This window comes from Streptomyces sp. NPDC006384 (genome assembly GCF_042870695.1).
Classification (GTDB): Bacteria; Actinomycetota; Actinomycetes; order Streptomycetales; family Streptomycetaceae; genus Streptomyces.
The window spans coordinates 113,894-227,650 of record NZ_JBIAHR010000004.1; the positions used below are offsets into that span (position 1 = coordinate 113,894).

The 113,757-nt window shown below is 72.5% G+C and carries 103 protein-coding genes, 1 pseudogene and 2 riboswitches (1 of these 106 running past the window's edge); of the genes and pseudogenes, 37 read left to right on the forward strand and 67 right to left on the reverse strand.

Translation table 11 applies throughout. The features are described from left to right. The first annotated feature begins 129 nt into the window (after positions 1–129). Genes ACFYOJ_RS06520 through ybaK form a run of 3 tightly spaced genes read left to right on the forward strand, consistent with a single transcriptional unit; the run spans position 130 to position 2,462 of the window. The gene (locus tag ACFYOJ_RS06520; protein WP_356552069.1) at positions 130–1,167 is read left to right on the forward strand and encodes a hypothetical protein; all 1,038 of its coding nucleotides are present in this window, start codon (positions 130–132) and stop codon (positions 1,165–1,167) included. Between the two features lie 11 nt (positions 1,168–1,178). Further along, on the forward strand, positions 1,179–1,919 hold the full coding sequence (locus tag ACFYOJ_RS06525) for an LON peptidase substrate-binding domain-containing protein (RefSeq protein WP_356552071.1): 741 nt from the start codon (positions 1,179–1,181) through the stop codon (positions 1,917–1,919). A 27-nt stretch (positions 1,920–1,946) separates the two neighbouring features. Next, positions 1,947–2,462, forward strand: a complete 516-nt coding sequence (gene ybaK, locus ACFYOJ_RS06530) for a Cys-tRNA(Pro) deacylase (protein ID WP_356552072.1) — start codon at positions 1,947–1,949, stop codon at positions 2,460–2,462. A gap of 87 nt (positions 2,463–2,549) precedes the next feature. Here the strand turns inward: ybaK and ACFYOJ_RS06535 are convergent, their stop codons facing one another. The 4 genes from ACFYOJ_RS06535 to ACFYOJ_RS06550 all read right to left on the reverse strand — a co-directional run bounded on the left by ACFYOJ_RS06535 (position 2,550) and on the right by ACFYOJ_RS06550 (position 6,563). Beyond that, a complete protein-coding gene (locus ACFYOJ_RS06535) occupies positions 2,550–3,251 on the reverse strand; it encodes an AAA family ATPase (RefSeq protein ID WP_356552074.1) in 702 nt (233 codons plus the stop codon). A gap of 34 nt (positions 3,252–3,285) precedes the next feature. Continuing rightward, a complete protein-coding gene (locus ACFYOJ_RS06540) occupies positions 3,286–4,131 on the reverse strand; it encodes an ABC transporter permease (RefSeq protein ID WP_356552076.1) in 846 nt (281 codons plus the stop codon). Between the two features lie 119 nt (positions 4,132–4,250). Continuing rightward, a complete protein-coding gene (locus ACFYOJ_RS06545; RefSeq protein ID WP_356552077.1) occupies positions 4,251–5,225 on the reverse strand; it encodes an ABC transporter ATP-binding protein in 975 nt (324 codons plus the stop codon). Between the two features lie 120 nt (positions 5,226–5,345). Further along, the gene (locus ACFYOJ_RS06550) at positions 5,346–6,563 is read right to left on the reverse strand and encodes an NYN domain-containing protein (RefSeq protein WP_356552079.1); all 1,218 of its coding nucleotides are present in this window, start codon (positions 6,561–6,563) and stop codon (positions 5,346–5,348) included. A gap of 225 nt (positions 6,564–6,788) precedes the next feature. Here ACFYOJ_RS06550 and ACFYOJ_RS06555 point away from each other — a divergent pair, with 225 nt between their 5' ends. Then, a complete protein-coding gene (locus ACFYOJ_RS06555) occupies positions 6,789–6,953 on the forward strand; it encodes a hypothetical protein (protein WP_356552081.1) in 165 nt (54 codons plus the stop codon). Positions 6,954–7,046: 93 nt separating this feature from the next. Here the strand turns inward: ACFYOJ_RS06555 and dnaE are convergent, their stop codons facing one another. Continuing rightward, complete coding sequence (gene dnaE, locus ACFYOJ_RS06560; protein WP_356552082.1) at positions 7,047–10,586, reverse strand: DNA polymerase III subunit alpha; 3,540 nt, start codon at positions 10,584–10,586, stop codon at positions 7,047–7,049. A gap of 279 nt (positions 10,587–10,865) precedes the next feature. Here dnaE and ACFYOJ_RS06565 point away from each other — a divergent pair, with 279 nt between their 5' ends. The 4 genes from ACFYOJ_RS06565 (at position 10,866) to ACFYOJ_RS06580 (ending at position 15,641) form a co-directional block, all read left to right on the forward strand. Next, complete coding sequence (locus ACFYOJ_RS06565; RefSeq protein ID WP_356552084.1) at positions 10,866–12,215, forward strand: DUF2252 domain-containing protein; 1,350 nt, start codon at positions 10,866–10,868, stop codon at positions 12,213–12,215. Between the two features lie 69 nt (positions 12,216–12,284). Then, the gene (locus ACFYOJ_RS06570; RefSeq protein ID WP_356552086.1) at positions 12,285–12,992 is read left to right on the forward strand and encodes a hypothetical protein; all 708 of its coding nucleotides are present in this window, start codon (positions 12,285–12,287) and stop codon (positions 12,990–12,992) included. Positions 12,993–13,078: 86 nt separating this feature from the next. Next, positions 13,079–13,879 (forward strand): DsbA family protein, encoded by an 801-nt coding sequence (locus ACFYOJ_RS06575; protein ID WP_356552087.1) that lies wholly within the window; start codon positions 13,079–13,081, stop codon positions 13,877–13,879. Between the two features lie 76 nt (positions 13,880–13,955). Next, complete coding sequence (locus tag ACFYOJ_RS06580) at positions 13,956–15,641, forward strand: alkaline phosphatase D family protein (RefSeq protein ID WP_356552089.1); 1,686 nt, start codon at positions 13,956–13,958, stop codon at positions 15,639–15,641. On the opposite strand, the gene ACFYOJ_RS06585 is transcribed toward ACFYOJ_RS06580, so the two are convergent. Continuing rightward, positions 15,626–16,222, reverse strand: a complete 597-nt coding sequence (locus ACFYOJ_RS06585; RefSeq protein WP_356552090.1) for a dienelactone hydrolase family protein — start codon at positions 16,220–16,222, stop codon at positions 15,626–15,628. The genes ACFYOJ_RS06580 and ACFYOJ_RS06585 overlap by 16 nt on opposite strands. A gap of 116 nt (positions 16,223–16,338) precedes the next feature. Here ACFYOJ_RS06585 and ACFYOJ_RS06590 point away from each other — a divergent pair, with 116 nt between their 5' ends. Further along, positions 16,339–17,472: a mechanosensitive ion channel domain-containing protein gene (locus ACFYOJ_RS06590; RefSeq protein ID WP_356552091.1), complete on the forward strand. Its 1,134-nt coding sequence runs from the start codon at positions 16,339–16,341 to the stop codon at positions 17,470–17,472. A gap of 27 nt (positions 17,473–17,499) precedes the next feature. Here the strand turns inward: ACFYOJ_RS06590 and ACFYOJ_RS06595 are convergent, their stop codons facing one another. From ACFYOJ_RS06595 to ACFYOJ_RS06615, 5 genes are all read right to left on the reverse strand, one after another. Further along, positions 17,500–19,086: a Na+/H+ antiporter gene (locus ACFYOJ_RS06595; RefSeq protein WP_356552092.1), complete on the reverse strand. Its 1,587-nt coding sequence runs from the start codon at positions 19,084–19,086 to the stop codon at positions 17,500–17,502. Positions 19,087–19,169: 83 nt separating this feature from the next. Continuing rightward, on the reverse strand, positions 19,170–19,646 hold the full coding sequence (locus ACFYOJ_RS06600; RefSeq protein ID WP_356552093.1) for a GNAT family N-acetyltransferase: 477 nt from the start codon (positions 19,644–19,646) through the stop codon (positions 19,170–19,172). Continuing rightward, the gene (locus ACFYOJ_RS06605; RefSeq protein ID WP_356552095.1) at positions 19,643–20,587 is read right to left on the reverse strand and encodes an RluA family pseudouridine synthase; all 945 of its coding nucleotides are present in this window, start codon (positions 20,585–20,587) and stop codon (positions 19,643–19,645) included. The genes ACFYOJ_RS06600 and ACFYOJ_RS06605 overlap by 4 nt, the downstream gene beginning before the upstream one ends. Before the next feature lie 43 nt (positions 20,588–20,630). Further along, entirely contained in the window at positions 20,631–21,227 is a 597-nt protein-coding gene (lspA, locus tag ACFYOJ_RS06610; RefSeq protein WP_356552096.1) for a signal peptidase II, read from the reverse strand. A gap of 89 nt (positions 21,228–21,316) precedes the next feature. Then, entirely contained in the window at positions 21,317–22,015 is a 699-nt protein-coding gene (locus tag ACFYOJ_RS06615) for a TraR/DksA C4-type zinc finger protein (protein WP_356552097.1), read from the reverse strand. A gap of 609 nt (positions 22,016–22,624) precedes the next feature. Here ACFYOJ_RS06615 and ileS point away from each other — a divergent pair. Beyond that, positions 22,625–25,762, forward strand: coding sequence for an isoleucine--tRNA ligase (gene ileS, locus ACFYOJ_RS06620; RefSeq protein WP_356552099.1), 3,138 nt, complete (start codon positions 22,625–22,627; stop codon positions 25,760–25,762). A gap of 218 nt (positions 25,763–25,980) precedes the next feature. On the opposite strand, the gene divIVA is transcribed toward ileS, so the two are convergent. The 16 genes from divIVA to rsmH all read right to left on the reverse strand — a co-directional run bounded on the left by divIVA (position 25,981) and on the right by rsmH (position 43,945). After that, the gene (gene divIVA, locus ACFYOJ_RS06625; RefSeq protein WP_356552101.1) at positions 25,981–27,162 is read right to left on the reverse strand and encodes an apical growth/hyphal branching protein DivIVA; all 1,182 of its coding nucleotides are present in this window, start codon (positions 27,160–27,162) and stop codon (positions 25,981–25,983) included. Positions 27,163–27,217: 55 nt separating this feature from the next. Then, positions 27,218–27,502: a YggT family protein gene (locus ACFYOJ_RS06630; protein WP_007448661.1), complete on the reverse strand. Its 285-nt coding sequence runs from the start codon at positions 27,500–27,502 to the stop codon at positions 27,218–27,220. Positions 27,503–27,582: 80 nt separating this feature from the next. After that, on the reverse strand, positions 27,583–28,224 hold the full coding sequence (locus tag ACFYOJ_RS06635; protein ID WP_356552103.1) for a cell division protein SepF: 642 nt from the start codon (positions 28,222–28,224) through the stop codon (positions 27,583–27,585). A 129-nt stretch (positions 28,225–28,353) separates the two neighbouring features. Beyond that, positions 28,354–29,073, reverse strand: a complete 720-nt coding sequence (locus ACFYOJ_RS06640; protein ID WP_356552105.1) for a YggS family pyridoxal phosphate-dependent enzyme — start codon at positions 29,071–29,073, stop codon at positions 28,354–28,356. Positions 29,074–29,079: 6 nt separating this feature from the next. Continuing rightward, positions 29,080–29,808, reverse strand: a complete 729-nt coding sequence (gene pgeF, locus ACFYOJ_RS06645; RefSeq protein WP_356552107.1) for a peptidoglycan editing factor PgeF — start codon at positions 29,806–29,808, stop codon at positions 29,080–29,082. Further along, a complete protein-coding gene (gene ftsZ / locus ACFYOJ_RS06650; RefSeq protein WP_356552109.1) occupies positions 29,805–31,007 on the reverse strand; it encodes a cell division protein FtsZ in 1,203 nt (400 codons plus the stop codon). The genes pgeF and ftsZ overlap by 4 nt, the downstream gene beginning before the upstream one ends. 286 nt (positions 31,008–31,293) lie before the next feature. Continuing rightward, positions 31,294–32,088, reverse strand: coding sequence for a cell division protein FtsQ (gene ftsQ, locus ACFYOJ_RS06655; protein WP_356552111.1), 795 nt, complete (start codon positions 32,086–32,088; stop codon positions 31,294–31,296). Between the two features lie 139 nt (positions 32,089–32,227). Further along, positions 32,228–33,322, reverse strand: coding sequence for an undecaprenyldiphospho-muramoylpentapeptide beta-N-acetylglucosaminyltransferase (gene murG, locus ACFYOJ_RS06660; RefSeq protein WP_356552112.1), 1,095 nt, complete (start codon positions 33,320–33,322; stop codon positions 32,228–32,230). A 6-nt stretch (positions 33,323–33,328) separates the two neighbouring features. Then, positions 33,329–34,699 (reverse strand): putative lipid II flippase FtsW, encoded by a 1,371-nt coding sequence (ftsW, locus tag ACFYOJ_RS06665; protein WP_356552114.1) that lies wholly within the window; start codon positions 34,697–34,699, stop codon positions 33,329–33,331. 76 nt (positions 34,700–34,775) lie between these two features. After that, entirely contained in the window at positions 34,776–36,182 is a 1,407-nt protein-coding gene (gene murD, locus ACFYOJ_RS06670) for a UDP-N-acetylmuramoyl-L-alanine--D-glutamate ligase (protein WP_356552116.1), read from the reverse strand. Positions 36,183–36,190: 8 nt separating this feature from the next. After that, positions 36,191–37,282: a phospho-N-acetylmuramoyl-pentapeptide-transferase gene (mraY, locus tag ACFYOJ_RS06675; protein WP_356552227.1), complete on the reverse strand. Its 1,092-nt coding sequence runs from the start codon at positions 37,280–37,282 to the stop codon at positions 36,191–36,193. After that, on the reverse strand, positions 37,282–38,697 hold the full coding sequence (gene murF / locus ACFYOJ_RS06680; protein WP_356552118.1) for a UDP-N-acetylmuramoyl-tripeptide--D-alanyl-D-alanine ligase: 1,416 nt from the start codon (positions 38,695–38,697) through the stop codon (positions 37,282–37,284). The genes mraY and murF overlap by 1 nt, the downstream gene beginning before the upstream one ends. A gap of 28 nt (positions 38,698–38,725) precedes the next feature. Then, the gene (locus ACFYOJ_RS06685) at positions 38,726–40,246 is read right to left on the reverse strand and encodes a UDP-N-acetylmuramoyl-L-alanyl-D-glutamate--2,6-diaminopimelate ligase (protein WP_356552228.1); all 1,521 of its coding nucleotides are present in this window, start codon (positions 40,244–40,246) and stop codon (positions 38,726–38,728) included. A 240-nt stretch (positions 40,247–40,486) separates the two neighbouring features. Beyond that, complete coding sequence (locus ACFYOJ_RS06690) at positions 40,487–42,454, reverse strand: penicillin-binding protein 2 (RefSeq protein WP_356552120.1); 1,968 nt, start codon at positions 42,452–42,454, stop codon at positions 40,487–40,489. After that, a complete protein-coding gene (locus tag ACFYOJ_RS06695; RefSeq protein WP_356552122.1) occupies positions 42,451–42,939 on the reverse strand; it encodes a septum formation initiator family protein in 489 nt (162 codons plus the stop codon). Before ACFYOJ_RS06695 ends, ACFYOJ_RS06690 begins: the two co-directional genes overlap by 4 nt. 49 nt (positions 42,940–42,988) lie before the next feature. Beyond that, positions 42,989–43,945 carry a 16S rRNA (cytosine(1402)-N(4))-methyltransferase RsmH gene (gene rsmH / locus ACFYOJ_RS06700; protein WP_356552124.1) on the reverse strand — a complete coding sequence of 319 codons (957 nt, stop codon included), beginning with the start codon at positions 43,943–43,945 and terminating at the stop codon, positions 42,989–42,991. Between the two features lie 428 nt (positions 43,946–44,373). On the opposite strand from rsmH, the gene ACFYOJ_RS06705 reads away from it, so the two are divergent. The 4 genes from ACFYOJ_RS06705 (at position 44,374) to ACFYOJ_RS06720 (ending at position 50,218) form a co-directional block, all read left to right on the forward strand. Then, positions 44,374–44,922 (forward strand): carbonic anhydrase, encoded by a 549-nt coding sequence (locus ACFYOJ_RS06705; RefSeq protein ID WP_356552126.1) that lies wholly within the window; start codon positions 44,374–44,376, stop codon positions 44,920–44,922. 334 nt (positions 44,923–45,256) lie between these two features. Then, positions 45,257–46,330, forward strand: a complete 1,074-nt coding sequence (locus tag ACFYOJ_RS06710; RefSeq protein ID WP_388596256.1) for an AAA family ATPase — start codon at positions 45,257–45,259, stop codon at positions 46,328–46,330. Continuing rightward, on the forward strand, positions 46,330–47,712 hold the full coding sequence (locus ACFYOJ_RS06715; protein WP_356552127.1) for a DUF58 domain-containing protein: 1,383 nt from the start codon (positions 46,330–46,332) through the stop codon (positions 47,710–47,712). Before ACFYOJ_RS06710 ends, ACFYOJ_RS06715 begins: the two co-directional genes overlap by 1 nt. Before the next feature lie 115 nt (positions 47,713–47,827). After that, positions 47,828–50,218, forward strand: a complete 2,391-nt coding sequence (locus ACFYOJ_RS06720) for a DUF3488 and transglutaminase-like domain-containing protein (RefSeq protein ID WP_356552128.1) — start codon at positions 47,828–47,830, stop codon at positions 50,216–50,218. Between the two features lie 339 nt (positions 50,219–50,557). Here the strand turns inward: ACFYOJ_RS06720 and ACFYOJ_RS06725 are convergent, their stop codons facing one another. From ACFYOJ_RS06725 to ACFYOJ_RS06735, 3 genes are all read right to left on the reverse strand, one after another. After that, on the reverse strand, positions 50,558–50,959 hold the full coding sequence (locus ACFYOJ_RS06725) for a DUF3040 domain-containing protein (RefSeq protein WP_356552130.1): 402 nt from the start codon (positions 50,957–50,959) through the stop codon (positions 50,558–50,560). 278 nt (positions 50,960–51,237) lie between these two features. Beyond that, on the reverse strand, positions 51,238–52,065 hold the full coding sequence (locus ACFYOJ_RS06730; protein ID WP_356552132.1) for a methyltransferase: 828 nt from the start codon (positions 52,063–52,065) through the stop codon (positions 51,238–51,240). A gap of 183 nt (positions 52,066–52,248) precedes the next feature. Further along, positions 52,249–52,923, reverse strand: a complete 675-nt coding sequence (locus ACFYOJ_RS06735) for an SAV_6107 family HEPN domain-containing protein (protein ID WP_356552133.1) — start codon at positions 52,921–52,923, stop codon at positions 52,249–52,251. Between the two features lie 182 nt (positions 52,924–53,105). On the opposite strand from ACFYOJ_RS06735, the gene ACFYOJ_RS06740 reads away from it, so the two are divergent. After that, the gene (locus ACFYOJ_RS06740; protein ID WP_356552135.1) at positions 53,106–53,735 is read left to right on the forward strand and encodes a TetR/AcrR family transcriptional regulator; all 630 of its coding nucleotides are present in this window, start codon (positions 53,106–53,108) and stop codon (positions 53,733–53,735) included. 444 nt (positions 53,736–54,179) lie between these two features. Then, positions 54,180–55,670, forward strand: a complete 1,491-nt coding sequence (locus tag ACFYOJ_RS06745; RefSeq protein WP_356552137.1) for an NAD(P)/FAD-dependent oxidoreductase — start codon at positions 54,180–54,182, stop codon at positions 55,668–55,670. 53 nt (positions 55,671–55,723) lie between these two features. Here the strand turns inward: ACFYOJ_RS06745 and ACFYOJ_RS06750 are convergent, their stop codons facing one another. The 6 genes from ACFYOJ_RS06750 to ACFYOJ_RS06775 form a co-directional block, all read right to left on the reverse strand. Continuing rightward, positions 55,724–56,686 carry a hypothetical protein gene (locus ACFYOJ_RS06750; protein WP_356552138.1) on the reverse strand — a complete coding sequence of 321 codons (963 nt, stop codon included), beginning with the start codon at positions 56,684–56,686 and terminating at the stop codon, positions 55,724–55,726. 56 nt (positions 56,687–56,742) lie between these two features. Next, entirely contained in the window at positions 56,743–57,666 is a 924-nt protein-coding gene (metF, locus tag ACFYOJ_RS06755) for a methylenetetrahydrofolate reductase [NAD(P)H] (RefSeq protein WP_356552140.1), read from the reverse strand. A 152-nt stretch (positions 57,667–57,818) separates the two neighbouring features. Continuing rightward, the gene (thiE, locus tag ACFYOJ_RS06760) at positions 57,819–58,475 is read right to left on the reverse strand and encodes a thiamine phosphate synthase (protein WP_356552142.1); all 657 of its coding nucleotides are present in this window, start codon (positions 58,473–58,475) and stop codon (positions 57,819–57,821) included. Between the two features lie 164 nt (positions 58,476–58,639). Then, positions 58,640–59,005, reverse strand: a complete 366-nt coding sequence (locus ACFYOJ_RS06765; protein WP_356552143.1) for an Rv2175c family DNA-binding protein — start codon at positions 59,003–59,005, stop codon at positions 58,640–58,642. A 66-nt stretch (positions 59,006–59,071) separates the two neighbouring features. Next, positions 59,072–60,334, reverse strand: coding sequence for an FAD-dependent oxidoreductase (locus tag ACFYOJ_RS06770; protein WP_356552145.1), 1,263 nt, complete (start codon positions 60,332–60,334; stop codon positions 59,072–59,074). Positions 60,335–60,366: 32 nt separating this feature from the next. Continuing rightward, the gene (locus ACFYOJ_RS06775; protein ID WP_356552147.1) at positions 60,367–60,717 is read right to left on the reverse strand and encodes a hypothetical protein; all 351 of its coding nucleotides are present in this window, start codon (positions 60,715–60,717) and stop codon (positions 60,367–60,369) included. A 51-nt stretch (positions 60,718–60,768) separates the two neighbouring features. After that, positions 60,769–60,881, forward strand: a riboswitch (TPP riboswitch). On the opposite strand from ACFYOJ_RS06775, the gene thiO reads away from it, so the two are divergent. The 5 genes from thiO (at position 60,879) to ACFYOJ_RS06800 (ending at position 66,085) form a co-directional block, all read left to right on the forward strand. After that, complete coding sequence (thiO, locus tag ACFYOJ_RS06780) at positions 60,879–62,093, forward strand: glycine oxidase ThiO (protein WP_356552148.1); 1,215 nt, start codon at positions 60,879–60,881, stop codon at positions 62,091–62,093. Its footprint overlaps the riboswitch before it by 3 nt. Then, positions 62,090–62,290 (forward strand): sulfur carrier protein ThiS, encoded by a 201-nt coding sequence (gene thiS / locus ACFYOJ_RS06785; protein WP_356552150.1) that lies wholly within the window; start codon positions 62,090–62,092, stop codon positions 62,288–62,290. Before thiO ends, thiS begins: the two co-directional genes overlap by 4 nt. A 3-nt stretch (positions 62,291–62,293) precedes the next feature. Beyond that, positions 62,294–63,088: a thiazole synthase gene (locus ACFYOJ_RS06790; RefSeq protein ID WP_356552152.1), complete on the forward strand. Its 795-nt coding sequence runs from the start codon at positions 62,294–62,296 to the stop codon at positions 63,086–63,088. A gap of 108 nt (positions 63,089–63,196) precedes the next feature. After that, positions 63,197–65,152, forward strand: a complete 1,956-nt coding sequence (gene pknB, locus ACFYOJ_RS06795) for a Stk1 family PASTA domain-containing Ser/Thr kinase (RefSeq protein WP_356552153.1) — start codon at positions 63,197–63,199, stop codon at positions 65,150–65,152. A 54-nt stretch (positions 65,153–65,206) separates the two neighbouring features. Continuing rightward, positions 65,207–66,085: a deoxyribonuclease IV gene (locus ACFYOJ_RS06800; protein WP_356552155.1), complete on the forward strand. Its 879-nt coding sequence runs from the start codon at positions 65,207–65,209 to the stop codon at positions 66,083–66,085. Positions 66,086–66,109: 24 nt separating this feature from the next. Here ACFYOJ_RS06800 and ACFYOJ_RS06805 read toward each other — a convergent pair whose 3' ends face one another. Then, entirely contained in the window at positions 66,110–66,757 is a 648-nt protein-coding gene (locus ACFYOJ_RS06805; RefSeq protein ID WP_356552157.1) for a sulfite oxidase-like oxidoreductase, read from the reverse strand. A gap of 192 nt (positions 66,758–66,949) precedes the next feature. On the opposite strand from ACFYOJ_RS06805, the gene bfr reads away from it, so the two are divergent. Further along, entirely contained in the window at positions 66,950–67,453 is a 504-nt protein-coding gene (bfr, locus tag ACFYOJ_RS06810) for a bacterioferritin (protein ID WP_356552159.1), read from the forward strand. Here bfr and ACFYOJ_RS06815 read toward each other — a convergent pair. Next, positions 67,450–67,683: a (2Fe-2S)-binding protein gene (locus ACFYOJ_RS06815; RefSeq protein WP_356552160.1), complete on the reverse strand. Its 234-nt coding sequence runs from the start codon at positions 67,681–67,683 to the stop codon at positions 67,450–67,452. The two genes, bfr and ACFYOJ_RS06815, sit on opposite strands and share 4 nt — an antisense overlap. Positions 67,684–67,893: 210 nt before the next feature. Beyond that, positions 67,894–69,249 (reverse strand): class II 3-deoxy-7-phosphoheptulonate synthase, encoded by a 1,356-nt coding sequence (locus ACFYOJ_RS06820; RefSeq protein WP_388596263.1) that lies wholly within the window; start codon positions 69,247–69,249, stop codon positions 67,894–67,896. Between the two features lie 101 nt (positions 69,250–69,350). Between ACFYOJ_RS06820 and ACFYOJ_RS06825 the strand changes: the two genes are divergently transcribed. Both ACFYOJ_RS06825 and ACFYOJ_RS06830 read left to right on the forward strand, forming a co-directional pair. Then, positions 69,351–69,407, forward strand: a complete 57-nt coding sequence (locus ACFYOJ_RS06825; protein WP_356552233.1) for a trp operon leader peptide — start codon at positions 69,351–69,353, stop codon at positions 69,405–69,407. A gap of 108 nt (positions 69,408–69,515) precedes the next feature. Beyond that, positions 69,516–71,405, forward strand: a complete 1,890-nt coding sequence (locus ACFYOJ_RS06830; protein ID WP_356552161.1) for an anthranilate synthase family protein — start codon at positions 69,516–69,518, stop codon at positions 71,403–71,405. On the opposite strand, the gene ACFYOJ_RS06835 is transcribed toward ACFYOJ_RS06830, so the two are convergent. The 4 genes from ACFYOJ_RS06835 to ACFYOJ_RS06850 all read right to left on the reverse strand — a co-directional run bounded on the left by ACFYOJ_RS06835 (position 71,357) and on the right by ACFYOJ_RS06850 (position 75,260). Further along, positions 71,357–72,352 carry a 2-hydroxyacid dehydrogenase gene (locus ACFYOJ_RS06835; protein WP_356552234.1) on the reverse strand — a complete coding sequence of 332 codons (996 nt, stop codon included), beginning with the start codon at positions 72,350–72,352 and terminating at the stop codon, positions 71,357–71,359. The two genes, ACFYOJ_RS06830 and ACFYOJ_RS06835, sit on opposite strands and share 49 nt — an antisense overlap. A gap of 133 nt (positions 72,353–72,485) precedes the next feature. Beyond that, entirely contained in the window at positions 72,486–73,163 is a 678-nt protein-coding gene (locus ACFYOJ_RS06840) for a response regulator transcription factor (RefSeq protein ID WP_356552162.1), read from the reverse strand. 2 nt (positions 73,164–73,165) lie between these two features. Then, positions 73,166–74,410, reverse strand: coding sequence for a MacS family sensor histidine kinase (gene macS, locus ACFYOJ_RS06845; protein ID WP_356552164.1), 1,245 nt, complete (start codon positions 74,408–74,410; stop codon positions 73,166–73,168). 37 nt (positions 74,411–74,447) lie between these two features. Further along, the gene (locus tag ACFYOJ_RS06850) at positions 74,448–75,260 is read right to left on the reverse strand and encodes a lysophospholipid acyltransferase family protein (protein WP_356552235.1); all 813 of its coding nucleotides are present in this window, start codon (positions 75,258–75,260) and stop codon (positions 74,448–74,450) included. A gap of 178 nt (positions 75,261–75,438) precedes the next feature. Here ACFYOJ_RS06850 and ACFYOJ_RS06855 point away from each other — a divergent pair, with 178 nt between their 5' ends. Both ACFYOJ_RS06855 and ACFYOJ_RS06860 read left to right on the forward strand, forming a co-directional pair. Further along, complete coding sequence (locus tag ACFYOJ_RS06855) at positions 75,439–76,236, forward strand: alpha/beta fold hydrolase (protein WP_356552166.1); 798 nt, start codon at positions 75,439–75,441, stop codon at positions 76,234–76,236. Further along, positions 76,229–76,972 (forward strand): hypothetical protein, encoded by a 744-nt coding sequence (locus ACFYOJ_RS06860; RefSeq protein WP_388596265.1) that lies wholly within the window; start codon positions 76,229–76,231, stop codon positions 76,970–76,972. The genes ACFYOJ_RS06855 and ACFYOJ_RS06860 overlap by 8 nt, the downstream gene beginning before the upstream one ends. A 127-nt stretch (positions 76,973–77,099) precedes the next feature. Here the strand turns inward: ACFYOJ_RS06860 and ACFYOJ_RS06865 are convergent, their stop codons facing one another. From ACFYOJ_RS06865 to ACFYOJ_RS06890, 6 genes and pseudogenes are all read right to left on the reverse strand, one after another. After that, a complete protein-coding gene (locus ACFYOJ_RS06865) occupies positions 77,100–77,858 on the reverse strand; it encodes an endonuclease/exonuclease/phosphatase family protein (RefSeq protein ID WP_356552167.1) in 759 nt (252 codons plus the stop codon). A gap of 133 nt (positions 77,859–77,991) precedes the next feature. Next, positions 77,992–78,945, reverse strand: a complete 954-nt coding sequence (locus tag ACFYOJ_RS06870; RefSeq protein WP_356552169.1) for an ROK family glucokinase — start codon at positions 78,943–78,945, stop codon at positions 77,992–77,994. 55 nt (positions 78,946–79,000) lie between these two features. Then, positions 79,001–79,510, reverse strand: a complete 510-nt coding sequence (locus ACFYOJ_RS06875; RefSeq protein ID WP_356552171.1) for a DUF5304 domain-containing protein — start codon at positions 79,508–79,510, stop codon at positions 79,001–79,003. Between the two features lie 64 nt (positions 79,511–79,574). Then, positions 79,575–80,760 (reverse strand): annotated as a pseudogene (locus ACFYOJ_RS06880) (ArsA-related P-loop ATPase). A 64-nt stretch (positions 80,761–80,824) separates the two neighbouring features. Then, complete coding sequence (locus ACFYOJ_RS06885; protein ID WP_356552172.1) at positions 80,825–81,265, reverse strand: SRPBCC family protein; 441 nt, start codon at positions 81,263–81,265, stop codon at positions 80,825–80,827. 138 nt (positions 81,266–81,403) lie between these two features. After that, entirely contained in the window at positions 81,404–82,159 is a 756-nt protein-coding gene (locus ACFYOJ_RS06890; protein WP_356552239.1) for a metallophosphoesterase, read from the reverse strand. 365 nt (positions 82,160–82,524) lie between these two features. On the opposite strand from ACFYOJ_RS06890, the gene ACFYOJ_RS06895 reads away from it, so the two are divergent. Further along, positions 82,525–84,321, forward strand: coding sequence for an AMP-dependent synthetase/ligase (locus ACFYOJ_RS06895; protein WP_356552174.1), 1,797 nt, complete (start codon positions 82,525–82,527; stop codon positions 84,319–84,321). A gap of 27 nt (positions 84,322–84,348) precedes the next feature. Here ACFYOJ_RS06895 and ACFYOJ_RS06900 read toward each other — a convergent pair whose 3' ends face one another. After that, positions 84,349–84,615, reverse strand: a complete 267-nt coding sequence (locus ACFYOJ_RS06900) for a hypothetical protein (protein ID WP_356552175.1) — start codon at positions 84,613–84,615, stop codon at positions 84,349–84,351. Next, complete coding sequence (locus tag ACFYOJ_RS06905) at positions 84,615–85,757, reverse strand: glycosyltransferase family 4 protein (RefSeq protein WP_356552176.1); 1,143 nt, start codon at positions 85,755–85,757, stop codon at positions 84,615–84,617. The genes ACFYOJ_RS06900 and ACFYOJ_RS06905 overlap by 1 nt, the downstream gene beginning before the upstream one ends. Before the next feature lie 124 nt (positions 85,758–85,881). Here ACFYOJ_RS06905 and ACFYOJ_RS06910 point away from each other — a divergent pair, with 124 nt between their 5' ends. Next, complete coding sequence (locus tag ACFYOJ_RS06910) at positions 85,882–87,144, forward strand: glycosyltransferase 87 family protein (protein ID WP_356552241.1); 1,263 nt, start codon at positions 85,882–85,884, stop codon at positions 87,142–87,144. On the opposite strand, the gene ACFYOJ_RS06915 is transcribed toward ACFYOJ_RS06910, so the two are convergent. From ACFYOJ_RS06915 to ACFYOJ_RS06935, 5 genes are all read right to left on the reverse strand, one after another. Continuing rightward, entirely contained in the window at positions 87,101–88,291 is a 1,191-nt protein-coding gene (locus tag ACFYOJ_RS06915; RefSeq protein WP_356552177.1) for a hypothetical protein, read from the reverse strand. The genes ACFYOJ_RS06910 and ACFYOJ_RS06915 overlap by 44 nt on opposite strands. 125 nt (positions 88,292–88,416) lie before the next feature. After that, positions 88,417–89,430: an NlpC/P60 family protein gene (locus tag ACFYOJ_RS06920; RefSeq protein ID WP_356552179.1), complete on the reverse strand. Its 1,014-nt coding sequence runs from the start codon at positions 89,428–89,430 to the stop codon at positions 88,417–88,419. 210 nt (positions 89,431–89,640) lie between these two features. Next, positions 89,641–90,681: an NlpC/P60 family protein gene (locus ACFYOJ_RS06925; protein ID WP_356552180.1), complete on the reverse strand. Its 1,041-nt coding sequence runs from the start codon at positions 90,679–90,681 to the stop codon at positions 89,641–89,643. Positions 90,682–90,944: 263 nt separating this feature from the next. Next, a complete protein-coding gene (locus ACFYOJ_RS06930; protein WP_356552182.1) occupies positions 90,945–92,294 on the reverse strand; it encodes an NYN domain-containing protein in 1,350 nt (449 codons plus the stop codon). Between the two features lie 87 nt (positions 92,295–92,381). Then, on the reverse strand, positions 92,382–92,621 hold the full coding sequence (locus ACFYOJ_RS06935; RefSeq protein ID WP_356552183.1) for a hypothetical protein: 240 nt from the start codon (positions 92,619–92,621) through the stop codon (positions 92,382–92,384). A 157-nt stretch (positions 92,622–92,778) separates the two neighbouring features. Here ACFYOJ_RS06935 and ACFYOJ_RS06940 point away from each other — a divergent pair, with 157 nt between their 5' ends. From ACFYOJ_RS06940 to ACFYOJ_RS06970, 7 genes are all read left to right on the forward strand, one after another. Beyond that, complete coding sequence (locus ACFYOJ_RS06940) at positions 92,779–93,540, forward strand: rhomboid family intramembrane serine protease (protein ID WP_356552185.1); 762 nt, start codon at positions 92,779–92,781, stop codon at positions 93,538–93,540. Then, entirely contained in the window at positions 93,537–93,818 is a 282-nt protein-coding gene (locus ACFYOJ_RS06945; protein ID WP_356552187.1) for an Lrp/AsnC ligand binding domain-containing protein, read from the forward strand. Before ACFYOJ_RS06940 ends, ACFYOJ_RS06945 begins: the two co-directional genes overlap by 4 nt. Before the next feature lie 97 nt (positions 93,819–93,915). Continuing rightward, on the forward strand, positions 93,916–94,221 hold the full coding sequence (locus ACFYOJ_RS06950; protein WP_356552189.1) for a small secreted hydrophilic protein: 306 nt from the start codon (positions 93,916–93,918) through the stop codon (positions 94,219–94,221). Then, entirely contained in the window at positions 94,151–95,638 is a 1,488-nt protein-coding gene (locus ACFYOJ_RS06955; protein WP_356552190.1) for an ATP-binding protein, read from the forward strand. Before ACFYOJ_RS06950 ends, ACFYOJ_RS06955 begins: the two co-directional genes overlap by 71 nt. 19 nt (positions 95,639–95,657) lie before the next feature. Continuing rightward, on the forward strand, positions 95,658–96,320 hold the full coding sequence (locus ACFYOJ_RS06960; protein WP_164247835.1) for a response regulator transcription factor: 663 nt from the start codon (positions 95,658–95,660) through the stop codon (positions 96,318–96,320). Between the two features lie 72 nt (positions 96,321–96,392). Next, entirely contained in the window at positions 96,393–97,808 is a 1,416-nt protein-coding gene (locus ACFYOJ_RS06965) for an SLC13 family permease (RefSeq protein ID WP_356552192.1), read from the forward strand. Positions 97,809–97,855: 47 nt separating this feature from the next. Further along, complete coding sequence (locus ACFYOJ_RS06970) at positions 97,856–99,082, forward strand: glycerate kinase (protein ID WP_356552243.1); 1,227 nt, start codon at positions 97,856–97,858, stop codon at positions 99,080–99,082. On the opposite strand, the gene ACFYOJ_RS06975 is transcribed toward ACFYOJ_RS06970, so the two are convergent. The 6 genes from ACFYOJ_RS06975 to ACFYOJ_RS07000 form a co-directional block, all read right to left on the reverse strand. After that, complete coding sequence (locus tag ACFYOJ_RS06975) at positions 99,013–100,404, reverse strand: aminotransferase class V-fold PLP-dependent enzyme (protein ID WP_356552194.1); 1,392 nt, start codon at positions 100,402–100,404, stop codon at positions 99,013–99,015. The genes ACFYOJ_RS06970 and ACFYOJ_RS06975 overlap by 70 nt on opposite strands. Before the next feature lie 184 nt (positions 100,405–100,588). Continuing rightward, a riboswitch (SAM riboswitch) is annotated at positions 100,589–100,705 on the reverse strand. Between the two features lie 106 nt (positions 100,706–100,811). Next, on the reverse strand, positions 100,812–101,876 hold the full coding sequence (gene trpD / locus ACFYOJ_RS06980; protein WP_356552195.1) for an anthranilate phosphoribosyltransferase: 1,065 nt from the start codon (positions 101,874–101,876) through the stop codon (positions 100,812–100,814). A gap of 131 nt (positions 101,877–102,007) precedes the next feature. Continuing rightward, positions 102,008–103,645 (reverse strand): cytochrome bc complex cytochrome b subunit, encoded by a 1,638-nt coding sequence (locus tag ACFYOJ_RS06985; protein WP_356552196.1) that lies wholly within the window; start codon positions 103,643–103,645, stop codon positions 102,008–102,010. Further along, positions 103,642–104,700, reverse strand: a complete 1,059-nt coding sequence (locus tag ACFYOJ_RS06990) for a Rieske 2Fe-2S domain-containing protein (protein WP_356552198.1) — start codon at positions 104,698–104,700, stop codon at positions 103,642–103,644. The genes ACFYOJ_RS06985 and ACFYOJ_RS06990 overlap by 4 nt, the downstream gene beginning before the upstream one ends. Further along, on the reverse strand, positions 104,697–105,506 hold the full coding sequence (locus ACFYOJ_RS06995; RefSeq protein ID WP_356552200.1) for a c-type cytochrome: 810 nt from the start codon (positions 105,504–105,506) through the stop codon (positions 104,697–104,699). The genes ACFYOJ_RS06990 and ACFYOJ_RS06995 overlap by 4 nt, the downstream gene beginning before the upstream one ends. Positions 105,507–105,571: 65 nt before the next feature. Next, positions 105,572–106,192, reverse strand: coding sequence for a heme-copper oxidase subunit III (locus ACFYOJ_RS07000; protein WP_356552201.1), 621 nt, complete (start codon positions 106,190–106,192; stop codon positions 105,572–105,574). A gap of 188 nt (positions 106,193–106,380) precedes the next feature. Between ACFYOJ_RS07000 and ACFYOJ_RS07005 the strand changes: the two genes are divergently transcribed. Continuing rightward, entirely contained in the window at positions 106,381–106,782 is a 402-nt protein-coding gene (locus ACFYOJ_RS07005; protein WP_356552203.1) for a hypothetical protein, read from the forward strand. A gap of 51 nt (positions 106,783–106,833) precedes the next feature. Here ACFYOJ_RS07005 and ACFYOJ_RS07010 read toward each other — a convergent pair whose 3' ends face one another. From ACFYOJ_RS07010 to coxB, 4 genes are all read right to left on the reverse strand, one after another. Beyond that, the gene (locus ACFYOJ_RS07010; protein WP_356552204.1) at positions 106,834–108,111 is read right to left on the reverse strand and encodes an Ig-like domain-containing protein; all 1,278 of its coding nucleotides are present in this window, start codon (positions 108,109–108,111) and stop codon (positions 106,834–106,836) included. Positions 108,112–108,242: 131 nt separating this feature from the next. Further along, the gene (locus tag ACFYOJ_RS07015; RefSeq protein WP_356552206.1) at positions 108,243–108,641 is read right to left on the reverse strand and encodes a cytochrome c oxidase subunit 4; all 399 of its coding nucleotides are present in this window, start codon (positions 108,639–108,641) and stop codon (positions 108,243–108,245) included. Further along, on the reverse strand, positions 108,638–110,371 hold the full coding sequence (ctaD, locus tag ACFYOJ_RS07020; protein ID WP_356552208.1) for a cytochrome c oxidase subunit I: 1,734 nt from the start codon (positions 110,369–110,371) through the stop codon (positions 108,638–108,640). The genes ACFYOJ_RS07015 and ctaD overlap by 4 nt, the downstream gene beginning before the upstream one ends. Further along, positions 110,368–111,327 (reverse strand): cytochrome c oxidase subunit II, encoded by a 960-nt coding sequence (gene coxB, locus ACFYOJ_RS07025; protein ID WP_356552210.1) that lies wholly within the window; start codon positions 111,325–111,327, stop codon positions 110,368–110,370. The genes ctaD and coxB overlap by 4 nt, the downstream gene beginning before the upstream one ends. 300 nt (positions 111,328–111,627) lie before the next feature. Here coxB and ACFYOJ_RS07030 point away from each other — a divergent pair, with 300 nt between their 5' ends. Further along, the gene (locus ACFYOJ_RS07030) at positions 111,628–113,010 is read left to right on the forward strand and encodes an aminotransferase class V-fold PLP-dependent enzyme (protein ID WP_356552212.1); all 1,383 of its coding nucleotides are present in this window, start codon (positions 111,628–111,630) and stop codon (positions 113,008–113,010) included. Positions 113,011–113,028: 18 nt separating this feature from the next. Here ACFYOJ_RS07030 and ACFYOJ_RS07035 read toward each other — a convergent pair whose 3' ends face one another. Next, on the reverse strand, positions 113,029–113,757 hold the 3' portion of the coding sequence (locus tag ACFYOJ_RS07035; RefSeq protein ID WP_356552214.1) for a carbohydrate kinase family protein. Its footprint extends 246 nt past the window's final position; 729 of the gene's 975 nt are visible here — the last part of the coding sequence; the start codon falls outside the window, past its right edge; it ends in the stop codon at positions 113,029–113,031.

Genomic DNA, 113,757 nt, shown 5'->3' on the forward strand with positions numbered 1-113,757 from the left:
CTCGGGGCGCCCCGCCCGCGCCGAGGACGGAAATCGAACGGGTGGTGCGGGCGGGAACACACAGGTCGCAGGCGAAACGGTGGCCGTCCGCCGCACAACCATCCCGCGCCCTGGGCCGTCGTACTGGCCATGCTGCGCGCGTTCCTCCGTACGTCGCGGCCCGCCGCCGCGCCGCCCCCCGCCGGTGACGACGCCGACGTGCTCCTCGACGCCCCCGACGACCGGCTCGCGCCCGCGCTGGTCGCCGCGGCCCGCGGCGAGTACGGCCCCGCGTCCGTCCTCCTCGCGAGCACCCGGGAGAACGCGCAGTGGGAGCGCCGCGACCGCTACGCGGCCCGGCTGGCCGCCTTCGCCCGCTCCCGCTCCGCGTGGCTCGAACACTGGCGCGCCGCCGCCCCGGCCGACCCCGACGCCCTGCTGGTCGCGGCCCGGCTGACCGTGGACCGCTGCTGGGAGTCCCCGGCCCGCGCCGAGCTCCTGCGCCAGGCGGGCCCGGTGGTCGTGGCCGCCACCGACGCCGGTGGTCCCGACCCGGTGCCGTGGCGCGTCGCCCTGGACACCGCGCGGGGCGCCCACGCGGGACACGCCGAGTTCGAACGGCTGTGGGAACAGGCGGTCCGCCGCTCACCGCACCACTACGGCTGCCACGTCGCCGCCCTGGAGTACCTGGCCGCCGCCTCGCCCCGCGCCCACCGCGAGTGCCTCGCCTTCGCCGAGACCGCCGCGCAGGACGCTCCCGACGACACGCTCGTCGGCGCGCTGCCGGTGCACGCGGCCTTCATCTGCCTGACCGCCGGCGGGGCCTCCGTACCGGGCGGGGACCCTGTGCCCGGTGTGGACCGGGCGCTGCTGGACGCGGCCGCCGACCGCGCGATCGCCGTGTCGGCGGCGTACCCGGCGGCGGACCCCTGGCCGGCGGAGCTGCGCAACCTGCTGGCGTACGTCCTGGTACGCCTGGACCGTCCGCGGGACGCGGCGGAACAACTGCGGCTGACCGGGCCGTTCGTCACGTCCTTCCCCTGGGACCGGGACGCGGAGGACCCCCTCGGCCGCTTCCTCGAGGTGCGCCGGGCCGTCCGGTCGGCGGCGGCGGACACGCGGGGGCCGACGGGTCCGCGCCGTCCACGGAGCGGGCGGGGCGGTCACGCACGCCCCGGCGACCATTAGGCTTCAGGTTCGTGACCACCGTCCGGCTCCCCCTCTTCCCCCTGAACTCGGTGCTGTTCCCGGGGCTGGTGCTCCCGCTCAGCATCTTCGAGGAGCGCTACCGCGCCATGATGCGCGAGCTGCTCAAGACTCCCGAGGAAGAACCGCGGCGGTTCGCCGTCGTGGCGATCCGGGACGGCCACGAGGTCGCCCCGAGCGCTCCCGGTCTGCCCGACCCGACGGCGGTGCCCGAGCGCGGGCCCCTGGCCGGGTTCGGGCCCGATCCGGCCAAGGCCTTCCACAAGGTGGCCTGCATCGCGGACGCGGCGACGATCCGGGAGCGGGACGACGGCACCTTCGAGGTGCTGGCGACCGGGACGACCCGGGTGCGCGTGCTGTCGGTGGAGGCGTCGGGGCCGTTCCTGACGGCCGAACTGGAGCCGCTGCCCGAGGAGCCCGGGGACGAGGCGGGCGCGCTGGCCGAGGGGGTGCTGCGGTCCTTCCGGCAGTACCAGAAGCGGCTGGCGGGTGCCCGCGAGCGTTCGCTGGCGACCGGCGTCGAGCTGCCGGACGAGCCGGGTGTGGTCTCCTACCTGGTCGCCGCCGCGATGGTGCTGGACACGCCGACCAAGCAGCGCCTGCTGCAGGCGCCGGACACCGCGTCCCGGCTGCGGGACGAGCTGAAACTCCTTCGCGCCGAGACCGCGATCATCCGTACGCTGCCCTCCTTGCCCGCGTCCGACCTGACGCGCGGCCCGACGAGTTCCAACTGACGAGTTCCGACCGAGGTACTGGCCCGGATGGCGAAGAAGTCGAAGAAGCAGCAGCAGGACGGCGGGCGGCGGGCGGGCACCCCGGCCACGGTGGCCCTCACCGCGGCCGGGGTGCCGTACACGGTCCACGCGTACGACCACGACCCCGCCCACCCGTCCTACGGCGAGGAGGCGGCCGAGGCGATGGGGGTGTCTCCGGAGCGGGTCTTCAAGACGCTCGTGGCGGACGTGGACGGCGCCCTGACTGTCGCGGTGGTCCCCGTGGCGGGCCAGCTCGATCTGAAGGCGCTGGCGGCCGCGGTGGGCGGCAAACGGGCGGCGATGGCCGATCCGGCCCTGGCCGAGCGCACCACGGGCTATGTGCGGGGCGGCATCTCCCCCCTCGGCCAGCGCAAGCGGCTCCCGACGGTCCTGGACGCGTCGGCGTCCGGTCACGCCACGATCTGTGTCTCGGCGGGCCGCCGCGGCCTGGAGGTCGAGCTCTCCCCCGACGACCTGGCGAAGCTGACGGACGCCGTCCTCGCCCCGATCGGCCGCGCCTGATCCGGCGCCGGACGGCCCGGGTCCGACGGCGGTGCGCCGACGGGTGCCGTACGCACCGCGCCCGGCCCCGCCGCGGTGGTCCGGGGTCTACCCGGGCCGCCCGCCGGACGGTCCCTGCTGCGGGTGGTACGGCTGTTCCGGGGCGTACGGGTGCGGGTCCGGGTCCCGGGGGGCGAACAGGCCGGTGAGACCGAGATGCACCACGAGCGCGGCGAACGGCCAGGCCAGCCACGCGCCCTTCGCCCCCAGCTTCAGCGGCGCGGAGAACGTCACGCCCTTGCCGGCCTCCTTGGCGTGGGCGATGACGTCCTGCTCTGGTCCCAGCCACACCCCGGCCCGCCACGCGAGGAGGGAGGCGAGGAATCCGCCGACGCCCAGCGCCACCACCAGCGGTACGCCCCCGCTCCGGCGCAGCAGGAAGACGAGCACCCCGCTGACCACCCCGAACCCGAGCGCGAGCAGCGTGAACGTGCCGTCGACACCGATCGCCTGCTCGCCCTCGGAGTCCTTGCGGTAGACGACCCAGCTGTCACCGGCCGTGTCCCCGACGAGCGGCACGTGCGGCGCCAGCCACCACCACAGCAGGCCCAGCAGGATCCCGGAGAGGGTCACGGCCGCCAGAACCGCGGCGGCCTGCCGCACTTCGGCGGCTGTCCCGAGGCCGTCCCGTCCGCCGTGACGGTCGTGGACGGCGCCCTTGGTGTGCGCCCCGGCGGGGGGCGGCACCGGTCCGCCGTGGGACGACGAGTGCTCGTTCGGCGGTGGAGGCGGTGTCAGTGGTGCGGTCACCTTGTCATCGTGCCAAACCCGCCGGTGCGGCGCGTCACCGGACGGCGGCCCGGCGGTACGCCCAGGTGGCGACGGCGAGGGAGAGCACGCCGACCACGGCGCACACGGCGAGATCGGCGAGGACGAAGGCCCAGTCGGGCCGCGCGCCGAAGGTGCGCGCGAAGGCCTCCACGCCGTAGGTCGAGGGCAGCAGGTCCCGGGCCAGACGGACCGCATCCGGCATCCGCTCGGCCGGCAGCACGCCCAGCAGCAGCGCGGCCGACATGCCCAGCTGGCCCAGCAGGGTGGCGAACTCGGGCCGGGGCGCGAGCAGTCCCAGGGCGGCGCCCAGTCCGGCGAGCGCGGCGCCCGCCAGCGGGATCACCGCCGCCAGCACCCACAGGTGCGTCATCGGCAGCCCGAACAGGAGGCAGCCGAACACCGCCGTCACCACGGTTCCCGGCACGGTGAAGGACGCGTAGGCGCCGGCGGCGCCCAGGACCACCGCGGCCGGCGGCACCGGCAGCGTCGCGTAGTGGTCGAGGCCGCCGCTGGCGCGCAGCTGGCCGAAGTACTGGGCGAGGAGGTTCAGCGCGACGAAGGCCACCACGAGCACCGCGGACCCGGCGACCACGGCCTGCGCCTCGCCGCCGCCGTCCACGACGCCGCGCATCAGGATCATGATGCCGATCGACTGGAAGGTGGCCACGAACAGCAGCGGGATCCTCGCGACCCGCGCCCGGGACAGCTGGGCCCGGTACACGGCGGCCAGGGCCGGCCACAGCCGTGCCCTGGGGCCGAGCTCGGCCGCGCCCCGCTCCCCGGCGGGCAGCGAGCCGTCGGGGAGGGAGCCGTCGGCCAGGGTGCCGTCGGGCAGGACTGCGGCGGGTACGACACTCACGTCGCGCTGTTCCCCTTCACCACTCGTCACCGGGCCGGTCCGCGTCGCACCGGCCCCCTCGGAAGCGCTCGCGCCGTCCGGTGCGGACGCGGCTTCCTGGATTCTCACCGCTCGTGTGCTCACGCCCTCACCAGTCCCTGCCGCGCGGCGCCGCCCAGCGCCAGATAGACGTCCTCCAGGCTGGGCGTGGCCAGGGTGAAGTCGTCCAGCGCGGCGAACGCGGCCCCGCCGGTGACGGTGGCGACCACCGCGCGGGCCTCCTCCGGGGCGAGCCGCAGCGTCCAGCGGCGGCCGGACTCGGCGGCGCGGTCGCGCAGCGCGGCGACCTCGGGGACGTTCAGCGGCGCGCTCTCGCGCCAGACCAGGTCGACGCGGACCTCGCCGGCGACCTTCTCCTTGAGCCCGGCGGGTGTGTCACAGGCGATCACGCGCCCCCGGTCGAGGACGGCGACCCGGTCGAGGACGGTCTCGGCCTCGATGACGTTGTGGGTGACGAGCAGCACCGTGGTGCCGCGTTCGGCGCGCCGGCGGTCGACGGCGGCCCAGACGGCGCGCCGGGCGACCGGGTCCATGCCGGTGGTCGGTTCGTCGAGGACGAGCAGGGGGCGCTCCCCCACCAGCGCGGCGGCGAAGCAGGCCAGGCGCCGCTGTCCGCCGGAGAGCTTCTTCAGGGGGCGCGAGGCGATCGGGGTCAGGCCCAGTTCGTCCAGGACGGCGTCCCGCTCGGCGCGGGCGGCACGGACGTCCAGGCCGCGCAGCCGCCCGGTGGTCTCGGCGGCGAGGGAGACGGTGAGCTCGTCGAGGGCGCTGGACTCCTGGCCGAGGTAGGCGAGGATCCGCGCGGCGCGCTCCGGGTGGCGCACGATGTCGTGGCCGAGGATCTCGACGCTGCCGCGGTCGGGCCGCATCAGCCCGGTGAGCTGGCGGACGAGGGTGGACTTGCCGGCGCCGTTCGGTCCGAGCAGTCCGAAGATCTCGCCCCGGCGGATCTCCAGCGTCACGTCGTCGGTGGCCCGGACCTCGGGGGCGGCGGGGACGCCGCGCCGGCCGCGTACCGCCGCGTAGGTCTTGGTCAGTCCGCGTACCGCGCACACGGCATCGCCACCGGGTGGAAGTGCCTGTGCCGCGCGCGTACTCACAAGGGACGAGAGTACGGGGTCGCCGGGCGCGTCCCGCCCTCGGGTCCGCCCATAAGCATCAATTCGGCCGGGGTGTCACTCCCCGGCGGGGGCCCGCTCGGTGGCGGTCCGCAGGTCGATCTCCCGCCAGAAACCGGCCCTGATCGCGTACCGGTCGTGCTCGTCGATCTGGTCGTCCTTGTGGGCCAGCAGCCCGAAGCGGGCGGCGTAGCGCAGCAGCTCGCCGTCGACCCGGTGCGGGATGCGCGGGTACATGCCGGAGAGTCTCTGCAGGTGCTCGGGGGAACCGAGGCGCTCCACCCAGCGCCGGGCGAAGACCTGCCCGACCTCGTAGGGGTCGCCGCCGACCGTGGTGATGTCCTCCTCACGGTCGGCCCAGCGCTGCTCGGCCGTGGTGAGCTGGGCCAGCGTGGGCAGGGAGACGGCCTCGGCGGGCTCGGCGGCCGTCCGGTCGACCCAGCCCTTGTCGGAGGACCAGCGCAGGGTGGCGGTCGGCGGGTGGGGGGCGGTCTGGGTGCCGGCGGCGCGCAGGGCGGCCAGGTCCTTGGGGGTGGGGACGCCCTTGGCGGGCGGTACGCGCCCGTCGGAACCGTTGCGTGCGGCGGTGTCCGCCGCGGGGTGCTCGCGCTCCTGGACGGACGGGCGTTCCGTCGCGGCGGACAGGGCGGACTCGGGCAGCGGCGCGGAGAGGATCGCGGCGATCTCCGGCCGGGGCGCGGGGGGCTGCGCGCAGACGCCGCCGGTCTCCTTGGCGCGTACGGCCTTGGTGATCCACGCGCGGTCCAGGACGCGGCGCTCGTCGGCCTCCGCGACCAGGTCCTCGGACTGGTTGTAGTCACCGTCGGCGGCCTGTACGGCCCACAGGTGGACGGCGACGCCGTGTTCCTTGGCCGCCATCATGCCGGGCAGCAGGTCGCCGTCACCGGTGACCAGGACGATGTCGGAGCAGGCGCGGTTGCGTGCCAGTTCGGTCAGCTCCGCGTGCATGGCGGCGTCCACGCCCTTCTGCGCCCAGCGGCCGTCGCTGCGGGTGAGGGCGCCGAGCCGCACGGTGACCCGGGGCATCACGCGCAGCCGGCGGTGTTCGGGCTGCGGGACGCGGTCGGGGGCGCCGTCGAACCAGTAGATGCGCAGCAGTGGCTGCTGCGTGTCGGTCTCGGCGCGCTCGCGCAGCCCCTGGACGAGGGCGGCGTGATCGACGGTGATGCGCGAGCGCGAGGGCTCCCCGGCGAGGAGACTGGCGGCGGCCCCCAGCAGATACCCGGCGTCCACCAGGACGATGCAGCGGTCCACGCGATCCACCCTCTTTCCGGGAGGTTTGCTTCGGGCTTCCTTCGAGTCTGCCCGACGGCACGGAGGTTAACGGCCCGAACTCGATCTTCGGCGTGGCGTTTCGGCGGCGCGCGCCCCGACGAGCCGTGTCACAGACGGTAATTGCCCGATATGCGTTCTTTTTAGGTCTATGTGAATCTGAGGCGGTACCTGGCCCGACAGATCCCCCTCAGGAGGTAGATCACCATGGCCAAGAACAAGAACAACCGTGACCGCAAGCAGCCCCAGTCCGCCCGTGCCCCGCAGGCCGCCGAGCAGGCCGTGCTGGACCGCGACGAGCAGCACGCGCCGCAACTGTCGTCCGGCGACATGCCCTCCCGCAAGCGGCAGAAGCGTTTCGGCCACAACTGACGTCCGGCACACGGGCCGTCGCGGCCGCCGTGACACACAGGGGCGCACCCGGTGCCGGGTGCGCCCCTGTGTCGTCCGTGCCGTCGTGGTCCCTCAGCCCGCCAGGCAGGACGGGCCGAGCAGTCCCTTCAGGTCGCCGAACAGCGCCGGGTCGGGCTTGACCCGGTGCCGGTCCAGGCGCAGCACCGTCGTCTTCGTCGGGCCCTGGAGCCTGATCCGCACCTCGCTGTCACCGCGGTGGTGGGTGAGGATCTCGCCGAGGCGGCTGACCATCGGCGGGGTGACGCGGGTCGCCGGGATGGTGAGGACGACGGGCGCGTTGGTGCCCGCGTTGGACAGGTCGGGGACCATCAGCTCCATCGCGACCAGGCGGGGCACGTCCTCGCGCTTGTCCAGGCGCCCCTTGACGAACACCACGGCGTCCTCGACGAGTTGGGTGGACACCAGCTGGTAGGTCGCCGGGAAGAACATGCACTCGATGGAGCCGGCGAGGTCCTCGACGGTGGCGATGGCCCAGGCATTGCCCTGCTTGGTCATCTTGCGCTGCAGGCCGGAGATGATGCCGCCGATGGTGACCACCGCGCCGTCGCCGAAGTCACCACCGGTGAGCTGGGAGATGCCCGCGTCGGCCTTGTCGGCCAGCACGTGCTCCAGGCCGAAGAGGGGGTGGTCGGAGACGTAGAGACCGAGCATCTCCCGTTCCTGCGCGAGGAGGTAGGTCTTGTCCCACTCCTCCTCGCCGAAGACCACGTCGAGTCCGAAGCCGGGCTCGTCGTTCTGCTCCTCGCCCATGCCGCCGAAGAGGTCGAACTGGCCCTCGGCCTCCTTGCGCTTGACCGCGACCACGTTGTCGATCATCGGCTCGTACTGCGCGGTGAGGCCCTTGCGGGTGTGCCCCATCTCGTCGAAGGCGCCGGCCTTGATCAGGGATTCCGTCGTCCGCTTGTTGCAGACGACCGCCTCCACCTTGTCGAGGTAGTCGGGGAAGGAGGTGAACTTCCCCTTGGCCTTGCGGCACCGGATGATCGACTCGACCACGTTGGTGCCGACGTTGCGGACGGCGGAGAGGCCGAAGAGGATCACGTCGTCGCCCTGGGCGGCGAAGTTCGCCATGGACTCGTTGACGTTGGGCGGCAGCACCTTGATGCCCATGCGCCGGCACTCGTTGAGGTAGACCGCCGACTTGTCCTTGTCGTCCTTGACCGAGGTGAGCAGCGCGGCCATGTACTCGGCGGGGTGGTTGGCCTTGAGGTAGGCCGTCCAGTACGACACCAGTCCGTACGCGGCGGAGTGCGCCTTGTTGAACGCGTAGCCGGCGAAGGGGACCAGCACGTCCCACAGTGCCTGGATGGCCTCGTCGCTGTAGCCGTTCTTCTTGGCGCCGGCCTGGAAGATGGTGAAGTTCTTCGCCAGCTCGTCGGGCTTCTTCTTGCCCATCACGCGGCGGAGGATGTCGGCCTCGCCGAGCGAGTACCCGGCGATGATCTGGGCGGCCTTCTGCACCTGCTCCTGGTAGACGATCAGGCCGTAGGTGACGTCCAGGACCTCCTTGAGCGGCTCCTCCAGCTCCTTGTGGATCGGCGTGATCTCCTGGAGGCCGTTCTTGCGCAGCGCGTAGTTGGTGTGCGAGTCCATGCCCATCGGGCCGGGACGGTAGAGCGCGGAGACGGCGGAGATGTCCTCGAAGTTGTCGGGCTTCATCAGGCGCAGCAGGGAGCGCATGGGGCCGCCGTCGAACTGGAAGACGCCGAGGGTGTCACCGCGCTGGAGGAGTTCGAAGGTCTTGGGGTCGTCCAGCGGCAGCGACAGCAGGTCGATGTCGATGCCCTTGTTGGACTTCACCATCTTGACGGCGTCGTCCATGATCGTCAGGTTGCGCAGGCCGAGGAAGTCCATCTTCAGCAGGCCGAGCGACTCGCAGCTCGGGTAGTCCCACTGCGTGATGGTCACGCCGTCGGAGTGCCGGACCCAGACGGGCACGTGCTCGGTGATGGTCTCGCTGGACATGATCACGCCGGCTGCGTGCACGCCCATCTGCCGCACCAGGCCCTCGACGCCCTTGGCGGTGTCGATGACCTTCTTCACGTCCGGCTCGTTCTCGTACATCGCGCGGATCTCGCCGGCCTCGCTGTAGCGCGGGTGGGAGGGGTCCGTGATGCCGTTGAGGTCGATGCCCTTGCCGAGGACGTCGGCGGGCATGGCCTTGGTCAGCCGGTCGCCCATCGCGTACGGGTAGCCCAGCACGCGCGCGGAGTCCTTGATGGCGTTCTTCGCCTTGATCTTGCCGTACGTGCCGATCATGGCGACCTTGTCGGCGCCGTACTTCTCCGTCACGTACCTGATCACCTCGACGCGCCTGCGCTCGTCGAAGTCGATGTCGACGTCGGGCATGGAGACGCGCTCGGGGTTGAGGAACCGCTCGAAGATGAGGCCGTGCGGGATCGGGTCGAGGTCGGTGATGCCCATCGCGTAGGCCACGATCGAACCGGCCGCGGAGCCCCGGCCGGGGCCGACGGCGATGCCCTGCTTCTTGGCCCACATGATGAAGTCTGCGACCACGAGGAAGTAGCCCGGGAACCCCATCTGGATGATGACGTCCATCTCGTACTCGGCCTGCTTCTGCCGGTCCTCGGGGATGCCGCCGGGGAAGCGGCGCGCCATGCCGCGGCGGACCTCCTCCTGGAACCAGGTGACCTCGGTGTAGCCCTCGGGGATGTCGAACTTCGGCATGAGGTCCCGCTTCTGGAACATGCCCTCGGTGTCGATCATCTCGGCGATCAGGCGCGTGTTGGCGCAGCCCTCCTGCCAGGCGTCGGAGGAGTCGATGGCGTACATCTCCTCCGTCGACTTCAGGTAGTAGCCGGTGCCGTCGAACTTGAAACGGTCCGGGTCCGAGAGGTTCTTGCCGGTCTGGATGCACAGCAGGGCGTCGTGGGCGGTCGCCTCGTGCGCGTAGGTGTAGTGCGAGTCGTTCGTCACCAGGGGCGGGATGCCGAGCTTCCTGCCGATCTCCAGCAGCCCGTCGCGGACCCGGTGCTCGATGTCGATGCCGTGGTCCATCAGCTCCAGGAAGTACCGGTCCTTGCCGAAGATGTCCTGGTAGTCGGCGGCGGCCTTGAGGGCCTCGTCGAAGTGGCCGAGGCGCAGCCGGGTCTGCACCTCGCCGGAGGGGCAGCCGGTGGAGGCGACGATGCCCTCGGACCACCGGGCGATGGTCTCCTTGTCCATCCGGGGCCACTTCTGCAGCCAGCCCTCGGCGTACGCGTCGGAGGAGAGGCGGAAGAGGTTGTGCAGGCCGGTCTTGTTCACCGCCCACATCGTCTTGTGGGTGTAACCGCCGGAGCCGGAGACGTCGTCGCGCTTCTGGTGCGGCTGGCCCCAGAGGATCTTGCGCTTGTTGCGGCGCGACTCGGGGGCGACATAGGCCTCGATGCCGATGATCGGGGTGATTCCGGCCTTCTTCGCGGAGTGGAAGAAGTCGTACGCGCCATGCAGGTTGCCGTGGTCGGACATGGCGATGTGCGTCATGCCCATCTCGTTGCACGCCTCGAACATGTCCTTCAGCCGCGCGGCACCGTCCAGCAGCGAGTACTGGGTGTGGACGTGCAGGTGCGTGAACGGCGGCTTGGACACGTGCGGCCTCCAAATCAGGGCTTTGGCGCGAAGCGCCTCGTCGAGGGGCGGTGGTCGGGCGACGGGCTGCGGTCAGTCCGGGGGTCAGCGTCGAAGTCTATGCCCCGGGACCGACACTCCGGGGCTCCGGCCGCGTACCGTCGTGCGGGGCCCCGCGTGTCGGGCGGGCCCCGGGCCGCGGGCACTCCCGCGCACCCTCGAACGTTGGTCCGGGTGGAATTTCCGAGGGGAGATTCCGCCCACCCGCCACGCACCACCCGTACCAGGAGGCACCCAGCGATGTCGGTCCCGCAGCTCAGCGACGAGCACCGCGGCGAGGAGATCCTCGCCGTCTTCGACACCGCCTTCGGCGAGCTCCTGGCCGCCGACCCGGCCGCGTTCCGGGTGAAGTTCCGGAAGATGGCTGCCTCGGCCTTCGCCTTCTACCGGGGGACGGCCTGCCTCTTCTACCACGACCTGGACGCGGAGAGCGCCGGGCGGGACGGCGACGGGCCGTACAGCGGCCCGTACCTGGACGAGCGGACCTCCCGGGTGTGGATCCACGGCGATCTGCACGCGGAGAACTTCGGCACGTACATGGACTCCACCGGCCGTCTGATCTTCAACGTCAACGACTTCGACGAGGCCTACGTCGGCCCCTTCACCTGGGACCTGAAGCGCTTCGCCGCCTCCATCGCGCTGATCGGGTACGCGAAGGCGCTCAGCGACGAGCAGATCACCGAGCTGGTGCGGGTGTACGCGGACGCGTACCGCGAGCGGATCCGCTCGCTGGCCACCGGCGCCAAGAGCGACGAGGTGCCGCCGTTCACGCTGGACACCGCGCAGGGCCCGCTGCTGGGCGCGCTGCGCGTGGCCCGCTCGCTGACCCGGTTCGGGCTGCTGGACTCGATGACGGAGATCCGCGACTTCGAGCGCCGCTTCGCCCCGGGCGGCGGCTCGATCGAGCTGGACGCCGCCACGCGCTACAAGGTGCTGGCCGCCTTCGACGGGTACCTGGAGACGCTCCCGGAGTCGTCGCTGACCCGCCCCGACTCCTACCGCGTCAAGGACGTCGTCGGCCGCCGGGGCATCGGCATCGGCTCCGCGGGCCTGCCCTCGTACAACATCCTCCTGGAGGGCAACAGCGACGCCCTGGAGAACGACGTCGTGATCTACATCAAGCAGGCCCAGACCCCGGCGGTCTCCCGGCACGTCACCGACCGGGCGATCCGGGACTACTTCCTGCACGAGGGCCACCGCACGGTGATCTCCCAGCGCGCCCTGCAGGCGCACGCCGACCCGTGGCTGGGCTGGACCGAGCTGGACGGGGCGGGCCAGCTGGTCGCCGAGGTCTCGCCGTACGCGGTCGACCTGGACTGGGGCGACATCGACGACCCGGAGGAGATCGCCGAGGTCGTCGCCGACCTGGGCCGGGCGACGGCCGCGATGCACGCGGCGGCGGACGACCAGTCCGGGGAGTCCCTGGTGCCGTTCTCCACCGAGCGGGCCATCGACGCGGCGATCGCGGCCGACGAGGAGGGCTTCGCCCCGCTGCTGGTCGACTTCGCCCACGGCTACGGGGCCCGCGCGCGGGCCGACCACCAGATCTTCGTCGATCTCTTCCGCAACGGCCGGATCCCGGGCCTGTGACCGCCGGCGGCCTCACAGGGACCCTTTAGGGGACTCTTACCGGCCGCCATGACACACTCTTGCTTCGCCATGGACATATCCGGAACCCCACTCAGAGCCGTACGCGCGGCGCTGTTCACGGCCCTCGTCGTGACGCTCAGCACCGCGTCGCACGTGCTGCTGTCCGGGGTCCCGCTGCCGCTGCCCACGGTGGCCGCCGTCGCGGCCGCCGTCTTCCTGATCGCGTACGCCCTGGCCGGGCGGCGCGAGCGCGGCTTCGGGCGGATCGCCGCCCTGCTGATCCCGCTGGAGCTGGCCGCCGACACGGTCTTCACCACCGGCCAGCACGTCTGCTACGGCAGGGCGGGCGGGCCGGTCGCGGGCCCGCTGCGCTCCGTCGGCCTCCATGTGCTGTGCGGTGACGGCACGGGCGTCCAGGCCGGTGTCACCGCCCCTCTCACCCGGGTCACCGGCGCCGACGGCGACCAGCTGGCGGCCTCCCTGGCCCACGCCGGCCCCGCGACCGCCTGGCTGCTGCTCGGCGCGCACGTCGGTGTCGGCCTGGTCGCCGCGGCCTGGCTGCGGCGCGGCGAGCGCGCGCTGGCCCAGCTGCTGGGCGCGGTGGCGGCGGCGACCTTCCGGCCGCTGCTGATCGCCGTCGCGGCCGTGACCGTCCACCGGACCCCGGTGGTGCGCCGCCCGGCCCCGGTGGTCCGCCGCACCGCGGGCGCCCGCGAGCGGATCCTCACGCACTCCCTGGGACGACGCGGGCCGCCGGCCGCTCCCGCCCTCGTGTGACCCCCCGGTCACCGAGCGCCTACGGCCGGTCCCCCCGTACCCATTCCGCACACACCCGTGTGCGCGTCCCCGGAGAGAACACCACCATGAGCAAGCGGAACACCCAGGCGGCGAAGACGGCGGCCCGTGAGCGTCTGCGCCAGGAGCGCGAGCGCCAGGCCAAGCGCGACAAGGTCAGGCGTCAGGTCATCGTGGCCTGCTCCATCGTCGGCGTGCTGGCGATAGCCGGCGGCATCGGCTACGCCGTCGTGCAGATGAACAAGCCCAGCGGCTGGGACAAGGCCGCCGAGGCGAAGGTGGTGGCCCCGGCCAACACCTCGGGCAAGGACGGCACCACCGTCACCCTCGGCGAGTCCAAGAGCGACCACGTCGTCCACCTCTACGAGGACCCGCGCTGCCCGGGCTGCGCCAACTTCGAGCAGACCGTCGGCGAGGCCGTCAACAAGGGCATGGAGGACGGCACCTACAAGCTCTCCTTCACCATCGGCACCTTCCTCGACGGCAACCTCGGCGGCGAGGGCTCCAAGAACGCCCTCAGCGCCCTCGGCGCCGCGCTGAACGTCAGCCCCGAGGCGTTCATCGACTACAAGACGGCGCTGTACTCCGCGGAGCACCACCCGTCGGAGTCGACCGACGAGTTCGCCAAGGACGACTACCTGATCAAGGTCGCCGACACCGTCGACGCCCTGAAGAACAACAAGAAGTTCCAGGACGCCGTGAAGGAAGGCACCTACGACGCCTGGGCGATGAAGATGAGCGAATCCTTCCAGAAGGCCGAGGACGTCCAGTCGACCCCGACCGTCAAGATCAACGACAAGGTGATCGAGACCCCGGGCTCTGAGGCCGAGTGGCAGAAGGCGCTCAAGGACGCCGGCGTCACCAAGTAGTACACAGGCGAACGGGCGGGCGAATTTTCGTGAGTTCGCCCGCCCGCGCGCATACCGATCAGTAGCCTGATCGGCCGTGACCAGTCGACACAGATCATCCGAAGAATCCCTCCCGTCGTCCCCCGCGCACGCCGGCACCCGCGCGCCCAGCCGCCGCGCCGTCGTCAAGGCCGCGGCGGCCGGCACCGTCCTGGCGGCCCCGCTCGCCGCGGCGCTGCCCGCCGGTGCCGCCGAAGCCGCCCCCGCCTTCCTGCACGGTGTGGCCTCCGGCGACCCGCTGCCCGACGGTGTCCTGCTGTGGACCAGGGTGACCCCGGTGCCCGAGGCGATACCCGGATCGGGCATCGGCCCGGACACCGCGGTGGACTGGACCGTCGCCAGGGACAGGGCGTTCACAGACATCGTCGCCAAGGGAACCGTCACCGCGACGGCCGCCTCCGACCACACGGTCAAGGCGGACGTCCGGGGCCTGGCCCCCGCCACGGACTACTGGTACCGCTTCTCCGCCGGCCCCACCGTCTCCCCCGCCGCCCGCACCCGCACCGCCCCCGCCGCCGACGCGGCCGTCCGGGGACTGCGCTTCGGCGTGGTCTCCTGCGCCAACTGGGAGGCCGGCCACTTCTCCGCCTACCGTCACCTCGCCGCCCGCGGCGACCTGGACGCCTGGCTGCACCTCGGCGACTACATCTACGAGTACGGCACCGGCGAGTACGGCACCCGCGGCACGGTCGTCCGGCCGCACGCGCCCGCCCACGAGATCCTCACCCTCGCCGACTACCGCGTCCGGCACGGCCGGTACAAGACCGACCCCGACCTGCAGGCGCTGCACGCCGCCGCGCCGGTCGTGGCGATCTGGGACGACCACGAGATCGCCAACGACACCTGGTCCGGCGGCGCCGAGAACCACACCGAGGGCGCGGAGGGCGCCTGGGCGGCGCGTCAGGCCGCCGCCAAGCAGGCGTACTTCGAGTGGATGCCGGTCCGCCCCGCGATCGCCGGCACCACCTACCGCCGGCTCCGCTTCGGCAAGCTGGCCGACCTGTCGCTGCTGGACCTGCGTACCTTCCGCTCCCAGCAGGTGGCGCTGGGCGACGGCGAGGTCGACGACCCGGAGCGCACCCTCACCGGCCGGGCCCAGCTGGACTGGCTCAAGTCCCAGCTGGCCTCCTCCGACACCACCTGGCGGCTGGTCGGCAACCCGGTGATGATCTCGCCGTTCGCGATCGGCTCGATCCCCGCCGAGCTGCTGAAGCCGCTCGCCGAACTGCTCGGACTGCCCAAGGGGGGACTCGCCCTCAACACCGACCAGTGGGACGGCTACACCGACGACCGCCGCGAGCTGCTGGCCCACCTGCGCGCGAACGGCGTCCGCAACACGGTCTTCCTGACCGGCGACATCCACATGGCGTGGGCCAACGACGTGCCGCACAACGCCGCCACGTACCCGCTGTCCGCCCCGGCCGCCACGGAGTTCGTGGTCACCTCGGTGACCTCCGACAACCTCGACGACATCGTGAAGGTGCCCGAGGGCACGGTCTCGGCGGTCGCCGCGCCGGTGATCCGGGCCGCCAACCGGCACGTCCACTGGGTCGACACCGACCGGCACGGCTACGGCGTGCTGGACGTCACCGCCGAGCGGGCGCAGATGGACTACTACGTCCTGTCGGACCGCACGGACCCGGACGCCACGTCCGCCTGGGCCCGTTCCTACCGCACGCGCAGCGGCACCCAGCGCGTCGAGCGGGTCTACGCGCCCGTCTGAGGGGCGTCCGCCTCCAGCGAGCCGAGGAAGCCGAGCGCCACCCGCCAGGTGGCCTCGGCCGCCTCCTCGTCGTAGTCCGGCAGACCGGGGTCGGTGTAGAGGTGGCCGGCCCCGGCGTACCGGTACACCTCGACGTCGGCGCCGGCGCGGCCCATCTGGAGGTACCAGGCGCTGAGCCAGTCGTCCGTCTCGAACGGGTCGGGCTCGGCGACGTGCAGCTGCACCGGCAGGTCGTCCACCGACGCGTTGGCGGCGATGTCCGAGGTGCCGTGCAGGAGCAGCAGCCCGCGCGCCCGGTGGTCGCCGAGGGCGAGGGTCTGGGCGATGGAGGCGCCGAGCGAGAACCCGGCGTACACCAGTCCGCGCTCGGAGTAGGGGGCGGCGGCCAGCACGGCCCGCTTCAGCAGCTCCTCCCTGCCGGTCTCCTCCTGGTACTCCATGCCCTCCTCGACCGTGTCGAAGGTCCGTCCCTCGAAGAGGTCCGGGGTCCACACCTGGTGCCCGGCGTCGCGCAGCCGGTCGGCGGCCTGCCGCACCGCGGGCCTCAGGCCATGGGTCGAGTGAAAGAGCACGATGTTCATGGGGCCATGGTGCCAGCCGGCTGTGACAACGCGGCGGGCGGCGGCCCCGGCACGGGGCCGGCCGGGGGGACGCACGTCACAGGTTCACGCCGGGCCTGGCCGGTTACGTTCGAGTGATGGAGAACCCGGAGAACATACTCCGCCCGCTGCTCGTGGTCGGCGGCTCCGTCCTGCTGACCCTGGTCATCGGGTGGGCCACCGACCTGCTGCTGCGCAAGGCCGACGGGCGCCACCCCGAGACGCCCCTGTGGGGGCTGCTGCGCCGCGCCCGCATCCCCTACCAGCTCGTCCTGTGCGCGGCGCTGCTGAGAGGGACGTACGTCGAGGCACGGGTGTTCCCGGAACACCAGGTGGGCGTCGGCCGGACGCTGTCCCTGGTGCTGATCGGCTCGGCGGCCTGGCTGGTGATCCGGATCGCCGGTGCCGTCGTCGAGACCTCGTACTCGCGTTACGCCCATGCCCACGCCCAGCGCGACCCGGCCCGGGTGCGGCGGGTGCGCACCCAGGTGTCGCTGATCATGCGGGTGGTCGCCGCGGTCGTCGGCGTCGTCGCCGTGTCGGCGATGCTGCTGACCTTCCCGGCGATGCGCACGGCGGGCACCTCGCTGCTGGCCTCGGCCGGTGTCCTCGGCATCGTGGCCGGCATCGCGGCGCAGTCCACACTGGGCAACCTGTTCGCGGGGCTGCAGATCGCCTTCGGCGACATGGTGCGCATCGGCGACACGGTCGTGGTGAACGAGGAGTGGGGCACCGTGGAGGAGATCACGCTGACCTTCCTGACCGTGCGCACCTGGGACGAGCGCCGGATCACGATGCCGGTGTCGTACTTCACCTCCAAGCCGTTCGAGAACTGGTCACGGGGCACCCCGCAGATGACCGGCGTCGTCTACTGGCACCTCGACCACACGGCCCCGCTGGACGCGATGCGCGAGCGGCTGCGGGACATCCTGCGCGGCTGCCCGGCCTGGGACGGGCGGGCGTACAACCTGACCGTCACGGACACCACCCCGACCACCATGCAGGTGCGGGCCCTGGTGACGGCGAAGGACGCGGACGACATCTGGACGGTGCGGGTGGAGGTGCGCGAGCAGATGATCCGCTGGCTGGCCGACGAGCACCCCTACGCCCTGCCCCGCGTCCACACGGCGGAAGCGGACCGGCGCCCCGACCGCGACGGCCTCCCCCGCGCCCGGCGCTCGCCGGACGGGGAGGCGCGCCGCTTCCCGCACCAGTCGCGCAAGGCCCTGTGACCGGGGACCGGCGGCCGGGCGGCGCGGTCAGCGCAGACTGCGCACGTCCAGGTGGCGCAGCACCCGGTCGACGATCTCCGGGTCGGCGCCGGGTTCGCTGCGCGCCGCCAGCACCTCGTGGCGGGCGGCGCTGAGCATCTCGCCCTGGATCCGGCGGATCCGCTTCAGCCGCCGGGCCCGCTGCAGCTGCGCCTCGCGCCGCTCCTCGTCCCCGATGTCCGGGCTGATGCGCACGCCGATGTCGAAGGCCCGCCGCAGCATCTGCTCGGACAGCTCCTCCGGCAGTTCCTCCACCGCCTCGATCTCCTTGAGGCGCTGCTTCGCCGCCTTCGCCGCGCGTACGGCCAGCTCCTTCTCGTAGGCCTTCTCCCGCTCGGTGTCCGCCCGCACCCCCAGCCGGTTCACCAGCCACGGCAGGGTCAGGCCCTGCAGCAGCAGCGTCACCATGATCACTCCGAAGGCGATGAAGACGAGCTCCTCCCGGTTCGGGAAGGGCGCCCCGTCCTCGGTCCGCAGCGGGATCGCGAGCGCCAGCGCCACCGAGGCGACGCCGCGCATGCCCGACCACCACATGACGACGGTCTCCCGCCAGCTGGTCGGGATGTCCTCGTCGTGGTCGCGACGGGAGTGCAGCCGCTGGGTCAGCCAGGTGGCCGGCAGCAGCCACAGCAGCCGGACGAGGATCACCGTGCCGGCGACCGCCCCGGCCCAGCCCAGCAGTTCGGGCCACCGGCCGGAGGCGGTGCGGACGGCGTTGTGCAGCTCCAGCCCGATCAGTCCGAAGGCGACGCCCGTGACGAGGGTGTCGACGACGTCCCAGACTGTGTGCCCGGCGAGCCGGGTCATCACGTCGTCGGCGCCGACCGCGTACTCGGCGAGGAACATGGCGGTGGTCAGCACGGCGAGCACCCCGGAGCCGTGGAGCTCCTCGGCCAGCACGTACGAGGCGTAGGGCACCAGCAGCGTCAGCCCGATCTGCAGGGTGGCGTCACCGAGCAGGTCCAGCAGCCTGTTGGCGGCCCAGCCCAGCGCCAGTCCCACCGCGACGGCGACGACGGCGGACAGCACCAGGTCGAGCCCGGCCCGCCACGGCGAGAAGGAACCGCTGACGGCCGCGGCGACGGCCACGTGGTAGAGGACGATGGCCGTCACGTCGTTGAAGAGGCCCTCGCCCTCCAGGATGGACACCAGGCGGCGCGGCAGCCCGAGCTGGCCCGCGACGGCGGTCGCCGCGACCGGGTCGGGCGGCGCCACCAGCGCGCCGAGGGCGAAGGCGGCGGCGATCGGCAGGCCGGGCACGATCGCGTGGGCCACGGCGGCCACGCACGCCGTGGTGACGAACACCAGCGCGACCGCCAGCAGGAAGATCGGCCGCCGGTTGGCCGCGAACTGCCGCCAGGAGGTGCGCCGCACGGCCGCGTACAGCAGCGGCGGCAGCAGCGCGGGCAGGATGAGCTCGGGCGGGATGTCGACGTTGGGGACGAATTCGAGCAGGGCCAGGACGATGCCGAGCACCGTCATCAGCACGGGCGCCGGCAGTCCGAGCCGGTCCCCGACCGGCACGCTCAGCAGGGCCCCGAGCAGCAGCACGAACAGCAGGGCCAGCTGGTCCACGGTCACCGCTCCGGTGGGGTCTCGGCGTCACACGGCATTCAAGAGTGCCACGTCACCGGCCCCACCGGCCCGTCCGACGGGGCCTACAGGGCGCGCCGCATCGCGCGGTGGGGTATCCCGGCGTCGGGGAACTCCGGTCCGTAGACCCGGTACCCCAGACGCTCGTAGAAACCCAGGGCGTGCGTCTGCGCGTGCAGGTCCACCGCCGTCAGCCCGCGCGCACGGGCCGCGTCCTCGACCGCGCGCACCAGCGCGGCCCCGACGCCGAGCCCGCGGGCCCCGCGGGTGACGGCGAGCCGGCCGAGGGAGCCGACGGCCGGGTCGCCGTCGCCGTTCCTCGCGGCGGCGGCCGCGCCGTGCAGCAGCCGCCCGGTGCCGAGCGGCACACCGTCCTCGCGGACGGCGAGGAGGTGCACGGCGCCGGCGTCGTACGCGTCGTACTCGATGTCCTCCGGGACGTTCTGCTCGACGACGAAGACCTCCTTGCGCACCGCGAAGCACGCCTCGCGGTCGGCGGGGTCCTCCGCGACGCGCACCTCGTAGACGGGGGCGTCGCTCACGCGTAGGTCTCCTCGCGGACCCGGTCCAGGGCCTGCTGGAGGTCGTCGGGGTAGTCGCTGGTGAACTCGGCCCACTGCCCGTCGCCGGGGTGTTCGAAGCCGAGCCGGACGGCGTGCAGCCACTGGCGGGTCAGCTTCAGCCGCTTGGCGAGCGTGGGGTCGGCGCCGTAGGTGAGGTCGCCGACGCAGGGGTGGCGGTGGGCGGCCATGTGGACGCGGATCTGGTGGGTGCGGCCGGTCTCCAGCTTCACGTCGAGCAGGGAGGCGGCGCGGAAGGCCTCGATGAGGTCGTAGTGGGTGACGGAGGGCTTGCCCTCGGCGGTGACGGCCCACTTGTAGTCGTGCTGCGGGTGGCGGCCGATGGGGGCGTCGATGGTGCCGCTGGTCGGGTCGGGGTGGCCCTGCACGAGCGTGTGGTAGCGCTTGTCGACCGTGCGCTCCTTGAACTGGCGCTTGAGCGAGGTGTACGCCCGCTCCGACTTGGCGACCACCATCAGGCCGGAGGTGCCCACGTCGAGGCGGTGCACGATGCCCTGGCGCTCGGCGGCGCCGGAGGTGGAGACGCGGTACCCGGCGGCGGCCAGTCCGCCGATGACCGTCGGGCCGGTCCAGCCGGGCGAGGGATGGGCGGCGACGCCGACGGGCTTGACGATCACGACGACGTCCTCGTCGTCGTGGACGATCTCCATGCCCTCGACGGGCTCGGCGACCACCCGCACCGGCGCGGGCGCCTGGGGCATCTGGACCTCGAGCCAGGCGCCGCCGCGGACGCGCTCGGACTTGCCGACCACCGATCCGTCGACCTGCACCTTGCCCTCCGCGGCGAGCTCCGCGGCCTTGGTACGGGAGAAGCCGAACATGCGGGAGATGGCGGCGTCGACGCGCTCGCCCTCCAGGCCGTCGGGCACGGGCAGGGTACGGATCTCGGGAAGCGTGCTCACCCGTCGAGTATGCCGGACGGGCCCGGCATACCCGAAAGCGCGCTCAGTCCTTGTGGACGGTCCCGTCCGGGTCCAGGCCGCGGAAGGAGAGGATCACGATCAGGATGCCGCCGCACACGATCGCGGAGTCGGCGAGGTTGAAGACGGCGAAGTGCTTGGGCGCGATGAAGTCGACGACCGCGCCCTCGAAGACGCCGGGCGAGCGGAAGATCCGGTCGGTGAGGTTGCCGAGCGCACCGCCGAGCAGCAGGCCGAGCGCGATCGCCCAGGGCAGGCTGTAGAGCTTGCGCGCGAGGCGGGCGATCACCACGATCACGGCCGCCGCGATCACCGTGAAGATCACGGTGAAGGCCTCGCCGAAGCCGAAGGCCGCGCCCGCGTTGCGGATCGCCACGAACCGCAGCCAGTCACCGGCGATCTCGATGGGCTCGTGGTGCTCCAGCTCGGCGACCACGATCATCTTGCTGACCAGGTCGAGGAGGTACGCGACCGCGGCGACCGCGAACAGCACGGCGACGCGCCGCCGGCCCCGGGGACGCTCCGGGGTCTTCTGCTCCCCCTCGGCGACCGGCCGCTCCTGCCCGTCCCCCGCCTCGTCCGGGGTGTCCGGCGTACCGATGATGCGCTCCGCCTCTGCCACGTGAGTCCCTCAGCCTAGGTACCTGACTGAGGACGAGGGTACGGCACGCCTCCCGCCCCGGACGTGCTCAGGACGCGCACGGCCGCGGTTCAGTACCGGCGCTCCTGCTTCTGCTTGCACTCGACGCACAGGGTGGCCCGCGGGAAGGCCTGCATGCGCGCCTTTCCGATGGGGTTGCCGCAGTTCTCGCAGAGGCCGTAGGTGCCCGCGTCCAGGCGTTCCAGGGCGCGCTCGGTCTGGGTGAGCATCTCGCGCGCGTTGGCGGCCAGCGCCAGTTCGTGCTCGCGCGTGATGTTCTTGGTGCCGGTGTCCGCCTCGTCGTCGCCGGCGCCGTCACCGGAGTCCCGCATCAGGCCCTGCAGCGACCGTTCGGACTGGTCGATCTCGGCGCGCAGCCGGTCCGCCTCGGACTGCAGCTCCCCGCGGGCCTCCTCGGCCTCCTCCGGGGTCCAGGGGTCCTCGCCGGGGCGTACCGCGAGGTCGCCGGGTTCCGCGGCGGCGCCGCGTGCCTTCGGTACCGCGGACTTGGCCGCCGTGGCCGTGCCAGGAGTCTTCTTCGCAACCACCGTCGTGGCTCCCGTCTGCTCCGCGGCCTCGGCCGCGCCCGCCTTCTTCGCCGTGCTCTTCGCGCCCGCGCTCTTCCTCGCCGGGCTCCGCCGCTTCGCCGCGGCCTGTTTCCCCGGGGCGGTCTCCTCCGCCGCGGTCCTCTTCGCGGCCGTCGTCCCCTTGGCGGCGGACTTCTCCGCGGTCGTCTCCGACTGCTCTGCGGCGGTCTTCTTCGCCACCATGGCCGCGGCCCCTTCACATTTTGTGATCTTGCTCGCGAATCGTGCTGGGACGATAAATCGACTCGTCCTCCGCGGCAACGGGGCACGCCGCCCGGTTCGCCCGCCCACCACGCGCCGCGCGACGAGCATGCATGCGTTGTGCCCAGCTCCCCGCCGGGTAATCCGCCGGTCCCGCTCCCGGCCGGGCCCGGCGGACACCGGGCCTCCGGGCGCGGCATCCGGGTCACCGGCCGTACGGCGTCCCCTCCCGTCCGGCGCCGGAAACCGGTCGGCCGCCGCTCCCGCGGCGCCGTACACTGGGCGGAGCGAAAAGCGTGGATGGGGACGAGTAGCGGCGTACGCAGCCCAGAGCGACCCGGGGACGGTGGGAGCCCGGGGGCGAGCGCGGCGTGAAGATCACCCCGGAGCCGCCGGAGGAAAACCCGACCGGAAGGACGGGTGAGTAGAACCGGCCTCGCGACCCCAATGAGGGGGCTCGCCGGTGTGCACGACGCGCCGGGGGGCCAAGGAGGGTGGTACCGCGGGAGCGCGCCGCACATGGCGGCGTACGTAGCCTCTACGGCTCTCGTCCCTCCGACGGAAGGCAGCACGTCCGCCGGAGGAAGATCGATGACGCAGTACCGCCAGGTGCCCGCCCAGGTCGACCTGCCCGCGCTCGAGCACGCGGTGCTCGACTTCTGGCGCGAGCAGAAGATCTTTGCCAAGAGCCTGGAGCAGTCCCAGGGCCGCCCCGAATGGGTCTTCTACGAGGGTCCGCCCACCGCCAACGGCATGCCGGGCGCCCACCACATCGAGGCGCGTGTCTTCAAGGACGTCTTCCCCCGCTTCCGCACCATGCGCGGCTACCACGTGGGCCGCAAGGCCGGCTGGGACTGCCACGGCCTGCCCGTGGAGCTGGCGGTGGAGAAGGAGCTCGGCTTCTCCGGCAAGCAGGACATCGAGGCGTACGGCATCGCCGAGTTCAACGCCAGGTGCCGCGAGTCGGTGACCCGGCACACCGACGCCTTCGCCGAGCTGACGACCCGCATGGGCTACTGGGTCGACCTCGACGACGCCTACCGGACCATGGACCCGGAGTACGTCGAGTCCGTCTGGTGGTCGCTGAAGGAGATCTTCAACAAGGGGCTCCTCGTCCAGGACCACCGCGTCGCCCCCTGGTGCCCGCGCTGCGGCACCGGCCTGTCCGACCACGAGCTGGCCCAGGGCTACGAGACGGTCGTCGACCCGTCCGTCTACGTCCGCTTCCCGCTGACCTCCGGCCCGCTGGCCGGCGAGGCGGCGCTGCTGGTCTGGACGACCACCCCGTGGACCCTGGTGTCCAACACGGCCGTGGCCGCCCACCCCGAGGTCACCTACGTCGTCGTGACGAACGGCGAGGAGAGGCTGGTCGTCGCCGAGCCCCTGGTCGCCAAGGCCCTCGGCGAGGGCTGGGAGACCACCGGGCAGTCCTTCACCGGTGCCGAGATGGAGCGCTGGAGCTACCGGCGCCCGTTCGAGCTGGTGGAGTTCCCGGCCGAGGCCCACTTCGTGGTCAACGCCGACTACGTCACCACCGAGGACGGCACCGGTCTGGTCCACCAGTCCCCCGCCTTCGGTGAGGACGACCTCAAGGTCTGCCGTTCCTACGGCCTGCCGTTGGTCAACCCGGTCCGCCAGGACGGCACCTTCGAGGAGGAGCTCCCCCTGGTCGGCGGCGTCTTCTTCAAGAAGGCCGACGAGAAGCTCACCGAGGACCTGGACGCCCGGGGCCTGCTGTTCAGGCACATCCCGTACGAGCACAGCTACCCGCACTGCTGGCGCTGCCACACCGCGCTGCTGTACTACGCGCAGCCGTCCTGGTACATCCGCACCACGGCGGTCAAGGACCGCCTGCTCCAGGAGAACGAGAAGACCAACTGGTTCCCGGACTCCGTCAAGCACGGCCGCTTCGGCGACTGGCTGAACAACAACATCGACTGGGCGCTCTCCCGCAACCGCTACTGGGGCACCCCGCTGCCGATCTGGCGCTGCGAGGACGACCACCTCACCGTCGTCGGCTCCCGCGCCGAGCTGTCCGAGCTGTCCGGCAGCGACCAGTCCGCGCTCGACCCGCACCGCCCGTACATCGACGAGGTCACCTTCGCCTGCCCGCAGGACGGCTGCGGGAAGACCGCCACGCGCGTGCCGGAGGTCATCGACGCCTGGTACGACTCGGGCTCGATGCCGTTCGCGCAGTGGGGCTACCCGTACAAGAACAAGGAACTCTTCGAGTCCCGCTACCCGGCGCAGTTCATCTCCGAGGCCATCGACCAGACCCGCGGCTGGTTCTACACGCTGATGGCCGTCGGCACCCTGGTCTTCGACAGGTCGTCGTACGAGAACGTGGTCTGCCTCGGTCACATCCTCGCCGAGGACGGCCGCAAGATGTCCAAGCACCTGGGCAACATCCTGCAGCCGATCCCGCTGATGGACCAGCACGGCGCCGACGCGGTCCGCTGGTTCATGGCGGCCGGCGGCTCCCCCTGGGCGGCCCGCCGCGTCGGCCACGGCACCATCCAGGAGGTCGTCCGCAAGACCCTCCTCACCTACTGGAACACGGTCGCCTTCCAGGCCCTGTACGCCCGCACCACCGGCTGGGCGCCGAGCGAGGCCGACCCGGCCCCCGCCGAGCGTCCGGTGCTGGACCGCTGGCTGCTGTCCGAACTGCACGCCCTCACCGACCAGGTGACCCAGGCGCTGGAGAGCTACGACACCCAGCGCGCCGGCAAGCTGCTGTCCGCGTTCGTCGACGACCTGTCCAACTGGTACGTCCGCCGTTCGCGCCGCCGCTTCTGGCAGGGCGACAAGGCCGCGCTGCGCACCCTGCACGAGGTCGTCGAGACGGTCACCAAGCTCATGGCCCCGCTGACCCCGTTCATCACCGAGCGGGTCTGGCAGGACCTGGTCGTGCCGGTCACCCCGGGCGCCCCGGAGTCGGTCCACCTGTCCTCCTGGCCGGAGGCGGACCTCACCGCGATCGACCCGGAGCTGTCGAAGCAGATGGTGCTGGTGCGCCGCCTGGTCGAACTGGGCCGTGCCACCCGCGCGGAGTCGGGCGTGAAGACCCGTCAGCCGCTGCGCCGCGCGCTGATCGCCGCCACGGGCTTCGACGCGCTCTCCCCCGAACTGCGCACGCAGATCACGGAGGAGCTGAACGTCGAGTCCCTCGCGTCGCTGAGCGAGGTCGGCGGCTCCCTGGTCGACACGACGGCGAAGGCCAACTTCCGTGCGCTGGGCAAGCGGTTCGGCAAGCGCGTCCAGGACGTCGCCAAGGCCGTCGCGGCCGCGGACGCCGCCGCCCTCTCCCTCGCCCTGCGCGAGGGCACGGCGTCGGTCGAGCTCGACGGGGAGACGATCAGCCTCGCTCCGGACGAGGTGATCATCACCGAGACGCCGCGCGAGGGCTGGTCGGTCGCCTCGGACGCGGGCGCGACGGTCGCCCTCGACCTGGAGATCACGGAGGAGCTGCGCCGTGCGGGCCTCGCCCGTGACGCGATCCGCCTGATCCAGGAGGCCCGCAAGAACAGCGGCCTCGACGTCGCCGACCGCATCGCCCTGCGCTGGACGGCCGCGGACCCGGCGGTCGCCTCCGCCCTGACCGAGCACTCCGCGCTGATCGCCGACGAGGTCCTCGCGACGGACTTCGCCCAGGGCGAGGCGGACGACACGTACGGGACCCCGTTCACGGACGAGGGCCTGTCCCTGACGTTCCGGCTGCGCAAGCAGTAATCCGTAACCGCACAGCACCGGGCCCGGCCTCCCTCGCGCGAGGGACGCCGGGCCCGGTGCTGTCTGCCGGTGCCTTCCGCCGGTACGGGCCGAGGGGCGGGCGCCTCTGGCCGACGGGGTGCCGTACCGGCAACCCGCACAGCACGAGGGCGGGCCCCGGGTCAGAAACCCGGGGCCCGCCCTCGTCACTGCCGGCGACTACGCCGTACCGCAGCCTGTCAGTTGTCGTCCTCATCGATCAGGAAGCCCCGCATCGGCGACGGCGCCTGTCCCATCGGGGACGGCCCTTGCGGCCGCACCGGAGCCATCGGCTGGGTCATCGCCGGCGACATCTGCTGCTGGCCGCCGTAGGACGGACCGGACTGACCCGGGCCGCTTCCCATCGACTGGTTGCCACCGTACGACGGGGCGCTCGCGCCGGCCGGAGCCATGGAAGGCGCCGGGGACGGCGGCAGCGAGGCCGTCGCGGGAGTACGCGGCGGGGCGAGCGAGTCGTCCGCCTGCGTCTCCAACTGCCGCAGCTGCGACTCCAGGTAGGACTTCAGCCGCGTCCGGTACTCGCGCTCGAAGCCGCGCAGGTCCTCGACCTTGCGCTCCAGCGTGGCGCGGGCGGACTCCAGGGAGCCCATCGCGACGCGGTGCTTCTCCTGCGCGTCCCGCTCCAGCGCGTCGGCCTTGGCACGGGCGTCCCGCTCCAGGCCCTCGGCACGCGAACGCGCCTCGCCGACGATCTTGTTGGCCTCGGAACGGGCCTCGGCGATCGCCTGGTCGGCGGTCTGCTGGGCCAGCGAGAGGACACGCGCGGCGCTGTCGCCGCCCGGGCCGCCCTGACCGGGCATGCCGTGACCACCGGGGCCGCCGGGACCCTGCGGACCGCCCATGGGGCCGCCCATCGGGCCGGGACCCATCTGCCCCTGCATCGGACCGGGGCCGCCCTGGCCCATCGGCCCCGGACCCTGGCCCATCGGGCCGGGACCCTGCGGACCGCCCTGACCGCCGGGGCCGGCGGGCAGCTGCGGTGCACCGCTCGGCAGCTGGGGCGGACCACCCATGGGGCCACCCATCTGCTGCTGCGGCGGGCCCGATATGCCGGCGGGCACCGGAGCGCCGGGACCTCGCATGCCCTGCTGCGGCATACCGCCCTGCTGGGGCGGATGCTGTCCGTGCTGCTGCTGGTCCTGCGGCTGTTCCGGGGGCTTGCGCATGTTCTGCTGGTTCTGCGCGGCCGCACGCGTCGCCGCGGCCAGCTTGGCGCGCAGGTCCTCGTTCTCGCGGAGCAGTCGGGTCAGTTCGGCTTCGACCTCGTCGAGGAAGGCATCGACCTCGTCCTCGTCATAGCCTTCACGGAGGCGGACGGTCGTGAACTGCTTGTTCCGCACGTCCTCAGGGGTCAACGGCATCTCTTCACCTCAACGTAGTCGTCGGCATTCGGCAAGCCCGTATCTCTCTCATCGCTCACAGCCGGCTCACGATCGAGATCAGGATGTAGACGATGATCATCAGTACGAAGAAGGACAGGTCGAGCGCCACGCCCCCGAGACGCAGCGGCGGAATGAACCGCCGCAGAAGCTTCAACGGTGGATCGGTGACAGTGTAGGTGGCCTCCAGAACGACCACCATCGCCTTGCCGGGTTGCCACGAGCGGGCGAACTGGAAGACGTAGTCCATGACCAACCGGAAGATGAGCACGATGAGGAAGCACATCAGCGCGATGTAGACGACATCCAGGACCACGCTCATGACCTGTGCTTCCCTCTCCCCTGAACCATCTCTCGGATCCGTCCTCGGATCCGCGCTCTTGCTCTAACCGGTCGTGCGTCTCAGCTCTGGTTGAAGAACCCGCCCTCTGCGATGCGGGCCTTGTCCTCCGCCGTGACATCGACGTTAGCAGGAGACAACAGGAACACCTTCTGCGTCACCCGCTCGATACTGCCGTGAAGACCAAACACCAAACCGGCCGCAAAGTCGACAAGTCGCTTCGCATCTGTGTCATCCATCTCAGTGAGATTCATGATCACCGGTGTGCCCTCACGGAAGTGTTCCCCGATGGTACGGGCCTCGTTGTAGGTCCGGGGGTGAAGTGTGGTGATCCGGTAGGGCTCTCGTTCGGAGACGACCTTGGGCATGATGACCGGTGCGCTCTTTTCCAGGCTTGCGCGTTCTTGTGTGATGGATGCCACGGGCGCGATGCGCGCCGGGCGGCCCGATTCCGCCGCGAGCGAAGTGGCGCGGGGCACCGGCTCGCGCTGCGCGGGCGGTTGGACGACTCGTACCTCTTCGTCCCTTTGGGGCTGATGTGAACCGTGCGACTGGTGTGCCGGTTCGTGCCGCCGGTGGTCCCGCTCGGGCTCCGGGTCCAGTTCGGGCTCGAAGTCGTCGTCGGGGTCGAACCCCCGGCCGTCGTACCCATCGTCCTCCACGAGGCCGAGGTAGACCGCCATCTTGCGCATCGCGCCGGCCATGCTCTGAGTCCTCCGCTCTGTGGTGGATCGGCTGACGACTGCCAAGTGCCCGCGATCCACTAGGTCGTTGCCTCCGCCTTTCGGCGGTAATGACCATATTTTCTGCTGTGGTCCGACTTCTTGGCGACGTTACCCGAGCCTGGGGCGGACTCCGAGTACCGCGCTGCCGACGCGCACATGTGTCGCCCCGGCCGCCACGGCCTGCTCGAGGTCCGCGCTCATCCCTGCGGACACCATGTTCGCAGCAGGATGCGCTCGGCGCAGGTGGGTCGACAAATCCATGAGACGCTCGAACGCCGCCTGTTGGCGTCCCGCGTATGCGCCGGTCAGCGGCGCCACGGTCATCAGACCGTCGAGCCGCAGTCCGTCCGATCCGGCGACGAGGTCGGCCAACTCTTCGATTCCCGCGGGTGCCACGCCGCCGCGCTCCCCGCGCGCGCTCTCCCCCGCGTCGAGCGCGACCTGGAGCAGGACGCCCACCTCGCGGCCGGCCCGCACCGCCTCCTTCGACAGCGCCGTGACGAGCCTGGCGCGGTCGACGGACTGCACGACGTCGGCGTAACCGACCACGGAGCGCACCTTGTTGGTCTGCAACTGCCCGACGAAATGCCAGGAAAGGGACAGATCCGAGCACGCGGCCGCCTTGGGCGCCGCGTCCTGGTCCCGGTTCTCGGCGACGTGCCGTACGCCGAGTTCCGAGAGAATGCGCACATCGTCGGCCGGGTAGGTCTTGGTGACCACGATCAGGGTCACCTCCTCCCGGCGGCGGCCCGCGGCCTCGCACGCGGCGGTGATGCGCTCTTCCACTTTCGCCAGATTCCCGGCGAGTTCTTCCTTACGGTCCGTCATGTCCCATCAGCCCAGCCAGACATAGCCCGCGAGCCGCCCGGTGGTGCGGTCGCGTCGGTACGAGAAGTGGTCCTTCGACTCCCGGGTGCACACCGGCGACTGCGCCCGGTCGCGCACCCCGAGCCGTTCGAGCTGCGCGTGCACGCCGGCGCCCACGTCGAGAGCCGGTGTGCCCCAGCTCGTGACGGCGTACGCCGCCGGCTCGGCGGCGGCCACCTCGGCACGCATGTCCTCGGGCACCTCGTAGCACCGGCCGCACACGGCGGGTCCGGTGCGGGCGGTGATCCGGGCGGGGTCGGCGCCGAGTTCCGTCATGGCCCGTACGGCGGCGGGGACGACCCCGGCGACCAGGCCGGGCCGGCCCGCGTGGGCCGCGGCGGCGACGCCTGCGACGGAATCGGCGAGCAGGACGGGTACGCAGTCGGCGGTGAGGACGGCGAGGGCGAGACCGCGTTCGGCGGTGACGATCGCGTCGACCCGCGGGACCGGCGCGTCCTCCCAGGGGCCGTCGACCACGGCGACGTCGGCGCCGTGGACCTGGTTCATCCAGACCACCCGGGCCGGGTCGACGCCCAGCGACCTCGCGGCCAGACCCCGGTTGGCCGTGACGGCGGCGGGGTCGTCGCCGACCGCGCCGCCGAGGTTGAGCTCCTCGTACGGAACGGCGCTCACTCCGCCCCACCGGTCGGTGAAGCCGAAGTGCGCGCCGTTCACGGTGTCGCGCTGTCCTATCACTTCAGGAAGTCCGGCACGTCCAGTTCCTCGGCCGCGCTGTCCGAGTAGGTCCGCGACGGCGGAACCGGCGGCGCGGGGACCGGCGGCAGGTCGCTGACCGGTTCCGGGGCCGGTGCCGGGGCCGGCTCCTCCTTCGGCTTGACGCTGCCGAGCGAGCCGAAGGTCGGGCGGCTCTCGGGCTGCCGGGCCGGGGCGGGCTCCTCGCGCTTGGCCGAGGCCGAGCCGATGACGTTGTCCCGCTTGGCCGGGGGCTGGCCCCCGTCGAAGCCGGCCGCGATGACGGTGACCCGCACCTCGTCGCCCAGCGCGTCGTCGATGACCGCGCCGAAGATGATGTTGGCCTCGGGGTGGGCGGCCTCGCTGACCAGCTGGGCGGCCTCGTTGATCTCGAACAGACCGAGGTCGGAGCCGCCGGAGATGGAGAGCAGGACGCCCCGGGCGCCGTCGATGGACGCCTCCAGCAGCGGCGAGGAGATCGCCATCTCGGCGGCGGCCACCGCGCGGTCGTCGCCGCGGGCCGAGCCGATGCCCATGAGGGCCGAACCAGCCTCGGACATGACCGACTTGACGTCGGCGAAGTCGAGGTTGATCAGTCCCGGGGTGGTGATGAGGTCGGTGATGCCCTGCACACCGGACAGCAGCACCTGGTCGGCGGACTTGAACGCGTCCAGCACGCTGACCTGGCGGTCCGAGATGGACAGCAGCCGGTCGTTGGGGATGACGATGAGGGTGTCGACCTCTTCGCGCAGCTCGGCGATGCCGTCCTCGGCCTGGTTGGCCCGGCGCCGTCCCTCGAAGGTGAACGGGCGGGTGACCACGCCGATGGTGAGGGCGCCGAGCGAGCGGGCGATGTTGGCCACGACGGGCGCGCCGCCGGTGCCGGTGCCGCCGCCCTCGCCGGCCGTCACGAAGACCATGTCGGCCCCCTTGAGGACCTCCTCGATCTCCTCGCGGTGGTCCTCGGCGGCCTTGCGGCCGACGGCCGGGTTGGCTCCGGCGCCGAGTCCGCGGGTGAGTTCGCGGCCGACGTCGAGCTTGACGTCGGCGTCGCTCATCAACAGCGCCTGCGCGTCGGTGTTGATGGCGATGAACTCGACGCCCTTGAGACCGACCTCGATCATCCGGTTGATGGCATTGACACCACCGCCGCCGACACCGATGACTTTGATGACTGCGAGGTAGTTCTGCGGTGCTGCCACGTCGAAGGCCTCTCGCCTCGAGTTACGTGTCGCCGGTCACGGAGCACTGCTGCCCCCGCGACCCGACGACTGATGCCGAATGGGACGGTCCGTAGCGCCGACCCGAACCCTAACGCTGAAGTTTAGGGTTACCAGTGTGTCCGTTCCTTGGAGTCTTCCGAACAGGACACTAAGTCGACACGTGGCGCGCGTTCAACGAACACGCCGAACCTCCCGTTTTTCTTTTCACCCTATGTGATCAGCCGTAGCGCTGCCCAACCAGGGTGCTGGCCTGCACGTATACCCGTCAACTCCCCGATGACGCCGGAGCGGTGGGAACACTTACGTCGAAGTTCCTCGCCCCGGGCGTCGCTTTCATCAGCGCGGTGAGCGAACGGGCCTTCGCCTCGCCCTGTTCGCCGCTCCCCCAGACGACGGTCCGGCCGCCGTCCAGCTCCAGCGAGATGTCGTCGTAGGAACGGACCTTGACCACGCGGGTACGGTGAGCGACCGCCTCCGGGACGTCGCCGGTGACGCGCACCGCCTCGCGCACCAGGCGGTCCTCGCCGAAGCGGCGCAGGCTCGCCGCGGCCGAACCGGAACGGGCGGGCTCCAGTTCCAGTACGGGGACGCCCTTCGGGGCCTTGGGAATCGTGGCGAACCGGACGCCCTCGTCGTCCACTTCCACGAACTTCCCGTCCTTGCGGGCCACCAGGACCGCGGTGCGCTCCGTCACCTTCAGTCCGATCCCGTCCGGCCAGGAACGCACGACGTCGACCTCGTCGACACGGGGCAGTTCCCGGCCGAGCCGCGCCGCGACCGCCTCCGTGTCGACGGAGACCAGCGGGTCCCCGACCGGCACGTCCGCCGCCTCCCGGACCTGGGCCGGGGTCAGGACACGCGTGCCGGAGACCGAAACGCGTTCGACACGGAGCCAGTTCGATCCGTACAGCACCCACAGGGTGCCGCCGCAGAGGAGGACGAGGGCAATGACCAGGATGATGATCGTACGGAGCCGGGGCGGTCTGAACCGTCCCGCGCGGGGCGGGCCGGACGACTTCTGCCGGCGTTCACCGCGTTCGGCGGTGGTCGCTCCGGCCACGCGCACTCCTTTCCCCGGGCCCGGTTCACCTGCGGGGCGCCCCCGGCCGGTACCGGGAGGCGGCAGCGCTCAGCCCTTCGGCCTTCGCGAACCCGGTCTCCCGGTACCGGCGCGTCCCTTCGGCTCACGCGCCGATGTCTCAGTGTTGCCGACGGGCGGCGATCGCCTCGTACACCATGCCGACGAGGAGGTCGTCGGCGTCCCGACGGCCGAACTCGGCGGCGGCGCGGGACATCTCGTACAGCCGGTGCGGGTCGGCGAGCACGGGCAGGACGTTGTTCTGCACCCACTCGGGCGTCAGTTCCGCGTCGTCGACCAGCAGGCCGCCGCCGGCCTTCACCACCGGCTGGGCGTTGAGCCGCTGTTCGCCGTTGCCGATGGGCAGCGGGACGTAGGCGGCCGGGAGTCCGACGGCGGAGAGCTCGGCGACGGTCATCGCGCCGGCGCGGCAGAGCATCATGTCGGCCGCGGCGTACGCGAGGTCCATCCGGTCCAGATAACTCACCGGGATGTACGGGGGCATTCCCGGCATCTGGTGGACCTGCGGCAGCTCGTTCTTCGGACCGACCGCGTGCAGGATCTGGATACCCGCCTGCTGCAGCCACGGAGCGACCTGCTGGACCACCTCGTTGAGGCGCCGGGCGCCCTGCGAGCCGCCGGTGACCAGCAGCGTCGGCAGGTTGGGGTCGAGACCGAACGCCGCACGGGCCTCGGGGCGCACGGCGGCGCGGTCGAGGGTGGCGATGGAGCGGCGCAGCGGGATGCCGATGTAACGGGCGTTGCGCAGCTTGCTGTCGGGGGTGGAGACGGCGACCTGGGCGGCGTAGCGCGAGCCGATCTTGTTGGCCAGGCCGGGACGGGCGTTGGCCTCGTGGATGACGATCGGCACGCCGAGCCGCTTGGCCGCGAGGTAGCCGGGCAGCGCGACGTAACCGCCGAAGCCCACCACGCAGTCCGCCTTGGTGCGTTCCAGGATCTGCTCGGCCGCCTTGATGGTGCCGCGCAGCCGGCCCGGGACGGTGATCAGCTCGGGCGTGGGCTTGCGCGGCAGCGGTACGGCCGGGATCAGCGCCAGTTCGTACCCGCGCTCGGGTACGAGGCGGGTCTCGAGGCCGCGTTCCGTGCCGAGGGCCGTGATGCCCACGGTCGGATCCTGCCTGCGCAGGGCGTCCGCGAGGGCGAGCGCGGGCTCGATGTGGCCCGCGGTTCCTCCGCCGGCGAGTACGACATGCACCGAAATTCACCGCTCTCCGGACGAACGCGCCGCCGAGGCGCGCCGTCGCATCGTGTTCCGACTCCGGGGGGTCCGTCTGGCCCCGGAGCCCCCGGTTCCCCCCGTTCCCCGCTTTCTACCAAAGCGAGGTTGCCGCAGCGCAAGCGCCGCCCGCGCACCGGGCTCGTCGCGCGCGAAGGCGATGAGCAGGCCGATGGCGAACATGGTCGGCAGCAGGGCGGATCCCCCGTAGGAGAACAGCGGGAGGGGGACACCGGCGATCGGCAGCAGTCCGAGGACCGCACCGATGTTGATCACGGCCTGGGCCGTGATCCAGGTGGTCACGCCTCCCGCGGCATACCTGACGAAGGGGTCCTCCGTGCGTCCGGCCACGCGGATACCCGCATAGCCTAGAGCCGCGAACAGGGCGAGTACCGACAGCGTGCCCGCCAGGCCCAGTTCCTCACCGGTGACGGCGAAGATGAAGTCCGTGTGCGCTTCGGGGAGTTCGCCCCATTTCTCCACACTGGCGCCGACGCCGGATCCGAACAGTCCGCCCGAGGCCAGGGCGTAGATGCCGTGCACGGCCTGCCAGCAGGAGTCGCCGGGGCCGGGGTCGGTGGCGCCGAGGCAGTTCAGCCGGGCCATGCGGTTGGGACTGGTCTTGATGAGGATCACACCGAGGAGGGCGGCGATCGAGAGCACCCCGGCGAACAGCCGGGTGGGGGCGCCGGCCAGCCACAGCAGGCCGAACAGGATCGCCGTGAGGATGATCGCCGTGCCCATGTCGCCGCCGATCATGATCAGCCCGAGCAGCATGAAGGCGGCCGGCACCAGGGGAACGAGCATGTGCTTCCACTGGGCCAGCAGCTTCTTGTCCTGCTTGCGCGCGAGCAGGTCGGCGCCCCACAGCACGAGGGCGAGCTTGCCGAACTCGCTGGGCTGGATCTGGAAGGAGCCGCCGAGGGAGATCCAGTTCTGGTTGCCGTTGACCGACATCCCCACCCCCGGCACCTGCACGAGGATCATCAGGCAGACGGCGCCGGCGAGGATCGGGTAGGCCAGCGCCCGGTGCAGTTTCACCGGCATCCGCATGGCGGCCGCCAGCAGTCCGGCGCCGATCAGGGCGGCCAGGAACTGCTTGCGGAAGAAGTAGGAGCCGGGCAGGGAGAGTTGGAGCGCGGTGATCTGGGAGGCCGAGTAGACCATCAGCAGGCCGAGCACGATGATCAGCGCGCTGCCGCCGGAGATCAGGTAGTAGGCGGTCAGCGGCCGGTCCCAGGCGCGGCGCAGGCGCCGGTAGAGGCGCAGGGCCGGGTTCTCGTGCGGCGGCCCCGGCGGGGCCGTCCGCTTGACGGGCCGCTGCACGGGCGGACGTCCGGTGCGGCTACCGGGCATCGCGGCCTCCGCTGTTCGTCGGCCTGGACCGTCCCACGCGTCCCTCCCGAGATCACCCGGCGCAGGAGCGGCCGGGTCAGGCGCCGAGTTCGCGAACGGCTTCCGCGAACGCGTCACCGCGCTTGTTGTAGTTGGTGAACATGTCCATGGAGGCGCAGGCCGGGGCGAGCAGCACCGTGTCGCCGGGCCGGGCGAGCCGCCGGGCCTCCTGGACCGCCTGGAGCATCGCCCCAGTGTCGGTCCGCTCGAGGTCGACCACGGGTACTTCCGGGGCGTGTCGCGCCAGGGCTTCGCGGATCAGGGCGCGGTCGGCGCCGATGAGGACGACGCCGCGCAGCCGCTTCGCCGCCCCGGCGACCAGTTCGTCGAAGGTCGCGCCCTTGGCCAGTCCGCCCGCGATCCACACGATCGACTCGTACGCCGCCAACGAGGCCTCGGCGGCATGGGTGTTGGTGGCCTTGGAGTCGTCGACGTAGGAGACCCCGTCCACGTCGGCGACGTGCGCGATGCGGTGGGCGTCGGGCGTGAAGGCCCGCAGCCCGTCGCGGACGGCGGAGGCGGGGACGCCGAAGGCGCGGGCGAGGGCCGCCGCGGCAAGGGCGTTGGCGATGTTGTGCGGGGCCGGCGGGTTCACGTCGGAGACCTCGGCGAGCTCCTGGGCGTTCTTCTGCCGGTTCTCCACGAAGGCGCGGTCGACCAGGATGCCTTCCACGACGCCGAGTTGGGAGGGACCGGGGGTGCCCAGGGTGAAGCCGATCGCCCGGCAGCCCTCCTCGACGTCGGCCGCGCGGACGAGGTCCTCGGTGGCCTTGTCGGCGACGTTGTAGACGCAGGCGACGCGATTGCCCTCGTAGATACGGCCCTTGTCGGCGGCGTACGCCTCCATGGAGCCGTGCCAGTCGAGGTGGTCGGGGGCGAGGTTGAGGACGGCCGCCGAGTGGGCGCGCAGGGAGGGCGCCCAGTGGAGCTGGTAGCTGGACAGCTCCACGGCGAGGACGTCGTACTCCTCCTCGCCGGTGACCGCGTCCAGCAGCGAGACGCCGATGTTGCCGACGGCGGCCGTGCGCAGGCCGGCGGCCTTCAGGATGGACGCCAGCATCTGGACGGTGGTCGTCTTGCCGTTGGTGCCGGTGACGGCCAGCCAGGGCGCGGCGTCCGGGCCGCGCAGGCGCCAGGCCAGCTCGACGTCGCCCCAGACGGGGACGCCCGCCCGCGCCGCCGCCGTGAACAGCGGCTTGTCCGGCTTCCAGCCGGGTGCGGTGACGATCAGCTCGGTGCCTTCGGGGAGGGAGTCCCCGTCGCCGAGGCGCACGGTGACGCCGAGCGCCTCCAGCTCGGCCGCCTGCGTCCGCGCGCGTTCGTCGTCGCCGTCGTTGACGACGGTGACGTGCGCGCCGAGGCCGTTGAGGACCTTGGCCGCCGGGACGCCGGAGACGCCCAGTCCGGCGACGGTGACGTGCTTGCCCGTGAATTCCGAAGACACCGAGGAGGTCACTTGTCCGCTGCCCATCCCGCGTAGAAGAGGCCGAGTCCGACGATCACGCAGATGCCCTGGATGATCCAGAAGCGGACCACGACAAGGACCTCGGACCAGCCTTTGAGTTCGAAGTGGTGCTGGAGCGGCGCCATCCGGAAGACGCGCTTGCCGGTCATGCGGAAGGAGCCGACCTGGATGACCACCGACATGGTGATCAGGACGAACAGGCCGCCGAGGATGGCCAGCAGCAGCTCGGTGCGCGAGCAGATCGCCAGACCCGCGAGCACACCGCCGAGCGCGAGCGAACCGGTGTCGCCCATGAAGATCTTGGCCGGCGAGGTGTTCCACCACAGGAAGCCGAGGCAGGACCCCATCAGCGCGGAGGCGACCACCGCCAGGTCGAGCGGGTCGCGCACCTCGTAGCAGGCGCCCGGGTTGGTCAGGGTCAGCGCGTTGGCGCAGGACTCCTGGAACTGCCAGACGCCGATGAAGGTGTAGGCGCCGAAGACCAGGACGGAGGCGCCGGTGGCCAGGCCGTCGAGGCCGTCGGTGAGGTTCACGCCGTTCGACATGGCGAGGATCATGAACAGCGCCCAGACCACGAACAGCACCGGGCCGATGGTCCAGCCGAAGTCGGTGATGAACGACAGCTTGGTGGAGGCCGGGGTGTTGCCGCGGTTGTCCGCGAACTGCAGCGCGAGCACCGCGAAGGCGATGCCGACGATGAGCTGACCGGCCATCTTCGCCTTGGCCCGCAGACCCAGCGAACGCCGCTTGACGATCTTGATGTAGTCGTCGAGGAAGCCGACCAGGCCCATGCCGACCATGAGGCCCAGCACCAGCAGGCCCGAGAAGGTCGGCCCCGCGTCGGCCTCCTCGTCCAGGTAGCCGGTGATCATCTTGGCCAGGAAGTAGGCGATGACCGTCGCCAGGATGAAGGCGATGCCGCCCATGGTCGGCGTACCGCGCTTGCTGGCGTGCTCGCGCGGGCCGTCGTCGCGGATGTACTGGCCGTACCCCTTGCGGGCCAGCAGCTTGATCAGCAGCGGGGTGCCGACCAAGGTCAGGAAGAGGCCGATGACTCCCGCGAACAGGATCTGCTTCATCATCGGGCGGCGACCTCACCCTCGGCGCCGGTCTCGAGCAGCGCCGCGGCGACCGCCTCCAGACCCACCGAACGGGACGCCTTCACGAGTACGACGTCCCCCGGGCGCAACTCGCTGCGCAACAGGTCGATAGCCGCCTGTGCGTCGGACACGTGCACCGACTCCTCACCCCACGAACCCTCGTTGTATGCGCCCAGTTGCAGCCATCGGGCTTCCCTGCCCCCGACCGCGACGAGCTTGCCGACATTGAGCCGGACGGCGAGCCGTCCGACCGCGTCGTGCTCGGCGAGCGCCTCGTCCCCGAGCTCGGCCATCTTGCCGAGCACCGCCCACGTGCGGCGCCCCTTGCCCATGGCGGCCAGTGCGCGCAGCGCGGCCTTCATGGACTCGGGGTTCGCGTTGTAGGCGTCGTTGACGACCGTCACGCCGTCCGGGCGCTCGGTGACCTCCATCCGCCAGCGGGAGAGGGAGCCCGCCTCGGAGAGCGCGGTGGCGATCTCGTCTGCGGACATGCCCAACTCGTGGGCGACGGCGGCCGCGGCGAGCGCGTTCGACACGTGATGCTCACCGTACAGGCGCATGGTCACATCACTTGCACCGGAGGGTGTGTGAAGCCTGAAGGAGGGCTGTCCGCTGTCCGTGAGTCGCACGTTCTCGGCGGACACGTCCGCTTCGTCGGACTCCCCGAAAAAGATCACCTTCGCCTTCGTACGGGAGGACATGGCGCGGACGTAGGGGTCGTCCGCGTTGAGGATCGCGACGCCGCCCTCCTCGGCCGGCGGGAGCGCCTCGACGAGTTCGCCCTTGGCCTGGGCGATCTGCTCCCGGCCGCCGAACTCGCCGATGTGGGCGGAGCCGACGTTGAGGACGAGGCCGATCCTCGGCGGGGTGAGTTCGGTGAGGTACCGGATGTGGCCGATGCCGCGGGCGCCCATCTCCAGCACGAGGTACCTGGTGTCCTCGGTGGCGGTCAGGGCGGTGAGCGGCAGCCCGATCTCGTTGTTGTGCGAGCCCGGGGTGAACACCGTCGGCGCCTTGCGCCGCAGGACCTGGGCGATGAGGTCCTTGGTGCTGGTCTTGCCGGCGGAGCCGGTGAGGCCGACGAGGGTGGCGCCGAGGCGGCGTACGACGTGGCGGGCGAGGGCGCCGAGGGCGGCCTGGACGTCGTCCACGACGATCGCGGGCACGCCGACGGGGCGGGAGCCGAGCACGGCCACCGCTCCCGTCCCGACGACCGCCTGTGCGAAGTCGTGGCCGTCGACGCGCTCGCCGACGAAGGCGACGAAGAGGCTGCCGGGCCCGGCCTCCCGGGAGTCCCGGACCACCGGTCCGGTGACCTGGACGGACGCGTCCGGTATGTCGTGCATCTGCCCGCCGACGACTTCTGCGATCTCGGCGAGGGAGAGGGCGATCACAAGTTCATCCCCTGGTTCTTCAGGATCTTCATCCCTGGGTCTTCCGGATGGCTTCGCGAAGCACCTGGCGGTCGTCGAAGGGGCGGACCACTCCGGCGATGTCCTGGCCCTGCTCGTGGCCCTTGCCCGCCACCAGCACGGTGTCGCCGGGCTCGGCCCGGGCGACGGCGGCGGCGATCGCGGCGGCCCGGTCCTCGAAGACCTGGACCTCGCCGCGCTCGTGCGCGGGCACGGACGCCGCGCCCCGGAGCATGGTGGCGAGGATGGCCAGGGGGTCCTCGGAGCGGGGGTTGTCGGAGGTCAGCACCGCCGTGTCGGCGAAGCGGGCCACGGCGGCGCCCATCGGCTCGCGCTTGGTGGTGTCCCGGTCGCCGCCGCAGCCGAGCACGGCGTGCAGCCTGCCCTCGGTCACCTTGCGCAGGGCCCGCAGGACGGACTCGACCGCGTCGGTCTTGTGGGCGTAGTCGACCACCGCGAGGTAGGGCTGGCCCTCGTCCACGCGCTCCAGCCGGCCCGGCACGCCCGGCACGGCGGCGACGCCGTCGGCGGCGGTCTGCGGGTCGAGGCCCGCGGCGGCCAGGGCGACGATCGCGGCGAGGGTGTTGGCCACGTTGAAGGGTCCGGCCAGCGGCGACCTGGCGGCGATCCGCTCGCCCTTGGGGCCGACCGCGGTGAACGTGGAGTCCATCGGGCCGACCCGGACGTCCTCGGCGCGCCAGTCGGCGTCGGGGTGGCCCTCGGCGGAGTAGGTGACGACGGGGACCGTGGCCTCGTTCGCGAGCCGGCGGCCGTACTCGTCGTCGGTGTTGACCACCCCCAGCTTGCTGCGCAGCGGCGTGAACAGCTGCGCCTTGGCCTGGAAGTAGTCCTCCATGCCGGAGTGGAACTCCATGTGCTCCGGGCTGAGGTTGGTGAACACCGCGACGTCGAAGACGCAGGCGTCCACCCGGCCGAGCACCAGGGCGTGGCTGGAGACCTCCATGGCGACGGCCTCGGTGCCGCGCTCGCGCATGACCGCGAACAGGGCCTGGAGGTCGGTGGCCTCGGGCGTGGTGCGCTCGGACTTGATGCGCTCGTCGCCGATGCGCATCTCGACCGTGCCGATGAGACCGGTGGTCCGCGCGGTGCGCAGGCCGCCCTCGACGAGGTAGGCGGTGGTGGTCTTGCCGGAGGTGCCGGTGATGCCGATCTGGAGGAGATCGCGGCCGGGGTGGCCGTAGATCGTGGCCGCCAGTTCGCCCATCCGCGCGCGCGGGTCGTCGACGACGAGCGCCGGCAGCCCGGCGGCGGCGACGCGCTCCGCGCCGGCCGGGTCGGTCAGCACGGCGACGGCGCCGAGGCCGGCGGCCTGGGTGACGAAGTCGGCGCCGTGGGCGCGGGCTCCGGGGAGGGCGGCGTACAGGTCACCGGGGCGGACGGCGCGGGAGTCGTGGGTGATGCCCGTGACCCCGGCGGTGCTGTCCGGCGCGGTGACACCCAGCTGATCGGCGAGTTCCGCGAGAGGTGTGGCGGAGACCTGCACCGGCCGGGGCGGTCCCGGATATGTCACGGGGTGGCCCTTCTGGGTGGATTGGGACTGATCGGCGTGTGGCACGGCGGTGAGCGTACCGGGCGTACCCGCGTCCGGGCCAAAGGAGGTCCCGTGCGCAGCACCGTCCGCCGGGTTCGGCGTCGGACGGCGGGCCGGCGAGGGGCGGGGGCTGTTCTGGTTCCCGGGGTCCGGGGTGATCGTTGTCACGGGTGGTTCCTGGTGGCTCGGTGCCGGCTCGGTGCGGGGACGCCCGTCCGGTCAGGGCTTGAAGGTGACGGGGAGGTTGGCGGGTGCGGCCCCGGTCGGCGGGATCTGGAGGGTCTTCAGCGCGAACTCCATGACCTGTTTGTGGACGGGTCCGCAGATCTGGCCGCCGAAGTAACTGCCCTGGGTGGCGTTCTGGATGGCGCAGTACACGGTGACACGGGGCTTGTCGGCGGGGGCGAAACCGGCGAACGACGAGGTGTAGCCGTGGTACTTGCCGGTGACCGGATCCACCCGGTTGGCCGTGCCCGTCTTGCCCGCCACGCGGTAGCCGAGGATGCGGGCCTTGGTGCCGGTGCCCTCCTCGTCGTCCACCACGGACTCCAGCATCTGCGCGAGTGTCCTGGCGGTCTTCTCGCTGACCACGCGGGTCTTCTCGGGCTCCGGGGCCGGTGTGAAGCGTCCGTCGGCGTCCTTCGTGCCGCGGACGAGGGTGGGTTCGATGCGCACGCCGCCGTTGGCGATCGTCGAGTAGACGGAGGCGGCCTGGAGCGCGTTCAGGGAGACGCCCTGGCCGAAAGGGATCGTGTACTGCTGCGAGGTCGACCACTGGCCGGGGGGCGCGAGGATGCCTTTGGTCTCGCCGGGGAAGCCGAGCCCGCTGTACTCGCCGAGGCCGAACTTGCGCAGGTAGGAGTAGAGGACCTTGTTGGCCTCGGCCTGTGTCCTGCCGAGTTCGCCGGTGGCCAGGATGGTGCCGATGTTGCTGGACTTGGCGAGCACGCCGTTGAGCGTGAGGTACCAGGTGGGGTGGTCGACGTCGTCCTTGAAGAGCCGGTCGCCGCGGTGCAGCCGGTTGGGGACGGTGACGTGCGTGTGCGGGGTGGCGACGTTCTCCTCGAGCACGGCGGCCATGGACATCACCTTGGCCGTGGAGCCGGGCTCGAAGGCGTCCTGGAGGGCCGCGTTGCCGAGCGCCGCGGGGTTCGCGTGCGCCAGGTCGCCCGGGTCGAAGCCGGGCGCGTTGGCCATGGCGAGGATCTCGCCGGTGCGGGTGTCCTGGACGATGACGTAGCCGCCGTCCGCCTTGGACTTCTTCACCTGCTCGGTGATGGCGTGCTGCGCGGCCCACTGGATGTCGCGGTCGATGGTGAGCTCGACGTCGCTGCCGGGCACGGCGGGTGTCTTGGTCGCGTCGGCGGTGGGTACCTGGTGGCCGCCGGACTGCACGTAGCGGACCTCGCCGTCCTTGCCGGACAGCGTCTCGTTCAGCTGGCGTTCGAGTCCGCCGCCGCCCTTGCCGTCGGCGCTCACCCAGCCCAGGACGCCGGCGGCGAGGTCGCCGCCCGGGTACACGCGCTTGCTGCTGGGGTCGGCCAGGACGCCCGCGAGGACGTTGACCGTGGACCTGTCCGTCTCGGCCTTCTTGGCGAGCGTGCTCTTCAGGTCCTTGATCTGGTTCCAGACCTGCGGGGTCTGCCGGTGGGCGAGGCGGACGTAGCGCAGCTTCTTGTTCTTCGGGCGCAGCAGCCCGGCCAGTTCGGACTGGTCCCGGCCGAGGATCGGCGCGAGCAGCGCCGCCGCCTGCTCGGGACCGTCGTCGATCTTGAGCTGTTCGCGGGTGAAGAGCGTGGGGTCGGCCGTGATGTCGTAGGCGTCGACGGTGGTCGCGAGGGCCACGCCGTTGCGGTCGGTGATCCCGCCGCGCTCGGCGGACAGGGTGTGGACGACGTAGCGGTGCCGGTCGATCTTGGCGGTGTACGTGCCGGCGTCGACGGCCTGCACCTGGAGCAGCCGTACGACGAAGGCGGCCAGGACCAGGGTCAGCGCGAGGCCGATCATGCGCAGCCGGGGCCGGGGGCTGCCCAGCCGGATGGAGCGGGGCGCGCCCGGCCGGGGCGGGCCGGGGCGGCGGGCCGGGCGGGCGCCGGGTCCGGGCTGCCGCCGGCCGCCGGGACGGACGGGCCTCGCGGGTCCGGGCACGCGGCGGCGCGTCGGTTCCCTGTCGGACACTTCCGTCACCTGCCGGGGGTCGGGGTGGGGGCGGCCGCCGCGGTGGGGGTGGCGGTGGCACCGGCGGACGCGGGGGCGGGCGGGGCGATCAGCGCCTCGGGGGCGAGGACGAGGGGGGTGGCCGGGGAGGGCGCCGGGGCGGGCGAACCCTTGACGGTGCCGTCGGGGGCGAGGAAGGCGGGGTCCGTGCCGGGCACCATGCCCAGTTCGCGGGCGCGGTGCTGGAGGGCCTGGGGCGCGGAGTAGGCGTCGATGTCGCGCTGGAGGGCCTGTTCCTCGTCGGTGAGGCTCTTCGTCTCCTCCTTGAGGTCGTCCAGCTGGAACGAGCCCGCGCTCAGGGCGGAGTTCAGCACCAGCAGTCCGACGAGGCCGCCGCCCAGCAGGAGGACGACGAGGAGGGCGAACGGCGCCCGGGCGGCCTGGCCGCGTCCGCCGGGCGGGAGCAGCCGGGCGAGCCGCGCGGCCCGCCCCCTCAGCCGGGGTTTCCCGCTCACGAGCCCTCCCTTCGGCCCGGGCGGCACATCCGCACGCGCCTGGCCTGCTTCACTCGACGTCCTCCCTGACGCGCTCCGCACCGCGCAGCCGTGCCGGCGCCGCCCGCCGGTTCTCGGCGATCTCCTCCTCGGTGGGGAGTTCGGCACCGCGCGTGAGCAGCTTGAGCCGTGGTGCGTAGCGTTCGGGCACGACCGGCAGTCCCGGGGGCGCGGTGTTGGCGGCACCCGCCGCGAAGACCTGCTTGACCAGCCGGTCCTCCAGGGAGTGGTAGGACAGCACCGCGATCCGCCCGCCCACGGCCAGCGCCTTGACGGCGGCCGGGATCGCCCGCTCCAGGACGGACAGTTCGCCGTTGACCTCGATGCGCAGGGCCTGGAAGGTGCGCTTGGCCGGATTGCCGCCGGTGCGCTTGGCCGCCTGCGGCAGCGCGGCGCGGATCAGCTCCACCAGCCGGGCGCTGTTGGTGAAGGGTTCCTTCTCGCGCTCGCGCACGATCGCGGAGACGATCCGCTTGGCCTGCTTCTCCTCGCCGTAGGCCCGCAGGATGCGGACGAGTTCACCGGGCGGGTAGGTGTTGAGGACCTCGGCGGCGCTCATGCCGGCCGTCTGGTCCATGCGCATGTCGAGGGGGGCGTCCTGGGCGTAGGCGAAGCCGCGGCCGGCCTCGTCGAGCTGCATGGAGGAGACGCCCAGGTCGAACAGCACGCCCTGGACGCGGGGGATTCCGAGCCGGTCGAGGACGTCGGGCAGTTCGTCGTAGACGGCGTGGACGAGGGTGGCGCGCTCGCCGTAGGGCGCGAGCCGCTCGCCGGACAGGCGCAGGGCCTCCTTGTCCCGGTCGAGGGCGACGAGACGGGCCTCGGGAAAGCGGTCGAGCAGCGCCTGGCTGTGCCCGCCGAGCCCGAGCGTGCAGTCCACCACCACGGCCCCCGGCTCCTGGAGGGCGGGTGCCAGCAGGTCCAGGCACCGCTGGAGCATCACCGGGACGTGTCGACTCTGACTCAAGTGGGGCGGCCTCTCGGGTCCGGCACGACGACACGCACTGCCGGGTCCCCTCCCGCTCGCTCGTGAAGGGGAGGCCTGCCGGCGCCGGAAGCGTCAGCCGGCCGGGAGCGGGAGGAGGCCGAGCCGTACGTACGCGCCGCGCACGTGGGGAGATCTGGCGGGACGTCGTCCAGGTCTCCGGGGGTGTTCAGTCCAGCGGGGAGACCCTCGCCTCCCGCTTCGCGTCACTTTAGTCCACCCTGTCGCCCGGTCAATCAACCGGCCCGCGCGTGGCGGACGCCGGCGTCCGCAAACCGGTGCGACGAGGCATTTCACCCGTACGGGCGCGTTCTCACGCCCTGTGGATCGGCTCACAACAAGCCGTGATGGTGCTCTTTGTCCCTCTTCGCGACGGGCCCGGGGCGCGGGCGGCCAGTAACGTCATGTCTATGACGACTTCCGCATCGGTACCCGCAGGCCCGGACTCCCCCACGGCCGGCGGCGGCACCGTCACCGACCGGCTCGTCGAGGCGAACGAACGCTACGCCGCCGCGTTCAGCGATCCGGGGATGGGCGCCCGTCCCGTGCAGCGCGTCGCCGTCGTGGCGTGCATGGACGCGCGCCTCGATCTGCACGCGGCGCTCGGCCTCCGGCTCGGCGACTGCCACACCATCCGCAACGCGGGCGGTGTCGTCACCGACGACGTGATCCGCTCCCTCACCATCAGTCAGCGGGCGCTGGGCACCCGCAGCGTGGTCCTGATCCACCACACCGGCTGCGGCATGGAGACCCTCACGGAGGGCTTCCGGCACGACCTGGAGCTGGAGGTCGGCCAGCGTCCCGCGTGGGCGGTGGAGTCCTTCCAGGACGTGGAGCAGGACGTCCGGCAGTCGATCCAGCGGGTGCGCACGTCACCGTTCCTGCCGCACACCGAGGACGTGCGCGGTTTCGTGTTCGACGTGAGGACGGGCCGGCTGAGCGAGGTCCTGCCCGGCTGATCCGTCCGCCCGCCTCGGCCGTCACCGTCCGCGCCTCCCCGTCCCGGCCGCGGCCGCCTCGGCCGTCGCTGCCTCCGTGTTTCCGCGTTTCCGCGTTTCCGCCGGACGGGATCGCAAAGGTCATAAGACCCGACATATCGAGGTCAGTTGTCCACAGGCGAGTGACACGAATCGGTAACGGCGGCAAGAATGCGGGAAAGCGGTGTCCGCGCGGAACTGTTTCCGCGCGGCGTCCGTATTCGGGGTGGGCCGGTCCGCGGTACGGACCGGACCGGAAAGTCCGGGGTATCTCTCGTTCCCCGGTGAACGCGGGGCAAGGCCGAGGAGGGCCGGGGTGACGACCTATGAGGATCAGGCGAGCCATGGGGGCGCCACCGACCGGGCGTACGCGGGGGTGGGGGACGACCTGACCTCCGTGGCCGAGCGGGTCCGCGTCTCGGTGGAGAACGTGATCGAGGGCAAGCCCGAGGTCGTACGGCTCGCGCTGACCGTGCTGCTCGCCGAGGGACACCTGCTGATCGAGGACGTCCCGGGCGTCGGCAAGACCATGCTGGCCAAGACACTGGCGCGGTCGATCGACTGCTCGGTGCGCCGCATCCAGTTCACGCCGGACCTGTTGCCCTCGGACATCACCGGGGTGTCCATCTGGGACCAGCAGCGCCGGGACTTCGAGTTCAAGCCGGGCGCGATCTTCGCGCAGGTGGTGATCGGCGACGAGATCAACCGTGCCTCGCCGAAGACGCAGTCCGCGCTGCTGGAGTCGATGGAGGAGCGCCAGGTCACCATCGACGGGCAGACCTACGAGCTGCCCAGCCCCTTCATGGTGGTGGCGACGCAGAACCCGGTCGAGATGGAGGGCACCTATCCGCTTCCGGAGGCCCAGCGCGACCGTTTCATGGCACGCGTCTCCATCGGTTATCCGAGCCCCGAGGCCGAGCTGCAGATGCTCGACGTGCACGGTGGGGTGAACCCGCTGGACAGTCTGCAGCCGGTGGCGCACGCGCACGAGATCGTGAAGCTGATCGAGGCGGTCCGGGGTGTCCACGTCGCGGACCCGGTCCGGCGGTACGCCGTCGACCTGGTCGCCGCCACCCGCACCCACCCGGATCTCAGACTCGGCGCCTCGCCGCGCGCGACGCTGCATCTGCTGCGCGCGGCGAAGGCGTCCGCAGCCCTGAGCGGCCGGGAGTACGCGCTGCCGGACGACGTGCAGGCCCTCGCCGTCGCCGTCCTGGCCCACCGCCTGCTGCCCACCGCCCAGGCCCAGCTGGGCCGCCGCACGGCCGAGCAGGTCGTCCAGGACATCCTGCAGCGCACCCCGGTGCCCGCCGCGTCCCAGCAGCAGACGGGCTTCGGCGTGGCGCACGGCGCTCCGGCGTACGGCCGGCAGCAGCCGCGGAGGCTGTGATGGACGCCGGGGGGCCGGGCCGGGCGCGGGAGGGCCGCGGGACCAGAGGCGGTGTCCGCACCGCCCTGGCGGGCCTGACCACCCGCGGGCGTTCCTTCCTGGCCGCCGGTGTCGCCGCCGCGATCTGCGCCTATGTGCTCGGTCAGAGCGACCTGCTGCGCGTCGGGCTGCTGCTGAGCGTGCTGCCGCTGGTGTGCGCGACGGTGCTGTACCGCACGCGGCACCAGGTGAAGGGCAGCAGGCTGCTCTCCCCGGCCCGGGTCCCCGCGGGCAGCGAGGCCCGGGTCCACCTGCGCGTCGACAACATCTCACGGTTGCCCACCGGCCTGCTGATGCTCCAGGACCGGGTGCCCTACGTGCTGGGGCCGCGTCCCCGCTTCGTGCTCGACCGGGTGGAGCCGGGGGGCCGGCGCGAGGTCTCCTACCGGGTCCGCTCCGACCTGCGGGGCCGCTATCCGCTGGGCCCGCTCCAGCTGCGGCTGACCGACCCGTTCGGCATGTGCGAGCTGACCCGGTCCTTCTCCGCGCACGACGACCTGACGGTGATTCCGCGTGTGGAGCCGCTGCCGCCGGTGCGGCTGAGCGGCGAGGCGAAGGGATACGGCGAGGGCCGGCAGCGCTCGCTCGCGCTGGCGGGCGACGACGACGTGATCCCGCGCGGATACCGCTACGGGGACGATCTGCGACGTGTGCACTGGCGCTCCACCGCCCGGTACGGCGAGCTGATGGTGCGCCGCGAGGAACAGCCGCAGCGTGCCCGCTGCACAGTTCTCCTGGACACGCGGGGCACGGCCTTCGAGGGGGCGGGGCCCGACTCGGCCTTCGAGTGGGCGGTGTCGGGTGCGGCGTCGGTGCTGGTGCACATGCTGGAGCGGGGCTTCTCCGTCCGGCTGCTCACCGACACCGGCGACTGTGTGCCCGGCGAGGGTGCCGAGGGGTTCGCGGGCGCGAGCCAGGGCGCGGCCGAGACGGCCGGGCTGATGATGGACACCCTCGCCGTGATCGGCCATTCCGACGGCACGGGCCTGTCCCGGGCCTACGACGTGCTGCGCGGCGGGAACGAGGGGCTGCTGGTGGCGTTCTTCGGCGATCTGGACGAGGAGCAGGCCATGGTGGCCGCCAGGATGCGGCATCGCAGCGGTGGCGCGATCGCGTTCGTGCTCGACAGCGAGACCTGGCGGGGAGACTCGTCCGACGTGCCCGGCCCGGCCGTCGTCCCCGGCCCGTCCGGCGTGCGCGGGGAGGGGCCGCGGATGCTGCGCGAGGCGGGCTGGAGCGCCGTGGGGGTGCCCCGGGGCGCCGGTCTGGAGGAGCTGTGGCGGCTCGCGGGCCGGGAGCGCGCGGATCTCGCGGCGACGAGCGGTGGGGAGGGGGCGCGATGAACCGGCCGGCACCGTCGGCGCCGTGCGCCCGGGCTGCCGTACGCGGGAGGTGGCCGGGGCCGGCGTGCCACGCGCTCGCCGGCCCCGTGAGCGCGGATCGTGGGGAGGGGAGCCGGTGAGCGGGCAGGCACGGCTGGCACTGTGGGCGTGGGCGGCCACGCTGTCGGCGGCGTGCGCGCTGCTTCCGCTGGTCGACCCCGCCGTCTGGATCTTCCAGGCGGCGGTCATGCTGGCGGTCCAGACGGGTGTCGGCGCGGGGGCCCGGCGGGTGCCTCTGGCCCGGCCGCTGACGGTCGCCGCGCAGGCCGTGACCGGGCTGTTGCTGCTGACCTGGGTCTTCGCCCGGCAGCAGGCTCTGGCCGGGCTGATCCCGGGCCCGGAGGCCTTCCGGCACTTCGCCGAGCTGCTGCGGCAGGGCGGTGACGACATCGCCCGGTACGCGATACCGGCTCCGCTGGAGTCCGACGGCATCCGTCTGATGCTGGTCGGCGGCGTGCTGGTGATCGGCCTGCTGGTGGACGCCCTCGCGGTGACCTTCCGCAGTGCCGCGCCGGCCGGGCTGCCGCTGCTGGCCCTGTACTCGGTGGCCGCGGGGCTGTCCGACGGCGGTGCCGACTGGCTGTGGTTCCTGCTCGCGGCGGCCGGTTATCTGATGCTGCTGCTGGCCGAGGGCCGTGACAGGCTCTCGCAGTGGGGCCGGGTCTTCGGCGGGGCACCCCGGTCCCGGGGCGCCGGTGCCGACCGCGCGGTGGCCCCGGTACGCACCGGGCGCCGCATCGGCGCGCTCGCGCTGGGCGTCGCGCTGGTGGTGCCCCTGGCGCTGCCCGCGATGGACGGCGGGCTGCTGGACGGCGCCCGCGGGGGCACCGGCTCCGGGACGGGTGGCAACGGCACGATCTCCGCGGTGAACCCGCTGGTCTCCCTGCGCGACAGTCTCAACGTCGACGAGGACCGCCAGGTCCTGTCCGTGAAGACGGACGCGGAGGACCTCTCCGACCTGTACCTGCGGATCGTTTCCCTGGACGAATTCGACGGCAGCACCTGGAAGCCCTCGAAGCGGCGGATCACCGCAGTTCCGGCGGGCCCCTTCCCCTCTCCGGCCGGGCTCGGCCCCGACGTGGAGCGCACCGAGACCGAGACCACGGTCTCGGCCGCGGACTGGTACGCCCAGGACTGGCTGCCGATGCCGTACCCGCCGAGCGGCGTCCGGATCGGCGGCAACTGGCGGTACGAGCCCGTCGGCATGACGCTGGTCGGTGACCACGGCCAGAACACGCGCGGGCTGACGTACGAGGTGCGGAGTCTGGACGTACGGCCGACCGCGGAGCAGCTCGCCTCGGCACCGCAGCCGCCGGCGGCTCTGCAGCGGGAGTACACCGAGCTGCCGGACTCGCTGCCGGCGGTGGTGTCGCAGACGGCCCGGGACGTCACCGAGGGCGCGGCGAACCCGTACGAGCAGGCGGTCAGGCTCCAGGAGTACTTCGCGGTCAACGGCGGCTTCGAATACGACACCCAGGTCGAGGTCGGCGGCGGCTCGCAGGCGATCGCCCGTTTCCTGGAGGACAAGCAGGGTTTCTGCGTGCACTTCTCCTTCGCCATGGCGGCGATGGCCCGCTCGCTGGGCATTCCGGCGCGGGTCGCGGTCGGGTTCGCACCGGGTACGCCTCAGGCGGACGGTTCGGTGGCGGTGGGGCTGCGCGACGCGCACGCCTGGCCGGAGCTGTACTTCGAGGGCGTGGGCTGGACCCGTTTCGAGCCGACGCCCACCCGGGGGTCGATCCCCGCGTACACGGTGGAGAACACGCCGGGCAACGCGGTCCCCGATCCGGTGCTGCCGTCCCGGGAGGCGACGACGGAGCCGTCGGCGGCGCCCTCGGCCGGCGAGAGCTGCCCGCCGCAGGAGAGGAGGCTGGGGGCCTGCCCGAGCGAGTCGACGGCGGCGGTGGCGGTCACGGACGACCGGGGGCCGAAGTGGTACACGGTTCTGGCCTGGGTGCTGGGCGGGCTCGCGGTGCTGTTGCTTCCGCTGGCCCCGATGCTGTGGCGCCTGCGGGCCCGGTCGGTCCGCTTGGGGGCGCACGGCCGTGGCGAGGAGGACACGGCACCGCACGTCCTGGCGGTCTGGGAGGAACTGACCGACACGGCGTGGGACTTCGGGATCCCGCCGCAGGAGTCGCAGACCCCGCGTCGGGCGGCGGCGCGCATCGCCCGGCTCGGGCAGCTCGAGCCGGACGCCGAGGCGGCGGTCCACCGGGTGGCGGACGCGGTGGAGCAGGTTCTCTACGCGCCCCGGCCACGTCTCGCGGCGGGTCTTGCGGAGGACGTGCGACGTGTGAGCGCCGGGTTGCGGGGCACGGTCAGCCGCACGACGAGGCTGCGCGCACGGTTCGCCCCGCGTTCGTCCGCACGGGTGGTCTGGGCGGTCTCGGACCGGTGGGCCGCCCTCAGGCAGCGCCTCTCGACGGCCCGCCCGACGCTGCGGAAGACGTCGGGGCAGCAGGGCTGAGCGCCCGGGGCGAGGCGGCCGGGACGGGGCTGAGCGGGCGGCCGCGCCACAGTCGGCGGGGTCGGTGCCGGGCGGCCCGGTGCCAGGCCGGGTTCGGCACCGGCCTGGCACCGGCCGCCGGGCGGTGGGACGTCCCCGGCCCCGGCCTGGCACTGGCAGACCGCTCGCGGGTGCGCATGACGTGGTCCCTGCAGTCCGCCCGGTCCCTGTGGTCCCTGTGCGGTCTCTGTGGCCTCCGTCGCCTCCGTGGCCCGGACAGGATGTCCCGGCATGCGTGAGGGGTGACCACCGGGTCGGTGGTCACCCCTCATACGTCTGTCGTGGTGAGCGACTGCCGGGCTACTGGCCGCCCTGCTGCTCGTCCCTGCGTCGCTGCCAGCGCTCCTCGATGCGATCCATCACGGAGCGTTTCTGCCGCACCTGACGGCCCGCCTGCGGACCGGCGCCCGCGACGGGCTGCTCGCCCGGCTTGGGGGCCTTGCGCCAGCCGGTCACGGCGAGCACCGCGCACCCCAGCATGACCAGGAAGCCCACCACGCTGAGCCAGACCTGCTTGGCGACCATTCCTGCCATGAGGAGCGCAATTCCCACGAGGAAGCCCGCGACCGCCTGGTAGACCCGCCGCCGGGTGTACGTACGCAGCCCGCTTCCCTCGAGCGCCGACGCGAACTTGGGATCTTCGGCGTACAGCGCTCGCTCCATCTGCTCGAGCATGCGCTGCTCGTGCTCCGAGAGCGGCACGGAGTCCTCCTCATCGTGCAGTCGCCGGGGCGACGCGGGGGGTCTCTTCAGGATAGGCAGGGAATCGCCCCCGTGAAACCCGCCCCTCTACGCCAATTGGCCAACCGGTGACCGTCATGGCCGCGTCGGCTCGCTGAAGTTTCCTTTCCCCAGCGGCCGACCCGTCATGCCGGGCGGTCTCCCTCGATCATACGGCGCCGGGCCCCCGTTCGGGGGGCCTGTGGCGTACTCCATCTGCAGCCGCGCCGCTGATCAGCGCCCTGTCTCCCGAGCGGCTCTCAGGCCTCCTCGGTCCCCCGTGTCTCACCGAGCACGTGCAGCTGCGTGGCCACGGAGTGGAACGCGGCGAGCTCGGCCGCCGCGGCCTCGAGCCTGAGCAGCGCGTCCAGGGCCCCGGGCTCGGTGTCGACCAGCGCGCCGGGGACCATGTCGGCGAAGATCCGCACTCCGTGCACGGCGCCGACCCGCAGCCCCGCGTCCTCGACCAGTCCGGTGAGCTGCTGTGCGGTGAAGCGCCGGGGCATCGGGTCTCCCGTGCCCCAGCGGCCGTCCGGGTCGTCGAGCGCCTGCCGGGCCTCCGTGAAGTGGCCGGCGAGGGCCCGCGCGAGCACGGCACCGCCCAGACCGGCGGCGAGCAGGCTGAGGAGGCCCTCGGTACGCAGCGCGGCCACCGCGTTGCGCACGCCCTCCGCGGGGTCGTCCACGTACTCCAGGACGCCGTGGCACAGCACCGCGTCGTAGCCGCCGCGCTCGACGACGTCGAAGAGGCCGTGGACGTCGCCCTGCACGCCCCGGACCCGGTCGGCGACCTCTGCCTCGGCGGCCCGGCGCTCCAGCGCGAAGAGTGCGTTGGGGCTGGGGTCGACGACGGTGACGTGGTGGCCGAGAAGCGCCAGGGGCACCGCGAAGTTGCCGCTGCCGCCGCCGGTGTCCAGGACGTCCAGCGCCTGACGGCCGGTGGCCTTGACCCGGCGGTCGAGGGCTTCCTGCAGGACCTCCCAGACCACGGCGGTCCGCAGGGCGGCGCGGGACCGCGCGGGCTCGGAGCGCGGCGACGCCGTGTGCGGGCGGTGGGGGGACACGGGCGGGCGCATCGGGTCCGACACGGCATTGACTCCTCGGCGCGGCACCGCCTCTGGCACGGGCGGAGCGAACGGGCTGCCGCCCCGGCCCGGGTGCGGGACGGGGCAGGCTTCAGGCGTCTCCCACCCTATTGCCTCCGCTGTCGCGGCCGGTCACTCCGGGTGCCGTCGCCCGCGGCCACGGCGGCCCCGGTCCGGCCGGCGTGCTCATCCCGCGTCCGGCAGGTCACGGCCCGCGCCGCCGCGGTGCGGGCGGGGACGCGGCGAGGCGGCCCGGCTGCCGGCCGGCGATGCCGTGCCCGTCCGGTCCCGCTCCTTGCGGCCGGGCTGCGGGCCGCCCCCGTCCGCACCGTCCGGCCGCGGGTCATCCGTGTCGGGGCGGGACCGGGGCAGGACCGGCTGGAGGGCGAGCATCCTCTCCACGATGCGCAGGAACATCGCCACGTCGCGTATCAGGTCGTCGGCGTCCCGCTTGCCGGCGGCGCCCTGGATACCCGCTTCGGCCCGGGCACGGCGCCGGGCTCCGGAGGCGAACAGCGCGCTCCAGTCGGCGAGCTCGGGAGCGATCTCCGGGAGTACCTCCCAGGCGCTGCGGATGCGGGCCCGGGCCCGCGGGGTGGCCTCAGGGCGGCCCCGGGCGGCGAGGACCGCGGCGGCGGTGCGCAGCGCCGCGAGGTGGGCGGTCGCGTACCGCTCGTTCGGTGTCTCGAGGACGGTGGCCTCTTCCAGCCCGGCGCGCGCCTGGGCGAGCAGGCCGAGGGCGGCGGGCGGGGCGGTGGTCCGGCGCAGCACGGGGTGCACGTCGTCGGCCGGGCCGTTCAGCGAGGGGGCAGGGCCGGCTGCGCGGTGCCGCCGGGCGGCGGCTGCGGACGAGTGGGCCATGACGATCCTCCTGTCGTCTCCGTGACGGCACTGTGGCCGTATGTGCACATCGTGCGGTATGCCACTGACAATCCGTTCCGACCTGGTCTTTTCCTTCGGTCGTGGGTTCGGTTCGGGTGGGCCGCCCGGCCCTGCGACGACCCGCTCGGACAGCCGGAGAGAGGGCTGTGAGAATCGGGGACATGGAACGCAGCAGCACCGCCCCGCGCGGCAGCAGCCGTCGTGAGGCCACCCGGCAGAAGCTCTACGAGGCGGCCGTCACCCTCATCGCCGAGCAGGGCTTCTCCGCCACCACCGTGGACGAGATCGCCGAGCGCGCCGGGGTCGCGAAGGGCACGGTCTACTACAACTTCGCCAGCAAGTCCGTGCTCTTCGAGGAGCTGCTGCGGCACGGTGTCGGGCTCCTGGCGGCTTCGCTGCGGCAGGCCGCCGAACGGACGGCGCGGGAGGGCCGGGGGCAGGTCGACGCCCTGGACGCGATGGTCCGCGCGGGGCTCGTCTTCATCGACCGCTACCCCGCCTTCACCCAGCTGTACGTGGCCGAGCTGTGGCGCACCAACCGTGCCTGGCAGTCCACCCTGCTGGTGGTCCGGCAGGAGGCCGTCGCGGTGGTGGAGGGCGTGCTGCGCAAAGGCGTGGAGAGCGGTGAGTTCAGCGGGGAGATCGACGTGCCGCTGACCGCCGCCGCGCTGGTCGGCATGGTCCTGGTGGCCGCGCTGGACTGGAAGTCGTTCCAGCCGGAGCGTTCCCTCGACGACGTCCACGCGGCCCTGTCGCGGCTGCTGCAGGGGCGGGTGAGCGGCCGGCCCTGAGACGCCGCGCACGAGGGGCGCCGGTCCGGCGGTGGCCTCGTCCCCCGTGGCCGTCGCCGGACCGGCGCCCTGTTCCCCCGTACGTCCCCCCGTGGGCCCCCGTTCTCGGTCGTCCCCCGGGCTTCCCCCGTACCTCGCTCCCGACGGCCTCGGCCGGCGGAAGGAGCGGATCGCGGGCCCGGCTCCGTTCCGGCACCCCGTGTCGCCGGTGCCGGAGCCGTGCCCCTCTCCGTGGCTCCACTCTCTCGTTCCCACAGGTCGGGACCCATCCGCGCGCGTACTCATCTCCTCTTCTAGGTACGAGTACTCAGCCCGGGGCATCCGGGCCCGGCTCGGCACGGCGCCGCCCGGACATCGGCACGCCCGCGGTGTGCTCGACGGGCCCGGCCGGCGGTGCACGGCCCGCGGGCCGTGCTGTCGGTGGCGGCGGATAAAGTCCCTGGCATGGCACGGATTGCGGTGATCGGCGCCGGGATGGGCGCGATGGCGGCCGCTGCCCGGCTGGCCGTCGCGGGCCACCGGGTGGTGGTGTACGAGCGGACCGGGACGTACGGCGGCGCGGTGCGCCGCTTCGAGCGGGACGGTTTCTCCTTCGACACCGGCCCGGGTCTGCTGCCGCTGCCCGCGGTCTGGCGCGACCTGTTCGTCAAGACCGGCAAGGAGCCGCTGGAGTCCTGCGTCGAACTGGTCCAGGTCGACCCGTCGTCCCGGCATGTGTTCGCGGACGGCACGGAGGTCTCGCTGCCGAACGCCTCGCGCGCGGGCGTGGTCGCCGCGCTGGACGAGGCGCTCGGCGCGCCCGCCGGTCAGCGCTGGGGCGACTTCCTGGTGCGGGCCCGGGAGGCGTGGGACCGCACCCGCCGGCCGCTGCTCGAGGAACCGCTGTGGCCCGACTGGCGGGTGCTGGGCGAGCGTGAGCCCTATCCGTCGGTCCCCCACAAGCGGCTGCTGCGCACCCGCCGGGCCGGCACGCTCGCCGAGGTGGGCGCCTGGGAGCTGCGGGACGCCCGGCTCGCCGCCCTGCTGGAGAGCCACGCGCTCGCGTACGGCCTCGATCCGCGGACGGCTCCGGCGAACACGGCGGTGCTGCCGTACATGGAGCACGCCTTCGGCATGTGGTACGTGCGCGGCGGGCTGCGGGAGCTGGCGCGGGCGGTGTACGAGCGGTGCCTGGCCCGCCGGGTCGGGTTCCGCTTCGGCACCGAGGTCACGGGGGTCGTCGAGAAGGACGGCCGGGTGGCGGGCGTGGAGCTGGCCGGCGGGGAGGTGGCGGAGGCCGAGTTCGTGGTCGCCGGTGTGGCGCCCGGCGTCCTGGACCGGCTCACCGGCGGCGTCGCGGTGCGCGGCGAGGGCGAGGTCCTGCCGCAGCGCGGGGCGCCGAGCCGGATCACGGTGCTGGCGGCGCTGCGGGGCGGCCGCCCGGCGGGTACGGCGCACCGCACGGTGGTGCACACGGCGGACCGTGAGGGCGAGCTGGAGTCCCTGTTCGGTGCCGTGCCCGGCGTGCCCGCCCGGCCCACCGTCACGGTCCTGCGCCCAAACGACCCGGCGTCCGTCCCCGGCCCGGACCACGAGGCGGTCGTGCTCACCTCCGTGGTGCCCGAGGGGGCGGACGCCGGGGACCACGCCGAGCGCCTCCTCGACGTGGCCGGACGCGCCGTGCCGGACCTGCGCGACCGCCTTCTGTGGCACGAGGTGCGTGCCCCCGCCGACATCGCGGCGGAGACCGGGGCGGCGGGCGGCGCGGTCCCGCCGCCCGCGCTGGCGGCGGCCGACGGGCGTCTGCTGCATCCCGGCAACAGCACCCGTGTGACGGGGCTGTTCACGGCGGGCGGCTGGTCGCACCCCGGCGGCGGGCTGCCGCATGCGGGCATGTCGGGCGCGCTGGTCGCCGGACTCGTCGTGGAGGGGCCGGAGTTCCGGGGCTCCCAGTGAGAGACGCGGGGCCCGGCGCCGGGCCCCGCGTCCGTCGCAAGCGGTACTGCTCGTCAGAAGCGGTACTGCTCGTCGTAGCCCTGACTCGGGTTCGGCGCCGGGTCGTTGCCCGGGTGCGGGTAGGTCTGCTCGGGCGGGAGCTCGCCGCCGTAGGGGTCGTCGGCGCTGCGCTGCTGCGGCACCCACACCCCGCCGGCGGGGGTCTGTGAGCCGTAACCGCCGGTCGAGCCGGGGGTGTACGGGTCCTGGCCGTAGCCCTGCGCGGGGTACTGCTGCCGACCTGCGGTGTCGTAGCCGCCGGTCTCGTACGCTCCGCCGCCGTAGGTGGGGGTGCCGACGTACGGGTCGGAGTAGGCGGCGTACTGCTGGCCGGTGTCGTAGCCGTAGCCCTGCTGAGCGTAGGCGGAGTGGTCGTAGCCGTAGGACGGGTCGGTGGTGCCCGCCGCGGCCGGCGCCTGCGGAGCGTGTCCGGTGCCGGAACCGGCGTACACGCCGTACGAACCGGTGTCGTCGGGCAGGGGCTGCGGTTCGTAGAGGGCGGTGGTCTCCGCGGCCGTGGCGTCGGTGTGGCGCACCGGCGTGAAGACGTCGTCCCGGTCGTGGTCGGCACGGCCGTAGTCGTCACGGTCGTGGTCGTCGCCGTTCTGCACGGGGCCGTGCGCGCCGGGGAGGGGCGCCTCCGCTTCCAGGCCGGAGACCTCCAACGTCGGCTGCCCGCGGCCGCGTTCGGGGCGGCGGCGCTTGGCTCCGACGAGACCCGCCGGGGCGTTGACCGCCCACCCGGCCTCGAAGCCCTGGCGGAACGACAGGGTGACGTAGGTCTGGCCGACCGCGAAGGCGGCAGCACCCACGCCGATGACCAGCACGTTCGACATCAGTACGCCGGCCACGACGGCGGCGAACCCGCCGAAGGCGAGCAGTCGCCAGCGCAGCCGCGCCTTGTACTGCAGCAGCACCTCACCGAGCAGCCACAACGCGACGATGCCGAACGCGATGTAGAGGACCGTCCAGCCCATGTACGCCCCTCTCCCAGTGGCCGTTACGCAGTGTGTCGCACCTATGTGCGACAGGTCTAGGCCCGCGGGGGGTGGTGCAGGCCCAGATTCTCGTAGATCTCCAGCGTCGCCGTGGAGTTGTTCAGCGTGATGAAGTGCAGTCCGGGAACACCCTCGGCCAGCAGCCGCGCGCAGAACTCCGTGGCGAACTCGATGCCAATGGAGCGTACAGCCGCCGGATCGTCCTGTGCCGAGAGGATCCGCTCTTTCAGCCCGGCAGGGAACGAGGCGTTACTGAGTTTCGGCAACCTCTCCAGCATCTTCACACTGGTCACCGGCATGACCTCGGGGATGATCGGGGTCTCGCAGCCGGCCGCGGTGACCCTGTCGCGCAGGCGCAGGTACGACTCGGGGTGGAAGAACATCTGCGTGATCGCGTAGTCCGCGCCGGCCCGGCACTTGTCGACGAAGTGCGCGACGTCCGTGTCCCAGTCCGCGGAGCGCGGATGCATCTCCGGGAAGGCCGCCACGCCGACGCAGAAGTCGCCGGACTCCTTGATCAGCCGGACGAGTTCGGCGGCGTAGGTCAGGCCCTGCGGATGCGGGACCCAGTCGGCCGTCGGGTCGCCGGGCGGGTCGCCGCGCACGGCCAGCATGTTGCGGATCCCGGCGTCGGCGTACTGGCCGATGATGTTGCGCAGTTCGGCGACGGAGTGGTCGACCGCGGTGAGGTGGGCGACCGGGGTCAGGGTCGTGTCGGCGACGATCTGCTCGGTCTCCCTGACCGTGCCGGCGCGGGTGGATCCGCCCGCGCCGTAGGTCACGGAGACGAAGTCCGGGGCGACCGCCTCCACCCTGCGGAGCGCACTCCAGAGGTTCTTCTCGCCCTTGGCGGTCTTCGGCGCGGAGAACTCGAACGAGTACGTCGTCTTGCCGGCGGCGAGAATGTCACGCACGGTGCGTGCGCGATCAGTCCTGGTGGATGCGGTTCCGAGGGCCATACGGGCAGGTTAGCCAGGGGGCGGCGGTCCCCCAACCGGACGAGGGGGATTCATCCGCTTTGTCGACTTGTTGTCCATCCCTTGGACACATGCCCCCGGCAACGGCACCGGACGCGCCCTCGTTCGCCGTCCGCCGTCCTGCACCTGCCGTCCTACGCCTGCCGCAGGCGCTTCGCGAACTCGGCCGCCGCCGCGCCGGGATCGTCGGCCGCGGTGATGGCGCGGACGACGACGACCCGGCGGGCGCCCGCGTCCAGCACCTGGTCGAGGTTGCCGAGGTCGATGCCGCCGATGGCGAACCAGGGGCGGTCGGTGCCGAGGGAGGCCGTGTACCGGACGAGGCCGAGGCCGGGTGCGTGGCGGCCGGGCTTGGTGGGGGTCGGCCAGCACGGGCCGGTGCAGAAGTAGTCCACGCCCTCCTGGACGGCGGCCGCGGCGGCCTCGGACTCGGCGTGCGTGGAGCGGCCGACGAGGACGCCGTCGCCGAGGATCGCCCGGGCGGCGGGCACCGGGAGGTCGCCCTGTCCTAGGTGCAGCACGTCGGCGCGGGCGGCGTGGGCGACGTCCGCGCGGTCGTTGACGGCGAGGAGCTTGCCGTGGCGGGCGCAGGCGTCGGCGAAGACCTCCAGGTGTTCCAGTTCCTCGGCGGCCTCCATGCCCTTGTCGCGCAGCTGCACGATGTCGACGCCGCCGGCCAGCACCGCGTCCAGGAATTCGGGCAGGTCGCCCTGGCTCCGGCGGGCGTCCGTGCACAGGTAGAGCCGGGCGTCGGCGAGCCGGGCGCGGGCGGTGGCGGCGGTGTCGGACATACGTGTCCCCCAGGTCGATGGCGTACGGGCCTCGATGGCGTACGGGCCGCGGCGGGCGACGCCGTGGCATACGGGCCGTGCGGCGGCCGGTGGCGGCCGTGGCTCGCGTCCGGTGTACGGGCCGGGACCGGTGGCCCGGCCCGTACACCGGACGGTGTGTCAGGTCAGACGGCGAGCGCCTGGGCGCGGCGCTTCACCTCCGTGCCACGATTCTCGCTCAGTGCCTGCGCGGGGGTGCCGGGCAGGGACGGGTCGGGCGTGAAGAGCCACTCGAGCATCTCCTCGACCGTGAAGCCGTCGTCCCGCAACAGCGTCAGGGTCCCCACCAGGCCCTTGACGATCTTGTCCCCGTCGATGAAGGCCGCCGGGACGTGCAGCGCGCGGTTCTCCCCGCGTCGCACGGCGATGAGCTGGCCTTCCTTGATCAGCTGCCGCACACGGGTCACCTCGACGCCGAGCATCTCGGCGATGTCGGGAACAGTGAGCCAGGCGGGTACGAGAGCATCGATCTTTGCGTCAATCTCGGTCACGTCCCAAGCCTGCCATCTGCCACCGACAGTCGGAAACCGGACCCGGCCGTCACGGGCGGCCCGAGGTCACGCCGTCGCCGTCTTCAGCGGCCTGGCCGGGTCGGCGAGCAGCCGCGGGTCCATCCGCGCGCCCGCCTCGATCAGGCGTCTGCCCTGTGCCAGGTCCCGCGGGCGGCCCACCGCCAGCAGGGCGGTCAGGCGGCCGTCGCGCAGCCAGCAGACGGACCAGGCGGGACCGGAGGGGTCGCCGCGCCACAGGACGGTGTCGGCGGACGTGTGGTGACCCGCGTACTGCACGAACCGGCCGAACTGCTCGGACCAGAAGTACGGCACCGGGTCGTAGGCGGCCGGGACCTCGCCGGCGGCGGCGCCGACGATGCCCGCGGCGACGGTGCGCGGGCCCTGGAGGGCGTTGTCCCAGTGGTGGACGAGCAGCCGCTCGCCGTACCGGCCGGACGGGAAGGACGCGCAGTCGCCGACCGCGTACACGTCCGGCGCCGAGGTGCGCAGACGGTCGTCGGCCAGGACCTCGCCGTGCGGGCCGAGCCCGATCCCGGAGCCGGCGAGCCAGGCGGTGGCGGGCCGGGCCCCGATGCCGACGACGACGGCGCCGGCCGGCAGCCGCGTGCCGTCGTCGAGGACGACGACGTGACCGGCCTCCCCCGGCCCCCCGGGCTCGACGCGCTCCACGCGTGCGCCGGTGCGCAGGACGGCGCCCGCGTCGGCGTACCAGGCGGACATGGGGGCGGCGACCTCGGCGGGCAGCGCACCGGCGAGGGGCCGGTCGGCGGCCTCCACGACGGTCACCGCGCAGCCCGCCTCGCGCGCCGCGGTGGCGAACTCGGCGCCGATCCAGCCCGCGCCGACGACCACGATGTCGTGCTGCCGGGCGAGCACGGGGCGCAGCCGCTCGGCGTCGTCCAGGGTGCGCAGCAGGTGCACGCCGGGGACGCCCTCGGTGCCGGGCAGCCGGAGCGGTTCGGCGCCGGTCGCGAGGACGAGGCGGTCGTACGGCACCGGCCCGGCGGATGTGTCCAGGACGTGCGCGCCGGGGCGGACGCCCAGTGCCTCGCAGCCGAGCCGCAGCCCGATGCCGAGCGCCTCGAAGTCGACGTCGAAGGCGGAGCCCTCGGCGGTGCCGAGCAGGACGGCCTTGGACAGCGGCGGGCGGTCGTACGGCTGGTGGGGTTCGGCGCCGATCAGGGTGACGGTGCCGGTGAATCCCTGTTCGCGCAGGGCCACCGCGGTCTGCACGCCCGCCATGCCCGCGCCGACGACGACCACGCGGCATCCCGCGTCCGCCGTCCGTTCCCGTGTCTGCTCGCTCACCCGGTCACCTTAGGCGTCCGGGGGATCGCGGGTCAGTCGCCGGACGCGGTGATCTCCTCCACAACGCTCGTCCCGCTGCCCTCCCGCGACTCCCACTCCCAGGTCTCCTCCAGGCGCACCCGCCCGTCGGGCAGGTCGACGACCGTCGACACGCAGTGCCCGGACGAGGTGCCGCCGTCGGTCCTGAGCTGCACGTACCGGAAGTCGAGCCGGTCGCCCTCGCGGACGCCCACCAGCCGGCCGCGTACGACGTCGCCGCCCGCGTACTCGGCCCAGACCTCGCCGTCCTGTTCGTGGTAGGTGAACCGGGTGCGGGTGCCGACCTGGCCGGGGGCCTGGTCGGCGACCGGGGCGAGGACCAGACCGTCGAGCGAACGGGCCACGGTGGAGGCTCCCTTACGGCTTCGGAGTGCTGCGGGCTAGGGTGGCCACCGTAAAGCACTCGCGGGAGCCCGGACGCACCGGGCTGAGAGGGAGGCTGAACGGCCTCCGACCGTACGAACCTGATCCGGGTCATGCCGGCGAAGGGAGGGGCTGGACGCCCATGTCGTCCCCACCGATCACAGCATCCGCACCGTCGTCACCCCGCGTGTCACCGCGCACGCCGGACGTCCTCGTCGTGGGCGGCGGGATCATCGGCCTGGTCACGGCGTGGCGGTCCGCGCAGCGCGGGCTCGCCACGGCCCTCGTGGACCCCGCCCCGGGCGGCGGCGCGGCCCGGGTGGCGGCCGGGATGCTGGCCGCCGTCACGGAACTGCACCACGGTGAGCAGACGCTGCTCGCGCTGAACCTCGCCTCGGCCCGCCGCTATCCGGAGTTCGCCGCCGAGCTGACCGATCTCACCGGCCACGGTCTCGGGTACCGCCGCTGCGGCACCCTGGCCGTCGCGCTGGACGCCGACGACCGCGCCCACCTGCGGGAGCTGCACGCGCTGCAGGAGCGCTCGGGGCTGGAGTCGGAGTGGCTGACGGGGCGCGAGTGCCGACGCCTGGAGCCGATGCTCGCGCCGGGCGTGCGCGGGGGGCTGCGGGTGGACGGCGACCACCAGATCGACCCCCGGCGTCTGGCCGGCGCCCTGGTGGCCGCCTGCGAGCGGGCGGGCGTGGTCCTCCACCGGGCGCGGGCCGAGCGGCTCACCGTCGCCGGGGACCGGGCGACCGGCGTCGTCACGGCCGACGGCACGGCGCTCACGGCCGGGCGGGTGGTGCTGGCCGGCGGCAGCCTGAGCGGGCGCCTCGCGGGCGTGCCGGACGCCGTGCGGCCGCCGGTGCGGCCGGTGAAGGGGCAGGTGCTGCGGCTGGCCATGCCGCGGACGCACGGGCCGCTGCTGAGCCGGACGGTGCGTGCCGTGGTGCGCGGCAACCCCCTCTACCTGGTGCCCCGGGAGAACGGCGAGCTGGTCGTCGGCGCCACCAGCGAGGAGCTGGGCTGGGACACGACGGTGACCGCGGGCGGCGTCTACGAGCTGCTGCGCGACGCCCACGAGCTGGTCCCCGGCATCACCGAGCTGCCGCTGACGGAGACCCTGGCGGGCCTGCGCCCCGGCTCCCCCGACAACGCCCCGCTGCTCGGCCCGACGGAGCTGGACGGGCTGCTGCTGGCCACCGGGCACCACCGCAACGGCGTGCTGCTGACCCCGGTCACCGGCGACGTCATGGCGCACGTGCTGACCACCGGGGAGCTCCCGGACGAGGCCCGGCCCTTCACCCCCCGGCGCTTCGGCGCCGTCCCCGCGACACTCACGGAGCAGACCGTATGAAGATCTCCGTCAACGGAGAGCCGCGCGAGGTGGCTCCCGGCACGGCCCTGGACGCCCTGGTGGGCACGCTCACCGCGGCGCCGTCCGGAGTGGCCGCCGCCCTGAACGAGACCGTCGTCCCGCGCGCGCAGTGGCCCGCCACGGCCCTGTCCGACGGCGACCGCGTCGAAGTCCTCACCGCCGTCCAGGGAGGCTGACCCATGGCCGACGATCCCTTCGTCCTCGGCGGTACGGCCTACACGTCCCGCCTGATCATGGGCACCGGCGGAGCGCCCAGCCTGGACGTGCTGGAGCGCGCGCTGGTGGCGTCCGGCACACAGCTGACGACCGTCGCGATGCGCAGGGTGGACCCGTCCGTGCACGGGTCCGTGCTGTCGGTGCTGGAGAGGCTCGGCATCGGGGTGCTGCCGAACACGGCCGGCTGCTTCACCGCCGGGGAGGCCGTCCTCACCGCCCGCCTGGCGCGCGAGGCCCTCGGCACGGACCTGGTCAAGCTGGAGGTCATCGCCGACGAGCGCACCCTGCTGCCGGACCCCGTCGAGCTGCTGGACGCGGCGGAGACGCTGGTGGACGACGGCTTCACCGTGCTGCCGTACACGAACGACGACCCGGTGCTCGCGCGGAAGCTGGAGGACGTCGGGTGCGCGGCGGTCATGCCGCTCGGCTCGCCGATCGGCTCGGGGCTCGGCATCCGCAACCCGCACAACTTCGAGCTGATCGTGGAGCGCGCGCGCGTTCCGGTGATCCTCGACGCGGGGGCCGGTACGGCGTCGGACGTGGCGCTGGCGATGGAGCTGGGGTGCGCTGGTGTGATGCTGGCCTCGGCGGTGACGCGGGCGCAGGAGCCGGTGCTCATGGCCGAGGGCATGCGGCACGCGGTGGAGGCGGGGCGGCTGGCCCGGCGTGCGGGGCGGATCCCGCGGCGGTATTTCGCCGAGGCGTCGTCCCCCGCAGAGGGGTTGGCGGTGCTGGACCCGGAGCGGCCCGCCTTCTAGGTACGGGGCGCCGGGCCCGGGAGAGCGCGCTCGCCCGGGCGTACGGAGTGCCGCTGTGATGCCGGACGTGGCGGCGGGGTGTCCGCGTCGGCTCGTACACTCGCCTGCGTGGACACGACCCTTCAGGACCCTCTGGTCGGGCAGGTGCTCGACGGCCGGTATCGCGTCGAGGCGCGGATCGCGGTCGGCGGGATGGCCACGGTCTACCGGGCCGTGGACACCCGCCTCGACCGCGTGCTCGCGCTGAAGGTGATGCACCCGGCGCTCGCGGCCGACGCCGCCTTCGTCGAGCGCTTCATCCGCGAGGCCAAGTCGGTGGCCCGGCTCGACCATCCCAACGTCGTCCAGGTCTACGACCAGGGCGCCGAGGGGGCGTACGTCTACCTGGCGATGGAGTACATCGCCGGCTGCACCCTGCGGGACGTGCTGCGCGAGCGCGGCGCGCTGCAGCCGCGGGCCGCGCTGGACATCCTGGAGCCCGTGCTGGCCGCGCTCGGCGCCGCGCACCGGGCCGGGTTCGTGCACCGGGACATGAAGCCCGAGAACGTGCTGATAGGCGACGACGGGCGGGTCAAGGTCGCCGACTTCGGGCTGGTGCGGGCCGTGGACACGGTCACCAGCACCACCGGAGCCGTCCTCGGCACCGTCTCCTACCTGGCGCCCGAGCAGATCGAGCAGGGCGCGGCCGACCCGAGGGTCGACGTGTACGCGTGCGGTGTCGTCCTGTACGAGATGCTGACCGGCGGCAAGCCGCACGAGGGGGACTCCCCCGCCCAGGTGCTCTACAAGCACCTCCACGAGGACGTGCCGCCGCCGTCGGCCGCCGTGCCGGACATGGCCTGCGAACTGGACGAGCTGGTCGCCTCGGCGACCGCGCGCACCCCGGGGGTCCGCCCGCACGACGCCGTGGCGCTGCTGGCGCAGGTCCGCGAGGCGCGCGCGGCACTGAGCGCGGAGCAGCTGGACGCGATGCCTCCGCAGGCACGCGCCGTGGAGCACGACAACGCCGAGGACCGCACGAGTGTGATCCCGCGCGCCCTGACGCTGCCCCGCCCGCTGCCCGTGAACGAGGACGAGTCCGAAGGCGGGGACGCCGTCCCGGCCGGTGCCGCCTCCGGGGACGGGGTCCACCGCACCAGCAGGCTGACGGCTCCCCCGGCGCCGTCCCCGCGCCCCCGGCTGCGCCGCGGGCCGGCGGCGGTCGTCGTCGCCGTCCTGCTGGTCCTCGGTCTCGGGACGGGCGTCTGGTACATCAACTCCGGCCAGTTCACCAAGGTGCCCGCGCTGCTGTCCAAGACGGAGGCGCAGGCCAGGGACCGGCTGGAGGAGGCGGGGCTGGACGTCGGCACGGTCCGGCACGCCTACAGCGACACGGTCGAGCGCGGCACCGTCATCAGCACCGACCCCGCGGCCGGCGCCCGCATCCGCAGGAACGACTCGGTGTCGTTCACGGTCTCCGACGGCCCCGAGACCGTGAAGCTGCCCGACGTACGCGGCTACAGGCTGGACCGCGCGCGGACCCTGCTCGAGGACGAGGGGCTGGAGCCGGGCATGGTGACCCGGGCGTTCAGCCAGGACGTCCCCAGGGGCTTCGTGGTCTCCACGGCCCCGGGGACGGGCACCGAGGTGCGCGCGGGCTCGGCCGTGGCGCTCGTCGTCAGCAAGGGCCGCCCCGTCGACGTGCCGGACGTCACCGGTGACGACCTCGCGGACGCGAAGGCGGAGCTGACGGAGGCCGGGCTGAAGGTGAAGGTCGCCGCCGAGCAGGTCACCTCCGAGTACGACAAGGGGCAGGTCGCCCGGCAGACGCCGGACGCGGGCCGCCGGGCCGCCGAGGGCGACACGGTGACGCTGACCGTCTCCAAGGGCCCCGAGATGGTCGAGGTCCCGGACGTGGTGGGCGACAGCGTGGACGACGCGAAGCGGAAGCTGGAGGACGCCGGGTTCGAGGTGAAGGAGGACCGCGGGCTGCTCGGGCTGTTCGGCGACACCGTGAAGGAGCAGTCCGTCGACGGCGGGGACGAGGCGCCCAAGGGCTCCACCGTGAGGATCACCATCAGGTGACGGGTGACGGCTCTCACGGTCCGGCCGCCCGCCCCCGCATGACACCCTGAACGGGTGAACAGTCAACAGTCCGCCCTCTCCCGCAACCCCGTCGGCGGTCACGTTCCCGTGGCCGGCGGCCTGCACTCCGTCGGCCTGTCCTACGCCCGTGACCTGAAGGCGGAGGCCGTGCAGGTCTTCGTCGCCAATCCGCGCGGCTGGGCCACCCCGGCGGGCAGCCCGAAGCAGGACGAGGCGTTCCGGGAGGCCTGTGCCGAAGGGGCGATCCCGGCGTACGTGCACGCGCCGTACCTGATCAACTTCGGGTCGCACACCGAGGCGACGGTGGAACGGTCGGTCGAGTCACTGCGGCACTCGCTGCGGCGGGCGCGCGCGATCGGGGCGCTCGGCGTGGTCGTGCACACCGGCAGCGCGACCGGCGGCCGGGAGCGTGCCGTGGCGCTGCGGCAGGTGCGGGAGCACATGCTGCCGCTGCTGGACGAGCTGACCCACGACGACGACCCGTACCTGCTGCTGGAGTCGACCGCCGGGCAGGGCGCCTCCCTGTGCTCGCGGACCTGGGACTTCGGGCCGTACTTCGAGGCGCTGGACGCCCATCCGAGGCTGGGCGTGTGCCTGGACACCTGCCACATCTTCGCGGCGGGGCACGACCTGACCGGCCCCTCCGGCATGCACCAGACCCTGGACCTGCTGGTGGAGACGGTCGGCGAGGGCCGGCTGAAGCTGATCCACGCCAACGACTCCAAGGACGTGGCGGGCGCGCACAAGGACCGGCACGAGAACATCGGTGCCGGTCACATCGGTGAGGACCCGTTCCGGGCGCTGATGACGCACCCCGCGACCGAGGGTGTGCCGCTGGTCATCGAGACGCCGGGCGGCAAGGAGGGGCACGCCGCGGACGTGGAGCGGCTGAAGAAGCTGCGCGACGGCTGATCCCGCCGGGGGCCGTACGGCAGGTCAGAGCTCGGGGCCGTCCCCGGGCTCCTCCTGGTAGGAGTAGCGCTGCTCCCGCCACGGGTCGCCGATGTTGTGGTAGCCGCGCTCCTCCCAGAAGCCGCGCCGGTCGGCGGTCATGTACTCGATGCCGCGGACCCATTTCGGGCCCTTCCAGGCGTACAGGTGGGGGACGACCAGGCGGAGCGGGAAGCCGTGCTCGGCGGTCAGCAGCTCGCCGTCCTTGTGGGTGGCGAAGAGGGTGCGCTCGGCGGCGAAGTCGGACATCCGGAGGTTGGAGCTGAAGCCGTACTCCGCCCACACCATCACATGGGTGACGTCGGGCGCGGGCGGGGCGATATCGAGGATCGTGCGGGCCGGTACGCCGCCCCACTCGGCGCCGAGCATGCTGAACTTCGTCACGCAGTGCAGATCGCCCACGACCGTGGTGTACGGCAGAGCGGTGAACTCCTCGTGGGTCCAGCAGTGCTTCTCCCCGTCGGCGGTGGCGCCGAAGACCCGGAACTCCCACCGCTCGGGCCGGAACTTGGGAACGGGTCCGTAGTGCGTGACCGGCCAGCCCCGCTGGAGCCGCTGTCCGGGCGGAAGCTCGAACCGCGGCGCCCGCTCCGAACCGCCTTCTCCCGACCCGTGCTCCACCGGCTGACCCATGCCTCCATCCTGACAGACCCGGACCGATGCCCCTTACCCACCCCCTCACATGGGGATACACAGGCATCAAAAGGGACGAATTTCGCTAAGCATGTACTTACTCACTAAGTCAAGACTTACTGGACGATCTTCCACGCCGGTGCAATCATGCGGCGCAACCCGCCAGTTCCCGTGTGGAAGGAGCCTTACGCGATGCAGGGCGACCCCGAGGTCATCGAGTTCCTCAACGAGCAGCTGACCGCCGAGCTCACCGCGATCAACCAGTACTTCCTGCACTCGAAGCTGCAGGACCACAAGGGCTGGACGAAGCTCGCGAAGTACACGCGCGCCGAGTCCTTCGACGAGATGCGCCACGCCGAGCTCCTGACCGACCGCATCCTGCTCCTGGACGGCCTGCCGAACTACCAGCGCCTCTTCCACGTGCGGGTCGGCCAGAGCGTGACGGAGATGTTCCAGGCCGACCGGGAGATCGAGGTCGAGGCCATCGACCGGCTGCGCCGGGGCATCGAGGTGATGCGCGACAAGAACGACATCACGTCGGCCAACATCTTCGAGGCGATCCTCGCCGACGAGGAGCACCACATCGACTACCTGGACACCCAGCTGGAGCTGATCGAGAAGCTCGGAGAGTCGCTCTACCTGTCCACGGTCATCGAGCAGTCCCAGCCGGACCCCTCGGGACCGAAGCTGGTCTAGGCGGCCTCGGGAAGCTCCGAGAGGACCGGTCCGCCCTGGTCGGCCAGCTGCCGGCGGGGGCAGGCGCCGCGGCCGAGAAGCGCCTGGATGCGCCGGACGCAGCCGCCGCAGTCGGTGCCCGCCTTGCAGGCGGAGGCGATCTGGCGGGGCGTGCAGGCGCCGGCCGCCGCGTGGCTCTTCACCTGTTCCTCGGTGACGCCGAAGCAGCTGCAGACGAACACGCGGTTCACCTCCCGGGCGGGGTACAGGGTCGTGCCGTACCGACGTCCGGACTCCGACTGATCGGTGAGGCAAACCTAACCTTACCCACGACACAAGAGCGGTAAAAGGCGAAGGGGCGCGGATCGCATGTGACCCGCGCCCCATTCGGCGCTTCCGCCGCCCCTCCGAGGGGCGGATCCCACCGGCTCCGGCAGAGCCTCACCGGCTTCGGTACAGCCTCACTGGCTCCGGTACATCTCCGCGACCAGGAACGCCAGGTCCAGCGACTGGCTGCGGTTCAGACGCGGGTCGCAGGCCGTCTCGTAGCGCTGGTGCAGGTCGTCGACGAAGATCTCGTCGCCGCCGCCCACGCACTCGGTGACGTCGTCGCCGGTCAGCTCCACGTGGATGCCGCCGGGGTGGGTGCCGAGCTCCTTGTGGACCTCGAAGAAGCCCTTGACCTCGTCCAGCACGTCGTCGAAGCGGCGGGTCTTGTGCCCGGAGGCCGCCTCGAAGGTGTTGCCGTGCATCGGGTCGGTCACCCAGGCGACGGTGGCGCCGGAGGCGGTGACCTTCTCGACCAGCTCGGGGAGCTTGTCGCGGACCTTGTCCGCGCCCATCCGGACGATGAAGGTCAGCCGGCCGGGCTCGCGCTCCGGGTCCAGGCGCTCGATGTACTGCAGCGCCTCCTCGGCCGTCGTCGTCGGGCCGAGCTTGATGCCGACCGGGTTGCGGATCTTCGAGGCGAACTCGATGTGCGCGTGGTCCAGCTGGCGCGTGCGCTCACCGATCCACACCATGTGCCCGGAGACGTCGTACAGCTGCCCGGTGCGGGAGTCGACGCGGGTGAGGGCCGACTCGTAGTCGAGCAGCAGCGCCTCGTGCGACGAGTAGAACTCGACGGTCTTGAACTCCTCCGGGTCCGTGCCGCAGGCCCGCATGAAGTTCAGCGCGCTGTCGATCTCGCGGGCGAGCTGCTCGTAGCGCTGGCCGGAGGGGGACGACTTCACGAAGTCCTGGTTCCAGGCGTGCACCTGGCGCAGGTCGGCGTAGCCGCCGGTGGTGAAGGCGCGCACCAGGTTCAGCGTGGACGCCGACGCGTGGTACATGCGCTTGAGCCGCTCGGGGTCCGGGACGCGGGCCTCTTCGGTGAAGTCGAAGCCGTTGACGGAGTCGCCGCGGTAGGTCGGCAGGGTGACGCCGTCGCGGGTCTCGGTCGGCTTGGAGCGCGGCTTGGAGTACTGGCCGGCGATCCGGCCGACCTTCACCACGGGCACGGACGCGGCGTACGTGAGGACGGCGCCCATCTGGAGGAGGGTCTTGAGCTTGGCCCGGATGTGCTCGGCGGACACGGCGTCGAAGGACTCGGCGCAGTCACCGCCCTGGAGCAGGAAGGCCTCTCCCCGGGCGACCGCTGCCATGCGCGCGCGCAGCTGGTCGCACTCGCCGGCGAACACCAGCGGGGGATACGTCTCGAGCTCGGCGATCACATCGCGCAGAGCCTCGGCATCCGGGTACTCGGGCTGCTGCGCCGCGGGCAGGTTTCGCCATGTCGCCTGGGCGGCGACGCTTCGGGAATCAGCGTTCACGGTCACATGCCCCACAGTACGCGGTCGGTCACGGCGTCCAGCACCGCGCCCAGTCCGTGAGACGGACACACCCCGCCGGCGGGGTGTGTGGTGTAGCGTCCCTTTCCATGTTCGCGCACTCGACCCGGAACTGGTGGTGGACCGCTCCTTCGGCGGCCCACTGACTGCGCGTACGCAAGACTTCGCGAAGGCCGCCCCGAGAGGCGGCCTTCGGTGTTTCCGGGACCAGGGGCCGTTCCTCTCGCCGAGAGAACGAGAAGGACACGGATCCCATGCCACAGTTCGACCTGCGCACCCTGACCGCCGACCCCCGCCCGTTCGCCCTGCTGCGCCGCCGTACCCCGGGGCACGACCACGACACCGTGGAGCTGCTGCTCGGCCCGGTGACGGAGCACGAGCGGCTCGCCGGCCTGCCCGACGAGGGGCTGGCGCTGATCCCCTTCCGGCAGATCCGCGAGCGCGGCTTCGACGTGCGCGACGACGGCACCCCGCTGCTGGTGCTGACCCCCGAGGAGCGCTACGGCATCCCGCTCGCCGAGGCCCTCGCCGCGCTGCCCGCGCACGACGTCCGGGTCGAGGGCGGCGGCTTCGATGTCGGTGACGAGGAGTACGCGGAGATCGTCGGGCGCGTGCTGGACGAGGAGATCGGGCGCGGCGAGGGCGCCAACTTCGTGATCCGGCGGACGTACGGGGGCCGGATCGACGGGTTCGGGCGGGCCGACGCGCTGGCGCTGTTCCGGCGGCTGCTGGAGGGCGAGCGGGGCGCGTACTGGACGTTCGTCGTCCATACCGGGGACCGCACGCTGGTCGGGGCGAGCCCCGAGGTGCACGTGCGGATGTCCGGGGGGACGGTCGTGATGAACCCGATCAGCGGGACGTACCGGTATCCCGACGGGGGGCCGACCCCGGAGCACCTGCTGGACTTCCTCGCCGACGGCAAGGAGACCGAGGAGCTGTCGATGGTCGTCGACGAGGAGCTGAAGATGATGTGCACCGTCGGCGACATGGGCGGCGTCGTCGTCGGGCCGCGGCTGAAGGAGATGGCGCACCTCGCGCACACCGAGTACGAGCTGCGCGGCCGTTCCTCGCTGGACGTGCGGGAGGTGCTGCGGGAGACGATGTTCGCGGCGACGGTGACCGGCTCGCCGGTGCAGAACGCCTGCCGGGTCATCGAGCGGCACGAGTCCGGCGGACGGCGTTACTACGCGGGCGCGCTGGCGCTGCTCGGCCGGGACGCGGGCGGTGCGCAGACCCTCGACTCCCCCATCCTCATCCGTACCGCCGACATCGACGCCGACGGTGCGCTGCGGGTGCCGGTCGGCGCCACGCTGGTGCGGGGCTCGGACCCGGCGGGCGAGGTCGCCGAGACGCACGCCAAGGCGGCCGGGGTGCTGGCGGCCCTGGGGGTGCGTCCCGCCCGGCCGCGCGAGGAGGCGGAGCGGCCGGGGCTGGCCGACGACCCCCGGGTGCGGGCGGCGCTGGACGGGCGCCGGGCCTCGCTGGCGCCGTTCTGGCTGCGGATGCAGGAGCCGGCGGACGCGCTCACCGGGCACGCCCTGGTCGTCGACGCGGAGGACACCTTCACGGCGATGCTCGCGCACGTGCTGCGCTCGGCCGGGCTCGGCGTGACCGTGCGGCGGTACGACGAGCCGGGGCTGCGCGAGGCGGTGCTCGGGCACGACGGCCCGGTGGTGCTGGGGCCCGGCCCCGGTGATCCGTCGGACACCGCCGATCCGAAGATGCGCTTCCTGCGCGCGCTGACCGCCGAGGTGCTGCGGGAGAGGCGGCACGGCGTCCTCGGGGTGTGTCTCGGGCACGAGCTGATCGCGGCGGAGCTGGGGCTGGACATCGTCCGCAAGGAGGTGCCGTACCAGGGGGCGCAGACGGAGATCGACCTGTTCGGGCGGCGGGAGACGGTGGGCTTCTACAACAGCTTCACCGCGCGGTGCGACGACGAGACCGCCGCGGAGCTGGCCGCGCACGGGGTGGAGGTGAGCCGCTCGGCGGGCGGCGAGGTGCACGCGCTGCGCGCCGCGGGGTTCGCGTCGGTGCAGTTCCACCCGGAGTCGGTGCTGACGCTGAACGGCGCGGCGATCGTGCGGGAGCTGGCCGGTCAGCTCCGCGGTACCAGCACGTTCTCCGAGCGGCGGCCGGCCCGGTAGTCGGCGACGTTGCGCGCCGTGGCGTCGACGATCTGCCGGACGGCGTCCTCGGTGTAGTAGGCCTGGTGCGAGGTGACCAGGACGTTCGGGAAGGTGACGAGGCGGGCCAGCGTGTCGTCCGCGATGGCCTCCAGGGACTTGTCGAGGAAGAACAGGCCCGCCTCCGCCTCGTACACGTCCAGGCCCACGCCGGTGAAGCGGCCCGCGCGCAGCTCGCCGACCAGGGCCGCGGTGTCGATCAGGCCGCCCCGGCTGGAGTTGACCAGGATCGCGTCGTCCTTCATCGCCTTCAGGGCGTCCGCGTCGATCAGGTGCTGGGTCCGGGGCGTCAACGGGACGTGCAGGGTGACCAGGTCGGACTCGGCGAGCAGCTCGTCCTTGGGGACGTAGCGCATGCCGAGGTCCAGGCAGGCCGGGTTCTCGGCGACGTCCCAGCCGAGCAGGCGCATGCCGAAGCCGTGCGCGATGCGGGCGAAGGCCTCGCCGATCCTGCCGGTGCCGAGCACGCCGGCGGTACGGCCGTGCAGGTCGCGGCCCATCAGGCCGTCCAGGCGGAAGTCGAAGTCGCGGGTGCGGGTGGAGGCGCGCACGATACGGCGGTTGACGGCCATGGCGAGGGTCCAGGCGAACTCGGCGACCGAGTGGGGCGAGTAGGAGGAGACCCGGGCGACGGTCAGGCCGAGGCGCTCGGCCGTGTCGAGGTCGACGTTGTTGAAGCCGGTGGAACGCTGGGCGACCATCCGGGTGCCGCCGGCCGCGAGGATCTCCAGCACGCGGGCGCCGAGGTCGGCGTTGACGGACGTGGAGACGATCTCGTGGCCGGCCGCGATGGGGGCGGTGTCCTCGGTGAGGAAGACGTCCAGGCAGCGGATCTCCCCGCGGCCGGGGAAGGCCGCTTCGATCAGGGGCTTCTCGTCGGCCTGGACGCCGAAGGCCAGGATCTCCATGACCGCTCCCGTTCCGCTGGGCTCGTGGCCGGACACGCGGCCGAATATACGGCGCTCCGTCCCGTCCCGCCGGTCGGCCGGAGAAGGCCCCGGGGCGCGGGACGGCGCCGGTGCCGCCGTCCCGCGCGGGTGGTCACGCGTCGTCCAGGCCCCGCTCTATCGCGTACCGCACCAGTTCCACCCTGTTGTGCAGCTGGAGTTTGCCGAGGGTGTTCTGGACGTGGTTCTGCACGGTGCGGTGGGAGATGACGAGGCGTTCGGCGATCTGCTTGTAGCTCAGGCCCTTGGCGACCAGGCGCAGCACCTCGGTCTCGCGGTCGGTGAGGCGGGGCGCCCCCGGCTCGCCGGTCCCGGCCGCCGGGGCCGGTTCGGAGGCGAGGCGGCGGTACTCGCCGAGGACCAGTCCGGCCAGTCCGGGGGTGAAGACGGCGTCGCCGACGGCCGTGCGGCGCACCGCGTCCCGCAGTTCCTCGGTGGAGGCCGACTTGAGCAGGTATCCGGTGGCGCCGGACTTCACCGCCTCCAGGACGTCGGCGTGCTCCCCGCTCGCGGACAGCACGAGGACGCGCAGCGTCGGGTCGGCGCCGACGACCTCCTTGCAGACCTGGACGCCGGGCTTGCCGGGCAGGTTCAGGTCGAGCACGAGGACGTCCGGCGAGGTGGCCCGGGCGCGGCGCACGGCCTGCTCGCCGTCGCCGGCGGTGGCGACCACCTCGAAGCCGGACTCGGCGAGGTCCCGGGCCACGGCGTCGCGCCACATCGGGTGGTCGTCGACCACCATGACCCTGATCGGTTCCTGTCGTTCGGTCATCGTCATGCCTTCCCCCGTGCGGTGCCGCCGGTGTCCCTGGATGTGCTCGGCGCCTTCGGCACCCTGAGTTCCACCTCGGTGCCCTGTCCGGGCACCGAGATCAGCTCGGCCGTGCCGCCGAGGTCGCGCAGCCGGCCCCGGATGGACAGGGCGACGCCGAGCCGTCCCTCGCCCTCGGCCTCGGCGAGCCGTCCCTCGGGGATGCCGGGACCCTCGTCGCGGACGGTGACGATCACCTCGTCCGGTTCGTCCTCGACCAGGATCCAGGCGCGCGCGTCCTCGCCGACGTGCTTGCGGACATTGTCCAGGGCGGCGCCGACGGCCGCGGCGAGCTCCCGTGCCGCGGCGGGGGCCAGCCGCACCGGGGCGCCCGGTTCGGCGAGGTTCACCCGCGAGCCGGCGTACGGGGCGAGCAGGCCGCGCAGGTCGACGGGGCCGTCCGGGGTCTCGTCCTCCGGTTCCTCCACGAGCCGGACGACGGCGCCCTCGGCGGTGTCCTCCGACACCCGGGAGACGGGGGTCAGGCCGCCGGAGACGAGGGTGCGCAGCGCGACCTCCTGTTCACCGGCCATGCGGCCCAGCTCGGCCGCCTCGCCGCCGATGACGGCGCCGCGCCGCTGCACCATCGCCAGCACCTGGAGGACACTGTCGTGGATGTCCCGGGCGAGCCGCTCGCGTTCCCTGGTCGCCGCCTCGATCTCCAGGGCGCGGGCGAGGGTGCGCTCGGAGGCGCGGGCGACCTCGACGACGTAGCCGATGGCGATGGAGGCGACCCAGACGAGGATCACGTTGTGGACGGTGTCGCGGGCCGGGGAACCGCGCTCGACGAGGTTGGCGACGGCGACGAGCGTGGAGGCGACGGCCGCCCAGCGCCAGCCGCCCTTGACGGCGAAGGCGAGGACGGAACCGGCCGTCCATATCGACGGCAGGGTCGGGCCGCCGTCCGCGATCCGCTCGTGCGCGTCGGCGAACGGGGTGAGCAGGATGCCGGTGAGCGCGACCGTGAGGTCGGCGGCGAGGAAACGCCTGGTGCAGCTCGCCGCGCCGGAGACCTTGGGAAGGGTCGCCAGGGTCCAGACGAGGAGGACGGCGTAGTAGGCGACGGCGAGCCAGGGGCGGGTGAAGCCGGACCAGGCCGTGATGAAGATGCCGATCGCGTACAGCATGGTGAGCACGCGGTAGCCGGCGAGCGCGCGCCACAGCGGCTGCTCGACCGACATCCTCATGACTCTCTCGCGTCCCGCCATGTCCCCCACCCCCGGCCCGGGCCCCGTCGGGGCACGGTCACCTGTCCGGTGATCCGTCCCCTCGGGCCGTCCTCTCCCCGTCGGCCGCCTCGCGGGCGGCCTTCTCCTTGGCGGCCTGTTCCCTCTCCGCCTGGGCGAGCGCGGCCTTCGCCGCCCGGCTCGCCTCCTTCTCGGCCTTCGCCGCGTCCGCGAGCTGCCGCTTCATGGCGGTCGCGTACATGTCGACGTACTCCTGGCCGGAGAGCTTCATGATCTCGTACATGACCTCGTCGGTCACCGCGCGCAGCACGAAGCGGTCGTGCTCCATGCCCTGGTAGCGGGTGAAGTCGAGGGGCCTGCCGATGCGGATGCCGGGCCGCATCAGCTTCGGCATCACCTTGCCGGGCGGCTGGATCTTCTCGGTGTCGATCATGGCGACCGGGATGACGGGCGCTCCGGTGGCGAGCGCCACGCGGGCGAGGCCGCCGGGCTTGCCGCGGTAGAGCCGGCCGTCCGGTGAGCGGGTGCCCTCGGGGTAGATGCCGAACAGCTCGCCGCGCTCCAGGACCTCTATGCCGCTCTTGATGGCGGCCTCGCCCGCGCCGCGCACACCGGAGCGGTCCACGGGGAGCTGACCGACGCCCTTGAAGAACGCGGCGGTCAGCCGGCCCTTGACCCCGGGGGTGTTGAAGTACTCGGCCTTGGCGATGAAGGTCACCTTGCGGTCGAGGACGGCGGGCAGGAAGAACGAGTCGGAGAACGACAGGTGGTTGCTCGCCAGAATGGCGGGGCCGTCGGCCGGAATGTGCTCCAGGCCTTCCACCCAGGGCCGGAAGGCGAGCTTCAGCGAACCCCCGACGGTGACCTTCATCGCGCCGTACAACAACCGATTGCCTCCTGTGTCTGTGGCTCAGACCTTATCCCGGGGCGCCGTCGACGGCCCCGACGGCCCTGGTCGGTGTCAGTGCGGTCGCGTACGGTGAGGTACCCGCGAGTACCGCACACGACGTGCCGGCTGTGCCGGCCCCCTGACGACAGGAGACCGAGACGTGCCGGTCCTGCCCGGAGCCGAGCCGTTCCGCCACGAGGGCGGGGAGACCGGCGTCCTCCTCTGCCACGGTTTCACCGGATCCCCGCAGTCGCTGCGCCCCTGGGCCCGATATCTCGCGGAGCGCGGGCTGACCGTCGCGCTGCCGCTGCTGCCCGGTCACGGCACGCGCTGGCAGGACCTGCAGGTCACCGGCTGGCAGGACTGGTACGCGGAGGTGGACCGCGAGCTGCGCGCGCTGCGGGAGCGCTGCGCGCGCGTGTTCGTGGCCGGGCTGTCGATGGGCGGGGCGCTGGCGCTGCGGCTGGCCGCGAAGCACGGGGACGCGGTCTCGGGCGTCGTGGTCGTCAACCCGGCGAACCGGATGCACGGCGTGGCCCAGCACGCCCTGCCGGTCCTGCGCCATCTGCTGCCCGCGACGAAGGGCATCGCCAGCGACATCGCCAAGCCGCTGAGCACGGAGCTGGGGTACGACAGGGTGCCGCTGCACGCGGCCCATTCGCTGCGTACGTTCTTCCGGCTCGCCGACGGTGATCTGCCGCAGGTGACACAGCCGCTGCTGTTGCTGCGCAGTCCGCAGGACCATGTGGTGCCGCCGGCCGACTCGGCGCGGATCCTCGGCCGGGTGTCGTCGACGGACGTCACGGAGATCCTGCTGGAACAGAGTTACCACGTGGCGACGTTGGACCACGACGCGGACCGGATCTTCGCCGAGAGCGCCGCGTTCATCGGCCGGATCGCGCCCGGTTCCGTCGGGGAGCCGGCGGGCGGCGGGGAAGGGACGGCCGCAGGTGACTGAGCACGACTCCGACCGCGAGGACCGGGAGGAGCGGGGAGAGCGGGAAGAGCGGGAGGAGGTGCGGAACATGGAGCGTGACCGCGAGCGGGACGCCGAGCGGGACGCCGAGCGGGACGTCGAGGCGGGGGACGCTGAGGTGGGGGACGCCGGGCCGGGGAAGGCCGGGCCGGAGGGTGCCGAGGGACGGGTCCGCGGGGAGGACCGCGCGCCCGAGGAGCGGGGTGTGCCCGTCGACGAGGACGCGGCCTGGGCGGCGATCGTCGCCGGGTACGGGGAGGAGCCGCCGGATCCGCCGGGGGCCAAGCCCTTCAAGTCGGTGGAGGACCTGGCACTGCTGGAGCCGGAGACGAACGACGAGAAGCCCGCACCGGACCGGCCCGCATCGGCCCGTCCGCTGGGCGGCTCCGTCGTCGCCTTCGCACCGGGTGTCGGTCCGCGCGACCACAGCCTCACCGAGCCGTCCGACGACGATCTCGGTGAGGACGACGAGGGTCACTTCGTGCCGCCGGAGCCGCCGCCGCTGCCGGAGGGCGACACCACGGCGAAGTTCGCCTGGCTGGGCGTCCTGGGCGGGCCGGTGCTGCTCCTGCTGGCGGTGCTGCTCGGCTGGGACATGACCTGGTGGCTGACGACCCTGACCATCGGCGGCTTCCTCGGCGGCTTCGCCACGCTGGTCATGCGGATGCGCCCGGGCGACGAGGACGACGACGACCCGGGGCGGGGCGCGGTGGTCTGAGGCCGCCGCGAGAACCGGGCCGCCGGACGGTGGTTGCAGGCCTCGGACGACGGGCTCGGACCGAACGGTGAGCCCGGATCGGGCGGCGGGCTCGGACCGGACGGCAGTCCCGGCCCGGACAGTGGCCTCAGGCCGCGGGCACGCGGAGGGCGGCCAGGACCGGGAGATGGTCCGTGGCCGCCCTCAGGTCGTCCTCGGCCACCCCGGGAAGCCCCACCGGCACCCCGCAGCCCAGCACCTCGACGCCCTCGGTGGTGAACACCGCGTCGATGCGCTGGTGGGGACCGGTGGCGGTGGAGGTGTACTCGCCGCCCCAGGGCGCTGCCGTCCAGCAGTCCCGCAACCGGTCACCGAGCCGCCGGAAGACGGGGCCGCCGGGGCGTTCGTTCAGGTCGCCGCCCACCACCGCGTGCTCGACGCCCAGGCCGGCGAGCCTCTCGAGGAGCAGGCCGGCCTGGGCGTACCGCTCGTCCTTCTGCAGGGACAGATGGCAGCTCAGGACACCGATCCGGGCGCCGCCGAAGCGGACCACGGCGGTGGCGAAGCCGCGGCGGTGCAGGCCGGGGGTGAGCGGGAGCAGGACGTCCTCGGTGCGCTCCACGGTGGCCCGCAGCGAGCACAGGAGCGCCGGGCCGGCGGCCGGGGCGCCCCCGGAGAGGATCACCAGCCCCGAGGCGGCGGCGAGCCGGGCGAGCTTCTTGCGCCAGCGGAAGAAACGGGGGGCCTCCTGGAGGAGGACGAGGTCCGGGGCGCAGGCGGCGATCACGCGGGCGAGGGCGTCGGTGTCGTCGCGCATCGAGCGGATGTTGTAGCTGAGCACCCGGACGACGGCGGAACCGTCGGGTTCCGTACGGGAGTTGGGGAGCGGCTGGAGGGACGTTGCCATGTGGCTCAATCTACGCCGCGATCCGGGTCCGGGGCGCCCGACAGCTCGGGGCGCGAGGTTCATGGGCGACTGCCGGTCGTACGTGGCTTGTCGCGCAGTTCCCCGCGCCCCTGAGGACGTGCACCTGGCGGCGTCACATGATCGGGTCGGGCTCCCGGGCCAGGTCGGCGGCGCCCACCAGACCGGCCTTGTTGCCGAGCTGGGCGGCGATCACGTCGGCGACCGGACGCCAGTTGCCGCCGACCAGCCACCGCTTGTACGACTTACGGATCGGGTCGAGGACCAGGTCGCCCTCGTCGGAGAGCCCGCCGCCGACGATGAAGGCGGACGGGTCGAAGAGCGAGGCCAGGTCGGCGAGGCCGGCGCCGGCCCAGCGGGCCAGTTCGCGGTAGGAGTCGACGGCGACCGGGCAGCCCTGGCGGGCGGCGACGGAGATGTGCTTGCCCTCGATGCCGTCGGGGGTGCCGTCGCCGAGCGCGAGCAGCACCTCGGCGCGCTCGGGGGTGGCGTTGGCGCGCTGCTTGGCGTAGCGCACCAGGGCGCGGCCGGAGGCGTACTGCTCCCAGCAGCCCTGCGAGCCGCAGCCGCACAGCAGGCCGTCGGGCACCATGCGGATGTGGCCGAACTCGGCGGCCACGCCGAAGTGGCCGCGGCGCAGCTTGTTGCCGATGATGATGCCGCCGCCGAGGCCGGTGCCGAGCGTGATGCAGATGACGTTGCGGTGGCCCTTGCCGGCCCCGAACCTGTACTCGCCCCAGGCCGCGGCGTTGGCGTCGTTCTCCACGACGACCGGGAGGCCGACGCGGGCCTCGACCTTGTCCTTGAGCGGCTCGTTGCGCCAGTCGATGTTGGGCGCGAAGTAGACCTCGGAGCGCTGGCGGTTGACGTATCCGGCCGCGCCGATGCCCACGCCGACGATCTCGTGCCCGGCGCGCGCTCCCTCCACCGCCGAGGCGATGGCGTCCACGATGGCCTCGGGCGTGGTGGGGGTCGGCACCTTGAAGGTCGAGAGGATGTTGCCTTCCTCGTCGACCACGCCGGCCGCGATCTTCGTGCCGCCGATGTCGACGCCGATGGTGAGTCCCATGAATCCCTCAGTTCCGGTCGAGCCCCGCTACGGCCAACCGTACCCGAGGGGAACCTCAGTCCACGTCGATACGCTGGCCGGGGCCGGTGCCGCCGTCTCCGTCGTCACGGCCGTCGTCGCGGGGTTCGCCCAGGTCACGGGGGTCGCGGGGGTCCTTGCCGCCGGTCGCGCCGGTGGTCCAGCGGCGCTCCTGGTCCTGGACCGCCGAGCGGTAGGCGGCGAGGAGTTCACCGCCCGCGGCGGCGAGGTGGTCGAAAACGTCCGGGTTGCGCTCGATGACCGGTTCGACGGCGGCCTTGGCCTGCTGGACGACCTGCCGGACCACCTGCTGGGCGGCCGGTCCGGCGACCTGGCCGAGCAGGGGCGGCTGGAGACCGGAGAGCTTGTCCGCGACCGTCTCCACGAGCTTGCGCAGCTCCTCGGCGGCCGATCCGGGGGGCGGGCCGTACCGGGCACGGCGGCGGGCCTTCTCGGCCTCCAGGTCCTCGGCGCACGCCGTCGCCCAGGCGTCGGCGTCGGCGTCTGCCGTCCGTACGTCCTCGGACGGGGGGAGCTCTTCGCTCATGACGGACTCCTGACTACGGTTCGTCCCTACGACGTTACCGGAACGGGCGCGGGCGTCCGGCGGCTCAGCGGCCCTGGGGCCACAGCCGGGGATCCGGCGCGAACCGGACGCCGAGCGTGCCCTCCCGCAGGGCGGCCCCTTCGACGGTGCACCGGCGCAGCGCGGACGGCAGCGGCACGATCCGGCGGAACGGCCCGGCGGTGACCACCAGTTCGTCGCCGCGCCGGACGAGGTCGAGGTCGCCGCGTACGGCACCGGGCAGGGGGATGTGCCACACGAGGACGCCGTCGTCGGCCAGCCGGTCGGTGACGGGCCACTCGGCCGCGGGCCCGTCCTCACCGGCGGCCGGCGCCGCGAGCGCGGCCAGGTCGTCCGTGCCGCGCGGGTCGCGTCCCAGGTGGGCGACGGTGCGGACGTCGCAGGTGTCCCGCCACTCCTCCAGCGTCTTGCGCTGCTGGGCGAGGGGGCCGGCGAGCCAGCTGTCCGCGGGGGCGGCGTCCTCGGGCAGGACGCGGTTGGCGATCAGCAGGCCGGTGCGCAGGCCGCGCAGGGCGAGGCCGAGGCGGGCGGTACGGACGGCGTCCGCCCCGGCGGGGCCGGGCTCGGCGACCAGGCGTACGACGGTGTCCCGGTCGGCGAGGACGGCCTCGGCGGCGGCCAGCTCCAGGTCCCAGCGGGCGGCGGCCTCGTACAGCGACTCGGCGGGCACGGGGACGCCGGCGAGCCGGCCGAGGACGGGGCGCAGGGCGCGGGCGGCCTGCCGCTCGGGCGGGAGCAGGCGGCGCAGGTAGCGGCGGAGCTCCTCGGGCAGGGCGAGCAGGGCGAGGGCGCGCGGAGCGGGCGGCAGGTCGACGACGAGGAGCTCGTGGGAGCCGGCGCCCTCGGCGAGGGCGGCGTCGCGCAGGGCGTGCAGCAGGGCGAGTTCGCCGGCGCCGGGCAGGGGGGGTGAGTTCCTCGGGGTCCAGGCGGGAGGCGCCGAGGAGGCCGAGGGCGGAGGCGGCGCGGTCCTGGAGGGCGAGGAGGCCGTCCCGGAAGCCCTGGGCGGCGTCGGGCCGCCGGACGGTGAGGCCGGGTTCGACGGCGACCGGTTCCGGTCCGGTGGGCACTCCGAGCACGGCGCCGAGGGTGTCGTCGCGGTCGGCGCCGAGCAGGAGGGTGCGGGTGCCCGCACGGGCGGCGGCGAGCGCGGTGGCGGCCGCGACGGTCGTACGTCCGCTGCCGCCCGGGCCCGTGATCAGGATGGTGCGCATGAGGGTGAACGCTACCCGCGCCCCCGGACCGGGCGGTCCGGGCGGTCCGGGCGGCCCGGGCCGGTCACTTCGGGGAGGACTCCACGCGCTTCTTCAGCCCCGCCAGCGCCCGGTCGATGATGACCTTCTCGGCCTTGCGCTTGATCATGCCCAGCATCGGGATCTTGACGTCGACCGTGAGCCGGTAGGTGACCTCCGTGCCCGTCCCGGCCGGCCGCAGCAGGTAGGAGCCGTCGAGCGAGCGCAGCATCTGGGACCTGACCAGCGTCCAGGACACCTCGTGGTCGCCGGTCCAGGTGTACGCGAGGGTCTGGTCGTCCTTGATGGCACCGGCGTCCATGACGAGCCGGACCTGCTCGGCACGCCCCTGGGCGTCGGTCGCGAGGACCTCCGCCTCCTTCACCTCGCCGGTCCAGTCCGGGTAGCGGGCGAAGTCGGCGATCACCTTCATGACGTCGGCCGGTGCCGCCTCGATCGTGATGCTCGAGCTGGTGTGTTCCGCCATCGCCGTGGCTCCTCCAGATGCGGGCCGGGTACTGAGGATCGTCGTGCGCGCGGCGCGCACGTGTGTGCCGCGTGAAGGCTATCGCGCACGGACGGGCCCGATGTCCACCGCCCGCCCCGGCCGCCGGCCGTGCGGGGCTCACCACTCCATCACCCACGGCTTCCCCGTCGACGCGAAGTGGCCGACGTTCACGCACTCGGTCGACCCGATCCGCATCCGCCGCGCCAGCGGCTGGTGCACGTGGCCGAACAGGGCGTAGCGGGGCCGGGTGCGCCGGATCGCGTCCAGCAGCGCGCGGCTGCCCCGCTCGAAGCGCCGCGCCACCGTGTCGTAGACCAGTTCCGGCACCTCGGGCGGGATGTGGGTGCACAGCACGTCCACCTCGCCGACGGCCTCGATCTTCGCGGCGTACTCCTCGTCGCCGATCTCGTACGGGGTGCGCATCGGGGTGCGCAGGCCGCCGCCGACGAAGCCGAAGACCCGGCCGCCGATCTCGACGCGCTCCCCGTCCAGCACGGTCGTGCCCGGTCCGGCGTACTCCGGCCACAGGGACGGCATGTCGACGTTGCCGTAGGTGGCGTACGTCGGTGTGGGGAACGCGGCGAACATCTCGGCGTACTGTCCCCGCACCGCCCGCTCGACGAGCGCGGCCCGGTCCTCGCCGACGCCCGCCCACAGCCGCTCGCCGAAGGCGCGGGCCTCGGCGAAGCGGCGGGCGGTGCGCAGCTCGACGATGCGGTCGGCGTTGGCCTCGCCGAACAGCTCGGGGAAGATGCCGCGCGAGTGGTCGGCGTAGTCGAGGAAGAGGACCAGGTCCCCCAGGCAGATCAGGGCGTCCGCGCCCTCGCCCGCCCTCGCCAGATCTCGTGCGTTGCCGTGCACGTCGCTCACCACGTGGACGCGCGTCGTCGTGTCACCGGCCGGTGTGGATGCCATGACGATCAAGCGTAGGTGTGTGTGCCGCACGTGAACAGTGGCGGTCGGACCTGCGGTTACTGGCTGGTCGCCCGGGGCGTCGACTACCCTGCGCCGAGGAAACCCCATCCGTGTGACGCAGCGAACATCTCACGGGGACCCCCTGTCGGAGACGCCATACCGACGGGTAACGTCCGGGCAGTCCAGTCGTGCTCAGGATTTCGGCATGTGAATCCGCGTATGTGAATCCGCGTGTGTCTTCCCCGAGCACTTGCCCGAGCCTTGGACCGCACCGTCGCATCACACAGTGTCGTGGCGCCGGCGCCCTATGAGGAGCAGCAGTCTTGCGCGAGTTCAGCCTTCCGGCTTTGTACGAGGTCCCTGCGGACGGCAACCTGACCGACATCGTCCGCAGAAACGCCGCGCAGCATCCGGACGTCGCCGTCATCGCCCGCAAGGCGGGCGGGGCCTGGCAGGACGTGAGTGCCCGCGAGTTCCGTGCCGAGGTGCACGCCGCCGCCAAGGGACTCATCGCCTCCGGGGTGCAGCCGGGCGACCGCGTCGGCCTGATGTCCCGCACGCGCTACGAGTGGACCCTGCTGGACTTCGCGATCTGGAGCGCCGGCGCGGTCACCGTGCCGGTGTACGAGACCAGCTCGCCGGAGCAGGTGCAGTGGATCCTCAGCGACTCGGGCGCCACGGCGTGCGTCGTGGAGTCGGCCGGGCACGCCGCCGCCGTGGAGTCGGTGCGCGAGCAGCTGCCCGCCCTGAAGAACGTCTGGCAGATCGACGCGGGGGCCGTGGAGGAGCTGCGGCGCCTGGGCGGGGACGTCACGGACGAGGCGGTCGAGGAGCGCAGCTCGATCGCGAAGGCCGACGACCCGGCGACCATCGTCTACACCTCGGGCACCACCGGCCGCCCCAAGGGCTGCGTGCTCACCCACCGCAGCTTCTTCGCCGAGTGCGGCAACGTCGTCGAGCGGCTGCGCCCCCTGTTCCGCACGGGCGAGTGCTCCGTCCTGCTCTTCCTCCCGCTCGCCCACGTCTTCGGCCGCCTGGTGCAGATCGCGCCGATGATGGCGCCGATCAAGCTGGGCTGCGTACCGGACATCAAGAACCTCACCGACGAGCTGGCCGCGTTCCGGCCCACGCTGATCCTGGGCGTGCCGCGCGTCTTCGAGAAGGTCTACAACTCGGCGCGCGCCAAGGCGCAGGCCGACGGCAAGGGCAGGATCTTCGACCGGGCCGCCGACACGGCGATCGCGTACAGCAAGGCCCTGGACGCCCCGTCGGGCCCGTCCCTCGGGCTGCGGATCAAGCACAAGATCTTCGACAAGCTCGTCTACGGCAAGCTCCGCACGGTCCTCGGCGGACGCGGCGAGTACGCCATCTCCGGCGGCGCGCCCCTCGGCGAGCGCCTCGGCCACTTCTTCCGCGGCATCGGCTTCACGGTCCTGGAGGGCTACGGCCTGACCGAGTCCTGCGCGGCCACCGCCTTCAACCCCTGGGACCGGCAGAAGATCGGCACGGTCGGCCAGCCGCTGCCCGGCTCGGTCGTGCGCATCGCGGACGACGGGGAGGTGCTGCTGCACGGCGAGCACCTGTTCAAGGAGTACTGGAACAACCCGGACGCGACCGAGGAGGCGCTGGCCGACGGCTGGTTCCACACCGGGGACCTCGGCACCCTCGACGAGGACGGGTACCTGAGCATCACCGGCCGCAAGAAGGAGATCATCGTCACCGCCGGCGGCAAGAACGTCGCCCCGGCCGTGATCGAGGACCGCATCCGGGCGCACGCGCTGGTCGCCGAGTGCATGGTGGTCGGCGACGGGCGGCCGTTCGTGGGGGCGCTGGTCACCGTGGACGAGGAGTTCCTCGGCCGCTGGTGCGCGGAGCACGGCAAGCCGGCCGGCTCCACGGTGGCGTCGCTGCGGGAGGACCCGGACCTGCTCGCCGCGATCCAGGCCGCCGTGGACGACGGCAACGCGGCGGTGTCCAAGGCGGAGTCCGTGCGGAAGTTCCGGGTGCTGGGGGCTCAGTTCACGGAGGAGTCGGGGCACCTGACGCCGTCGCTGAAGCTGAAGCGGAACGTGGTGGCGAGGGACTACGCGGACGAGATCGAGGCGATCTACGCGAAGTAGGAGCCGCCGGGCGGGACGGGCATCCCCTCACCGGTCCCGGAGGGCCTCCAGGAAGCTCTCCGCGGCCGCCCCCGGAGGCGTGGACGGGTCGTTCGTCAGCACGACGTGCAGCGCCCACACCAGGGTTTCCCGGCGGACCGCCGTATGCCTCCGCCGCTCCTTGCCCATGCGGTGCCCGTCCCGCTCGGACAGGGCCTCCAGCCGCAGGATCTCGCGCCCGATGATCCCGGCCCCTCCTCCGCCGCCGGCCCCCGCCCCCTCGCGGGCCGGCGGCACCGCGTCCCGGCGGGGCATCAGAGCAGGGCCTTCAGGTGCTCCGCGAGCAGGTCCCAGCGCCATTTCTCCTCGACCCAGGCGCGGCCCCGGTCGCCCATGCGGCGGCGCAGCTCCGGGTCGGCCAGGAGCGCGACGATGCGGTCGGCGGCCTCCTCGGGGGAACCGCCCCGCACCACCCACCCCGTCTCGCCGTCGAGCACGGCGTCCGGCGCGCCGCCGGAGTCGCCGGCGACGACGGGCAGCCCGGTCGCGGAGGCCTCCAGGTAGACGATGCCGAGCCCCTCCACGTCCAGCCCGCCCCGCCGGGTGCGGCACGGCATGGCGAAGACGTCGCCGGCGCCGTAGTGCGCGGGCAGCTCCGCCCAGGGGACGGCGCCGGTGAAGCGGACGGAGGCGGCGACGCCGGTGTCCCGGGCGAGGCGGCGCAGGTCCTGCTCGTAGGGGCCGCCGCCGACGATCAGCAGCACGGCGTCGGGCTCGGCGGCGAGGACGCGCGGCATGGCCCGGATCAGGGTGTCCTGGCCCTTGCGCGGCACCAGCCGCGAGACGCACACCACGACGGGCCGGTCGGTCAGCCCGAGCCGGGCCCGCACCTCGTCGCCGCCGCTGCCCGGGTGGAAGGTCTTCTCGTCCACGCCCGGCGGCAGCTGCACCATCCGCGCGGCGGCCCCGGCCGTGAGCGCGGTCGCGATCCGCGAGCGCGTGTACTCGCCGAGGTAGGTGATCGTGTCCGTCGACTCCCCGATCCGGCGCAGCAGTTGCCGGGCGGCCGGCAGCTGGGCCCAGCCCGCCTCGTGGCCGTGGGTGGTGGCCACGATCCGCTCGGCGCCCGCCCTCCGCAGCGCCGGCGCCATCAGCCCGAGGGGCGCCGCCGCCCCGAACCACACCGACGTGCACCCGTGTTCGCGCAGCAGCCCGACGGCCCTGCGGGTCGCCCCCGGCGTCGGCAGCAGCATCGTCGTACGGTCGCGCACGACGGTGAAGGGCTGCTCGGCGTCGAAGGCGGCGGTGGCCTCGGCGCCCTCACGGCCGCGCTTCCAGGTGGAGGCGTAGACGACCAGCCGCTCGGGGTCCAGGCGCAGCGCCATGTTGTGCAGGAAGGCCTGGATGCCGCCGGGGCGGGGCGGGAAGTCGTTCGTCACGATCAGGGTCTTGCGCATCGGCGCCGACCCTACCGAACCCTCCGCCGGGCGCGGTGCCCGGCCGTGTCTGTGGCCGGGCACGGACGTGCGGGACATCATGGAGGACGACCGGCACGGCGGCACGCGGACGGGCAGGGAGCACGTGGAGACGACGGACGCGAGGCGGCCGGTGCGGCCGCTGTGGCCGCTGACGGCCTGGGGCGCCACCCGGCTGGTGCTGCTGCTGTTCGTGCTGAAGGTGCTGGTCCTCCCGGGCCCGGACGTCACCAGCGACGTGTCGGTCATCTACCGGGGCTGGTACGGGATCCTGCGCACCGGAACGTTTCCGCTGGACGACGTCACCTGGCAGTACCCGCCCGCCGCGGCGCTCGCGATCCTCTCCCCCGGCCTGCTGCCCTTCCTGGACTACCCCACCGCCTTCTTCGCGCTGGCCTGCGCCGCGGACCTGGCCGTCCTCTGCCTGTTGCTGCGGGCCGGGCGGGGCCGCGGGCGGGCCCGGGCCGGCGCGTGGGTGTGGATCGTGGGCGTCCCGCTGCTCGGCCCGACGGTGTACGCCCGGTACGACGTGATGGTCACCGCGGTCGCGGTGGCCGCGCTGCTCGCCGCCGGGCGGCATCCCCGGGCGGCCGGGGCGCTGGCGGCGTTCGGGGCGCTGCTGAAGGTGTGGCCGGCGTTCGTGCTTCTCGGCATGCGCGGCCGGGGCCCGTGGGCCGCGGCCGCGGTGACCGGCGCCGGGCTGGCCGGGCTGTTCGCCGTGACGATGCCCGGGGCGTTCGCGTTCCTGACGTTCCAGCGCGAGCGAGGCACCGAGGTGGAGTCCCTGGGCTCGCTCGTCCTGCACGTCGCCCGGCACCACGGCTGGGACGGCCGGGTGCTGCTCAACTACGGCTCCGTCGAGTTCCTCGGCCCGCACGTGGACACGGTGAGCACCGCCGCGCTCGTCCTGGCCGCCCTGGCGTTCGGCTGGCTGCTGCTGTGGCGGCTGACCGCCACCCGGTTCGCGGCGCACACCGCGGCGGACGCGGCGTTCACGGCGGTGCTGATGTTCACGGTGACCAGCAGGGTGATCAGCCCCCAGTACATGGTGTGGCTGGTCGGCCTCGCCGCGGTCTGCCGGTGCCACGCGGCGAGCCGGATGCGGGTGCCGGCCGTGCTGGTGCTGGCGGCGAGCGCGGTGACGGTGCTGGAGTTCCCCGTCTGGTTCGCGCACGTCGTGGCGAGCGACGCGCTCGGGGTGACGCTCCTGGCCGTCCGCAACGGCCTGCTGGTGGCCGCGGCGCTCACCGCCGCCCGCGCGCTGTGGCGTGACACGGCGCCACACACCGGACGGGGGCGGGGGCGGCCGGGCGGGTCCGGGCGGTTCAGCCGAGCACCGTCCGCAGATAGGCCCGCCACCGCGCCGTGAAGTCCTCGGGCGTCGTGCCGAGCACCTCCCGCATCGCGTCCTCGACCGCGCCCTCGCGCCCGTCGTGGGCGCCGACGGCCCGGTAGAAGGCGTCCAGCCGGTCCTCGCCCCACCGGTCGGCGATCATCCGGCAGGCCAGCCAGCCGCCCTCGTAGGCGCGGGCCAGCGCGTCCGCCTCGCCGGTGAAGGCGAAGTCGTCGTCCGTCGGCAGCGCGTCGGGCGGCCGGCCCTCCAGGACCGCCCGGGCCAGCTCGGGTGCGGCCTGGGCCGGGGAGCGGCCGCTGCCCCGGTAGCCGACCCAGTCGGCGTAGCCCTCGGACAGCCACAGCGGAGTGGCGCCGGTGGTGTGGGCGCGCGTGGCGACGTGCGTGGTCTCGTGGGTGAGGACGACCTGCCTGCCGACGGCGCCGAGCACCCCGTACGCGTCGGGGTTGACGACGATCCGGTCCGCGGGCGCCTGTTCCCGGCCGCCGGTCTGTCCGGTGGTGACCGCGGCGATGCCCCGGTAGGAGGAGGCGGACGAGCCGAGCAGGCCCGCCATCGCCTCCAGCGACCCGGGGACCAGGACGACGATCCGGCGGGCCCAGTGGCCGTCCCAGGCGTCCGACACGGCGGGCACCGCCCGGTCGGCCAGGTCCGCGTAACCGCGCAGTGCCCGGGCGGACTGTCCGACGCCGAGGACGATGCCGTGCTCGCCCCGGACCACCCGCACCGGGCCCTGGTCCCACAGCTGCTGCGCGGAGCGCTCCGCGGGCCGGTCGGAGTCGACGGTCCACCGTCCGTCGTCGTCCCGGCCGAGCCGCACGGTGCGCGCGGTGGTGACGGCGCCCCGGTCGTGTCCCCGCAGGCGGTAGCTGAGGTCCACGTCGGCGGTGACGGTGTCGCCGGTGCGGCGCACCCCGGTCACGCGGTACGACCAGGAGGCCAGCGGGACCTCGCTCAGGTTGCCGAGGCCGGGTCCGGCGCCGGTGCGGGCCCAGGCGTCCCGGTCGTGGCCGAGGACGGCCGCGGCGCGCCGGTCCAGTACGCCCTGCACCTCGGCCCGGACGGGGTCGGCGGCGGGGCGGCCGCCGCAGGCCACGAGGGAGACCAGCAACAGGCACAGCACCACCACCGAGGAACCCGACACCCGCCCGCGACCAGCCATCTGTCCGATCGTACGGGCGCCGGGCCGTGAGGTCCGGGGATCGGCGGAGGCCGGATCCCGTTGACCCGGGTCCCGTTGACCCGGATCCCGGTGACTCGGCCCCCGGTGACTCGGCCCCCGGTGCCTCAGATCCTGGTGACGGAGGAGACCGGCATCATGCCGACCGGGTCGTAGCGCACCGGGGCGCCGGGGCGGGGGGCGTGGATCACCTGGCCGTTGCCGGCGTACATGCCGATGTGACTGGCGTCGTCCCGGTAGGCGACCAGGTCCCCGGGGCGTGCCTGCGAGAGCGGGATCTGCCGGCCCGCGTACCGCTGTGCCTGCGAGGTGCGCGGCAGCCCGACCCCGGCCTGGGCGTACGACCACTGGATCAGGCCCGAACAGTCGAAGCCCGAGGGGCCGTTGGCGCCCCAGATGTAGGGCTTGCCGAGCGCGGAGCGGGCGGCGGCGAAGGCGGCCGCGGCCCGGCCCGAGGCAGCGGCGCCGCCGGGGGCGGGCAGGCCGTCGCGGCCGGAGCGGGAGGCGCGGTCGTGGGCGGCGCGCTCGTCGGCCGGGAGGGTGGCGAGCAGCCGCCGGGCCTCGGCGAGCTTGCGTTCGACGGTCTTCTTGTGGGCGGCGACGGCCTTGCGGCCCTTCTCCAGCTCGGCGAGCTTGCGGGCGGCCTCGGCGCGGTCCTGGGCGAGGTCGCGCAGAGCATGCCGGAGTTCCCTCAGCTCGCCCGCCTGGCGGGCGGTGACCCGGTCGAGCACGGAGGCCTTGTCCAGGTAGTCGTCCGGCTCGGCGGAGAGCAGCAGGGCGAGGGACGGGTCGACGCCGCCCGAGCGGTACTGGGCGCCGGCCAGCGAGCCGAGACGGTCGCGCATGGTGTTGATCCGCTCCTGCTTGCGGGCGATCTCGTCCTGCGCGTCACCGACCTGCTCGCGCAGGGCGTCGGTGCGCTCGTCGGCCTTGTTGTAGGCCTCGGTGGCCCGCTCCGCCTCGGTGTGGAGACGGTCCACCTCGGCACGCGTGTCGTCGGGCGGCGCGGCCACTGCTGCCGGTACGGCACCCAGGACGGCGGCGGCGACGGAGAGAAGGCCGACGGCGGCGGAGGCGCCGCGATCGAGCCCGGACGGTGCAAGGCGGCGATGGAACCCCACGGGAAGCCGCACTCCTTCCGCTGGCGGACGGGAAACGCGGCAGACAGTAGCCCCGCGGCGGGGCGCCGACCAACGGCCTCGAAGGGGTGCACGACCGCCCGCCCCGCCGCTGACGCAGGTCACCGGCGGGGCGGGCGGTCGGAAGGCCGTGCCGTGATTCCCCCGAACGGGCGGCAGGCAAAGGCGTTTTCGGATGGTCCCGCGCGGGGATCAGACGCGGACGCCCCACATGAACGGGCCGCCGATGGTGTTCATCGACTCGTAGCGGACGACCGTGCCGGTGCGCGGGGCGTGCAGGACCTGGCCGTTGCCGGCGTAGAGGCCGACGTGGTGCAGGTCGTTGAAGAAGAAGACCAGGTCGCCGACCTGCAGGTCGCTCATCGAGGAGATGCGGGTGCCGTAGTTGGCCTGGGCCTCGGAGGTGCGGGGTATGTCGACGCCGGCCTGGGCGTAGGCCCAGGAGGTGAGGCCCGAGCAGTCGAAGGAGGACGGGCCGGTGGCGCCGTAGACGTACGGGGAGCCGATCTTGCCCTGGGCGGCGGAGAACGCCGCGCCGGCCCGGCCCGAGGCGGACGCCGTGGAACCGGAGAGGACCTGGCGCTCGCTGGTGCGGGTGGCGCGCTCCTGCTCGGCGTTGAGAGCGGCCTTCTCGGCGGCGGTGAGGGAGTTGAGGAGCTTCTGGGCGGAGGAGAGCTTGCCCTGGACCTCCTTCTTCTTCTTGCCCAGCTCGGTGCGGGTGGAGGAGAGGTCCTTGAGCTTCTTGGACGCCTCGGCGCGCTGCTGGGCGAGGTCCCGCTGCTTCTCCTGGATCTTCTCCAGCGCCTCGACCTGCTGGTCGCTGAGCTGGTCGAGCGTGGAGGCCTTGTCCAGGTAGTCGTCCGGGTCGGCGGACAGGAACAGCTGCAGGGAGGGGTCGATGCCGCCGGAGCGGTACTGGGCGCTGGCCATCGAACCGAGGCCGTCGCGCAGCTCGTTGAGCTCCTCCTGGCCGCGGGCGACGTTGTCCTGGATGGTGGAGATCTCCTTCTGGAGCTTCTCCTGCTTCTCCTTGGCCCCGTTGTACTTCTCGGTGGCCTGCTCCGCCTCCTGGTAGAGCTTGTCGACCTTGGCCTTGACCTCGTCCTTGCTCGGCTTCTCGCTCGGTGCGGCGTTGGCCGCCTGGGAGCTGAGGGCGACTGCGGCTGCCGCGGCGGTGGTGAGCACGGTCACACGCGTGCGGCTCGGCTGCTTGGGACGACGGTGGGACGCCACGGAGTCGAGCTCCTTCTTGAGGGGGTTCACCCGATCGCGGGTTCGAAGGCACGGGTTCGAAGGCTGACCCTAGTGACCAAGTCGTGATGAGTTCAAATCCTCAGCGGAAAATAGTGAGACTCGTGGGACATCTTCCGCCGCGAACTCACGTGCTGTGGTCCGGTCCTGACCGTGCGTCGCGGCGCGCGTCCCTCGATTCCGGCAAGCCGCCCCTGTGTTGCGCTTGGGGCGGACGGCGCTGTGGGGGGCACACCGCCCTGCGGTCAGCCGCGCGAGAGGCGCTTGAGGAGGACCACCGAGGCCACCGGCCGCGCCCCCGCCTTCGCCACCCCGTCGGCGACCTCGCGGTCGGTGGAGACGACGATCACCGGCCGGCCGGGCGGTTCGGCCCGCACCAGCTGGCGGATCAGCTCGTCGGCGGTGACACCGGGCTTGGAGAACAGCACGCGCACCCCGCGCGGCGGCGCGAGCAGTACCGGCGCCGCCAGCTCCGCCCCGTCGAAGACACAGGTCGTCTCGGCGCCGGTCTGCGCGGCGAGCTGGGAGAGCTGGCCCAGCAGACGCAGCCGCTGCTTCTCCAGCGGCATCTGCGGATAACCGGTCTTGGTGACGTTGTAGCCGTCGACGACCAGATGCGCCTGCGGCAGCGCGAGCAACTGGTCGAGGACGGCGGGGTCGTGCTCGGACAGGGCGCGGGCGGCGATGTCCTTCGGCGTCATCCGGCCGGGCTCCACCGCCTCCACCGTCTCGGCGGGCCGCACCGACACCGGGGGCAGCGCCAGCTCCCGGCGCAGGCCCTGGGCGGCGTCCAGCAGCGTGTCCAGCAGCAGCCGCACGCGCATGTCCTCGACGCTGCGCCCCTCGCGGGCCGCCCTGCGGGTGGCCTCCAGGGCGGCCTCCGCCTCGGCGAGGCGGGCCTTGAGGCGCCGGCTCTCGCTCTCGGCCGCGGACACCCGGACCTGCCCGTCGGCGCGGACGGCGTCGGCCTCCTCCCGCAGCTTGCGCAGGGCCGCCTCGCCGCGCTTGACGTCGCTGAGGGCCGAACGCAGCTTGCGGTGCAGCGAGTCGGCCTCCTTCTTCGCCGCCTCCAGTTCGCCGCGCAGCCGTTCCGTCTCGGCCCTGGCCTGCTCCCGGGTCCGCGCGAGCTCCTCGCGCAGCCGCTCCAGCTCCGCGCGGCTCTCCTCGTCGGCGCGCTCGGCGTCCGCGCGCTGCGCCTCCTCGCCGGCGGCGGTCACCAGCTTCACCCAGCCGTGCGGACGCAGCACGTAGGCCGCGGCGGCCACGTCGAGCGGGTCCGCGGCCGGGGGCGGGGTGCCGGCGTCGAGGGCATCGGCCAGATCCGGCTGGGCCTCGCGGAACCTGTCACCGATCCGCTGCCGGAACAGGGTGTCGGTCTCCACGGCCGCGGCCATGGCGTTGCCGGCGAACCTGGCCCGCCGGTTGGGCGCGAAGCGCGCGTACTGTCTCAGCTGTACGGGAAGTTCGCCGAGGGTGAGCGAGCCGAAGCCGTCGGAGACGATCTGCACGACCCTGCGCCGGACCCCGTCGGGCAGCGGGCGGTCGAGCACCTCAGCGGCGCCGTCGCCCGGCCCCCCGCCGTGTGTCTCCACCATCCGTCACCCCTATGCCTTTGCTGCCTGCGCTTCCCGTGCGGTCCCGGACCGAGGCCGCCGTCCGTGAGCCCGTGAGAGCCCGCTCCCTCAGGAGCCGCTGTCCGGCCTGTCCACGAGTTCCACCTGGTCCACGGCGTTGCACCAGCGGCACCGCACCGACTCGATGGTCTCACTGAGCACCTCGCGCTCCTCGACCTTCGGCTCACCGGCCAGATCGAGGTGGACGTACTCGACGACCTTCGAGGCACGGGTCACGTCGAAACGCGTGAGGTTGCCGCACAGGGTGCAGCGCCACCGCGTCGTGTCGGTCGGCAGGGGAACCGTCATCGTGGCTGTCCGCTCTCTTCCGGAGTCGGTGACGCGCCGGCCTGCCCGGCGCGTGCTGGCTCGTAACCCTACGGCCTGGCGGGTACCCGCTGCCCGCGCGCCCACGGCGGCGAGGCGGTATGGGCGGTTGCGTCCCGTTGCGCCATGCTCTGTGTCCATGATCCGCAAGTGGAGCAGGGCGGCCCTCGGAAGGGCCGGGGCGACCGGCACGGCCCGCGCCCGGCGGTCCCGCACGGCACCGGTGACGTACGGGCTGATCCTCCTGTGCTGCGTGCTGTTCCTGGTCAGTCCGGCGTCGGGCCTCGTTCCGGCCCACGGCACCGGGGAGGAACTGCTCGCGGCGCAGCGCGCCTGGTTCCGGCGCTGGGGCGTGATCCCCGCAGAGCTGTTCGAGGACTCGCCCGGCGCCGTCCTCACGCCCGTCACGGCGCTGTTCGTGCACGGCGGCTGGGTGCACCTGCTCGGCAACATGCTCTTCCTCCACGTCTTCGGCGCGATGACCGAGGCGCGGATGGGCCGGCTCCAGTTCCTGCTGTTCTACCTCGGCTGCGGCTGCCTGGCGCTGCTCGGCTACGCGGCGGCCAACGCGTACTCCCACGAGTCCCTGGTCGGGGCCTCCGGGGCGATCTCGGCGGTCCTCGGCGCCTTCCTCTTCCTCTTCCCGCGCGCCCGGGTGACCAGCCTCCTGCCCTTCCTCTGGTTCCTGCCGCTGCGCTTCCCGGCCTGGGTGGTGCTGCCGTTCTGGGTGTCCCTGCAGTGGATGGCGGCGGGGCGGGCCGGCGAGGGGCCGGGGGTGGCGTACCTCGCGCATCTGGTGGGCTTCGGGCTGGGCTTCGTCTTCGCCTGGGTGCGCTTCGGCGGGGGGACTACAGTTGGGGGCGTTCCAGCGACGGCCCCCGAGGGAGAGAACCAGCCGTGATCAGCGCGATCGTCCTCATCAAGACCAGCGTGGACCGGATTCCCGAGATCGCGGAGCGGATCGCCGCGCTGGAGAACGTCACCGAGGTCTTCTCGGTCACCGGCACCTACGACCTGATCGCCATGGTGCGGGTGAAGCAGCACGAGGACCTGGCGGAGGTCATCCCCGGCCGGATCAGCAAGATCCCCGGCGTGGAGGGCACGGACACGCACGTGGCGTTCCGCACGTACTCGCAGCACGACCTGGAGGCGGCGTTCGCCATCGGCCTGGACAACTGATCCGGGCCTCTCCCGGCACCGGACGAAGAGCCCCGGATGAAGAGTTCTTCATCCCGGACTCATCCGGAGCGCCGGGTACCGCGCACAGACTCGGGACATGGTCTTCTCACGCCGGATGGCGGCCCTCGCGGCCGTCGTCCTGATCCCGCTCGGCATCGCCGCGACCAGTTTCGCCCTCACCGACAGCCCGCAGGAACCGAAGGTCCCGGCCAGGGTGGAGCTGGAGAGCGGCTCCCCGGCACCGGCACCCCCCTCCTCCTCGCCCGAGCCGGCGCCCAGCGACCAGGTGGTGACCCGGCCACCGGTGACCGACAGCCCTCCGGATGACGACGATGACGACGACCGAGGCCAGGACACCGGGGACGACCGGAGCACCGGCGACCGGGGCGGCGACGACGGCTGACCGCGAGCGCCGCCGCATCTCCGCCCGGGTCCGCATCCTGCTGTGGCTGCTGCTCGTGATGGCGGTCGCCCTCGCCTCGGTGGCCGCGACCACCCGCTCGATCCTGCTGCGCGACACCGACCAGCGGATCAACGGCCTGCTCGCCCAGGAGGCCCGCGAGTTCGCCAACTTCGAGGAGCAGGGCTTCGACCCGGAGACCGGCCGCCCGTTCACCGACCCGGGCCGGCTGCTGCGGGTCTTCCTGGAACGGCAGTACGCCGACCTCGACGAGGAACTGATCGGCCTGGTGGGCGAGAAGGGCGGCAGACCCGCCCAGATCATCCAGCAGCGCGAGATCCCCGTCGCCCTCCCCCTGCACAAGGACGCCGACGCCCGGCGGCGCATCTACGCCTCGCCCGCCACCACCGGCACCCTGGAACGGCCTCGGGGCGAGATCCGCTGGGCCAAGGTCACCGTGGCCCGCTACGGCGGCGAACCGGCGGCCGCCTTCGTGGTCGCCTTCCACCCGGGGCGCGAACAGGCCCGCGCGGACGAGGTGTTCCGCGTGCTGCTCGCCATCTCCGGCGTGGCCCTGCTGATGACGACCGGCATCGCCTGGGTGGTCGCGGGCCGGATCCTCAAGCCGGTGCGGCTGGTGCGGACCACGGCCGCGCAGCTCACCGAGCAGGACCTGACCCGCCGTATCCCGGTGCACGGGCACGACGACGTGGCGGCCCTGGCCGAGACGTTCAACGCCATGCTCGACCGGCTGGAACGCGCCTTCGCCACCCAGCGCCGGTTCGTCGACGACGCGGGCCACGAGCTGCGCACCCCGATCACCATCGTCCGCGGCCACCTGGAGCTGATGGGCGACGACCCGGCGGAGCGCGAGGAGACCGTCCGCCTGGTCACCGACGAACTGGACCGGATGAGCCGCATCGTCGAGGACCTGCTGCTGCTCGCCAAGGCCGAACGCCCCGACTTCGTGCGGCCCGAGCCGGTCCAGGTCGCCGAACTCACCGCCGACGTCTACGTCAAGGCCCGCACCCTCGGCGACCGGGACTGGGTGCTGGACCAGGTCGCCGACCGCGAGGCCCGGCTCGATCCCCAGCGGATCACGCAGGCGATGGTGCAGCTCGCGCAGAACGCCGTGCAGCACACCACCGCCGGCCGGACCATCCGCATCGGCTCCCGCGCCGACGGCCCCCGCCTCGAGCTGTACGTCGCCGACTCCGGCCCCGGCGTCCAGCCGCAGGACGCCGAGGTGATCTTCGAGCGCTTCCGGCGCGGCACCGCCCGGCGCGGGGTGCGCGGATCCGGCGCCGGGCTCGGGCTGTCGATCGTCAAGGCGATCGCCGAGGGCCACGGCGGGCGGGTCGCCCTGCGCACCACCGAGGGCGGCGGGGCCACCTTCGTCCTGACAATCGATTCCGACTGACCGCGGAAGAGGCACGTCCATGAACCGCATCCTCATCGTCGAGGACGAGGAGCGCATCGCCTCCTTCGTCGAGAAGGGCCTGCGCGCCAACGGCTTCACCACCACCGCCGTCGCCGACGGCGACGCCGCCTACGAGTACGCCCTCACCGGCGGCTTCGACCTGGTCGTCCTGGACATCGGGCTGCCCGGCCGGGACGGCTTCACGGTCCTGCGCGAGCTGCGCGAGTCCCGGGTGACGACCCCGGTGATCGTGCTGACCGCCCGCGACTCCGTACGGGACACGGTGGCCGGCCTGGAGGGCGGCGCCGACGACTGGATGACCAAGCCGTTCCGCTTCGAGGAACTCCTCGCCCGGGTACGGCTCCGGCTGCGTACGGCGGCCCGGGCGCCCGAGGTGACGGTGCTGAGGTCCGGCGACCTCTCCCTGGACCTGCGTACCCGCCGGGCGCGCGCCGGGCAGCGGACGGTGGACCTGACGGCCCGTGAGTTCGTGCTGCTGGAGCTGTTCCTGCGGCACCCGGGGCAGGTCCTGTCCCGGGAGCAGATCCTGTCCCACGTGTGGGGCTACGACTTCGACCCCGGCTCCAACATCGTGGACGTCTATGTGCGGGCGCTGCGCAAGAAGCTGGGGGCGCAGCGGGTGGAGACGGTGCGGGGCATGGGGTACCGGCTGCCGGGCTGACCGGTTTTTGTGTGAAGTTTCCTTCATGCCGGGCTCATCGGGGGCTCACCGCCCGGGACGAACCTCGATGGCGTGACGTCGAACCTCCGCCTCACGGCGGCCCTCTGCGTGGCGCTGTCCCTGTGCGCGCTGCTGGCGGTACCCGCCAACTTCCCCGCCCTCGGCGGCGACGCGCGTCTCACCCTCGCGGTGTTCGCGCTCGCCGCCTGCGCCTGGATCGCCACCCCGATCGACGACACCTACATCGCGCTGGGCGCCGGACTCGCGCTGACCGCGACCGGCGTGATCAGCAGCGACACCCTCTTCGGCACCCTCGGTGACGACACGGTGTGGCTGCTGATCTGCGCGTTCGTCCTGGCCGCCGCGGTCACCCGCACCGGGCTCGCCGGGCGGGCGGCGGCGTTCCTGGTCGGCGGGGCGCGCACCGTACGGCAGTTGGTGCACCTGACGACGGCCGCGCTGGTCGTGACCGCGTTCGCGGTGCCGGCCACCTCGGGGCGGGCGGCGCTCGCGCTGCCGGTGTTCCTCGCCCTCGCCAAGGCGCTGGCCGACCGGAAACGCCTGGTGGTGATGCTGGCGCTGCTGTTCCCCACCGTGATCCTGCTGTCGGCGGTGGCGACCCTGATCGGCGCGGGCGCGCACCTGATCACCGTGTCGGTGCTGTGGGAGGCGACCGGGGACCGGATCGGCTTCACCCAGTGGCTGCTGCTGGGGCTTCCGTTGGCGGTCGCCTCCTCCCACCTGGCTGCGGAGACGGTCCTGTTGACCACCACGCGCAGGGCCGACCGCAAGGGCCCGGTGCACATCACCGCCGAGGAGATACAGCGGCACAGCGAGAGCCCGGTCACCGGCCCGTGGACCCAGGCGGAGAAGCGCTGCGCCCTGCTGCTGGCCACCGTGGTCGCGCTGTGGTGCAGCGAGCCCCTGCACCACGTCTCCCCCGCGGTGGTGGCACTGATCGGCGCGGTCGTCGCCTCCACCCCCGCGCTCGGCACCGTCCGGCTCAAGGACGCGCTCAGGACCGTGCCCTGGTCGCTGCTGCTGTTCATGGCGGCGACCATGGCGATGGGCGTCGCGCTCGCCGACTCCGGCGCGGCGAAGTGGCTGGTGTCGGGGCTGCCCGCACAGGTCGCGCCGGCCGTCTTCCTCGGCGTCGTCATCGCCGTCAGTACGGCGGCCCACCTGGTCCTGCAGTCCCGCTCGGCCCGCTCATCGGTCCTGGTCCCCCTGGTGATCGCCGCCGCCGTGGGGGCCGGGGTCAACCCGGTCGCCGCCGCGCTCGCGTCCACCGCCGCCGCCGGCTTCTGTCACACCCTCCCGGCCTCCGCCAAGCCGGTCACGCTCTTCTCCGACATCCCCGGCACCCCCACCTACACCCCGCGCGACCTGCTGCGGCTGTCCGCCGTCCTGGCACCGCTGACCGCCGCGCTCGTGCTGTTCTTCGCCGCCGCCGTCTGGCCGCTGCTCGGCGTACCCGTGACCCGATGAAGGAGTCCTCCATGTCCTCCGCACCGCCCGCGTCCCCCGCGTCCTCCATGCTGGGCCGTGTCGTCGTGGCCCCCAGCGGCTTCAAGGAGTCCCTGTCCGCCCAGGCCGCCGCCGACGCCATCGCGGCGGGCGTCCGCCGGGTCCTGCCGTATGCCGAGATCGACCGCATCCCGCTCGTGGACGGCGGCGAGGGCACCGCCACCGCGCTGGCCGCCGCGACGGGCGGGCGGCTGGTCGCGCTGGCCGCCACCGGCCCGGTCGGCGAACCCGTCGGCACCCACTTCGCGCTGCTCGGCGGCCGGGACACGGCGGTGGTGGAGATGGCGGCCGTGGCAGGCCTGTCCCTGGTCCCCCGCGCCCTGCGCGACCCGGGCGCCACCACCACGTACGGCGTCGGCGAACTGCTCCGCGCCGCGCTCGGCACGGGGGCGCGGCGCGTCCTGGTCGGCTGCGGCGACTCGGGCACGTCCGACGGGGGCGCGGGCGCCCTCCAGGCGCTCGGGGCCCGGCTGCTGGACGCCGACGGCTTCGAACTCCCGCCCGGCGGACGGGAGCTGGTCCGCCTCGCCCGCGTCGATCCGTCCGGTCTGGACCCCCGGCTGAAGGACACCGAGCTGCTGGTCGCCTGCAACCCGTTCAACGTGCTGTGCGGAGAGCGGGGCGTGGCCCGGGTGTTCGGCCCGCAGAAGGGGGCGACGCCCGCGCAGGTCGAGGAGCTGTCGGCCGGGCTGGAGAACTGGGCGCGCGTCCTCACCCGCGACCTCGGTGTCACCGGGGTCGACCTGCGTACCGGCCCCGGCACCGGCGCTTCCGGCGGGCTGGGCGCGGGACTGGCCGCCGTCGGGGCCCGGCTGCTGCCCCGCTTCGACGTGCTGCTGGACCACCTCGACCTGGACGCCCGCCTGGCCCGCGCCGACCTGGTGCTCACCGCGGAGGGCGCCCTGGACCGCCAGACGCCGCGCGGCAAGGTGCCGGCCGAGGTGGCCCGCCGCGCCAAGCTCCACGGCCGGCCCGTCCTCGCCCTGGCCGGCACGCTCGGCGAGGGCGCGCACGAGGTGCCGGGGGTGGACGCCTTCCACGGCATCATGCCGGCGCCGATGGCGCTGGCGGACGCGCTGGTGCGTGCCGCCGAGCTCCTGACGGACGCGACGGAACGCGCGCTGCGGATGATCCTGCTGGGGTCACGGCTGCCGGGCCGGGCGGCTCAGGCGGCAGCGGCACCGGTCGTGGCCGAGGTGGTGTCGGGCACGCAACGTCCGTCCTCGGTGCGGTAGTTCCACCGGGCGCCGTCGCGCACCAGCTCCTTGACGGCGTTCACGAACCGCTCGACGTGCTCGTCGGGGGTGCCCGCGCCGAAGCTGACCCGGATGGCGTTGAGCGACCTCTCCCCCGGCGCCGCCTCGGGGGCGCCGCACTCGCCCTGCGTCTGCGGGGCGCTGCCGAGCAGGGTGCGCACCAGCGGGTGGGCGCAGAACAGACCGTCGCGCACACCGATGCCGTACTCGGCGGAGAGCGCGGCGGCGAAGTGGGAGCTGTTCCAGCCCTCGACGACGAAGGAGAGGACGCCGACGCGCGGCGCGTCGTCGCCGAAGAGCGAGAGCACCCGCACCTCGGGCACCTCCGCGAGCCCTTCGCGGACCTTGCGGATCAGGTGCTCCTCGCGGGCGACCAGCGTGTCGAACCCGGCCTCGGTGAGCGCCCTGCAGGCGGAGGCGATGGCGTAGGCGCCGATGACGTTGGGCGAGCCGGCCTCGTGGCGGGCGGCGCTGTCGTGCCACCGCACGTCCACGCCGCCGTCCGCGCGCCGGGAGACGCTGCGGCTGGCGCCGCCGCCCGCGAGGTACGGCTCGGCCTCCCGCAGCCAGTCGGCACGGCCCGCGAGGACGCCGGCGCCGAAGGGGGCGTACAGCTTGTGCCCGGAGAAGGCCACCCAGTCCACGTCGAGGTCGCGCACGTCGACCGGGTGGTGCGGGGCGAGCTGGGCGGCGTCCAGCACGATCCGGGCGCCGTGGGCGTGCGCGGCGGCGGCCAGTTCCCGCACCGGCCACAGCTCGCCGGTGACGTTGGAGGCGCCGGTGACGCAGACCAGGGCGGGCCCGTGGGGCTCGCGGGCGGCGAGGGCGCGCTCCAGGGTCTCGACGGCCTGCGCCGGGGTGCGCGGGGCGTCCAGGTAGGTCACGTCGGCGTCCCGCCAGGGCAGCAGCGAGGCGTGGTGCTCGGTCTCGAAGACGAAGACCCGGCAGCCGGCCGGGAGGGCGGCGGCGAGCAGGTTCAGCGAGTCGGTGGTGGACCGGGTGAACACCACCTGGTCGCTCTCCCGGCAGCCGAGGAACTCGGCGACGGTCCTGCGGGCGTTCTCGAACAGGTCGGTCGACAGCTGCGACAGGTACCCGGCGCCCCGGTGCACGCTGCCGTAGTACGGGGCGTAGGCGGCGACGTCGTCCCAGACCCGCTGGAGCGCGGGCGCGCTGGCGGCGTAGTCGAGCGCGGCGTAGACGACCTCGCCGCCGGTGACGAGCGGGACGGTGACGTCCCGGCCGAGGACGGGCAGCGGGGCACGGACGGACGGGTCGGCGGCGACGGCGGAGACGGACATGGCGGTACTCCCGTGAAGGCAGGCGGCGTCACCACGCGAGCGCGCACGGCTCGAGCGTGGGACGTGAAGGAAAAGGGGATGCCGAGGCGGGGCTCTGCGGCCCTATCGCATTCGCTGATTCACGGAAGACTCCCTCGGAACGACCCAGGACCCCTGGACCCACACTCCCGAGAAGCGTGCGAGGGGTCCGCGCTTGCCGTAGACCTCGCTGCCTACGGCCTGGTCTTCACCCGGGGCACCCCGCCACGGACGGAGGGTTGCCGGACAGTCGGCCGGGGCCTCATGACTGTCACTCATGACCTGGCAAGGAACGTACGTGAAGTGATCGCCGTCCCGCAACCCGTGTCCGGATCGCGGGACGGACGTCACAGGAGGGCCGTCACAGGAGGGCCGTCACAGGAGGGCCGTCAGGCGTTGCTCACCGCGACCCAGCGCTCCAGGACCCGCCGTGCGGCACCCGAGTCGATCGCCTCGGCGGCCCGGTCCATGCCGGCCCGGATCTGCTCGGCCAGCGGCCCGTCACCGGGCGCGAGGGCCACCAGCGCCGCCGCGGAGTTCAGCAGCACCGCGTCCCGCACCGGTCCCCTCTCGCCCGCCAGCAGACGGCGGGCGACGTCCGCGTTGTAGGAGGCGTCGGCGCCGCGCAGCGCCTCGACCGGCACCAGGTCGAGGCCGACGTCCCGCGGGTCGAAGGTCTCCTCGGTCACCCTGCCGTCCCGCACGACCCAGACCCGGGAGGTGGAGGTCGTGGTCAGCTCGTCGAGGCCGTCGTCGCCGCGGAAGACCAGGGAGGAGTGACCGCGCCCGGCGAAGACACCGGCGATGATCGGCGCCATCCGGGCGTCGGCGACCCCGATCGCCTGGGACTTCACCCGGGCCGGGTTGGTCAGCGGGCCCAGGAAGTTGAACACCGTGCGGACGCCGAGCTGGCTGCGCGCCGCCGCCACGTGGCGCAGCGCCGGGTGGAACTTCACGGCGAAGCAGAAGGTGATGCCCGCCTCGTCCGCGACCTGGGCCACCCGCTTCGGCGTCAGCTCCAGATTGACCCCGAGCTTCTCCAGGACGTCGGAGGCCCCGGACGCCGAGGAGGCGGCCCGGTTGCCGTGCTTGACGACCTTGGCGCCCGTGCCGGCCACGACGATCGCCGACATGGTGGAGATGTTGACGGTCCTGGCGCCGTCGCCGCCGGTGCCGACGATGTCGACCGTCTCCCCCGGCACCTCGATCACGTTGGCGTGCTCGTACATGGTGCGGACGAGGCCGGAGATCTCCTCGACCGTCTCCCCCTTGAAGCGCAGGCCCACCACGAAGCCGGCGATCTGCGCGTCGGTCGCCTCGCCGCGCATGATCACGTCCAGCGCCCAGGCCGTCTCGTCGGCGGACAGGTCACGTCCGTCCAGCAGTCCGTTCAGCAGGGCGGGCCAGGAGCGGCCCGCCGCGGTGTCGCCTCCAGCGGGGGTCACAGCGCTCATCAGCCGCTCCTGAATCGTGTACGTCGTGGAAGGAAGGTGCGCTCCCACCCTATCCAGCCCCGGGCACGGCGAAGGGCCCCGTCCGCGGAACGGACGGGGCCCTTCGACCGTGGTGTGGCGACGCTGGAGGGTCAGTGGTGGCCGTGGCCCTTCGTGATCTCCTTGTACTCCTCGACGGTCGGCTTCGGGATCTGCGACCCCTCGCCGTAGTACGCCTTGCTGAGCTTGGCCCGGAGCTTCTCCATGGCCTTCGGCTTGCGCTCGACACCGTTCTCGTCGACCGTCGGGCCGATCTCGGCCGGCTTGTACTGCTCGTGCGCCGTGAGGGTGTACATGGCGCCCTGGCTGAGCGGCTCGTGGACCTCGATGAACTCACCGTGCGGCAGGCGCTTGATGATGCCGGACTCGCGTCCGTGCAGCACCTTCTCCTTGTCGCGGCGCTGGAGGCCGAGGCAGATCCGCTTGGTGACCACGAAGGCGACGACCGGGCCGACGAAGAACCCGATCCGCACGAACCAGGTGACCGCGTTGATCGACAGGTGGAAGTGCGTGGCGACGATGTCGTTGCCACCACCGATCAGCATGATCATGTACGCGGTGACCCACGCGACACCGAAGGCCGTACGGGTCGGGGCGTTGCGCGGACGGTCCAGGATGTGGTGCTCGCGCTTGTCCCCGGTCACCCACGACTCGATGAACGGGTAGAGGGCGATGACCGCGAGGAAGATACCGAAGATCACCAGCGGGACGAACACGCCGAGGACCAGCGTGTGACCCCAGAAGTTGATCTCCCAGCCCGGCATGGCGCGGACCAGACCCTCGGCGAAGCCCATGTACCAGTCGGGCTGGGCGCCGGTGGACACCTGGTCGGGCCGGTAGGGGCCGATGTTCCAGATCGGGTTGACCGTCACGAGGCCGGCGATGGCCGCGATCACACCGAAGACCAGGAAGAAGAAGCCTCCGGCCTTCGCCATGTAGACCGGCAGCAGCGGCATGCCGACGACGTTCTTGTTGGTCTTGCCGGGGCCCGCGAACTGCGTGTGCTTGTGGTAGAAGACCAGGATCAGGTGGCCCACCACCAGGCCGAGCATGATGCCCGGCAGCAGCAGGATGTGCACCGAGTAGAACCGGGCCACGAAGTCGTGGCCGGGGAACTCCCCGCCGAACAGGAACATCGAGATGTACGTGCCGACGATCGGCACGGACAGGATCGCGCCCTGCGTGAAGCGGACACCGGTGCCGGAGAGCAGGTCGTCCGGGAGCGAGTAGCCGGTGAAACCGGTGAACATGCCGAGGACGAACAGCAGGAAGCCGAACAGCCAGTTGATCTCACGCGGCTTGCGGAACGCGCCGGTGAAGAACACGCGCATCATGTGCACGAACATGCCGGCGAGGAAGATGATCGCCGCCCAGTGGTGGATCTGCCGGATGAGCAGACCACCCCGGATGTCGAAGCTGATGTTCAGCGTCGAGGCGTACGCCTCGCTCATCAGCTGGCCCTGCAGCGGCACGTACGAGCCGTGGTACGTGACCTCATTCATCGACGGGTGGAAGAACAGCGTCAGATACACACCCGTGAGGATGATGATGATGAAGCTGTACAGACACACTTCGCCGAGCATGAACGACCAGTGGTCGGGGAAGATCTTGCGCATGTTGGCCTTGGCCAGGGAGTAGATCCCCAGCCGGCCGTCGGCCCAGTCGGCGACCCGTTCGCCGGCCGGTGCCTTCCCGCGGGCGCGGGACGTATTGGTCGCTGTCGTGCTCATCCGCGCTCCCAGAATGCAGGACCGACGGGCTCTTCGAAGTCGCTGAGCGCCTCGAGGTAGCCCTCGTCGTTCACGCCGATGCGCAGCTGCGGCAGGGCGTGACCGGCGGGACCGAAGATCACCCGGGCACCGTCGGAGAGGTCGAAGGTGGACTGGTGGCAGGGACACAGCACGTGGTGCGTCTGCTGCTCGTACAGGGAGATCGGGCAGCCCACGTGGGTGCAGATCTTCGAGTACGCGACGATGCCCTCGTGCGACCACTCGAGCTCGCGCTTGTCCTTGATGTTCTCCGGCTGGATCCGGACGATCATCAGGGCGGCCTTGGCGATCTCGGTCTGGAACTCCTCGTCGTGCTCGTCCAGGCCCTCGGGCTTGGCGAAGGTCAGCGAGCCCACCGCGACGTCGGAGGGACGCAGCGGCTCGTTGGTGTTCATGTTGACGAGCAGCTTGCCCTTGGACCACAGGGTGTGGCGCAGCTTGGTGCCGGGCTTCGGACCGAGCTCGGCCAGCAGGACGACACCGGAGAGCGGCACCAGGGTGAGCGCGCCCAGCATCGTGTTGCGGATCAGCTTCCGGCGCCCGATCACGGACTCCTTGGCGCCCTGCCTGAAGTCCGCGTGGACCTTGGCACGGACCTCGGGGTCCGCCTCGATCGGGTGACGCTCGTCGGCGACCTCCTCGTCGGACATCAGGGTGCGCGCCCAGTGGACGGCGCCCGCGCCGATCGCGAAGAGCGCCACGCCCAGCGTCAGACCGAGCGCGAAGTTCATCGCGTTCACGTGCCCGACGGGGAACACGTAGATCGACTTGTCGTGCGGGATCGTCACGAACGAGGCGATGAAGCCGATGGTGGCCAGCATCGACAAGGTGAACATCAGCGCGACCGCGCGCTCGGACCGCTTGGCGGCCCGCTCGTCGACGTCCTGGATCCGGTGCTCGTGGGGCGGCAGCCCCGGGTCGGCGAACGGGTGGTTCTCGTCCGCGACCTTCACCGCACCGTGCGGGGTGCCCTGCTCAGCCGGCAGGTTCTCTTCTGGGATGTCTTGGCTACTCATGACTTCTTGGCCTTTGCGGTCCGAGCGGCGACCCACACGGCGACGGCGATGCAGCCGCCGAGGCCGAAGATCCAGCCGAAGAGGCCCTCGCTGACCGGCCCGAGGCCGCCCAGCGAAAGACCGCCGGGGCTGACGGTCTCGTCACTGTTGACCGCGTTCAGGTAGGCGATGATGTCCTTCTTGTTCTGCTCCGACATCGTGGTGTCGGGGAAGGAGGGCATGTTCTGCGGGCCGGTCTGCATGGCCTCGTAGATGTGCTTCGGGTCGACGCCCTCGAGGGTGGGCGCGTACTTGCCGTGCGTCAGCGCGCCGCCCTTGCCGGTGAAGTTGTGGCACTGCGCGCAGTTGGTGCGGAACAGCTCACCGCCCTTGGCGGCGTCCGCGCCCTCCGGACCGTACTTCTCCTCGGTGGGGACGGCCGGGCCGGCGCCCAGAGAGGCGATGTAGGCGGCCAGCTGGTCGATCTCGGCCTGGGAGTAGATCACCTTCTTGCGCGGGACCTGAGCGCCCGGCTGCTGGGCCGGCATACGACCGGTGCCCACCTGGAAGTCGACGGCGGCGGCGCCGACGCCGACCAGGCTCGGGCCGTCGGTGGTGCCCTGACCCCCGGTGCCGTGGCAGCTGGCACAGCCGACGGCGTAGAGCTTCTTGCCCTCGTCGATGGCGAGGGACTGGGCGGTTTCATCGGCCTGCGCCTTGTCCGCGGGTGCGAACGCGGCGTACAGCCCCCCTGTGCATGCCAGCGCGAGGAGTAGGACGACGAGCGCCGCCAGCGGGTGGCGTCGTCGTGCGGAGAGCTTTTTCACGGATTACCCCGGTGTCAGGATCTTCTGCGTCGATGCTTCTGGTATTGCGCGGGTGCGTGCCGCGACTACTTGATCATGTAGATCGTGGCGAAGAGGCCGATCCAGACGACATCGACGAAGTGCCAGTAGTAGGACACGACGATGGCGGCGGTCGCCTGCTCGTGGGTGAACCTCCGGGCCGCGTAGGTGCGGCCGAGGACCAGCAGGAAGGCGATGAGGCCGCCCGTCACGTGCAGTCCGTGGAAGCCGGTGGTCAGGTAGAACACCGAGCCGTACGGGTCCGACGAGAGCGAGAGGCCCTCGTGCTTGACCAGCTCGGTGTACTCGTACACCTGGCCGCCGATGAAGATCGCACCCATCACGAAGGTGACGATGAACCACATCCGGAGCTTCTTCACGTCCCCGCGCTCGGCCGCGAACACGCCGAGCTGGCAGGTGAGGGAGGAGAGCACCAGGATCGTGGTGTTCGTCGCGGAGAACGGGAAGTTCAGCGCGTCGGCCTTCTCGGACCAGAAGTCCGGGCCGGTCACCGATCGCAGGGTGAAGTACATCGCGAAGAGGGCCGCGAAGAACATCAGCTCGGAACTCAACCAGATGATGGTTCCGACGCTGGTGAGGTTCGGCCGGTTGACCGACGGGTGCGCGTGCCCGGTTTCTACTGTCGTTGCTGTCGCCACGACCGACATTATGTCGGTCGCTTATCCCGCCCTCACCCCGGGGGGTGCCGTTCGGTGTGTTCACCCCCTCTGTAGTGCCCGTATGGCCCATCGAACGGCCCGTCGAAGCCGTGTCCGAACCAGTGTTGACGGGCCGTGGGAGGGAGTAGCATCCGGCGCAACGGGCACGACAGTCCCCACCGCGTATCGGAGGAAGCATGCAGGCGACCGCCACGGTGCTGGTCTACAGCGACGACTCCAACACCCGCGAACAGGTGCGGCTCGCGACCGGCCGCCGGCCGGCTCCGGACGTGCCCGTGGTCGAGATCGTGGAGTGCGCCACGCCGGCCGCCGTCGTCAGGGAGCTGGACAAGGGCGGCATCGACGTCTGCGTCCTGGACGGCGAGGCGGTGCCCATGGGCGGCATGGGGCTGTGCCGGCAGATCAAGGACGAGGTCTTCGGCTGCCCGCCGGTGCTGCTGCTCATCGCCCGGCCGCAGGACGCCTGGCTGGCCACCTGGAGCCGCGCGGAGGCCGCTGTGGCCTCCCCGGTGGAGCCGGTGGAGTTCGCGGGCGCACTGGCCTCCCTGCTGCGGCAGAAGCGACTGCAGGGCGTCTAGGGACGTCCGGGAGGGCGCGCCGCCGGGGGCGCACCGTCCCCGGCGGCGCCGTCACACGCTCTCCGGGCGCAGCCGGGCCTGTTCCGCCGTGCCGGGGGCGTTGACCGTGCCGCCCGTCAGCGCGCTCCCCTCACGCCACTTGGCCCAGTCCAGGTTCCAGTCGCCGAAGCCGTTGCCGAAGGACTCCATGGTCTCGCCCTCGGAGTTGATCACCTCGACGAGGTCGCCCTCCTGGACCGCGCCGAAGAACCACTCGGCGTTGTCGGTGCTCATGCCCACGCAGCCGTGGCTGACGTTGGCGGAGCCCTGGGAGGCGACGGACCAGGGGGCGGCGTGCACGTACTCGCCGCTCCAGGTGACCCGGGTGGCCCAGTACACCGGCAGGTCGTACGACTCCGAGGAGCCCTCGGCGATGCCGACGGTGCTGCTGCGCATGCGTACGAAGGGCTCCTTGCCCAGCACGACCTTGACGCCGTTGCGGGTCTCGAAGCCGGGTTTGCCGGTGGTGACGGGGATCTGCCGGACCGCCTCGCCGTCCCGGTAGACCGTCAGGGTGTGCGCGGCGGCGTCGGTGACGGCGACGACGCGGTCGTCCGTCGTGATCTTCAGGGGCTTCGCCCTGCCGCCCCACATCCGGTCGCCGATCTTGATGCCCTCGAGGGTGCTGCGGACCTGGATGGTGGCGTGGGCGGGCCAGTACTCCTGGGGCCGGTAGTGGAGCTTCTTGTCGTCCACCCAGTACCAGGCGCCCTGCACCGCGGGCGTGGACTCGACCTTCAGGGCGCGCTCCACTATGGCGCGCTGGGCCTTGTCGGCGACCGGCCGGCTCAGTTCGGCGGTGACGGGCTGGCCCACACCGTAGGAGCCCGCCCGGGGGCCGAAGGAGACGTCCAGGGTCTGTTTCGCGGTGGGGCTGCCCGTGTCGAAGGTGAGGACCTTGCGGCCGGGTGCCCCGTCACCGTCCTCGGTGCTGACGCGCACCGTGTAGCGGGCGTTCGCGGCCAGCGGCGAGGTGCTGTGCCAGCGGGCTCCGTCGGCGGAGAGTTCGCCCGCCACGTAGCGGCCCGACGCGTCCACGGCCGTGACGTCCGTGATGCGCCCTCCGGCGCCCTCGGCGACGACCTCCAGGGGCTTGTCGGGGTCGGCTTTCTTCCCGGCGTCCGTGGGGGCGTTGAAGCTGATCTGGCCGGCCGCGTCGTAGGGCGTGGCCGACAGCGGGTGGCCGTCGTCGCCCGTGCAGGCGGTGACGCCCGCGCCGAGGGCCAGCGCCAGCAGGGTGCAGCCGACGACCGTACGCCCCCGCGCCTGGAAGTGAACCGTGTCGCTCATGGCCTCACGCTAGGGAGCGGCGTCGGTGGCGGCACCACGGACTGACCCGGAAGAGTGAGGGCCGCTACGGCAGACGAAGGGGCCCGGACGCTCCTGACGGAGTGTCCGGGCCCCTGTACGCCGAACGCGTGTTACTGGGTGCGGTTCTCACCGCGGTAGTACTCGAAGACCCAGCCCCACAGGCCGATCAGGATGACCGGCAGTGAGAAGTACATCAGCCACCAGCCGACGGCCACGGCCAGGAAGGAGAGCGCGGCACCGATGCCGAGCGACAGCGGCTGCCAGCTGTGCGGGCTGAAGAACCCGAGCTCGCCCGCGTCGTCCGCGACGTCCGCTTCCTTGTTGTCCTGCGCGCCCGCGTCGACCCGCCTGGCCGTGAAGGCCAGGTAGAAGCCGATCATGAGGCACAGGCCGAAGGCCAGGAAGAGGGCCGTGGCTCCGGCCGGCTCCTTCGCCCACACGCCGTACGTGACCGCGACGGCGAGGATGAAGAGGCTCAGCCAGAGGAAAATCTTGCCCTGGATCTTCACTTGCCGGCCTCCTTGCCGCCAGCGAGGGTCTTCTCACCGTGACCGACGTTCTCGAGCTGGTCGAGCGCGGAGATCTCCGGGTGGTGCAGGTCGAACGCGGGGGATTCACTGCGGACGCGCGGCAGCGTGAGGAAGTTGTGCCGCGGCGGCGGGCAGGAGGTCGCCCACTCCAGGGAGCGGCCGTAGCCCCACGGGTCGTCCACGCCGACCGGCTTGCCGTACTTGGCCGTCTTCCAGATGTTGTAGAAGAACGGCAGGATCGACATGCCGAGCAGGAACGAGGCGATCGTCGAGATCGTGTTCAGGGCGGTGAAGCCGTCGGCCGCCAGGTAGTCGGCGTACCGGCGCGGCATGCCCTCGGCGCCCAGCCAGTGCTGGACCAGGAACGTGCCGTGGAAGCCGACGAACAGCGTCCAGAAGGTGATCTTGCCCAGGCGCTCGTCGAGCAGCTTGCCGGTGAACTTCGGCCACCAGAAGTGGAAGCCGGCGAACATCGCGAAGACCACGGTGCCGAACACCACGTAGTGGAAGTGCGCCACCACGAAGTACGAGTCGGAGACGTGGAAGTCCATCGGCGGCGAGGCCAGGATGACACCGGTCAGACCACCGAAGAGGAAGGTGATCAGGAAGCCGGTGGACCAGAGCATCGGGGTCTCGAAGCTGATCGACCCCTTCCACATGGTGCCGATCCAGTTGAAGAACTTCACACCGGTCGGGACCGCGATCAGGAAGGTCATGAAGGAGAAGAACGGCAGCAGCACACCGCCGGTGACGTACATGTGGTGGGCCCACACCGTCACGGACAGACCCGCGATCGAGATCGTCGCGGCGACCAGGCCCCAGTAGCCGAAGATCGGCTTCCGGGAGAACACCGGGATGATCTCACTGACGATGCCGAAGAACGGCAGCGCGATGATGTACACCTCTGGGTGTCCGAAGAACCAGAAGAGGTGCTGCCACAGCAGTGCTCCGCCGTTGGCCGAGTCGAAGATGTGCGCACCGAACTTGCGGTCCGCCTCGAGCGCGAACAGGGCCGCGGCCAGGACCGGGAAGGCCAGCAGGACCAGCACACCGGTCAGCAGGACGTTCCAGGTGAAGATCGGCATGCGGAACATGGTCATGCCCGGCGCGCGCATGCAGATGATCGTGGTGATGAAGTTGACCGAGCCGAGGATGGTGCCGAAGCCGGAGAAGGCCAGACCCATGATCCACAGGTCACCGCCGATGCCCGGCGAGTGCACCGCGTCGGACAGCGGCGAGTAGGCGAACCAGCCGAAGTCGGCCGCACCCTGCGGGGTGAGGAAGCCGCCCACCGCGATCAGCGAGCCGAACAGGTACAGCCAGTAGGCGAACATGTTCAGCCGCGGGAAGGCCACGTCCGGCGCGCCGATCTGCAGCGGCATGATCCAGTTCGCGAAACCGGAGAACAGCGGCGTCGCGAACATCAGCAGCATGATCGTGCCGTGCATCGTGAACGCCTGGTTGAACTGCTCGTTCGACATGATCTGCAGACCCGGACGGGCCAGCTCGGCGCGCATGACGAGCGCCATCACACCGCCGATGCAGAAGAACGCGAACGACGTGACCAGGTACAGCGTGCCGATCGTCTTGTGGTCCGTGGTGGTCAGCCACTTGACGATCACTTCGCCACGCCTCTGGCGCCGGACCGGCAGCTCGTCCGCGTAGTGGGACCCTGCCGCGGCACCCTGGGGTTCGTTGAGGATGCTCACAGGTTGTTCGTCTCCCGGTTCTTCTCGTGGCTCGTCTGCGCGATGCCGGCGGGAACGTAACCGGTCTGCCCCTTCTTCGCGAGGTCCTGAAGGTGCTGCTCATAGCGCTCCGGGGAGACGACCTTCACGTTGAACAGCATCCGGGAGTGGTCGACGCCGCACAGCTCGGCGCACTTGCCCAGGAAGGTGCCCTCCTTGTTGGGGGTCACCTCGAAGGCGTTGGTGTGGCCCGGGATGACGTCCTGCTTCATGAGGAACGGCACCACCCAGAAGGAGTGGATGACGTCCCGCGAGGTCAGGACGAAGCGGACCGTCTTGCCCTTGGGGAGCCAGAGGGTCGGACCCGGGTTGTTGGTCTGCGGGTTCCGGGTGCCGGGGACGCCGCAGTCGTAGACACCGCCGGCGTTCGCCGGGAAGTCCGCCTTGAACCGGTCCGGGATGGCGGCCAGTTCCTTGGATGTCTTGGCGTCGCCGTCGGAACCGGCGACCTCCTCGATGTGGTTGAAGCACCAGCTCCACTGGAAGCCGACCACGTTGACCGTGACGTCGGGCTTCTTCTTCAGGCTCATGAGCTCGGACTCGTCACGGGCCGTGAAGTAGAACAGCACCGAGACGATGACGAGCGGAACCATGGTGTACAGCGCCTCGATGGGCAGGTTGTACCTGGTCTGCGGAGGAACTTCGACCTTGGTGCGGCTGCGCCGGTGGAAGAAAGCACTCCACAGGATCAGGCCCCACACCAGCACGCCGACGGCGAGCGCGGCAGCCCAGGACCCCTGCCACAGGGAGAGGATCCGCGGAGCCTCTTCCGTGGTCGGGGTGGGCATGCCAAGGCGGGGGAAGTCCTTGTATGTGCAACCGGTGGCGGTCGCCAGGACCAGGCCCGCGGTCAGTGCCTGCAGCAGCTTCCGCCGCATCGGGCGCCGCGGCGAGCGGTCGGAGCCGTTGGGACTCACGTAGCGCCTTCCCGAGAGTCTCGCCCGCGCTGTTCGGCTGCGGCCTTCTCGCTGGTCGGTCGCCGCCCTGCGTCGGGCAGGGGTTTGATGTTTATGCGGACCAAACCCTAGCCGACGCCCTCCGGGGGGTCGCGGGGAGGGTGGCATACGCGCCGGGGGTCACTCTTTAAGGGTGGGACGGGGCGCCTGCGGGGGGTGCGAACCGGGGTTGCACGGCGGCTTGCGGTGCGGTGCGGTTGCTCGCGCAGTTCCCCTCGCCCCTTCGGGGCACTCTCGTACCGGACGTCATAACGTTGCCGTGTGGCTTACTTTGACGCTGCTTCGGCCGTTCCCCTGCATCCCGTCGCCCGGCAGGCGCTGCTGGCCTCTCTCGACGAGGGGTGGGCCGACCCCGCGCGGCTCTACCGGGAAGGGCGCCGGGCGCGGCTGCTGCTCGACGCGGCCCGGGAGGCGGCGGCCGAGGCGGTGGGGTGCCGGGCGGACGAGCTGGTGTTCACCCCTTCGGGGACGCGGGCGGTGCATTCGGGGGTCGCGGGGGCGCTGGCCGGGCGGCGCCGGACCGGGTCCCACCTGATCGTGTCAGCGGTCGAACACTCCTCCGTACTGCACGCCGCCGAGGCGCACGAGGCCGACGGCGGCACGGTCACTCAGGTGCCCGTGGACCGGACGGGGGCGGTGGACCCGGACGCCTACGCGGACGCCCTGCGCGACGACACCGCGCTGGCCTGTCTCCAGTCGGCCAACCACGAGGTGGGCACCGAGCAGCCGGTGGCGGCGGTGGCCGAGGCGTGCCGGGCTGCGGGGGTGCCGCTGCTGGTGGACGCGGCGCAGTCGCTGGCCTGGGGACCGGTCGGGGGCGACTGGTCGCTGCTGGCGGCGAGCGCCCACAAGTGGGGCGGGCCGTCGGGGGTGGGGCTGCTCGTCGTGCGCAAGGGGGTGCGGTTCGCGGCACAAGGTCCCGGGGACGAGCGGGAGTCGGGGCGGGCGCCCGGTTTCGAGAACCTGCCGGCGATCGTGGCCGCCGCGGCGTCGCTGCGGGCGGTGCGGGCCGAGGCTGCCGCGGAGGCGGCCAGGCTGCGGGAGCTGACGGCGCGGATCCGGACACGGGTGGCGGCCTCGGTGCCGGACGTGGAGGTGGTCGGCGATCCGGTGCGCCGGCTGCCCGGCACCGTCACCTTCTCGTGTCTCTATGTCGACGGGGAGACTCTGCTGCACGAGCTGGACCGGGCGGGTTTCTCGGTCTCCTCCGGCTCGTCGTGCACGAGCAGCACCCTGACGCCGAGCCACGTGCTGAGGGCGATGGGGGTGCTCAGCGAGGGGAACGTCCGCGTGTCGCTGCCGCCGGGGACGCCGGCCGGGGAGGTGGAGCGGTTCCTGGAGGTGCTGCCGGGCACGGTGGCGGCGGTGCGCGAGAGGCTGGGGGCACCGGTGAGCACGGAGGCCGCCCCCCGCTTCGGGGACGGCCTCGTGGTGGACGCGCTCGGCCGGCGCTGCCCCATTCCGGTGATCGAGCTGGCCAAGGTGATCGGCGACGTCCCCGTCGGCGGGACGGTCCGTGTCCTGTCCGACGACGAGGCCGCCCGCCTGGACATCCCGGCGTGGTGCGAGATGCGGGGGCAGGAGTACCTGGGCGAGGAGCCGGCGGAACGGGGAACGGCCTACCTGGTCCGCCGGGTGGGCTGATCCGCCCGGGGTGCCCCTCTAGCCCAGGTGCGCCTGGACCTCGGCGGCCGCCTCGTCCCCGTACGCCTTGGTGAAGCGCTCCATGAAGTGGCCGCGGCGCAGCTGGTACTCCTGCGTGCCGACGGTCTCGATGACGAGGGTCGCCAGCATGCAGCCGACCTGCGCCGCCCGCTCCAGGGACACTCCCCAGGCCAGCCCCGACAGGAAGCCGGCGCGGAAGGCGTCGCCGACGCCCGTCGGGTCGGCCTTGCGCTCCTCGTCGGGGACGCCGACCTCGATGGTCTCCTCGCCGGCCCGCTCGATGCGCACGCCGCGCGCGCCGAGGGTGGTGACGCGGTGGCCGACGCGGCCGAGGATCTCCTCGTCGCTCCAGCCGGTCTTGGTCTCGATGAGCCCCTTCTCGTACTCGTTGGAGAAGAGGTAGGTCGCCCCGTCCAGCAGTATCCGGATCTCGTCGCCGTTCATCCGGGCGATCTGCTGGGAGAAGTCGGCGGCGAAGGGGATGGACCGCGCGCGGCACTCCTCGGTGTGGCGGAGCATCGCCTCCGGGTCGTCGGCGCCGATGGAGACCAGGTCGAGGCCGCCCACGCGGTCGGCGACGGTCTTGAGCTCGATGAGGCGGGCCTCGCTCATCGCGCCCGTGTAGAAGGAGCCGATCTGGTTGTGGTCGGCGTCGGTGGTGCAGACGAAGCGGGCGGTGTGCAGGGTCTCGGAGATGCGCACCGACTCGGTGTCGACGCCGTGCCT

Excerpts from the sequence above, each read along its gene's own strand:
- ACFYOJ_RS06790 (WP_356552152.1), top strand. The coding sequence starts at position 62,294 with ATGGCCGACGATCCCTTCGTCCTCGGCGGTACGGCCTACACGTCCCGC.
- divIVA (WP_356552101.1), bottom strand. The coding sequence starts at position 27,162 with ATGCCGTTGACCCCTGAGGACGTGCGGAACAAGCAGTTCACGACCGTC.
- ACFYOJ_RS06870 (WP_356552169.1), bottom strand. The coding sequence starts at position 78,945 with ATGGGACTCACCATCGGCGTCGACATCGGCGGCACGAAGATCGCGGCC.
- ACFYOJ_RS06575 (WP_356552087.1), top strand. The coding sequence starts at position 13,079 with ATGAGCAAGCGGAACACCCAGGCGGCGAAGACGGCGGCCCGTGAGCGT.
- ACFYOJ_RS06975 (WP_356552194.1), bottom strand. The coding sequence starts at position 100,404 with ATGTCCGTCTCCGCCGTCGCCGCCGACCCGTCCGTCCGTGCCCCGCTG.
- ACFYOJ_RS06740 (WP_356552135.1), top strand. The coding sequence starts at position 53,106 with ATGGAACGCAGCAGCACCGCCCCGCGCGGCAGCAGCCGTCGTGAGGCC.
- ACFYOJ_RS06850 (WP_356552235.1), bottom strand. The coding sequence starts at position 75,260 with ATGAAGGTCACCGTCGGGGGTTCGCTGAAGCTCGCCTTCCGGCCCTGG.
- ACFYOJ_RS06830 (WP_356552161.1), top strand. The coding sequence starts at position 69,516 with ATGCCACAGTTCGACCTGCGCACCCTGACCGCCGACCCCCGCCCGTTC.
- ybaK (WP_356552072.1), top strand. The coding sequence starts at position 1,947 with ATGGCGAAGAAGTCGAAGAAGCAGCAGCAGGACGGCGGGCGGCGGGCG.
- macS (WP_356552164.1), bottom strand. The coding sequence starts at position 74,410 with ATGGCGGGACGCGAGAGAGTCATGAGGATGTCGGTCGAGCAGCCGCTG.
- thiS (WP_356552150.1), top strand. The coding sequence starts at position 62,090 with ATGAAGATCTCCGTCAACGGAGAGCCGCGCGAGGTGGCTCCCGGCACG.
- ACFYOJ_RS06990 (WP_356552198.1), bottom strand. The coding sequence starts at position 104,700 with ATGAGTAGCCAAGACATCCCAGAAGAGAACCTGCCGGCTGAGCAGGGC.
- ACFYOJ_RS06635 (WP_356552103.1), bottom strand. The coding sequence starts at position 28,224 with ATGGCCGGCGCGATGCGCAAGATGGCGGTCTACCTCGGCCTCGTGGAG.
- ACFYOJ_RS06865 (WP_356552167.1), bottom strand. The coding sequence starts at position 77,858 with ATGGCAACGTCCCTCCAGCCGCTCCCCAACTCCCGTACGGAACCCGAC.
- ACFYOJ_RS06915 (WP_356552177.1), bottom strand. The coding sequence starts at position 88,291 with ATGGCTGGTCGCGGGCGGGTGTCGGGTTCCTCGGTGGTGGTGCTGTGC.
- ACFYOJ_RS07000 (WP_356552201.1), bottom strand. The coding sequence starts at position 106,192 with ATGTCGGTCGTGGCGACAGCAACGACAGTAGAAACCGGGCACGCGCAC.
- ACFYOJ_RS07010 (WP_356552204.1), bottom strand. The coding sequence starts at position 108,111 with ATGAGCGACACGGTTCACTTCCAGGCGCGGGGGCGTACGGTCGTCGGC.
- ACFYOJ_RS06905 (WP_356552176.1), bottom strand. The coding sequence starts at position 85,757 with ATGCGCAAGACCCTGATCGTGACGAACGACTTCCCGCCCCGCCCCGGC.
- metF (WP_356552140.1), bottom strand. The coding sequence starts at position 57,666 with ATGGCCCTCGGAACCGCATCCACCAGGACTGATCGCGCACGCACCGTG.
- ACFYOJ_RS06840 (WP_356552162.1), bottom strand. The coding sequence starts at position 73,163 with ATGACCGAACGACAGGAACCGATCAGGGTCATGGTGGTCGACGACCAC.
- bfr (WP_356552159.1), top strand. The coding sequence starts at position 66,950 with ATGCAGGGCGACCCCGAGGTCATCGAGTTCCTCAACGAGCAGCTGACC.
- ACFYOJ_RS06570 (WP_356552086.1), top strand. The coding sequence starts at position 12,285 with ATGGACATATCCGGAACCCCACTCAGAGCCGTACGCGCGGCGCTGTTC.
- mraY (WP_356552227.1), bottom strand. The coding sequence starts at position 37,282 with ATGAAGCAGATCCTGTTCGCGGGAGTCATCGGCCTCTTCCTGACCTTG.
- ACFYOJ_RS06585 (WP_356552090.1), bottom strand. The coding sequence starts at position 16,222 with ATGAACATCGTGCTCTTTCACTCGACCCATGGCCTGAGGCCCGCGGTG.
- ACFYOJ_RS06985 (WP_356552196.1), bottom strand. The coding sequence starts at position 103,645 with ATGAGCACGACAGCGACCAATACGTCCCGCGCCCGCGGGAAGGCACCG.
- ACFYOJ_RS06520 (WP_356552069.1), top strand. The coding sequence starts at position 130 with ATGCTGCGCGCGTTCCTCCGTACGTCGCGGCCCGCCGCCGCGCCGCCC.
- ACFYOJ_RS06615 (WP_356552097.1), bottom strand. The coding sequence starts at position 22,015 with ATGGTGGCGAAGAAGACCGCCGCAGAGCAGTCGGAGACGACCGCGGAG.
- ACFYOJ_RS06565 (WP_356552084.1), top strand. The coding sequence starts at position 10,866 with ATGTCGGTCCCGCAGCTCAGCGACGAGCACCGCGGCGAGGAGATCCTC.
- ACFYOJ_RS06955 (WP_356552190.1), top strand. The coding sequence starts at position 94,151 with ATGACGACGACCGAGGCCAGGACACCGGGGACGACCGGAGCACCGGCG.
- ACFYOJ_RS06960 (WP_164247835.1), top strand. The coding sequence starts at position 95,658 with ATGAACCGCATCCTCATCGTCGAGGACGAGGAGCGCATCGCCTCCTTC.
- ACFYOJ_RS06715 (WP_356552127.1), top strand. The coding sequence starts at position 46,330 with ATGGACGCCGGGGGGCCGGGCCGGGCGCGGGAGGGCCGCGGGACCAGA.
- ACFYOJ_RS06935 (WP_356552183.1), bottom strand. The coding sequence starts at position 92,621 with ATGACGGTTCCCCTGCCGACCGACACGACGCGGTGGCGCTGCACCCTG.
- ACFYOJ_RS06885 (WP_356552172.1), bottom strand. The coding sequence starts at position 81,265 with ATGGCGGAACACACCAGCTCGAGCATCACGATCGAGGCGGCACCGGCC.
- ftsW (WP_356552114.1), bottom strand. The coding sequence starts at position 34,699 with ATGCCCGGTAGCCGCACCGGACGTCCGCCCGTGCAGCGGCCCGTCAAG.
- ACFYOJ_RS06750 (WP_356552138.1), bottom strand. The coding sequence starts at position 56,686 with ATGGGCTGGACGGTCCTCTACATCGCGTTCGGCATCGTCGCGTTGTGG.
- ACFYOJ_RS06590 (WP_356552091.1), top strand. The coding sequence starts at position 16,339 with ATGGAGAACCCGGAGAACATACTCCGCCCGCTGCTCGTGGTCGGCGGC.
- ACFYOJ_RS06835 (WP_356552234.1), bottom strand. The coding sequence starts at position 72,352 with ATGGAGATCCTGGCCTTCGGCGTCCAGGCCGACGAGAAGCCCCTGATC.
- ACFYOJ_RS06555 (WP_356552081.1), top strand. The coding sequence starts at position 6,789 with ATGGCCAAGAACAAGAACAACCGTGACCGCAAGCAGCCCCAGTCCGCC.
- ACFYOJ_RS06805 (WP_356552157.1), bottom strand. The coding sequence starts at position 66,757 with ATGGGTCAGCCGGTGGAGCACGGGTCGGGAGAAGGCGGTTCGGAGCGG.
- ACFYOJ_RS06970 (WP_356552243.1), top strand. The coding sequence starts at position 97,856 with ATGCTGGGCCGTGTCGTCGTGGCCCCCAGCGGCTTCAAGGAGTCCCTG.
- ACFYOJ_RS07005 (WP_356552203.1), top strand. The coding sequence starts at position 106,381 with ATGCAGGCGACCGCCACGGTGCTGGTCTACAGCGACGACTCCAACACC.
- ACFYOJ_RS06900 (WP_356552175.1), bottom strand. The coding sequence starts at position 84,615 with ATGCCCCGCCGGGACGCGGTGCCGCCGGCCCGCGAGGGGGCGGGGGCC.
- ACFYOJ_RS06745 (WP_356552137.1), top strand. The coding sequence starts at position 54,180 with ATGGCACGGATTGCGGTGATCGGCGCCGGGATGGGCGCGATGGCGGCC.
- ACFYOJ_RS06630 (WP_007448661.1), bottom strand. The coding sequence starts at position 27,502 with ATGAGCGTGGTCCTGGATGTCGTCTACATCGCGCTGATGTGCTTCCTC.
- ACFYOJ_RS06875 (WP_356552171.1), bottom strand. The coding sequence starts at position 79,510 with ATGAGCGAAGAGCTCCCCCCGTCCGAGGACGTACGGACGGCAGACGCC.
- ACFYOJ_RS06640 (WP_356552105.1), bottom strand. The coding sequence starts at position 29,073 with ATGACGGACCGTAAGGAAGAACTCGCCGGGAATCTGGCGAAAGTGGAA.
- thiE (WP_356552142.1), bottom strand. The coding sequence starts at position 58,475 with ATGTCCGACACCGCCGCCACCGCCCGCGCCCGGCTCGCCGACGCCCGG.
- ACFYOJ_RS06705 (WP_356552126.1), top strand. The coding sequence starts at position 44,374 with ATGACGACTTCCGCATCGGTACCCGCAGGCCCGGACTCCCCCACGGCC.
- ACFYOJ_RS06940 (WP_356552185.1), top strand. The coding sequence starts at position 92,779 with ATGATCCGCAAGTGGAGCAGGGCGGCCCTCGGAAGGGCCGGGGCGACC.
- trpD (WP_356552195.1), bottom strand. The coding sequence starts at position 101,876 with ATGAGCGCTGTGACCCCCGCTGGAGGCGACACCGCGGCGGGCCGCTCC.
- ACFYOJ_RS06930 (WP_356552182.1), bottom strand. The coding sequence starts at position 92,294 with ATGGTGGAGACACACGGCGGGGGGCCGGGCGACGGCGCCGCTGAGGTG.
- thiO (WP_356552148.1), top strand. The coding sequence starts at position 60,879 with ATGTCGTCCCCACCGATCACAGCATCCGCACCGTCGTCACCCCGCGTG.
- ACFYOJ_RS06735 (WP_356552133.1), bottom strand. The coding sequence starts at position 52,923 with ATGGCCCACTCGTCCGCAGCCGCCGCCCGGCGGCACCGCGCAGCCGGC.
- ACFYOJ_RS06950 (WP_356552189.1), top strand. The coding sequence starts at position 93,916 with ATGGTCTTCTCACGCCGGATGGCGGCCCTCGCGGCCGTCGTCCTGATC.
- ileS (WP_356552099.1), top strand. The coding sequence starts at position 22,625 with ATGACGCAGTACCGCCAGGTGCCCGCCCAGGTCGACCTGCCCGCGCTC.